General features: G+C 57.6%; 103 protein-coding genes, 2 tRNA genes, 1 pseudogene and 1 riboswitch (2 of these 107 only partly in view). Of the genes and pseudogenes, 46 read left to right on the top strand and 60 right to left on the bottom strand.

Annotated elements, in window-relative coordinates; all coding sequences use genetic code 11:
- Positions 1-303 carry the 5' portion of an HpcH/HpaI aldolase/citrate lyase family protein gene (locus tag V1T76_RS16715; protein WP_330561779.1) on the bottom strand. Its footprint begins 738 nt before the window's first position, so 303 of the gene's 1,041 nt are visible here — the first part of the coding sequence; it begins with the start codon at positions 301-303; its stop codon lies beyond the left edge, outside the window.
- A gap of 81 nt (positions 304-384) precedes the next feature.
- Complete coding sequence (locus V1T76_RS16710) at positions 385-1,350, bottom strand: lysophospholipid acyltransferase family protein (RefSeq protein WP_330561778.1); 966 nt, start codon at positions 1,348-1,350, stop codon at positions 385-387.
- A 224-nt stretch (positions 1,351-1,574) separates the two neighbouring features.
- On the opposite strand from V1T76_RS16710, the gene V1T76_RS16705 reads away from it, so the two are divergent.
- Together V1T76_RS16705 and V1T76_RS16700 are read left to right on the top strand one after the other, a co-directional pair.
- Positions 1,575-2,531, top strand: a complete 957-nt coding sequence (locus tag V1T76_RS16705; RefSeq protein WP_006934390.1) for an AEC family transporter — start codon at positions 1,575-1,577, stop codon at positions 2,529-2,531.
- A gap of 41 nt (positions 2,532-2,572) precedes the next feature.
- Positions 2,573-2,995, top strand: coding sequence for a DUF1801 domain-containing protein (locus V1T76_RS16700; RefSeq protein ID WP_330561777.1), 423 nt, complete (start codon positions 2,573-2,575; stop codon positions 2,993-2,995).
- Positions 2,996-3,015: 20 nt separating this feature from the next.
- Here the strand turns inward: V1T76_RS16700 and V1T76_RS16695 are convergent, their stop codons facing one another.
- Positions 3,016-4,218: a UbiH/UbiF family hydroxylase gene (locus V1T76_RS16695; RefSeq protein WP_330561776.1), complete on the bottom strand. Its 1,203-nt coding sequence runs from the start codon at positions 4,216-4,218 to the stop codon at positions 3,016-3,018.
- Between the two features lie 178 nt (positions 4,219-4,396).
- On the opposite strand from V1T76_RS16695, the gene V1T76_RS16690 reads away from it, so the two are divergent.
- The 12 genes from V1T76_RS16690 (at position 4,397) to V1T76_RS16635 (ending at position 19,488) form a co-directional block, all read left to right on the top strand.
- Positions 4,397-5,332 (top strand): DUF2182 domain-containing protein, encoded by a 936-nt coding sequence (locus V1T76_RS16690; RefSeq protein WP_330561775.1) that lies wholly within the window; start codon positions 4,397-4,399, stop codon positions 5,330-5,332.
- 181 nt (positions 5,333-5,513) lie between these two features.
- Positions 5,514-6,230: a CDP-alcohol phosphatidyltransferase family protein gene (locus V1T76_RS16685; RefSeq protein ID WP_330561774.1), complete on the top strand. Its 717-nt coding sequence runs from the start codon at positions 5,514-5,516 to the stop codon at positions 6,228-6,230.
- Positions 6,231-6,459: 229 nt separating this feature from the next.
- Positions 6,460-7,437, top strand: a complete 978-nt coding sequence (locus V1T76_RS16680) for a quinone oxidoreductase family protein (protein ID WP_330561773.1) — start codon at positions 6,460-6,462, stop codon at positions 7,435-7,437.
- A 13-nt stretch (positions 7,438-7,450) separates the two neighbouring features.
- Positions 7,451-8,401 carry a LysR family transcriptional regulator gene (locus tag V1T76_RS16675; RefSeq protein ID WP_330561772.1) on the top strand — a complete coding sequence of 317 codons (951 nt, stop codon included), beginning with the start codon at positions 7,451-7,453 and terminating at the stop codon, positions 8,399-8,401.
- Between the two features lie 336 nt (positions 8,402-8,737).
- Positions 8,738-10,222: a xanthine dehydrogenase small subunit gene (gene xdhA, locus V1T76_RS16670; protein ID WP_330561771.1), complete on the top strand. Its 1,485-nt coding sequence runs from the start codon at positions 8,738-8,740 to the stop codon at positions 10,220-10,222.
- Positions 10,206-12,542 (top strand): xanthine dehydrogenase molybdopterin binding subunit, encoded by a 2,337-nt coding sequence (gene xdhB, locus V1T76_RS16665; RefSeq protein WP_330561770.1) that lies wholly within the window; start codon positions 10,206-10,208, stop codon positions 12,540-12,542. The genes xdhA and xdhB overlap by 17 nt, the downstream gene beginning before the upstream one ends.
- Entirely contained in the window at positions 12,542-13,555 is a 1,014-nt protein-coding gene (gene xdhC, locus V1T76_RS16660; protein WP_330561769.1) for a xanthine dehydrogenase accessory protein XdhC, read from the top strand. Before xdhB ends, xdhC begins: the two co-directional genes overlap by 1 nt.
- 60 nt (positions 13,556-13,615) lie before the next feature.
- The gene (locus tag V1T76_RS16655; protein ID WP_330561768.1) at positions 13,616-15,163 is read left to right on the top strand and encodes an ABC transporter ATP-binding protein; all 1,548 of its coding nucleotides are present in this window, start codon (positions 13,616-13,618) and stop codon (positions 15,161-15,163) included.
- Positions 15,163-16,251, top strand: a complete 1,089-nt coding sequence (locus V1T76_RS16650) for an ABC transporter permease (RefSeq protein WP_330561767.1) — start codon at positions 15,163-15,165, stop codon at positions 16,249-16,251. Before V1T76_RS16655 ends, V1T76_RS16650 begins: the two co-directional genes overlap by 1 nt.
- The gene (locus V1T76_RS16645) at positions 16,244-17,158 is read left to right on the top strand and encodes an ABC transporter permease (RefSeq protein WP_330561766.1); all 915 of its coding nucleotides are present in this window, start codon (positions 16,244-16,246) and stop codon (positions 17,156-17,158) included. The genes V1T76_RS16650 and V1T76_RS16645 overlap by 8 nt, the downstream gene beginning before the upstream one ends.
- Positions 17,159-17,255: 97 nt before the next feature.
- Complete coding sequence (locus V1T76_RS16640; RefSeq protein WP_330561765.1) at positions 17,256-18,320, top strand: BMP family ABC transporter substrate-binding protein; 1,065 nt, start codon at positions 17,256-17,258, stop codon at positions 18,318-18,320.
- Between the two features lie 223 nt (positions 18,321-18,543).
- Positions 18,544-19,488: a patatin-like phospholipase family protein gene (locus V1T76_RS16635; RefSeq protein WP_330561764.1), complete on the top strand. Its 945-nt coding sequence runs from the start codon at positions 18,544-18,546 to the stop codon at positions 19,486-19,488.
- 22 nt (positions 19,489-19,510) lie between these two features.
- Here V1T76_RS16635 and V1T76_RS16630 read toward each other — a convergent pair whose 3' ends face one another.
- Positions 19,511-21,160 (bottom strand): alpha/beta hydrolase, encoded by a 1,650-nt coding sequence (locus V1T76_RS16630; protein WP_330561763.1) that lies wholly within the window; start codon positions 21,158-21,160, stop codon positions 19,511-19,513.
- Between the two features lie 471 nt (positions 21,161-21,631).
- On the opposite strand from V1T76_RS16630, the gene V1T76_RS16625 reads away from it, so the two are divergent.
- Positions 21,632-23,590 (top strand): putative bifunctional diguanylate cyclase/phosphodiesterase, encoded by a 1,959-nt coding sequence (locus V1T76_RS16625; protein WP_330561762.1) that lies wholly within the window; start codon positions 21,632-21,634, stop codon positions 23,588-23,590.
- A gap of 39 nt (positions 23,591-23,629) precedes the next feature.
- Here V1T76_RS16625 and V1T76_RS16620 read toward each other — a convergent pair whose 3' ends face one another.
- The 16 genes from V1T76_RS16620 to V1T76_RS16545 form a co-directional block, all read right to left on the bottom strand.
- The gene (locus V1T76_RS16620; RefSeq protein WP_330561761.1) at positions 23,630-23,863 is read right to left on the bottom strand and encodes a hypothetical protein; all 234 of its coding nucleotides are present in this window, start codon (positions 23,861-23,863) and stop codon (positions 23,630-23,632) included.
- The gene (locus V1T76_RS16615) at positions 23,860-24,390 is read right to left on the bottom strand and encodes a hypothetical protein (protein ID WP_330561760.1); all 531 of its coding nucleotides are present in this window, start codon (positions 24,388-24,390) and stop codon (positions 23,860-23,862) included. Before V1T76_RS16615 ends, V1T76_RS16620 begins: the two co-directional genes overlap by 4 nt.
- A gap of 4 nt (positions 24,391-24,394) precedes the next feature.
- Positions 24,395-25,633: an agmatinase family protein gene (locus tag V1T76_RS16610; protein ID WP_330561759.1), complete on the bottom strand. Its 1,239-nt coding sequence runs from the start codon at positions 25,631-25,633 to the stop codon at positions 24,395-24,397.
- Between the two features lie 10 nt (positions 25,634-25,643).
- Complete coding sequence (locus V1T76_RS16605; RefSeq protein WP_330561758.1) at positions 25,644-26,501, bottom strand: ABC transporter ATP-binding protein; 858 nt, start codon at positions 26,499-26,501, stop codon at positions 25,644-25,646.
- Positions 26,498-27,319 (bottom strand): ABC transporter permease, encoded by an 822-nt coding sequence (locus V1T76_RS16600; protein ID WP_330561757.1) that lies wholly within the window; start codon positions 27,317-27,319, stop codon positions 26,498-26,500. The genes V1T76_RS16605 and V1T76_RS16600 overlap by 4 nt, the downstream gene beginning before the upstream one ends.
- A 73-nt stretch (positions 27,320-27,392) precedes the next feature.
- Complete coding sequence (locus V1T76_RS16595; protein ID WP_330561756.1) at positions 27,393-28,463, bottom strand: putative urea ABC transporter substrate-binding protein; 1,071 nt, start codon at positions 28,461-28,463, stop codon at positions 27,393-27,395.
- Between the two features lie 107 nt (positions 28,464-28,570).
- Positions 28,571-28,686, bottom strand: a riboswitch (guanidine-I (ykkC/yxkD leader).
- A gap of 204 nt (positions 28,687-28,890) precedes the next feature.
- Positions 28,891-29,076, bottom strand: coding sequence for a hypothetical protein (locus V1T76_RS16590; RefSeq protein ID WP_330561755.1), 186 nt, complete (start codon positions 29,074-29,076; stop codon positions 28,891-28,893).
- Between the two features lie 60 nt (positions 29,077-29,136).
- The gene (locus tag V1T76_RS16585) at positions 29,137-29,742 is read right to left on the bottom strand and encodes an SRPBCC family protein (protein WP_330561754.1); all 606 of its coding nucleotides are present in this window, start codon (positions 29,740-29,742) and stop codon (positions 29,137-29,139) included.
- 20 nt (positions 29,743-29,762) lie between these two features.
- A complete protein-coding gene (locus V1T76_RS16580) occupies positions 29,763-30,635 on the bottom strand; it encodes an XdhC family protein (protein ID WP_442970135.1) in 873 nt (290 codons plus the stop codon).
- 18 nt (positions 30,636-30,653) lie between these two features.
- Entirely contained in the window at positions 30,654-31,853 is a 1,200-nt protein-coding gene (locus tag V1T76_RS16575; protein WP_330561753.1) for a vWA domain-containing protein, read from the bottom strand.
- 3 nt (positions 31,854-31,856) lie between these two features.
- Complete coding sequence (locus tag V1T76_RS16570; protein ID WP_330561752.1) at positions 31,857-32,780, bottom strand: AAA family ATPase; 924 nt, start codon at positions 32,778-32,780, stop codon at positions 31,857-31,859.
- A gap of 90 nt (positions 32,781-32,870) precedes the next feature.
- Complete coding sequence (locus V1T76_RS16565; protein WP_330561751.1) at positions 32,871-35,291, bottom strand: aerobic carbon-monoxide dehydrogenase large subunit; 2,421 nt, start codon at positions 35,289-35,291, stop codon at positions 32,871-32,873.
- Positions 35,288-35,797 carry a (2Fe-2S)-binding protein gene (locus V1T76_RS16560; protein WP_442970134.1) on the bottom strand — a complete coding sequence of 170 codons (510 nt, stop codon included), beginning with the start codon at positions 35,795-35,797 and terminating at the stop codon, positions 35,288-35,290. The genes V1T76_RS16565 and V1T76_RS16560 overlap by 4 nt, the downstream gene beginning before the upstream one ends.
- 22 nt (positions 35,798-35,819) lie before the next feature.
- Positions 35,820-36,686: an FAD binding domain-containing protein gene (locus V1T76_RS16555; protein ID WP_330561750.1), complete on the bottom strand. Its 867-nt coding sequence runs from the start codon at positions 36,684-36,686 to the stop codon at positions 35,820-35,822.
- Positions 36,687-37,111: 425 nt separating this feature from the next.
- Positions 37,112-38,374, bottom strand: coding sequence for an MHYT domain-containing protein (locus V1T76_RS16550; RefSeq protein ID WP_330561749.1), 1,263 nt, complete (start codon positions 38,372-38,374; stop codon positions 37,112-37,114).
- A 230-nt stretch (positions 38,375-38,604) separates the two neighbouring features.
- Positions 38,605-38,694: transfer RNA gene (locus V1T76_RS16545), tRNA-Ser, on the bottom strand.
- An 801-nt stretch (positions 38,695-39,495) separates the two neighbouring features.
- On the opposite strand from V1T76_RS16545, the gene V1T76_RS16540 reads away from it, so the two are divergent.
- The 10 genes from V1T76_RS16540 to V1T76_RS16495 all read left to right on the top strand — a co-directional run bounded on the left by V1T76_RS16540 (position 39,496) and on the right by V1T76_RS16495 (position 49,427).
- On the top strand, positions 39,496-40,599 hold the full coding sequence (locus V1T76_RS16540) for a septal ring lytic transglycosylase RlpA family protein (protein ID WP_330561748.1): 1,104 nt from the start codon (positions 39,496-39,498) through the stop codon (positions 40,597-40,599).
- A 201-nt stretch (positions 40,600-40,800) separates the two neighbouring features.
- Positions 40,801-41,880, top strand: coding sequence for a D-alanyl-D-alanine carboxypeptidase family protein (locus tag V1T76_RS16535; RefSeq protein ID WP_330561747.1), 1,080 nt, complete (start codon positions 40,801-40,803; stop codon positions 41,878-41,880).
- A gap of 74 nt (positions 41,881-41,954) precedes the next feature.
- Positions 41,955-42,641, top strand: coding sequence for a dTMP kinase (tmk, locus tag V1T76_RS16530; protein WP_330561746.1), 687 nt, complete (start codon positions 41,955-41,957; stop codon positions 42,639-42,641).
- The gene (locus V1T76_RS16525) at positions 42,641-43,702 is read left to right on the top strand and encodes a DNA polymerase III subunit delta' (protein ID WP_330561745.1); all 1,062 of its coding nucleotides are present in this window, start codon (positions 42,641-42,643) and stop codon (positions 43,700-43,702) included. Before tmk ends, V1T76_RS16525 begins: the two co-directional genes overlap by 1 nt.
- Before the next feature lie 149 nt (positions 43,703-43,851).
- Entirely contained in the window at positions 43,852-44,658 is an 807-nt protein-coding gene (locus V1T76_RS16520; protein WP_330561744.1) for a TatD family hydrolase, read from the top strand.
- The gene (locus tag V1T76_RS16515) at positions 44,655-45,497 is read left to right on the top strand and encodes an MBL fold metallo-hydrolase (protein ID WP_330561743.1); all 843 of its coding nucleotides are present in this window, start codon (positions 44,655-44,657) and stop codon (positions 45,495-45,497) included. The genes V1T76_RS16520 and V1T76_RS16515 overlap by 4 nt, the downstream gene beginning before the upstream one ends.
- The gene (locus V1T76_RS16510; protein ID WP_330561742.1) at positions 45,487-46,008 is read left to right on the top strand and encodes a regulatory protein RecX; all 522 of its coding nucleotides are present in this window, start codon (positions 45,487-45,489) and stop codon (positions 46,006-46,008) included. The genes V1T76_RS16515 and V1T76_RS16510 overlap by 11 nt, the downstream gene beginning before the upstream one ends.
- Before the next feature lie 224 nt (positions 46,009-46,232).
- Entirely contained in the window at positions 46,233-47,228 is a 996-nt protein-coding gene (locus V1T76_RS16505; protein WP_330561741.1) for an IS30 family transposase, read from the top strand.
- Positions 47,229-48,025: 797 nt separating this feature from the next.
- The gene (locus V1T76_RS16500) at positions 48,026-48,748 is read left to right on the top strand and encodes an RNA ligase family protein (protein ID WP_330561740.1); all 723 of its coding nucleotides are present in this window, start codon (positions 48,026-48,028) and stop codon (positions 48,746-48,748) included.
- 142 nt (positions 48,749-48,890) lie between these two features.
- Positions 48,891-49,427, top strand: a complete 537-nt coding sequence (locus V1T76_RS16495) for a GNAT family N-acetyltransferase (RefSeq protein WP_330561739.1) — start codon at positions 48,891-48,893, stop codon at positions 49,425-49,427.
- Positions 49,428-49,683: 256 nt separating this feature from the next.
- Here V1T76_RS16495 and V1T76_RS16490 read toward each other — a convergent pair whose 3' ends face one another.
- Positions 49,684-50,226 carry an AAA family ATPase gene (locus tag V1T76_RS16490; RefSeq protein ID WP_330561738.1) on the bottom strand — a complete coding sequence of 181 codons (543 nt, stop codon included), beginning with the start codon at positions 50,224-50,226 and terminating at the stop codon, positions 49,684-49,686.
- A 99-nt stretch (positions 50,227-50,325) separates the two neighbouring features.
- Positions 50,326-51,246: an aminoglycoside phosphotransferase family protein gene (locus V1T76_RS16485; protein WP_330561737.1), complete on the bottom strand. Its 921-nt coding sequence runs from the start codon at positions 51,244-51,246 to the stop codon at positions 50,326-50,328.
- Between the two features lie 144 nt (positions 51,247-51,390).
- Here V1T76_RS16485 and V1T76_RS16480 point away from each other — a divergent pair, with 144 nt between their 5' ends.
- The gene (locus tag V1T76_RS16480; protein WP_330561736.1) at positions 51,391-51,891 is read left to right on the top strand and encodes a GNAT family N-acetyltransferase; all 501 of its coding nucleotides are present in this window, start codon (positions 51,391-51,393) and stop codon (positions 51,889-51,891) included.
- A gap of 106 nt (positions 51,892-51,997) precedes the next feature.
- Here the strand turns inward: V1T76_RS16480 and V1T76_RS16475 are convergent, their stop codons facing one another.
- Positions 51,998-52,801 (bottom strand): class I SAM-dependent methyltransferase, encoded by an 804-nt coding sequence (locus tag V1T76_RS16475; protein WP_330561735.1) that lies wholly within the window; start codon positions 52,799-52,801, stop codon positions 51,998-52,000.
- A 323-nt stretch (positions 52,802-53,124) separates the two neighbouring features.
- On the opposite strand from V1T76_RS16475, the gene V1T76_RS16470 reads away from it, so the two are divergent.
- Positions 53,125-54,201, top strand: coding sequence for a D-alanine--D-alanine ligase family protein (locus V1T76_RS16470; protein WP_330561734.1), 1,077 nt, complete (start codon positions 53,125-53,127; stop codon positions 54,199-54,201).
- 152 nt (positions 54,202-54,353) lie between these two features.
- Here V1T76_RS16470 and arfB read toward each other — a convergent pair whose 3' ends face one another.
- Complete coding sequence (gene arfB / locus V1T76_RS16465) at positions 54,354-54,815, bottom strand: alternative ribosome rescue aminoacyl-tRNA hydrolase ArfB (RefSeq protein ID WP_330561733.1); 462 nt, start codon at positions 54,813-54,815, stop codon at positions 54,354-54,356.
- Positions 54,812-55,492: a TetR family transcriptional regulator C-terminal domain-containing protein gene (locus V1T76_RS16460; RefSeq protein WP_330561732.1), complete on the bottom strand. Its 681-nt coding sequence runs from the start codon at positions 55,490-55,492 to the stop codon at positions 54,812-54,814. The genes arfB and V1T76_RS16460 overlap by 4 nt, the downstream gene beginning before the upstream one ends.
- Positions 55,493-55,973: 481 nt before the next feature.
- On the opposite strand from V1T76_RS16460, the gene V1T76_RS16455 reads away from it, so the two are divergent.
- The 8 genes from V1T76_RS16455 (at position 55,974) to mazG (ending at position 65,028) form a co-directional block, all read left to right on the top strand.
- Positions 55,974-57,302, top strand: coding sequence for an aspartate aminotransferase family protein (locus tag V1T76_RS16455; protein ID WP_330561731.1), 1,329 nt, complete (start codon positions 55,974-55,976; stop codon positions 57,300-57,302).
- A 59-nt stretch (positions 57,303-57,361) separates the two neighbouring features.
- Positions 57,362-58,618 carry a Zn-dependent hydrolase gene (locus tag V1T76_RS16450; RefSeq protein WP_330561730.1) on the top strand — a complete coding sequence of 419 codons (1,257 nt, stop codon included), beginning with the start codon at positions 57,362-57,364 and terminating at the stop codon, positions 58,616-58,618.
- Between the two features lie 100 nt (positions 58,619-58,718).
- Positions 58,719-59,489, top strand: coding sequence for an endo alpha-1,4 polygalactosaminidase (locus tag V1T76_RS16445; RefSeq protein ID WP_330561729.1), 771 nt, complete (start codon positions 58,719-58,721; stop codon positions 59,487-59,489).
- Positions 59,490-59,555: 66 nt separating this feature from the next.
- Positions 59,556-61,013: a dihydropyrimidinase gene (gene hydA, locus V1T76_RS16440; protein WP_330561728.1), complete on the top strand. Its 1,458-nt coding sequence runs from the start codon at positions 59,556-59,558 to the stop codon at positions 61,011-61,013.
- 122 nt (positions 61,014-61,135) lie between these two features.
- Positions 61,136-61,942: an ABC transporter ATP-binding protein gene (locus V1T76_RS16435; protein ID WP_330561978.1), complete on the top strand. Its 807-nt coding sequence runs from the start codon at positions 61,136-61,138 to the stop codon at positions 61,940-61,942.
- A gap of 120 nt (positions 61,943-62,062) precedes the next feature.
- A complete protein-coding gene (locus V1T76_RS16430) occupies positions 62,063-62,986 on the top strand; it encodes an ABC transporter permease (RefSeq protein ID WP_442970133.1) in 924 nt (307 codons plus the stop codon).
- The gene (locus V1T76_RS16425; protein ID WP_330561727.1) at positions 62,983-64,128 is read left to right on the top strand and encodes an ABC transporter permease; all 1,146 of its coding nucleotides are present in this window, start codon (positions 62,983-62,985) and stop codon (positions 64,126-64,128) included. Before V1T76_RS16430 ends, V1T76_RS16425 begins: the two co-directional genes overlap by 4 nt.
- 78 nt (positions 64,129-64,206) lie before the next feature.
- On the top strand, positions 64,207-65,028 hold the full coding sequence (gene mazG / locus V1T76_RS16420) for a nucleoside triphosphate pyrophosphohydrolase (RefSeq protein WP_330561726.1): 822 nt from the start codon (positions 64,207-64,209) through the stop codon (positions 65,026-65,028).
- 40 nt (positions 65,029-65,068) lie between these two features.
- Here mazG and V1T76_RS16415 read toward each other — a convergent pair.
- A pseudogene (locus tag V1T76_RS16415) lies at positions 65,069-65,833 on the bottom strand (IS5 family transposase).
- 44 nt (positions 65,834-65,877) lie between these two features.
- On the opposite strand from V1T76_RS16415, the gene V1T76_RS16410 reads away from it, so the two are divergent.
- Positions 65,878-66,312: an SMI1/KNR4 family protein gene (locus tag V1T76_RS16410; protein WP_330561725.1), complete on the top strand. Its 435-nt coding sequence runs from the start codon at positions 65,878-65,880 to the stop codon at positions 66,310-66,312.
- 32 nt (positions 66,313-66,344) lie between these two features.
- Here the strand turns inward: V1T76_RS16410 and hflX are convergent, their stop codons facing one another.
- From hflX to dusB, 9 genes are all read right to left on the bottom strand, one after another.
- On the bottom strand, positions 66,345-67,625 hold the full coding sequence (hflX, locus tag V1T76_RS16405) for a GTPase HflX (protein WP_330561724.1): 1,281 nt from the start codon (positions 67,623-67,625) through the stop codon (positions 66,345-66,347).
- 120 nt (positions 67,626-67,745) lie between these two features.
- Positions 67,746-68,003, bottom strand: a complete 258-nt coding sequence (hfq, locus tag V1T76_RS16400; RefSeq protein WP_173006241.1) for an RNA chaperone Hfq — start codon at positions 68,001-68,003, stop codon at positions 67,746-67,748.
- Between the two features lie 187 nt (positions 68,004-68,190).
- Positions 68,191-69,054 (bottom strand): D-amino-acid transaminase, encoded by an 864-nt coding sequence (locus V1T76_RS16395; RefSeq protein WP_006934517.1) that lies wholly within the window; start codon positions 69,052-69,054, stop codon positions 68,191-68,193.
- Between the two features lie 103 nt (positions 69,055-69,157).
- Positions 69,158-70,534, bottom strand: coding sequence for a Trk system potassium transporter TrkA (gene trkA / locus V1T76_RS16390; RefSeq protein ID WP_022998587.1), 1,377 nt, complete (start codon positions 70,532-70,534; stop codon positions 69,158-69,160).
- Positions 70,535-70,584: 50 nt separating this feature from the next.
- Positions 70,585-71,952: a nitrogen assimilation response regulator NtrX gene (gene ntrX, locus V1T76_RS16385; protein ID WP_330561723.1), complete on the bottom strand. Its 1,368-nt coding sequence runs from the start codon at positions 71,950-71,952 to the stop codon at positions 70,585-70,587.
- Entirely contained in the window at positions 71,942-74,206 is a 2,265-nt protein-coding gene (locus tag V1T76_RS16380; RefSeq protein WP_330561722.1) for a sensor histidine kinase NtrY-like, read from the bottom strand. Before V1T76_RS16380 ends, ntrX begins: the two co-directional genes overlap by 11 nt.
- 369 nt (positions 74,207-74,575) lie before the next feature.
- Entirely contained in the window at positions 74,576-76,015 is a 1,440-nt protein-coding gene (gene ntrC, locus V1T76_RS16375; RefSeq protein WP_006934521.1) for a nitrogen regulation protein NR(I), read from the bottom strand.
- 2 nt (positions 76,016-76,017) lie between these two features.
- Positions 76,018-77,157 (bottom strand): two-component system sensor histidine kinase NtrB, encoded by a 1,140-nt coding sequence (locus V1T76_RS16370; protein WP_330561721.1) that lies wholly within the window; start codon positions 77,155-77,157, stop codon positions 76,018-76,020.
- 8 nt (positions 77,158-77,165) lie between these two features.
- Positions 77,166-78,170, bottom strand: a complete 1,005-nt coding sequence (gene dusB / locus V1T76_RS16365; RefSeq protein ID WP_330561720.1) for a tRNA dihydrouridine synthase DusB — start codon at positions 78,168-78,170, stop codon at positions 77,166-77,168.
- A 170-nt stretch (positions 78,171-78,340) separates the two neighbouring features.
- On the opposite strand from dusB, the gene V1T76_RS16360 reads away from it, so the two are divergent.
- The 5 genes from V1T76_RS16360 to V1T76_RS16340 all read left to right on the top strand — a co-directional run bounded on the left by V1T76_RS16360 (position 78,341) and on the right by V1T76_RS16340 (position 81,860).
- Positions 78,341-79,594: a bifunctional 2-C-methyl-D-erythritol 4-phosphate cytidylyltransferase/2-C-methyl-D-erythritol 2,4-cyclodiphosphate synthase gene (locus tag V1T76_RS16360; RefSeq protein WP_330561719.1), complete on the top strand. Its 1,254-nt coding sequence runs from the start codon at positions 78,341-78,343 to the stop codon at positions 79,592-79,594.
- Positions 79,595-79,600: 6 nt separating this feature from the next.
- A complete protein-coding gene (locus tag V1T76_RS16355; protein ID WP_330561718.1) occupies positions 79,601-80,110 on the top strand; it encodes a CinA family protein in 510 nt (169 codons plus the stop codon).
- A gap of 104 nt (positions 80,111-80,214) precedes the next feature.
- Complete coding sequence (locus V1T76_RS16350) at positions 80,215-80,679, top strand: hypothetical protein (protein WP_330561717.1); 465 nt, start codon at positions 80,215-80,217, stop codon at positions 80,677-80,679.
- 170 nt (positions 80,680-80,849) lie between these two features.
- A complete protein-coding gene (locus V1T76_RS16345) occupies positions 80,850-81,326 on the top strand; it encodes a hypothetical protein (RefSeq protein WP_330561716.1) in 477 nt (158 codons plus the stop codon).
- A 99-nt stretch (positions 81,327-81,425) separates the two neighbouring features.
- On the top strand, positions 81,426-81,860 hold the full coding sequence (locus V1T76_RS16340) for a hypothetical protein (protein WP_330561715.1): 435 nt from the start codon (positions 81,426-81,428) through the stop codon (positions 81,858-81,860).
- Between the two features lie 17 nt (positions 81,861-81,877).
- On the opposite strand, the gene V1T76_RS16335 is transcribed toward V1T76_RS16340, so the two are convergent.
- The 10 genes from V1T76_RS16335 to V1T76_RS16290 form a co-directional block, all read right to left on the bottom strand.
- Positions 81,878-82,330, bottom strand: a complete 453-nt coding sequence (locus V1T76_RS16335) for a type II toxin-antitoxin system RatA family toxin (RefSeq protein WP_330561714.1) — start codon at positions 82,328-82,330, stop codon at positions 81,878-81,880.
- Positions 82,331-82,359: 29 nt separating this feature from the next.
- Positions 82,360-83,334 (bottom strand): lipoyl synthase, encoded by a 975-nt coding sequence (gene lipA, locus V1T76_RS16330; RefSeq protein WP_330561713.1) that lies wholly within the window; start codon positions 83,332-83,334, stop codon positions 82,360-82,362.
- 56 nt (positions 83,335-83,390) lie between these two features.
- Positions 83,391-83,831 carry an acyl-CoA thioesterase gene (locus V1T76_RS16325; RefSeq protein WP_330561712.1) on the bottom strand — a complete coding sequence of 147 codons (441 nt, stop codon included), beginning with the start codon at positions 83,829-83,831 and terminating at the stop codon, positions 83,391-83,393.
- Positions 83,828-84,067: a GlsB/YeaQ/YmgE family stress response membrane protein gene (locus tag V1T76_RS16320; protein ID WP_330561711.1), complete on the bottom strand. Its 240-nt coding sequence runs from the start codon at positions 84,065-84,067 to the stop codon at positions 83,828-83,830. Before V1T76_RS16320 ends, V1T76_RS16325 begins: the two co-directional genes overlap by 4 nt.
- A 33-nt stretch (positions 84,068-84,100) precedes the next feature.
- Positions 84,101-84,349 (bottom strand): GlsB/YeaQ/YmgE family stress response membrane protein, encoded by a 249-nt coding sequence (locus tag V1T76_RS16315; protein WP_330561710.1) that lies wholly within the window; start codon positions 84,347-84,349, stop codon positions 84,101-84,103.
- A gap of 178 nt (positions 84,350-84,527) precedes the next feature.
- Positions 84,528-85,976, bottom strand: coding sequence for a dihydrolipoyl dehydrogenase (lpdA, locus tag V1T76_RS16310; RefSeq protein ID WP_330561709.1), 1,449 nt, complete (start codon positions 85,974-85,976; stop codon positions 84,528-84,530).
- Positions 85,977-86,048: 72 nt separating this feature from the next.
- Positions 86,049-87,392 carry a pyruvate dehydrogenase complex dihydrolipoamide acetyltransferase gene (locus V1T76_RS16305; RefSeq protein WP_330561708.1) on the bottom strand — a complete coding sequence of 448 codons (1,344 nt, stop codon included), beginning with the start codon at positions 87,390-87,392 and terminating at the stop codon, positions 86,049-86,051.
- A 16-nt stretch (positions 87,393-87,408) separates the two neighbouring features.
- Positions 87,409-88,818 carry a pyruvate dehydrogenase complex E1 component subunit beta gene (locus V1T76_RS16300; RefSeq protein ID WP_330561707.1) on the bottom strand — a complete coding sequence of 470 codons (1,410 nt, stop codon included), beginning with the start codon at positions 88,816-88,818 and terminating at the stop codon, positions 87,409-87,411.
- Positions 88,819-88,832: 14 nt separating this feature from the next.
- Positions 88,833-89,882 carry a pyruvate dehydrogenase (acetyl-transferring) E1 component subunit alpha gene (gene pdhA, locus V1T76_RS16295; RefSeq protein WP_330561706.1) on the bottom strand — a complete coding sequence of 350 codons (1,050 nt, stop codon included), beginning with the start codon at positions 89,880-89,882 and terminating at the stop codon, positions 88,833-88,835.
- Positions 89,883-90,057: 175 nt separating this feature from the next.
- A complete protein-coding gene (locus V1T76_RS16290; protein WP_330561705.1) occupies positions 90,058-90,399 on the bottom strand; it encodes an FtsB family cell division protein in 342 nt (113 codons plus the stop codon).
- A 124-nt stretch (positions 90,400-90,523) separates the two neighbouring features.
- On the opposite strand from V1T76_RS16290, the gene V1T76_RS16285 reads away from it, so the two are divergent.
- Positions 90,524-91,180, top strand: coding sequence for a protein-L-isoaspartate(D-aspartate) O-methyltransferase (locus V1T76_RS16285; RefSeq protein WP_330561704.1), 657 nt, complete (start codon positions 90,524-90,526; stop codon positions 91,178-91,180).
- A gap of 146 nt (positions 91,181-91,326) precedes the next feature.
- On the opposite strand, the gene mfd is transcribed toward V1T76_RS16285, so the two are convergent.
- Together mfd and V1T76_RS16275 are read right to left on the bottom strand one after the other, a co-directional pair.
- On the bottom strand, positions 91,327-94,812 hold the full coding sequence (mfd, locus tag V1T76_RS16280) for a transcription-repair coupling factor (protein WP_330561703.1): 3,486 nt from the start codon (positions 94,810-94,812) through the stop codon (positions 91,327-91,329).
- A gap of 17 nt (positions 94,813-94,829) precedes the next feature.
- Positions 94,830-95,138, bottom strand: a complete 309-nt coding sequence (locus tag V1T76_RS16275) for an FAD assembly factor SdhE (protein WP_040439968.1) — start codon at positions 95,136-95,138, stop codon at positions 94,830-94,832.
- 238 nt (positions 95,139-95,376) lie between these two features.
- On the opposite strand from V1T76_RS16275, the gene recG reads away from it, so the two are divergent.
- Positions 95,377-97,479, top strand: coding sequence for an ATP-dependent DNA helicase RecG (gene recG, locus V1T76_RS16270; RefSeq protein ID WP_330561702.1), 2,103 nt, complete (start codon positions 95,377-95,379; stop codon positions 97,477-97,479).
- A 171-nt stretch (positions 97,480-97,650) separates the two neighbouring features.
- On the opposite strand, the gene V1T76_RS16265 is transcribed toward recG, so the two are convergent.
- Entirely contained in the window at positions 97,651-98,388 is a 738-nt protein-coding gene (locus V1T76_RS16265; protein WP_330561701.1) for a DUF502 domain-containing protein, read from the bottom strand.
- Positions 98,389-98,531: 143 nt separating this feature from the next.
- On the opposite strand from V1T76_RS16265, the gene V1T76_RS16260 reads away from it, so the two are divergent.
- On the top strand, positions 98,532-98,930 hold the full coding sequence (locus V1T76_RS16260; protein WP_442970132.1) for a YbaN family protein: 399 nt from the start codon (positions 98,532-98,534) through the stop codon (positions 98,928-98,930).
- A gap of 16 nt (positions 98,931-98,946) precedes the next feature.
- On the opposite strand, the gene V1T76_RS16255 is transcribed toward V1T76_RS16260, so the two are convergent.
- The 3 genes from V1T76_RS16255 to glmU form a co-directional block, all read right to left on the bottom strand.
- On the bottom strand, positions 98,947-99,393 hold the full coding sequence (locus V1T76_RS16255; protein ID WP_330561699.1) for a GNAT family acetyltransferase: 447 nt from the start codon (positions 99,391-99,393) through the stop codon (positions 98,947-98,949).
- 3 nt (positions 99,394-99,396) lie between these two features.
- Entirely contained in the window at positions 99,397-101,223 is a 1,827-nt protein-coding gene (gene glmS / locus V1T76_RS16250) for a glutamine--fructose-6-phosphate transaminase (isomerizing) (RefSeq protein WP_330561698.1), read from the bottom strand.
- 117 nt (positions 101,224-101,340) lie between these two features.
- Positions 101,341-102,696: a bifunctional UDP-N-acetylglucosamine diphosphorylase/glucosamine-1-phosphate N-acetyltransferase GlmU gene (gene glmU / locus V1T76_RS16245; RefSeq protein WP_330561697.1), complete on the bottom strand. Its 1,356-nt coding sequence runs from the start codon at positions 102,694-102,696 to the stop codon at positions 101,341-101,343.
- A gap of 445 nt (positions 102,697-103,141) precedes the next feature.
- On the opposite strand from glmU, the gene V1T76_RS16240 reads away from it, so the two are divergent.
- Positions 103,142-104,146 (top strand): hypothetical protein, encoded by a 1,005-nt coding sequence (locus V1T76_RS16240; protein ID WP_330561696.1) that lies wholly within the window; start codon positions 103,142-103,144, stop codon positions 104,144-104,146.
- A gap of 51 nt (positions 104,147-104,197) precedes the next feature.
- On the opposite strand, the gene V1T76_RS16235 is transcribed toward V1T76_RS16240, so the two are convergent.
- The 3 genes from V1T76_RS16235 to V1T76_RS16225 all read right to left on the bottom strand — a co-directional run bounded on the left by V1T76_RS16235 (position 104,198) and on the right by V1T76_RS16225 (position 106,767).
- Positions 104,198-104,938, bottom strand: a complete 741-nt coding sequence (locus V1T76_RS16235; protein WP_330561695.1) for a cytochrome c biogenesis CcdA family protein — start codon at positions 104,936-104,938, stop codon at positions 104,198-104,200.
- A 126-nt stretch (positions 104,939-105,064) separates the two neighbouring features.
- Positions 105,065-106,258: a TAXI family TRAP transporter solute-binding subunit gene (locus tag V1T76_RS16230; protein ID WP_330561976.1), complete on the bottom strand. Its 1,194-nt coding sequence runs from the start codon at positions 106,256-106,258 to the stop codon at positions 105,065-105,067.
- Positions 106,259-106,473: 215 nt separating this feature from the next.
- Positions 106,474-106,767 carry a hypothetical protein gene (locus V1T76_RS16225; RefSeq protein WP_330561694.1) on the bottom strand — a complete coding sequence of 98 codons (294 nt, stop codon included), beginning with the start codon at positions 106,765-106,767 and terminating at the stop codon, positions 106,474-106,476.
- A gap of 371 nt (positions 106,768-107,138) precedes the next feature.
- On the opposite strand from V1T76_RS16225, the gene V1T76_RS16220 reads away from it, so the two are divergent.
- A tRNA-Lys gene (locus tag V1T76_RS16220) sits at positions 107,139-107,214 on the top strand.
- Positions 107,215-107,453: 239 nt separating this feature from the next.
- Here the strand turns inward: V1T76_RS16220 and V1T76_RS16215 are convergent.
- The 6 genes from V1T76_RS16215 to tpiA all read right to left on the bottom strand — a co-directional run.
- Positions 107,454-110,609, bottom strand: a complete 3,156-nt coding sequence (locus V1T76_RS16215) for an efflux RND transporter permease subunit (protein ID WP_330561693.1) — start codon at positions 110,607-110,609, stop codon at positions 107,454-107,456.
- Entirely contained in the window at positions 110,610-111,770 is a 1,161-nt protein-coding gene (locus V1T76_RS16210; RefSeq protein WP_330561692.1) for an efflux RND transporter periplasmic adaptor subunit, read from the bottom strand. It lies immediately after the preceding gene.
- Positions 111,771-112,055: 285 nt separating this feature from the next.
- Positions 112,056-112,877, bottom strand: a complete 822-nt coding sequence (locus V1T76_RS16205) for a VOC family protein (RefSeq protein WP_330561691.1) — start codon at positions 112,875-112,877, stop codon at positions 112,056-112,058.
- Positions 112,878-112,905: 28 nt separating this feature from the next.
- On the bottom strand, positions 112,906-114,534 hold the full coding sequence (locus tag V1T76_RS16200; RefSeq protein WP_040439900.1) for a CTP synthase: 1,629 nt from the start codon (positions 114,532-114,534) through the stop codon (positions 112,906-112,908).
- Between the two features lie 133 nt (positions 114,535-114,667).
- On the bottom strand, positions 114,668-115,051 hold the full coding sequence (secG, locus tag V1T76_RS16195; protein ID WP_022998549.1) for a preprotein translocase subunit SecG: 384 nt from the start codon (positions 115,049-115,051) through the stop codon (positions 114,668-114,670).
- A gap of 125 nt (positions 115,052-115,176) precedes the next feature.
- Positions 115,177-115,343, bottom strand: partial view of a triose-phosphate isomerase gene (gene tpiA / locus V1T76_RS16190; protein ID WP_330561690.1) — the 3' end only. The gene runs 592 nt beyond the window's last position; the window shows 167 of its 759 coding nt (coding positions 593-759); its start codon lies beyond the right edge, outside the window — the gene reads right to left on this strand; its stop codon occupies positions 115,177-115,179.

Here is a 115,343-nt window from a genome sequence, read left to right as displayed (position 1 = left end):
CAAAAACCAGGGGCTGTTCAGACAATTGACCCTGGTCCAAAGACCGGTAGTGCCGAAGTCGTTGTCCTGTGCCATCTGGATAAACCCTCTGCGGGCATCCGTCTTGGCATCTGCGGGAATTGCGTCTTCCAGGTTGCCTAGCACGACATCGACGCTCTTGATCAGGTCCGGCACCTTGGACCGCATCTTTTCGATATGCGGTGGGACAAAATGGATCATGCGCTCCAGCGAAACGGGACGTTCGTGGTAGGGGTCCGGCGCGCCGATGGCGAGCGGCTTGTAGAATGCGCTTGGGGTTCTCATGAAACAGCTGTCCTCCACCAGTTGAAGACATAGCTATAACGCCAATGTTGCGCTGCAACCATACCCCGAAAGGAGAACTGGCTAATCGTCTTCCAAACGTGCGGCTGCAGCGCGACGAGCCTGCTTCTGCGCCGAGGTTTTGCCTGGAGGCGCCCACTTCTTGTGGATCCACATCCACTGTTCGGGATGTTCGCGGATCCAGCTTTCGAAAATCGCGTGGATACGCGCTGTTACGGCCTCGATATCCGCCTGCCGGTCTTCCGTCACCGGCACTTGAACAGCCTGTGCTTCGATCCGGAAATGAACGCCTTTCTTGCGCACGACCCGGCCCAGAACGATCGGTACGTTGCAGGACCTGGCAAGAGAGGCCGGAACAGGCGTTGCGTAGGCCATCTGATCAAAGAAGGGGACTTGCACGCCCCGCGTTTCTCGCAGATCGCCCATCATGGCGACAAGCCCGCCGCTTTTCAGGGTCGCCAGGATCTTTCGCGCAGTCTGATGGCTCTTCGACAGCAGACCGCCCTTGTAGAGGTCTTTCCGGAGGGATTTTAGCGCCTTGTCGGCTTCCGGGTTGCGCAAAGCCTGATAGACCCCGGTAATCACGATACCGCGGCGCACCGCGGGCTGTACGCACAGCTCCCAGTTTGCGCTGTGAAACGATACGAACAGGCAGGCACGCTCTCCATTCAGTACCTGTTCGCTGATCTCGTCCGCCACCGCCTCGAACCGATAGTCCTGTTTCAGAAGACGGTCGATATGGAAGGTTTCTGCCGCGACACGGCCAAGGTTTTCCCACATCCCGCCAACAATCCGTTCGCGCTCGGTGCGCGGCATGTTTGGATAAGCCTTCTTCAGATGCCGCAGGGCACGCTTGTGCCTGGCATTGAACGGCGCAAGCCGGCGCCAGAAGGCGCCCATGACGTAGGAAGCAATGTCGACGGGTATCAGGCGGAAAAGCCAGATGGCCACAGTCAGCGCTAAGCCTTCCACCCGGTTTTGCACAGCTGTCAGCTTCGGGTGTTTACGCTGCTTTTTTTTGCGGGACATTACGACCGAATGCTCTCATGTTGTCCGCCCGTCTGGAAAAGAGGGCCTTCCGACCTTGTCCGAATGAATGGGGCCTTGCGATGCGCCCTCAGACCTGATTGGAATGCGGATCACCGGAGTGACCTGCAAGTCACGCGTCCATATCCAAGCCAGGCGCAAGATGCAAGCGCCTTGAGACCCACCAAACCGCCATGCAGCGCGTCGTCTTCATCTTTGGTAATTGAATGCAGAATGTCATTTCACTGGCTCTTCCGTTTTTCGGACTGATCCTTCTCGGCTTCGGGGCCGGCAAGATCAAGAACCTGCCGGAGGCAGGTCTGAGCTGGATGAATTTCTTCGTGATCTACCTGGCACTTCCGGCGCTTTTCTTCCGTTTGCTGTCCGAAACACCGATCGAGGAACTGGCAAACGCGTCCTATATCACCGCGACGACCTTCACGACCTACATCGTGTTCGCGATCTCCTTCTGCATCGGCGTGGTGGCAACGCGGGGCAACATTGGCGAATCCACCATCCTGGGCATCGCCGGAGCCTATTCCAACATCGGCTACATGGGGCCTGGCCTGACGCTGGCCGTTCTGGGCGAGCAGGCAACTGTTCCGACAGCCCTCATCCTGGCCTTTGACAACGCGCTGATGTTCATTCTGGCACCGCTGATGATGGCATTGGCCGGTACGGACGACGAATCAATCCTTGGAACCTTGAAGAAGATCGCAATCAGGATCTTCACCCACCCCTTTATTCTGGCAACCATTGCCGGTGTGATAGCCGCCGCGTTCCAGATCAAGCCACCGCAAGCGATTGATACGCTGCTCCGTTACCTCAGCAATGCGGCCGCGCCTTGTGCCTTGTTTGCGATGGGCGTCAGCATTGCCTTGCGACCCATCGGACGGATTCCCCTGGAACTGCCGATTGTGCTGGGTGTGAAACTGCTGCTGCACCCGATCCTGATTTTCCTGCTGCTGACCTGGCTGGGTGGCTTCGATCCCAACTGGATCGCCACCGCGGTCCTGATGTCCTGCCTTCCACCCGCAACAAACGTCTTTGTCATCGCGCAGCAATATGGAACCTATGTTCAGCGAGCATCGAGTTTCGTACTGATCGGAACAGCCTTGTCGATCATTACGGTGACCGGCTTCATCTGGGCGTTGACCAGCGGCTTCCTGCCGACGGGTGGATAAACCCGTGCGGAAACAGCCGCTGAAGAACAAGAGGTTTTGCCGTGAAGGACAATCCCAACGTTCTTGCGTTGATCAAAAGCTATCCGCCGGAGATACGAGACAGGCTGCTGACGATCAGAGCTATGATCGTTGAGATTGCAACGCAGCGGGACGATGTCGGAGAACTGGAGGAAACCCTGAAATGGGGTGAAGCCAGCTATGTGACGATGCGGCCGAAAACCGGAACGACCATCAGGATCGACCGCGACAAATCCGGGGAAGGGGATGTTGCTCTTTTCGTCAATTGCCAAGCATCGCTTGTCTCCGATTGGCGCGGGATGTTCCCGGGTCTCGTTTTCGGTGGCGACAGAAGCGTTCACTTCACTTTGTCAAAGCCTCTGCCTGAGAATGCGCTCCGCCAGATGATTGCCATGGCCCTGACGTACCACACTGCCAAACGCGCGGCTGCGAAACCGCGCGCTTGAAAACAGTGCGCCATAGCCGCTTACCTGTGAAGTTGAAACGCCGTTCCCGGCGCTATTCCTTCCCGCATGAGGATGCGCCGCAATGGCCCAACCTTACCGGTCAGATACATGCCCGCGCTTCGAGCAGCCTGAACCGGCAGGAATTCGGTCAGCAGAGATCTGTTCAGCACGTCCACAGCATTGGTACGTGACCGGATATCGCTGAACCGTTTCTTTTCGTAGGAGGCGAGGAGGGTTTTGCCGCCGATGTCAGCTTGAGAGCGCGTAGCAGCGGCCACGACAGTGGTCAGGTCGCGGATGTCTCTCATGGACAGGTTCAGCCCTTGGGCGCCGATGGGTGGGAACACGTGAGCGGTCTCGCCAACAAGTGCAAGACGAGGCCCCACAAGGGAAGTGGCCGTAAGCCCGGCGAGCGGGAAGCTTTGCGGTTTTGACGCCAACTTGAAGCTTCCCAGAATGGAATGCGCGCGCCGTTCGAGCTCTGCTTCCAGGTCCTCATCGGTCATCGCCAACAGATTTGCTGCACCTTCCGCGGTTTCCACGCAAACCAGCGACGACTGCCGACCGGGCAGCGGGACCAGTGTGAACGGGCCCGTTGGAGCATGGAATTCTGTCGATATCTGCTGGTGAGGAAGACGGTGCTCCAGGTTCAGAACGACGGCAACCTGAGGGTAAGACCAGCGCTTCACCTCGATCCCGGCAGCTTCGCGCAGCGTGGACTTGCGGCCATCGGCGGCTACTGCGAGCCTTGCGGAAATTGTCCTGCCGCCGCTTGTAAAAAGTGTAGCCCGTTCATCTCCAAACTCGGCACCCTTGACGGTGTCCACGATCACCTCAAGGCCGTGCTGGGTAGCACAGGCTTTTTCAAGAACGACATTAAGTTCGCTATTCAAGATATTGAAACCAAACTCTTCCAAGCCAATTTCAGTGCAGTCGAAGATGACTTCAGGCGCTCGGAAAAGCCGACCGGTGCTGTCGATCATCCGCATCTTTTTCAAGGTCTCGGCATTGCCTTCGATGGCCGGCCAGACACCAATGTCGCGAAGAAGATCTATGGATTTCTGCCACAGCGCAGTGGTGCGGCCATCCTGTTGGTCAGCCGCAGGCGCAATCAGGACACAAGCCAGTCCCTGTTGAGCCAAGGCAAGAGCGGCAATACGCCCGGAAGGGCCTCCGCCGACGACTGCGATATCAAACTGTTCCCGCGGGTGGCTGCTGGCCATGACAAAGATCCATCTGGTTTATGCGTACCGACTTAATTGCTGTTTGCCGGTTCAAAATCAACGGGACGAATACACGCAGGGCGTACTTCACCGGATATGAGTAATATCAAATCCCGTATCCCGAAAATGCTTTAAGACATCACGAGCACATCAAAAGATACCTCGTTTCACGGTCACCATGACGAGCTTACGCACCATCCGTTCCAATGAAACCGGTTCAGTCAATCGGGAGCAGCCCCAACGTGGCTGGCCGCTTGTGCTGGCGCTTGTTGCCCTTTTGAGTGTCTCCGGCTGGGCATATCTGATTGCGATGGTCGCCGACATGGTGCCGGTAATGGACATGAGCGAAGCCGGACCCGGCATGGTGATTCTCAACAGTTTCAACCAGTTCGCAGGTCTGCCGGCAGAAGCAAGAGCCGCACTTGCCGTCCTTTGTCTGCCAACGAGCGCCACTTTCGGCATGCCAGGCACAGACATGACGGCTATCGATCTGGCGAAAATCTTCCTTATGTGGGCGATGATGGCCCTCGCAATGATGCTGCCGACAGCCATTCCGATGCTCCGCGCCTATCATTCGGCGCTTGCAGTTCGACCCGGCAACACCGCAGTATCCGGAAAGCCTGTGGTTGCCGCAATGTTTGGCTACCTTGCAGTTTGGCTCGGATATGCCGTTGTCGCCACCGCTGCTCAGTGGGCCTTGTCTGTTGCCGGCGCGATGACAAATATGATGGCCCCGGCCAGTATGGCCTTGACGGCGTCCGTCCTTCTCGCAGCCGGGCTATACCAGTTTACACCGGCCAAAAAGGCCTGCCTCAGCAGATGCTGGTATCCGCGCTGGGTGTTCGTTACGGACGAGGGGACGCCCGGTATCCTCCCGGGCTTCCGGGAAGGCTTGATTCAAGGCTGGGTTTGTCTCGGTTGCTGCTGGGCTGTCATGACGGTCATGTTTGCGGTCGGGCTGATGAACATCGTCTGGATCGCCCTGCTCGGTGCCTTGATGGCCGTTGAAAAAACCTTCCCGAGCCGGGTCCTGCCTCCCGCGATAGGGGCTGGTCTGCTGGTCTGGGCAGGCGTCCTTGTTTCGCTCATCCTTTTGGGAAACGCGACAGGCTAAATTCACCGCTATTGGCGTAGGGACTGTTTTTTAGGTTCACACTGTCATACGATTGCAATAAAGGATCGTATCAGCGTCGATGTGTGCGCCAAAGGGTTTGAGGCCCATGGCAGACAGGACACATCTCAGAACGCCAACGCTTCAGCATGTCGCGTTCGGATCACAAAAGCGAGGAAACCCCGTGGCGGATATCACACCAGGCAAAGAGAGGACTGAGCCTGCTCTGTTCCTGATCCATATCCTTACGGCTTCCGGCGCTCCCATTGCACTTATCGCCCTCCTGGCAGGTGCCCGCGAAAACTGGGCCGAAATGTTTGCCTGGCTTGGCCTTGCCTTTTTCGTTGACGGTATCGATGGGCCTCTGGCTCGCCGTTTCAAGATTGCAGAACGCCTGCCTCGCTGGTCGGGAGCGTCTCTGGATTTTGTTATCGACTACGCCACTTACGTGTTTCTTCCGGCCTTCGCGCTCTCCTGGAGCCTGATGCTGTCCAGTCCCTGGAACTGGATTTGTGGCGGGCTCGTGGTATTCACTGGCGCGCTCTATTTTGCCGACAACGGCATGAAGACGCCGGACGGCTCCTTCAAGGGCTTTCCCGCAGGCTGGAACATGGTGGTGTTCGGGCTGATGGTTCTGTCACCATCGCAGAGCTTCACGATCATCTTCGTGCTCCTGTGCTGCGCATTGACATTCGCTCCCGTCCGGTTTGTCCATCCTGTCCGTGTACGCCGGTGGCGCATGATCACCTTGCCGGTGACATTGATCTGGATGGGCCTTGCGGCTTACGCCATTCTTGATGGCATGGCGCTTGACGGCCCGGTCGCATGGTTGTTCACCGCAGCCAGCTTTTATTTGCTGCTGGTCTCCGCCGTTCAGCAGTTGCTCGACAGGGTCGACTGATCTTTTCCCGCATCAGGTAGCTTTTTTTAAGCATCGGCGCAGTCGCAAGCGCCGGTGCACGGCCGTTTTGTCACGCCAAACCTGGCCGGCGCGAGACGACGGAAGGTCCAACGGCTATTTCCGCTTCCGAATGACCTTTCCCGATGGCGTTGAAATCATTTATGGTCTTGCCAACATCAATTGCCGCAAGACCAAAACGGTCTCGGCCCGCCACTTCGGGGATTAAGTCATGGTTCAAGCAATCTGCGTACACGAAACCGGCGGACCGGACGTTATGCGCTGGGAACAGATCGAAGTCGGCGAACCCGGCCCGGGCGAGGCACGTATCCGGCACACTGCGGTCGGCCTAAACTTCATCGACACTTATTTCCGCTCCGGCCTCTATCCGGCCCCGAACGGTGTCCCTTTCTCCCCTGGTAACGAAGGGGCAGGGGTCGTTCTGACGGTTGGCGAAGGCGTGACGCACCTTAATCCGGGAGACCGGGTCGCGTACGTTGGCCCGCTCGGCGCCTATGCCCAGGAAAGACTCGTTCCCGCTGACAGGCTCGTCGTTCTGCCAGAAGGGATCGACGATAAGACCGCTGCCGGCATGATGCTGAAGGGCATGACCGCCCAATATCTTCTGCGACAGACCTTTTCCGTCGGTCCCGATACAACGCTGCTGTTTCACGCGGCCGCCGGAGGGGTCGGTCTGATTGCCGGTCAATGGGCATCGCACCTCGGCGCGACCGTCATCGGCACCGCCGGGTCGGAAGCCAAGGTAGAACTGGCCAAGGCCCACGGCTACGATCATGTGATCAACTACCGGACAGAAAATTTCGTCGACAGGGTGAAGGATATCACCGGCGGCAAAGGCTGTGACGTCGTTTATGACAGCGTCGGCAAGGACACCTATCCAGGATCGCTCGATTGCCTGAAACCGCGGGGCCTTTGGGTCACCTTCGGTCAATCCTCTGGCCCAATAACCGATTTCAACCTGGCGCTTCTCGCCCAGAAAGGCTCCCTGTTCGCAACGCGGCCGACGCTCTTCAGTTACATTGCCAGCCGCGAAACGCTGGAGGCAACGGCAGGCGAACTGTTCGATGTCGTCCAGAAAGGAATCGTCAAGATTGGCGTCAACCAGGAGTACCGGCTCGCGGATGCCGTTCAGGCGCATCAGGATCTCGAGGGGAGAAAAACCACCGGCACGACAGTTCTGATCCCGTAAGGCCGGGAACCTGATGCGATCCGCACGAGCACTGGATTTGTCTCGAAATCTCTACAGCCCGGCGATGCGCTATTTTCTGGCCGTCGCCGAAGCTGGCTCGATCCGCGCGGCGTCCCGGGACCTCAATGTGGCGTCCTCTGCCGTCAACCGGCAGGTACTCTGGCTGGAACAAGCCCTCGGCCTGCAACTCTTCGACCGTGTCGGCCGACGTCTGCGTCTGTCTCAGGCCGGGGAACTGCTGCTGGCCCACATCCGGCGCACCTATTCCGATTTCGAGGGCACGGTTGCCGAACTCGACGCTCTGAAGGGGCTGCGCCGGGGTACGGTGTCGATCGCTAGTGTTGAAAGCGTTGCCGAGAAGCTCCTCCCGGCGGTCATCAGCTCTTTCCGCAAGAGCTATCCCGGCATTCATGTGAACGTCTCGATTTCCTCTTCAAAGGAAGCTGCACGCAAGGTGGAAGCCGCGGAAGCGGATGTTGGCTTCACCTTCGATCCGCCGGAAACCTCCGCCCTGACCATCGCCTTTCACCATGATCTCGTCATCGGGGCGTTGATGCGCCCAGACCATCCGCTGGCGGGTGCGAAATCGCTGGGTTTACAGGACTGCCTGAAATATCCGGTGACGCTTCCGGCAGAGGGTCTGTCGCTCCGCACGCGCCTCGACATCGTACGCAGCCGGATACCCGGAGCATCACGCACCTATGTCGAAGCCAATTCTCTCAGGCTGATGCGGGCTCTTGCCCGGGAGGAACAGGTGATCGGCTTTCAGACGTTGATTGGCTGTGAGGACGATCTTGCGAACGGTGTCCTGATCTTCAAACCTTTGTCAGATGCGCCGCTTCAGGCCGACAGGCTCTGTGTGGTAACGTCGTCTCTGCGTGCTCTTGCGCTTGCGCCGGGCATGTTTTTCGATCACGCCGTGCTCGCTTTGCGGGACCAACTTCCATCCCTTGATGCCAAATAGGTATCATTAAGGTCTCAAATGAGCGCTTTGGATCCGTGTTTTTTTAAGGCACATTTTTTGTGACAGTTTTGCGGCAACGCGCCGCGCAAGGGAGAAAACTGATGGGGCGTTTGTCAACGCAGGTTCAGAACCCAGCCATGGAAAGGCCGGCCGGAGGCCAGTTATTCAATCCGAGGCGCAAGGGTGAGGCGCACGGCTCTATCCCCCCATACCAGACACACCAGAAAAGCGGCACTGCCATTCCTGCACTGAAGAAATGCAAATGCGCCTTCCAATCGATATTGGCTGCCCCTTTGCTTGCCGTTTGGTCTTCTGAGGAAAAAGGAAAGGTCCACCATGCGTGACACGATCCGTTTTCTGAAAGGTGGCGAAGTTGTCGAGCTGGCGAATGTCGGGCCGACTGAAACCGTTCTCGATTATCTGCGCCTGCGCCGCCGCGAAACGGGCACGAAGGAAGGCTGCGGGGAGGGTGATTGCGGGGCATGTACCGTCGCGCTCGGCCGCCTGATCGATGGCAAGCTTGTCTATCAGCCCGTCAACAGTTGCATCCAGTTGCTTGGCATGATCGACGGCGCTGAACTTGTGACCGTGGAAGATCTGTCGCAGGACGCGCGGTTGCATCCGGTCCAGGCTGCAATGGTGGAAATGCACGGCTCCCAATGCGGTTTTTGCACGCCGGGCTTCATCATGACGCTGTTTACGCTCTATCACGATACGGGCGCTGAAAAGTCACGTAAAACCGTAACCGAATGGCTAGCGGGTAATCTGTGCCGTTGCACAGGCTACCGGCCGATCATCGAGGCAGCGCTCGAGTCTTGTTTCGACGCCGCTGACGACGCTTTTTCATGGCGAGCCCACGAAACGCGGGAACAACTGCGGCAGTTGTCCGACAGCAGTGACGTCTTCATTGGCGATAGCGACTGCTTCTTTTCGTCCCCGGCGACACTGGACGGCCTGGCAGCGCTATATGGTCAGCATCCGAACGCAACCCTGGTCGCCGGTGCGACCGACGTCGGTCTGTGGATCACCAAGCATCTGCGGGAATTGCCCAAGATGATCTGGCTTGGCCGGATAGAAGGTCTCGACCGAGTGGAAGACAGCCCGTCAGGCGTTCTCATCGGCGCGACGGCAACCTATGCCGCGACCGAAGAAGCGATGACAAGCTTGTCCTCGAACCTGGGTGAACTCTGGCGCCGGATCGGCTCGAAACAGGTTCGCGCCTCAGGAACAGTCGGCGGAAACATTGCCAACGGCTCACCGATCGGCGATACACCGCCCGCCTTGATAGCGCTTGGGACGACGCTGGAACTGCATTCGGCAGAAGGCTCAAGAGCCCTGCCGCTTGAAGACTATTTCATCGACTACGGCAAACAGGATCGCCGGCAGGGTGAATTCGTCACTGGCCTCTTCGTGCCCCGTCTGTCCGCCAACCAGGCTTTCCGTTGCTACAAGATCACGAAGCGCTTCGATCAGGATATTTCGTCCGTCATGGGGGCTTTCCGCCTGTCGCTGGACGGAGAGGGAGTGATAACGGATGCACGGATTGCCTTTGGCGGCATGGCCGGAACGCCGAAACGGGCAAGCGGAGCAGAGGCAGCCTTGAAAGGGGCCTCGCTGGACGACCCGTCCACATGGGGGGCTGCCATGCAGGCACTCCTGTCAGACTTCACGCCGCTGACGGATATGCGCGCAAGCGCCGAGTATCGCATGGAAACCGCAAGGGCCCTGCTCGCCAAGGCCTTGATGGAGGTCAGCGGCACAGCGCCGGAAGAAGTTCGTGTGCTTGCAAAGCGGGAGGCAGGCCATGACCGCGCAGCTTGACCCGAACGATCTGACGACGCCCCTCAAGCATGTCCGAAAGGCTTTGCCGCATGACAGCGCGGCAAAGCATGTTTCCGGAACGGCGACCTATATCGATGACATGGTGGAACCTGTCGGCACGCTTCATCTGGCGCCCGGCTGGTCGCGGCAAGCAGTCAGGGGCCGGATCCTGGCTCTGGATCTCGAAGAAGTCAGGTCTGCCCCAGGTGTGGTTGCTGTCCTGACCGCAGACGATATCCCCGGTCGGAACGACTGCTCGTCCGCCTTTGGTGACGATCCGGTACTCGCCGAAGAGGAAATCCTGTTTTACGGTCAGGTCGTTTTTGCGGTCGTTGCCGAAACGAGAGACCAGGCGCGAAAAGCAGCGCTGAAGGCAAAGATAGACGTTGCCCCTATCACGCCCATTCTGACGGCTGAAGACGCGGTTGATGCCGACACGACGGTTCTGCCCGATTATCAGTTCCGGCGTGGGTCACCTGAAACCGGAATGAATGCGGCAGAGGAAGTCCTGTCCGGCAGCATGAAGATCGGCGGACAGGAACATTTCTATCTGGAAGGCCAGGTTGCCATGGCCCTGCCGCAGGAAGACGGCGGCATGATGGTCTATTCCTCGACCCAGCACCCAACCGAAATCCAGCACACGGTTGCCAAGGTGCTCGGCGTGCCCGATGCAGCGGTCACGGCTGAAGTGAGGCGCATGGGCGGAGGTTTCGGGGGCAAGGAATCTCAGGCAAACCAATGGGCCGCGCTGGCGTCCATAGCCGCCGCCCACACGGGACGGGCCTGCAAGATCCGCCTGGACCGCGACGACGACATGATCATGACCGGCAAGCGGCACGATTTTAAGGTCAACTGGCAGGTTGGACATGACAGCGAAGGCCGCATCCGCGCCGTCGACATGGAGTTTCTGGCCCGTTGCGGCTATTCGGTCGATCTTTCACTCGGCGTGAACGACCGAACACTGTTTCATGCCGATTCCAGCTATTTCTACCCAGACGCACTCATCCGCTCGCGCCGGCTGCGCACGGACACCTGCTCCAACACCGCGTTTCGCGGGTTCGGTGGACCGCAGGGCATGCTTGCCGCCGAAAGGATGATCGATGCGATCGCGATCACACTCGACAAGGACCCGTTGGAAATTCGGAAACTGAATTTCTACGACGGCGAACGGAACCTGACCCCCTTTGGCATGCCGGTTGAAGAGTACCAGGTCATGCATGACCTGATAGACCAGTTGGAGGAAAGCTCGGACTATTGGGCCCGCCGGGACGATGTTCGCTTCTTTAACGAAAACAATGCCGTGCTGAAAAAGGGCCTGGCCCTGACGCCGGTAAAATTCGGCATTTCCTTCACGCTGAAACATCTCAACCAGGCCGGTGCGCTTGTTCACCTTTATACCGACGGCTCTGTTCATCTGAACCATGGCGGCACCGAGATGGGGCAGGGGCTCTACCAGAAAGTGGCCCAGGTTGTTGCGGAGGAGTTCGGCGTCAGTCTGAACAAGGTGCGCATCACCGCCACCAATACGTCCAAGGTTCCCAATACCGGCCCGACAGCGGCTTCCTCCGGCACAGACCTCAACGCCATGGCAGCAAAAATTGCAGCCAAGGAAATCAAGAACCGCCTGATTACCTTCCTGTGTGAGCAGCACCAGTGCGGACCGGAGGCGATATTCTTCGGGGACAACAAGGTGGTCGTTGGAGACCAGAGCTTTGCTCTGGCTGATGTCGCGAAACAGGCGCATATGGCGCGCATCCAGTTGTCCCATGCAGGGTATTACGCAACGCCCGGCATCACGTGGGACAGGGAAAGTGCTACCGGCCGACCGTTCTACTATTTTGCCTTTGGCGGTGCTTGCGCCGAGGTGACAATCGACACCATGACCGGCGAAATGACGGTCGATCGCGTGGATATTCTCCACGACGTCGGCCATTCGCTGAACCCGGCCATCGACCTTGGCCAGATCGAGGGTGGGTTCGTGCAGGGCATGGGGTGGCTCACCACCGAAGAACTGATCTGGGACGAAACAGGCCGCCTGCGCACCCATGCGCCCTCCACCTACAAGATCCCGACCGCCTCGGATATTCCCGAGGAATTCAACGTCCGTCTCTATCAGGGCAGCGGAAATCCGCAGGCGACCGTTTACCGGTCCAAAGCTGTTGGAGAACCGCCCGTCATGCTGGCCAATGCGGTCTTTTGCGCCATCAATGATGCCGTCGCGAGCCTTAGTCCCGGCCTTGTCCCGAACCTTGATGCCCCTGCAACGCCTGAGGCGATCATGAAGGCCGTGCAGGATATGCGCCGGAGGAAGATCGCCTGATGAAGGTCTGGGGGCAAATTGCCGACTGTTTGAAGCGAAGCGGCGCTTGTGCTCTCGTAACCGTTGCCCGCGCCGATGGCTCGACACCTCGCGATGACGGCGCGAGAATTGTAGTGACGGCTGACGGCGGTTTTTATGGCACCATAGGCGGCGGCACCCTTGAGTTCGAAACGATCCGTCGCGCTGTGACTGCGATCCGCGATTGCGCAGCTTCCTTCGTGTTGCAAAATGTATCTCTCGGTCCGGATCTCGGCCAGTGCTGCGGTGGCCGTACGCAGATTGCCATCGAGGTCCTGACAGCGTCATCGCTTGAAATGGCTGAGGCGCTCTCGCGAAAGGAAGCCGAACGGCATCCGTTTTCAACCGAGGCCCACGTTGTGAACGGCGTCGTCCAACCGCGGCGACTGCTTTCAGCTGCTTCAAAGAGCAGAATATATCTTCAGCATGATCAAGGAACAGGCAATCAGCTGCTGATTGAGCAATTCGGGAGCCGGCGGCGCGAGCTTTATCTTTTTGGAGCAGGTCACGTCGGCAAGGCGGTTGTCCTGGCGCTTGCACCCTTGCCGTTCAGCGTGACGTGGATTGATAGCAGAGCAGACCAGTTTCCAGGCGCAGTTCCAGGCAATGTTACGAAAATCGCCACTTCGGATCCTGCTGCCATCCTCGATCAGGCTCCCGATGGGGCGTTCGTTTTGGCGATGACCCACTCACACGCACTGGATGAAGAGATCATGGCACGTGCCTTGCTTCATCAACGTTTTGACTATTGCGGTGTCATCGGCTCCAAAACCAAACGCGTGCGCTTCCTGAAACGCCTGAAGGCCCGGGGGCTCACTGACACCTTGACGGCAAACATGGTCTGTCCCGTGGGCGTGACGGCTGTCAGATCAAAAGAGCCGGCATCGATCGCCGCGGGAATAGCAGTCGACTTACTGGTTCGCGATGAAGCTGAAAATCATCAACAGGCTGCTGCAGGCGGGGGGCTTGCACAAAAACTAACACTTGGTCAATAAGGCGGCATTCGCTTGGGGGACGGCGTGGCAGAAACGGTAACAACAACAGGGGACGCCGGCATGGCGCGGCAAAGCAGGTCCGGCAAGGACACATTGCTTGACGCCCGTGGGCTGACCAAACGCTTCGGCGACATTTTAGCCAACGACAGGGTCGATCTCGTCATCAACAGAGGCGAGATACACGCGCTTCTGGGCGAAAACGGCGCGGGCAAATCGACTCTGGTCAAGATGTTCTACGGCTCCCTGGAACCGGATGGCGGCGAAATCCTTTGGCAAGGCAGGCGGGTGGACATCGGCAATCCCGCCGCTGCCCGCGATCTCGGCATTGGAATGGTGTTCCAGCACTTTTCGCTGTTCGAAGCCTTGAGTGTCGTTGAGAACATCGCGCTGGCTTTGCCCAATCCGGGTAGGATGTCCGAACTTTCCAACCGCATCCAGTCCGTATCGCGCGACTATGGCTTGCCGCTCAACCCGGGTGACATCGTCGCCGATTTGCCTGTCGGCATCCGCCAGCGCATCGAGATCGTGCGGTGCCTGCTTCAGGAACCGCAGCTCATCATCATGGACGAGCCGACTTCGGTGCTGACACCCCAGGAAGCGGACCTCCTGTTCCTGACGTTGGAACGCCTGGCGAAGGAAGGTTGCGCCGTACTTTACATCAGCCACAGGCTGGAAGAGGTGAAACGCATCTGTCACCACGCGACCATCCTCCGGCATGGCCAGGTGGTGCGCGAATGCGACCCGACAAAGGAAACCCCGGCGTCTCTGGCAAGCATGATGGTGGGGGCGGATGTGGCTTCCGTCAGTGCAAGCGCTCAGAAACCTGTGATCGGTGAAACACGCCTTGCCTTGAAGAACCTCTCCGCAAAAGCCGCAACACCCTTTGCAACGGCCCTCAACAACGTCTCGCTGGATCTGCGGGCAGGCGAGGTTGTTGCGATCGCAGGTGTTGCCGGCAACGGTCAGGGCGAACTGTTCGATGCCATTTCCGGCGAAATGCCGGTGGCAGCCGATATGGTAGTCCTGGATGGCAAACCATGCGGCAACCGGAACATAACCTGGCGCCGCCGGCAGAATGCGGCCTTCGTTCCCGAAGAGCGGCTCGGCCACGGTGCCGTGCCGGGCATGAAACTGTCTCAGAACATCGTGCTGACACGCCACAGCACAGGCGACAAGCTTGTGAGCGCCGCATTCCTTTCAGCCGCCAATGCCGGCAAGATGGAACAGCGCATCAAGAAAACCTACGACGTGCGCATGTCCCATGACGACCCGGAGGCGCGGTCCCTGTCAGGCGGTAACCTGCAGAAATTCGTCGTTGGCCGGGAGCTCGACCGCAAGCCCGGTGTGCTGATCGTCAATCAGCCGACCTGGGGTGTTGACGCAGGTGCCGCCGCTCTTATCCGGCAGGCCCTGATTGACCTCGCCCGTTCGGGATCAGCGGTTCTGGTGATCAGCCAGGACCTCGATGAAATCTTTGAAATCGCAGACCGCATCGCGGTGATATCAAGGGGCTATCTGTCGGCAGCAGAACCAACGGATGACATGAACCGCGAGCGGGTCGGGCTGCTCATGGCAGGCGGCGCGGAAGCGCAAGGGGAGGTTGCCTGATGCGCGTCGAACTCGTTAAACGCAAAGAACACAGCCGCAAAATGGCGTTGCTGTCGCCGTTGATCGCCGTCGGGCTGACCGCAATCGCAGCCGGAATCATTTTCTCAATATCCGGCCATAACCCATTGTCCGGACTGTACAAGTTCTTCATTGAACCTCTGACACAGGAATGGTCCTTCAACGCAACGATCGCCAAGGCGACACCGCTTATCCTGATCGCCTGCGGCTTGTCTGTCTGCTATCTGTCGAACAACTGGAACATCGGCGCGGAAGGCCAGTTCATTGTTGGAGCCTTGTTTGGGTCTGCCTTGCCCATCCTGATGCCGGATTTCGAAAATGCCGCAACACTGCCGTTGATGATGGTCTTCGGCGTGATCGGTGGTGCCCTCTGGGCTCTGATCCCCGCAGTGCTGAAAACCAGGTTCAATACCAATGAAATCCTGACCAGCCTGATGCTGGTTTATGTCGCAAGCCTGCTTCTGGACTATCTGGTGCGTGGGCCATGGAGAGATCCGGGTGGTTACAATTTCCCGGAATCGGCGATGTTCTCTGACGCCGCCACCTTGTCCACCATCCCGGGAACCTCGCTCAGCTTTGCAGCGCCGATCACCTTGATCGTGGCCATCGTGCTTGCTGTCATTCTCGGGAAAACCCTAAAGGGCTTCGAGATCAGGGTGATGGGGGAAAGTCCGCGCGCAGGCAGCTTTGCCGGATTTTCAGCCAAGAAGCTGACGCTGTTTTCCTTTGCGACCGCCGGGGGCCTTGCAGGTCTCGCCGGAACGATGGAAGTGTCCGGAGCGCTCAATCAGCTCCTGCCGACAATCTCGCCGGGCTACGGCTTCACGGCCATCATCGTTGCCTTTCTCGGCCGCCTGAACCCCTTCGGGATCATCGTCGCGGGCTTCGTGCTGGCCTTGTCCTATATCGGCGGGGAGGCGGTGCAGTCCGCAATGGGGGTCTCCAACAAGATTGCCAGCGTCATTCAGGGGCTGTTGCTTTTTTTCGTGCTCGCCTGCGACACGCTCATCCTCTATCGCATCCGATTTGTCGGCCGGCGCGGCTCGGCTGGGGAGGCCTCTCATGTTTGAAGCCGTTCTTCTGACTGTCATCACCGCGGCAACACCGCTGTTGATTGCCGCAATCGGCGAGCTTGTCGTTGAACGCTCCGGCGTGCTGAACCTCGGTGTCGAAGGCATGATGATCATGGGGGCCGTCGTCGGCTTTGCCGTTGCCAATCAGACAGGGTCCGGAACACTTGGCGTCATTGCCGCAGTTGCCGCCGGCATGGCCATGTCGGCCCTGTTCGGCTTCCTTGTCCTCGTTCTTGTCACAAACCAGGTCGCAACCGGCCTCGCATTGACCATCCTCGGGATCGGCTTTTCCGGCCTGATCGGTGAAGCCTTTATAGGCATCCCGGGTTTGAAGCTGCCGGACCTCTACATTCCGGTACTGTCGGAGATCCCGTTCTTCGGGCCGGTCTTCTTCCAGCAGGATGCACTGGTTTACATCAGTTTTGCACTCGTCATCGCGGTCGCCTATTTCCTGTTCCGGACGCGCCTCGGTCTTGTGCTTCGTTCTGTTGGCGACAACCATGGCTCGGCTCACGCTCTCGGCTATTCGGTGATCCGGATCCGATTTGCAGCCGTTCTGTTCGGCGGTGCCTGTGCGGGCCTTGCGGGCGCTTACATGTCGCTTGCCTATACGCCTCAATGGGTGGAAAACATGACGGCAGGCAGGGGCTGGATCGCACTTGCTCTGGTCGTATTTTCGTCCTGGCTGCCGCTGCGCGTCGTGATCGGCGCCTATCTGTTTGGCGCGGTCAGCGTGCTGAACCTGCATGCACAGGCCGTCGAGCTGGACATTCCGTCCCAGCTTCTGTCCAGCTTGCCGTATCTTGCGACTATTTTGGTGCTTGTGCTCATCTCCGCAAACCGGAGACTGACACTCGTCAATACGCCAGCCTGTCTCGGCAAGCCATTCGTTCCAGACCGGTAAGCCTCCCAGCCGCCGGTCGGCCCGGCCCCGGTGCGATCGGGGGCCTGGCCAAACACAAGATCGCAACCAAGAGATCGAACAGAGGGGAAAGAACCAGATGAAATCTCTTTTGAAAGCAACCGTTGCTGCCGTTGCCTTCGCTGCTGCCGGCTCTGCGGCAAACGCTGCTGACGTCAAGGCCTGCTACATCTATGTCGGCCCGGTCGGTGACTTCGGTTGGTCCTATCAGCACGATCAGGGCCGTCTCGAAGCCGAAAAACATTTCGGCGACAAGCTGGAAACCGCTTATCTTGAAAGCGTTCCGGAAGGTCCGGATGCAGAGCGCGCCATCGAGCGTTTTGCCCGTGAAGGCTGCAACATCATCTTCACGACTTCCTTCGGTTACATGAACCCGACCATCAAGGTCGCCAAGAAATTTCCGGACGTGAAATTCGAACACGCCACCGGCTACAAGACCGCCGACAACGTCGCGACCTATAACTCCAAGTTCCATGAAGGCCGTTACATTATCGGTCAGATTGCAGCAAAACAGTCGAAGTCCGGCGTCGCAGGCTACATCGCGTCCTTCCCGATCCCGGAAGTAGTTTCCGGCATCAATGCGTTTCTTCTGGGTGCCCAGTCCGTCAATCCAGATTTCAAGCTGAAGGTCGTTTGGGTCAACTCCTGGTTCGACCCGGGCAAGGAAGCTGATGCTGCCAAGGCACTGCTCGACCAGGGCGCCGACATCATCACCCAGCACACCGATTCCACGGCACCTCTCCAGGTGGCTCAGGAACGTGGCGCACACGGCTTCGGCCAGGCATCCGACATGATCCAGTTCGCCCCGGAAGCCCAGTACACCGCTATCGTCGATGATTGGGGTCCCTATTACATCGAACGTATCCAGGAAGTTATGGACGGCACCTGGGAATCCAAGAGCACCTGGGCAGGTATCTCGGAAGGCCACGTCGTGATGGCGCCCTACACGAACCTCCCGGATGACGTCGTTGCCATGGCCAAGGAAACCGAAGCCAAGATTGCTGGTGGCTGGGAGCCGTTTACCGGCCCGATCACCAAGCAGGACGGTACCGTCGCTGCTGAAGAAGGTGTCACCCTCGACGATGGCGCTATCCTCGGCATGAACTGGTACGTCAAGGGCATCGACGACAAGCTGCCTCAGTGACTGCTTTTACCACGCTTCCAAGACGGCCCGGACCTTTCGGTTCCGGGCCGTTTTTATGTTCAGTACCTATCACCAGGACACGCGACAATCGCACTGGTTGCCTATTCAATAGTATGCTTCAATTGATTGAACCGGTTTTCTGGCACCTCCTGAAAACAGAACAGAGATCTCGTTGCTCATCCAGGTGGACTGATGGCATGAAACAGAACAGGACCCTTGACGTATGATCCACCGCCGCGACCTCATGCTGGCTGCAGCCGCAGCCGGGTCTGGCAGCATCGCCGGCCTGACATCCGAAAGTCTCTCAGCGCAGTCGGAGGAAACCCCACAGCAGCTCGACAAGGAGCAGGGGTTCAGACTGGCCCTTGGCGGTGGTGCCGCAAAAGCGTTTGCCCATATCCCCATTCTCGAGGCGATGGACGACCTGGGGGTCAAACCCGTTGAAATAGCCGGAACGTCTATGGGCTCAATCCTGGGCGCATTTTATGCAAGTGGCATGAGCGGACGCGAAATCAGACAATTTGCCGTCGATCTGTTTACGCAAAAGACCCAGTTGCTTCAAAAACTGTTCCTGACAGATGGCCGCACGTGGTCATCACTGTTCAATGTCGTCCGCCCCGCAATCATTGATCCGGTAGTTCTGTTTGAAACGCTTTTCCCGCCGGCCCTCGCAGAGCGGTTCTCGGATCTGAAATTGCCGATGAAAATCATCGCTACGGATTTTTACACCCAGTCCCAGGTCGTTCTGGAGGAGGGGCCTTTGCTTCCGGCGATCGCGGCGTCTTCAGCTCTTCCGATGCTGCTGACACCGGTCAGGATAGACGGGCAAGTTTTGATCGATGGCGGCTTGGTCAACCCGACGCCGTTTGATGTCTTTCCGGATGACGGTGTCACGACAATTGCGGTTGATGTTACGGGAAGTGATTTCGCGGAACGAAAAAGTGGCCTGCCGAGTGGCCTGGAAACCTGGATCGGGTCTTTCTCGATTACCCTGCATTCGCTTGTGGCCGCAAAGCTGGCCTGTGCGCGACCCGATCTGTTGATCGAACCACCGATTGGCCGCTTCAAGACCATGGAATTCTTCAAGATTGCAGACATCGTAAAGGCGGCAGAACCGGCTGGAGAAACCTTCAAACGCGGCCTGGCCAACCTTCTGGAAAGCCGGTAGTTCGTCCGATTGTTCAGGTGTCTTAGATCGCCGGGTCGCGACGCTCGAAGATTTCCTTTAGCGCCGCGGCTTTTTCCGGTGACCACCCCTCCGGATCAACAACGGCAGCCCAACCGTCAATATAATCCGGTGCGACGTAGTAATGGCCGTGCCGGGGCACATCCAGCGCAAACAACGAATCCAGCGCGATCTGAAGCATTGTCACCACGGGAAACCACGACAGCTTTTCGGAAACGTCGGGAGCGCGCGGTGCTGCCAGCCAGGCGGGCGGTTTGAACGCCGTATCAAACGTGAAATTGACAATCGGATCGCTACCGTAGTTGAGAAACACTGTGCGGATCGGACCCCACGGGGTAAAATTGCCCTCCAGTCCGCCATATTGATCCATCACCCGGACAAGCGAGCCGTTTCCGAAGTCTGGACGCCAGGCGGGGCTACCCGCGTTTCGCCTGTCCCGAACTTCCGACCAGTAACGAGAGAAAAAGGGCGACCCTGCCCAGAACGCTCCCTGGATCGGATCTCCCAACATATCGAACAACGGCAGGGTTGCCTGCGAGTTGAACGCGCCCTGGCTTAGCCCGTGCACGTAAAGATCCGGCCGGCTGTCTTTCGGCAGTTTCGTCCAGTGCGCATAGACAGTGTTGAACAGGGCTCGCGCCTGGTCGACGCCGTAGTCCGGATGGGCAGCCAGCGCCAGAAAACTGGTGAGATAGGAATATTGAACAGCCACCGTTGCCACATCGCCGCCAAGCATGAAATCAATCGTATCGTGGGCTCCCGGGTCCATCCAGCCTGTGCCGGGGGGTACCACCACGACAAGAACGGATCTTTCGAAACCACCCACGCGGATCAGTTCCTGCAAGGCAGTTTGCGCACGCTCCTCAGCGGTATCGCCCGATCTGCGCCCAATATAGACCCGTATCGGATCTATGGCTTTGTCCGGCGAGAATTCGGCAATCTCATCGGCTGTGGGAGCGGAAGCGACATAGTGCCGGCCCCAACGTCCCATTTCCTCCCAGCGAACCAGCGACTGGCTGCTGCCGGTTTTTTCCGGGTCCTCGGGTTTTGCAACGTCCGGTTCCAGCATCATGTCGGCAGCCAGGAACGATGTGTCAGCCGCACGAAAGGCGTTGCGCACCAGCGCGCCATCGACAAGCGCCCAAAGCAGCCAACCGACCAGAACAACGGACAGGACAATACCAACACGCCTTGGCAGAACTTTCTCCAAGATGTTGGCGACGGTTCGTCGTGCAACTCCGGCCAACCGGAACACCAGCCAGAACACAAGTGCGATGATTACGCCAACAGAAACAATGAACAGTGGCGCCGCGGTTTCCAGAGGAGGCAGCCCGACGGCATCCCGGGTGGCGTTCTGCCAACTGGCCGCCTTCGAAAGGCTGTAGACCATGATCGCAAGAGAAATCCCGACGGACACGAGTAGCCAGAGGTTCCTGATCCGCCCCTTCGGCTCCGGCAATTCTAGGTAGCGCCAGATACCCCGTGCCAAAAGGGTTGCTTCATACCCCACTGCGGCCGCGACCGCCGCCAGCGCCGCCTGGACAATTGGCTCCCTCGGCATCATTGACGGTGTCAAGGCAGCACCGAAAAAGCTGGCGGCGACAATGAGGCCGGTCGGCGAAATCCCATCTCGGAATGTCTTCAAGACCGGCATTCGCGCGCACTCCCTGATGCGTTATCCTTTTCATGACGCAGAATTTCGCGACCGGGACGGGACGTCAAGACAACCTTGGGTAAACAATGGCAGCTTTGCAGCAATCTTTTGCCCATCCCCGTTATCCACCATCGAACAGACCAAAATTACGCTGCGTCTTTTGGAGTTTAGACGGTCTTAACCGTTGTCGGGTCTAATTTTCACAATCGCGGATCGAAGGGCAGAAAGATCTATCCGCGTAAAGGGATCACACTGATTTTCGTTTGCAAGTTCCGTGAAAGATTGCAGCGCTAAAAATCGAATGTGATCCAATGCCGGGTCAGCACAGCAGGTTAAAGACCTCTCGCTGATAACCGGACATGGCAAGCCGGGGGGCACCGGTTCGTCTGTGGCAGAGACATTGGGCCGGCCAGGAATATCAACACGCTCCATTCGGGAGCTAAGGACTCTGTCATCAGGGCGGTTAAGCCAATGAATTTAGATAAACTATTGCGAATGGGGTTTCCGGCGCTCTGCGCTGCCCTTACGCTGCTTCTTGGTGTAAACGCCTATTCTCTCTACAGTGCACAATCAGACTACCTGCGCAAGGTTCAGCTGGAACGCTCTGTTCTCAATGACGCGCTCCGGTTCAACACTGCTGCTCTTGAAAAGCTGATTGCTCGGTACGGCGCGTTCAAAAGCCCGGAAGACGCAACCGAGGCCAGAAACACCTACGAAAACCTTGTAAACGCCTTCGAAACATGGCCCAGCGACGCCTATAGCGAGATTGTCGGTCCTTCGGACTATATCCAGCAAAAATTGCTCAACATCGTTCGCGCCAGCAACCGGGTTAAACCGTTCCTGGAAACACTGGACGACCAGACATCCGTCAACAATGCTCTTATCATCCTGCAGGGAATAGAAAGTTCGCTTGAGCAAATCAATCAGATGGTGACTGAGGAAGCCGGCACGCAAATGGTGGCGGCCAGAGACCGCTTCCACTTCCAACAGATCTTGCAGGACCTTCTCATTGTTGCGTTTCTATTGGCGAGCTTTGGGTGGATATGGTTCTCCAACAAGCGCAGCCAGATGCTGCAGCTGCAAACAGATACAAGCCGTGAGCAGATGGAACTTCTGGAGCACCGGCTAAACCATGACAGCGTCACCGGCCTTATAAACTATCGCGTTTTCGCGGAAACCGTACGCTCTACCCATGAAACACTGTCTTCGGGCCAGACCTTGAGCATTCTCAACATCGATCTGGAATCCCGTCTTCCGGCGATCAACAAATTCAGCCTGTCGACCGAAGAAGCCATCCTAAGGTCGACTGCGGACTTGTTGCGACACGCCGTCGACCGTATGGAGGGAGAAAACTGTCTGGCCCGATCTGCCGGCAAGGGCTTTTTGCTGATGACCATCAGCGACGAGGACCTTGGCCTGACTGCGTCTGTGATTGCGAACCGCATCCATGACATTTTTCTGCGTCCGATCCCGACGGCAGTTGGCTCATTTTTGATTTCTCCGGCCATCGGCTACGCGGATTCGTCAACTGTCGAGCGGGACGCGGCGGATATTATCCGCAATGCAGATCTGGCAGTCAGCAATGCGGTCAGTTACAGCCGCCGCCGCGTCGTGACGTACGAACCGGCCATGCGTGCGGAAATGGAACGGCGGACAATCGTCGAAAACGCACTTGCCCGCGCTATCGAGGCAAACGAGTGCCTGCCTCACTTCCAGCCTCAGTTCAACCTCATGACCGGGCGGATCTTCGGCGTGGAAGCCCTGGCGCGCTGGTATCATTCGGAACTGGGCTGGATTTCACCGTCGGAATTCATCCCGATTGCCGAACGCAACGGCGACATCGTCTCGCTTGGCTGGAAGATCCTGGAAACGTCCTGCTCGGAAGTTCAGTTGCTTCCCTCTGACCTGAGCCTTTCGGTAAACCTGTCCGTCGCGCAAATCCTGAGCGACGATGTCGTCGCGATGCTGGACGAGTGTCTGGGGCGCACGGGCCTTCCCGCTTCCAGATTGAAGCTGGAAGTCACCGAAACGACCCTGATGAGCGATCTGCGCCGCATTCAGACGACACTTTCCGAGCTGCGGTCTTTAGGCATCGGCATTTCTCTGGACGACTTTGGCGTCGGCTACTCGGCCCTGTCTTATCTGACGGATTTCGACTGGGACGAAATCAAGATCGACCGTTCCTTTGCCACCAAGGCCGTCAAGGACAAGAAACTGCGTGATATCCTCAAGATGGTCCTCGGCATTGCCGAAACCATGGGATCGCAGGTGCTGATCGAAGGTATCGAGACCGTCGAGCAGCGGGATGTTCTGGTCGATATCGGTTGCACCATCGGTCAGGGCTATCTCTTCGGTGGCCCGATGGCGATTGATGACATCACGACGCTGTTCTTCTCCGATCACTCCAGAAGCACCCTGGCGGGACTGTGATGCCTTAAACGCGAAGTCCCGCCTGAAGCTGTGCGGGTCTCAAGACCCGTTTTTGGCGACTTGCTGTTTCTTTGCTTTTCTGGATTGCCTGAACAGAGAAAAGATCAGCACGAGCCCTCCGATAGCGGCAACGAGCATAAGCTGATGGAATGGCGATCCGGCTAGGTGCTCACCTGCGCTCTGCAAACCGGTCAGATGATCATGCTCTCCGGGGTGGGCAAGTGCCGGCGCGGATGCCACGGCGAGAAGTGACGTCATCACAAGCTGTTTCATTCTGCGATATCTCCATGGGACAGGCGGGTGGTAAGGATGTCGATCAGGTCGATGTCTGACCGTTGCGACAGGGATACGAAGGTAAAGGTCATGGTTTCCCGGGCTTTGACCATCGAACCGGGAAAACTCATGTAGACGAGCTCACGGGAGGCAAAGGCGGGCGAGGCTGTGCCCACCTGCCAATTGCTGACGATCTTAGCGTCGACAAGGTGCTGCACGAGACCATCGGAGCCGGGACGGTGAAACGGGACCCCCGCAAGACGCAGGTAACTGGTCTTGTCTTCCGCTGCCCGAAAGCCGTCGATGAAGCTCACGGCGAGTGCCTGCAGTTCCTCCGCCCGGTCTGTCCGGGACGCGCCATGCACATGAGAGTGCAGATGGTCCGGACCGCCGTGATTATGCCCCGCTAGGTCTGTGTGGTCGTGGTCGTGACCGTGTCCGTGTGAATGGGAATGATGATGGTGATGGTCGTGGTGGTGGTGACCGTGATGAAACTGGTGTTCGTGCCTATGCTGGTGCCGCGCCATCGCCTTACTCCACGTCCGGGCCGGACGGAATGGACACCGGCTTGTCGATGATGGATTTGTGGGAGCCCATCTTGCCGTGGGAAACCAGGGTGCCAAGCACATCCACAATCACACGTGTTGCAAGAAGGGCGGTTATGTCGGAGCAGTCGTAAGGCGGCGAGACTTCAACAACCTCCAGCCCACAGATGCCTTCCTTGGCGACCAGCGACACAAGCTCAAGTGCTTCTCTCGGCAGAAAGCCGCCAGGTTCCGGCCAGCCAGTGCCCGGCACGAACCCGCAGTCGACGCTGTCGATGTCAAACGAGATATAGACCGCGTCTGCATCCTTCCAGGCGAGCTCCAGTGCCCGCGCGGCTGTTTCCGCCAGCCCCAGTTCCTCGACATCGCGCATGGTGAAGATGTTGGTGTTGCGCTCACGAGCAACTTCCACCCCTTCACGCGGAACCTGCCAACCACCGATGCCGATCTGAACCAGATTGACGGCCGGAACATTGACGAGATCGGTTGCATGGAACCACGGCGTCGTGTGCATCCGCTCATCCAGGTCCTTTTCCTGAATGTCGATATGCCGGTCGAAATGCACGATGCCGATGCGTTTTGAGGTGCACTGGGCAATCCCGCGTACGCAGGGAAAACCGATTGAGTGATCGCCGCCGATCATGATCGGCAAGGCCCCGGACGATGCGACGTGGGAAACAGCCCGCGTGATCTGGTCGAAGGTCTTCTCGATATTCGCCGGAATGGTGAAGATATCGCCGACGTCGCAAAGCGTCATCTGCTCCCGGAGGTCCACCCCCATCTCGTAATTGTAGGGCGTGTAGAGGGCAGAAATCTTGCGAACGCCCTGCGGCCCGAACCGTGTGCCAGGTCTGTAGGTCGTGCCACCGTCGAAAGGAATGCCGATGACAGCCGCATCATATGCGCCCACCTTGGTCACGTCTTCGATGTAGGGCGCCTTCAGGAAGGTGTTGATCCCCGCATAATGGGGCAGTTCTCCACGGGCAAAGGTCGGGATCGATTTGTCGGTGAGACTGTCCGATCCGGTCAATCCCATTCGCAGGGCCCAGGCTTTTTCCTTTTCCCAGGCAGCTGAGGGCAGGGCACCTTCCTTTTCAGCAGCCTTCCAACCCCGCAACTGCAGTTTGTCGAAGTCAGGATGATGCTGTCGATAGTTGGGGGCTCTATTGAGTTGCCCTGCGCCACGGTGGTGCGTCCTGGGGCCTGAGGTTCGATGGAAACTCATTGGATAGTCCTCATTCGTGGTTGTTACTGGCCTGATTGTCTTGAGCCTTGCTGTTTTGGGAGAACGGCATGGATTTGGTTGCCTGGGACGCACCGATGGCCCCGGCGATAGCTTCCGGCGACCGTAGGGAACCTCCGGTTGGCGATTTGAGCGGCAGGTCGTAGGTGATGGTCGCGCCATAGGCCTGGGGCGCTTGCGGATCGTGACGGATCTTGTCGAACACCAGCAACCGCGTGCCCAGCTTGAAGGCTTCATGGATATCGTGCGTCACCATGAAAACCGTCATGGACAGCTCTTTCCAGAGCCCCAGAAGCAATTCATGCATGTCAACGCGGATGCCGGGATCAAGCGCGCCGAAAGGTTCGTCAAGCAGCAGGATACTTGGCTTCTTGACCAGGGCTTGCGCGATCGCCAGACGTTGCTGCATGCCGCCTGAGAGTTGGGCAGGGTACTTGTTCGCCGCCGGCTGCAAACCGATCCTGTCGAGCAGGTCATCAATCGTCTGAAAGGCAGCCTTGCGGGCAGAGCCAAAGAGGCGTCCCGACAACCGCGAGGCTTCAAACTCGTGAGCGAGAATGAGGTTTTCAGCCACGGTCAGATGCGAAAACACCGAGTATTTCTGAAAGACGATCCCGCGGTCCGGTGTCGGTTCCGGTGGCAACGGCTTTCCATCCAGCAGGATCTGTCCCCGGCTAGCGTGTTCCTGGGAAAGCAGCATGCGCAGGAATGTTGATTTACCGCAGCCGGAAGCACCAACGATGGTGCAAAAAGACCCTGTCTGGACGTCCAGGTTGACGCGTTCCAGAACGGGCATTCTGTCATAGAACTTGGCAAGCCCCTGGACCGAGAGTTTGGGTGCAGTGCTCATAGCGCATCCCCTCCCAGATGGTGCCATCGGAAGGCGCGGCGCGACAGAAGGAGCAAGGCTCTGTCGAGCAGGAACGCCAGGAGCGTGATCCAGACGACGTAAGGCAGGATCACATCCATCGCGAGATAGCGGCGCACCAGGAAAATCCGGTAACCCAGCCCGGATGTGGACGCGATGGCCTCGGCAGAAATCAGAAAGATCCAGGCAGGCACGAGAGAGAGCCGCAGGCTGGTGATCAGGTGAGGCAGAACCTGCGGCAGTACAAGCCGCGTCACCATTTGCCAGACACTGGCCCCAAGAGTTTCGGCCTTGATGATCATCTCCCGCGGAATGTCCAGAACGGCCTGGGCCGTGGAGCGGATCATCACAGGTGCCGTACCGATCACGATCAGGGCAATCTTGGCAAGTTCGCCAAGACCGAAGGTGATGAACAGGATCGGCAGGATTGTGATCGGCGGGATCAGCGAAAAGGTCGCAAGATACGGCGCGAGCGCGCTGCGCACATGCGGAATGAAACCGATGGCGATACCAAAAGAAAGCGCCAGCAGCGTGGACACTGCCATGCCTGTCCCCAGTCGCCAAAGGCTGTCGAAACTGTCCAGCCAAAGCAATAGATCACCCGACCGGCGATCCGGCACGGTCGCCATGCGCCAGAAAGCTTCCGCCATGCTGGACAGGGGCGGCAAAAGCTTGTCGGCCGGGTTGTCGAGCCGGCGATAATGACTGGCAACCGCGTAGGTGACCACTGTCAGCACAAAGGGCAGGAGCCCAAGCGCCACGGCGGTGACCCGGGAGGGTTTCCGGTTGATGATGCGCATGAAATGATCCGATCGGTCTCTGGCTGCGGTTCCGGCACAAGGACACCGGAACCGCCGGGTCAGCAGCGGAGGCTTAGAGCGTGCCTTCTGCGGCCATTGCCATGAAACTCGGATCGAACTTCAGTTTCACATTGCCAGTATCGCCATAGATCGAGCCATCCGGGAACGACACGCCGACGAATTCCGGGCTCGGCGCACCTTCGCCCAGAATGCCTTTGTCGAACAGGAACTCGGCCACGAACTTCATCGTCTTGGGAAGTTCTGCGGACTTGGTGAACTCGACCGCATCCGCGGGCGTGTAGAACATTTTGGTGGTCGCGAGCTGCGCGTCGTAGCCGGCGAGGTCTGTGCCAGAGGCTTCAGCCATGGCGGTGCGTGCCGCGACGCCGTCGTCGCTATCGGACGACATGATCGACATCAGCTCGTACCACGCTCCTACAAGGGCCTTTCCGAAGGCGGGATTGTCCGCGAGCGTCTCGGTATTGACCATCATGATATCGATGATTTCGCCTGGAATGCCGGAGCTGTCGAATACCTTGGTAGCATTTGCTTCCGCTTCGATTTCAGACAGGAGCGGGTTCCAGGTGACGACTGCCGTGACATCCGGCGTCTGGTAGGCCGCTATCATATCCGCATCTGATGTGTTGACGACCGTCAGATCCTGTTCACTGAGACCTACCGAGTCGAGCGCCCTTGCAAGCAGGTAGTGGGAGACGGAAAGCTCCACCAGGTTGACGCTTTGTCCCTTGATATCGGCAAGTTCGGTCTTGTCCTTCAGGATGATGCCGTCGTTGCCGTTGGAGTAATCGCCGACGATAAGCGCAGTCGTGTCGACACCCCCGCCAGCCGGGATCGAAAGGGCATCCATGTTGGTCATGGAGCAGCCGTCATATTCCCCTGCAGTGTATTGATTGATCGACTCCACATAGTCGTTGATCTGAACGATCTCGACGGAAATGTCGTATTTGTCGGCCCATTTCTTCATGAGGCCACTGTCCTGCAGATAGCCCCAGGGCATCCAGCCGACATAGATGGACCAGCAGACCTTGAAATCCGTCTTTTCCTCGGCTGTGGCCGAAGTGAGGGAAAGAGGCAGCGTAAGCGCTGCGGCGAGGAGGGAAGCTTTGGCAATCGATTTCAACATCTGTGCGCGTCTCCTGTCTTGGGCCCGGTCATCAGAACCGGGCTTACGTCATGAGGTTTTTGCGCACGGCCGGGAGCAGGTTCGCGCGCGCGAAACCTCGTGCAGTTGTCTCCCGGGTTTTTGTCCCGCCGTGTCACCGGTCTATGTCGGCATGTGCCACTCAACCGGCTTGCACCTCTCGGTCCTGCGTCGTCTTGCGACCGGATCCCTAGGCGCGCTGCACGACACTTTCTAAGCAAGGGGAATGCCAGAAAGCCTCGGACGAGAATTCGTCCAACGTTTCAATGTCTTAAGAAATTCAATCTGGATTGAACTCGTCGAAACCGATCGCAATAAATGATGCTCTGAGAAGATTTTGGGCAACATGGTGAAGTTTGCACCATGCCCAGACCTTAAGCAGGCTTTGCAGGTCTATCGAAAAACAGTTTCAACCGGCGAAAGAACAGATCTGAACCAATGGCAGGAAATGCTGTTCGGTAATGCCCAGACAACAGGCGTGCGCTACCAGCAAAAACCCGGTCAAGGCCGAACCGGTAACGAGTGCCAGAACAAGCGATGGATCGCGCATCATTTCGCGAACGCCACTCATGGATTGAACTTCGGTATGTGCCATAACATTTCCTCCGGTTTGAATGTCTGCAAGAGCCAAAAGGGCGGCTCTTGCAGTCGGGATTTATTCCGCAGGTTGGTCAATCTTACCCTCGTCTCCAGAAACGTCCTGCTTTTTCTTGCCGGCGAAAAGGCCTTTGATCCATCCCTTCTTCTCTTCACCGCCGGAAGGAGAAGCGTCTTCTGGCGAGGTAGGGGCTTCCGCATCGTTCGTTGTTGCGGGTGTTCCCGGAGCAACCTGTTCGCCAAAGGCGGTAAAAAACTCACCAGCAAGACGTTTGGCGGTTGAATCGATCAGCCTGGCACCAAGTTGCGCCAGCTTGCCGCCAACCTTGGCATCAACGTCGTAGTGTAGGATCGTCGCGTCGGGTCCGTCTTCTTCCAGACGGACCTTGGCAGCTCCTCTGGCAAAGCCGGCAACTCCGCCGGAGCCTTCGCCCTCGATGGTATAGCCATTCGGCGGGTCGAGATCGTTGAGCGTTACCTTGCCGCCGAACGTTGCCTTGACCGGCCCCACCTTCAGGCGAACCTTGGCCTCCAGTTCGGTGTCCGAATGCTTGATCAGCTCCTCGCATCCTGGAATCGAGGCTTTCAGGACGTCCGGATCATTCAATGCCTCCCAAACCTTTTGCTTCGGGGCTTCGATCCGTTGGCTGTCGTTCATCTGCATGTGGCTGGTTCCCTGGTGGGTCAAACGTTATGGGTGATGCTCTGGCGATGGCCGCTACGGCGGATCATCAAGAGTTCGGCCAGAATGGAGAGTGCAATTTCTTCCGGGGCAATGGCCCCCAGATCGAGGCCTGCGGGCCCCTTGATCCGGTCGAGGGTCTGGTCCACTACGCCTTCGTCGCGCAATTTCGTCTTCAGGGCGGCAATCTTCCTGCGGCTCCCGACAAATCCAATGTGGCGCGAATCCGTCAGAAGAGCTGCCTTCAGGGCCGCCAGATCGCCGCGACCCTGGGTCGAAATGATGGAATAGATCTGCCCGTTGCTGCGAATGGGACTGGCAAACCCTTCCGCTCTTTTCCCGGCACCTGAAAAGACGGACAGGTCTTCGGGAGGCGCGCAGAAGGTCAGATCAAATCCGATGGAAGGCGCTTGGCTCGCAAGGGCAACGGCAACAGGACTGGCGCCGTAGATGACAAGCATGGGCCGCGGCAGAACCGGTTCTATGAAGATATCCATCGTCCCCTGGCTCGGACACATGTTCTTGGCAAATTGAATGCCTTCGCGCTCCTCACCGGCTTCTACCCCGATCTCAGCCAACAGGTCGGCCGGTTGAAGGGAGATCAATCGTGTCTGTCCATCTTCAAAAGCGGATTTTGCCGCCTTGATGACAGCCGATCTTGCGCAGCCACCGCCGATCCAGCCGCCGACAATGTCACCCTTCCTGTCGATCACGGCCTTGGCCCCTGCCTTGGCTGCAGTCACCGATATGGTGCGTACAACGGTTGCCAGAACGAAGGGTTCATTTTCACCCTGCAATCGGTTCATCAGGCGCGGCAGGTCTTGCACGACCTCTTGCGAGGCTTCTTTGCCGGACGCGGGAATGGAATGCTTCATCTCAACATCTCCCATCGTTCAAAGTCTCGCCAGATAAGGCTCTAGGGCTTCAAGGCTGGCGAGGTTATGGGCTGGCGCGAAGAAATCGACATGGGGCAGGGCGGCGGCCATGCCTCCGGCTGTCGGTTCATATCCCTGCCATCCAAGCAGCGGGTTGAGCCAGACAATGCGCCTGCAGCGCCTCCGTAACCGTGCCATCTCGTCCCCAAGTGCTTCTGGTGTACCCGTGTCGTAGCCATCCGACAGGATCAGGACGCAGGTGCGCGAGTGGACAACCCGGGCGGCGTGCCATCTATTGAAATCGGCCAGCGCCGCACCGATCTTCGTGCCGCCGCCGATCCCTTGCGCCATCAACCCCATGCAATCGAGCGCACGGCCAGCATCCCGCTCCGAGAGCGCTGAGGAGACATGGACAAGACGGGTATGAAAAAGAAACGCTTCTGCCTCGCGGAAGCTATCGAGCAAACCGTGCACGAAGCGAGTGAAGACACCCGTGTAGTTGTTCATCGACCCGGACGCATCGAGCAGGATCACCAATCGCAACTGTTTCTCGCGGGGGCCCTTGCGCACAAGATCGATAGGTGTTCCGCCATGGGCAATGGACCGCCGGATGGTTCTGCGCAGATCCAGCTTCCTGCCCTTTCGTTTCTGACGATCCCTGCGGGTCAATCTTATGCGCATTGCTCGCGCGAGCCGTTCGGCAAGCTCATGCGTCTGTTTCACCGCCTCCGGATCGCTGAGATGTCGAAAATCCACCTGGCCGAGGTTTTCGGCAATGCTCGCACCTTCCCTGCGTCCAGAAGGAGTGTCCTCGCTCGCCTCATCCTCTTCCCCGGGGAGACGTTCAACATCACCGGCAATCGTTTCATGTCGGTTTCCATTGGCGTCGATCAACTCGCGAATGGTCTTCATGCCCTTGCGCGTACTCGTCCCGGTAACCTTCACGCCAGATTTGACACCCTTGCCGATCCAATAGGCATCGAAGATGTCGTCGAAACGCTGCCAGTCGGACAAGCGTCCGCAAAACAGACTGCGAAAGGCGGCCTTCAAGTTGCCGGCGCGGAGCATCATTCGAGAACACAGCAACCGGCTTGCGTCCCGGGTCTCGGCCAATCCGACCTTGAAGCCACTGTCGCGCAGGGAGCGGACGAACCCGGCAAGTCGCAGCCTGAGAACCGGACCGATGTCAGCACTGGTTTCAAGGCAAAGGTCGGTCATCGCTCAGGCCACCTTTCCTAGTAGCCTGTCGGTGACTTCGTGGCTGACCCGGGCGCTGTCCTCCCGGGTTTTCAGAACACAGGAAAGCGTTTCAAAGACAAGTTCCCGGCTCTCTTGCAGGTTTTTGGCCCCAAGGCCGAGAAGAGCCGCCGCCCAATCAATGGTCTCGGCCACACCGGGAACCTTCACGAGGTCTTCCTTGCGCAGCTTGCCCATGAGCTCGGCGATCTGAACGGCGAGGGCAGGGTCGAGGCCAGGGACACGCGACAGAAGGATGCGGGCTTCGCGGTCGGGAGAGGGGTAGTCGACGAAATGATAGAGGCAGCGGCGACGCAGCGCATCGGAGAGCTCACGCGTTCCGTTGGAGGTCAGAACCACGCGCGGGATCGATGTTGCCTGAACCGTGCCGAGTTCCGGGATCGAAACCTGGAAGTCAGACAGGATCTCAAGCAGGAATGCCTCAAATTCCTCATCTGCCCGGTCGATCTCATCGATCAGCAAGACAGGCGGTTCTTCACGGCGGATTGCCGCCAATAGCGGGCGCTCCAGCAGATACTTTTCAGAGAAGACGGCTTCTTCTACCGCGTCGGCACTGTCGCCCGATCCTTCGCGCGCCTTGATGGCCAGAAGCTGTCGCTGGTAGTTCCACTCGTAGATGGCATCGGACCTGTCGAGGCCTTCATAGCATTGCAGGCGAATGAGATCGGTATTCTCCAGCCGCGCCAGAGCTTTTGCCACTTCGGTCTTGCCGACCCCGGCTTCGCCTTCCAGTAGCAGCGGGCGCCCGAGCATTCCTGTCAGGAGAAGTGCCGTCGCAAGACCTTCGTCCGCGATATAACCGGCATCCGCGAGTTGAAGCGCTATCTGATCCTTGGTCTGGGTCATGCTGGTCCGTTCGGTGAGAAGGTCGCGTCCATGGTCCTTCATGCGTTGATCCAGAATCAGTCACATGAGGACGATCGGAACGTCACCGCAGACCGTTTCCCGGAAGAACCGGCCTGCGGCATGACGACTGCTTTACCCGTGCGCGCCCAGTTCCTTGGCCGCCTGCCAGATCCGCCAGGCGTCATGCGGCATCTGGATATGGGTCGACCCGAGGAACTTGAAGGCGTCGTTCACCGCGTTGGAGAAAGCCGGCACACCGCCGACATTTGGGCTTTCACCAACGCCCTTTGCCCCGATCGGATGATGCGGGCTGGGGGTGACGGTGAAATCCGTTTCCCAATGCGGTGTTTCGACCGCCGTCGGCAGGAAGAAGTCCATAAAGGACGCACCCAGCACGTTGCCCATCTCGTCGTAGCGGATCTCCTGTCCCATCGCGATGGCGAAGGCCTCCGTCAGGCCGCCGTGGACCTGACCCTCGATGATCATCGGATTGATCCGGGTTCCACAGTCATCCAGCGCATAGAAGCGTCGTGTCTTGGCAACGCCGGTGTCGACATCAATGTCCATCACGCAGAAGTAGGCGCCGAAAGGATAGGTCATGTTGGGCGGGTCGTAATAACTGACCGCTTCAAGACCAGGCTCCATGCCCGGAGGCGGGGCATGATAGGCAGCCCATGCGATTTCCTTCATGGATTTGCGTGCCTGCGGATTTCCTTTCACCTGGAAACCGTCGACATCCCATTCCAGATCGTATTCGGAAACTTCCAGCATGTGGGCCGCGATCATCTGCGCCTTGTTGCGGATCTTGCGAGACGCGAGGGCGATCGCGGCACCGGCCACCGGTGTGGAGCGCGAGCCATAGGTCCCGAGACCGTAAGGCGCGGTATCCGTGTTGCCTTCCTCCACCATGATGTCGGCGGCCGGAATACCGATTTCCGTCGCAATGATCTGCGCCCAGGTGGTCTCGTGCCCCTGGCCTTGCGATTTGGTGCCCATGCGGGAAATCACCGAGCCGGTCGGGTGCACGCGGATTTCCGCGCTGTCGAACATTGCGACACCGAGGATATCGCAATTCTTGGACGGACCGGCGCCGACGATCTCGGTAAAGAACGACACGCCAATGCCCATGATCTCGCGGGTTTCGCCGCGTTTGAAGGCTTCCTGTTTGGCCTTTTGCTCGGCGCGCAGCTCGCGGTAGCCGATTGTGTCCATCGCCTTCTGCATGGCGGTGTGATAGTCGCCACTGTCATATTCCCAGCCAAGGGCCGAGTGATAGGGGAACTGCTCCGCTTTGACGAAGTTCTTCATCCGCAAGTCTGCCGGATCCATGTCGAGCTTCTGAGCCAGAATATCCATGGCCCGCTCGATGCAATAGGCCGCCTCCGTCACACGGAACGAACAACGGTAGGCGACGCCGCCGGGCGCCTTGTTTGTATAGACCCCGTCGACTTCCAGATGTGCAGCCGGGAAATCATATGACCCGGTCACGATATTGAAGAAACCGGCCGGCCATTTCGATGGGTCGGCGCAGGCATCGAAGCCGCCGTGATCGGCCAGAACATGCACCTTGAGCCCGGTAACAGTGCCGTCGTTCTTTGCGGCGATTTCAGCCGTCATGTGATAGTCGCGGGCGAAAGAGGTGGTGGAAAGGTTTTCCATCCGGTCCTCGACCCATTTCACCGGAACCCCGGTGACGATCGAGGCAACAATGGCGCAGATGTAACCCGGATAAGCCCCGACCTTGTTACCGAAGCCACCGCCGATATCCGGTGCAATCACATGGATCTTCTGCTCGGGGATGGTCGACAGAAGCGAGGCGACTGTGCGGATGACATGAGGGGCCTGGAACGTGCCCCAGACAGTGAGTTCACCCTTTATCTTGTCCATGGACGCAACGCACTGACAGGTCTCAAGCGGTGAGGGATGCGTCCTGTGATAGGAGATCAGTTCCTTGATGGTGACATCGGCCTCCTCAAAGGCCTTGTCGGTTTCCTCGCGGTCGCCCACTTCCCATGTGAAAATGTGGTTGTGGTGTTTGCGCGGCCCGTGGGCCCCTTCTGTCTTGCCGTCGAGATCCGGCCGCAGAACAGGGGCATCCGGGTCCATCGACTTGAAGGGATCGGTCAGGACGGGAAGCTCTTCGTATTCGACTTCCACAAGCTGGATGGCATCGTCGGCGATGTAGCGGTTTTCGGCCACCACAAAGGCAACTTCCTGGTTCTGGTAAAGCACCTTGCCGTCGGCCAGTACCATCTGCACGTCGCCGGCCAAAGTCGGCATCCACGCCAAGTTGACGCCTTTCAGATCTTCCGCTGTCAGAACGGCGATCACGCCAGGCAGTTTCAGGGCCTCGGAGGCGTCGATCCTGGTGATCTTCGCGTGGGCATAGGGAGAGCGGACGAAATCGCCGAACACCATGCCGGGCAGTTTCAGATCGTCGACATACTGGCCCTTGCCCTGTGTGAAGCGGATGTCTTCCACGCGCTTGCGCTTGCAGCCCATGCCTTCCAGGGCGGCTTCACGCTGTTCCCTTGTCGGGGTCATGTCGTTCATTCTGCAGCCTCCTGAAATTCAGTACCATTCAGCTTTGCAACGGCGTACTGGATCGCCTTGACGATGTTCTGGTAACCGGTGCAGCGGCAGAGGTTTCCCGAGATCCCCATCCGGATTTCTTCTTCCGTCGGGTTCGGGTTTTCCTTCAGCAGCGTGTGCGCGCGCAGGATCATGCCCGGCGTGCAGAAGCCGCATTGCAGCCCGTGCATCTGCCGGAAGCCTTCCTGAAGCGCGGACAAGGTGCCATCCGCATTGGCCATGCCTTCGATGGTGGTAAGTTCCGCGCCGTCTGCCTGGACTGCAAACATGGTGCAGGACTTCACGGACATGCCGTTCAGTTCCACAGTGCAGGCCCCGCAATGGGACGTCTCGCAGCCGATATGCGGCCCTGTAAGATTGAGGTCCTCGCGCAGGAAATGGATCAGTAGCGTGCGCGCTTCAACAAAGCGCTGCACCTTCTTGCCGTTGACGGTCATGGTGACCGGGATCTGTTCGATATCGCTCATGTGTGTCTCCCTCGGTCCCGGTTCAGCTTTTGGCGCGCGTTGCAGCTCTTGCGAGAGCTCTCTGCAACATCACGCCGGCCATCTTGGTGCGGTATTCCGCCGGTCCACGTCCGTCCGAGGCGGGTTCGGTGATCGCCTCCGCGGCTGCAACTGCGCGGGCAACAGTCTCCGCATCCAGCGTCGAGCCGGTCAGGATGTCTCCGGCCTCCTGCGCATAAAGTGGTGTATCGGCGACATTGGTGAGCGCAATGGAACAGAAAGAGACGGTGTCACCGTTCAAGGTCAGCACCACGGCGGCGGCGGCCGTCGCATAATCGCCGACCTTGCGCTTCAGTTTTTCGTAGGCGTAGCCATGGCCCGCAGGCGGAACCGGGATTCTGACCGCTGTCAGGATTTCTTCCGGTGCAAGGGCGGTGAAATAGGCCGCTTCATAGAAGCCCCGCGCGGGAACCTCGCGCTCGCCTTCAGGACCGGTCAGGACATAGGCCGAATTCAGACACTGCATAAGCGCCGGCATGTCGTTGCCAGGATCGCCATTGGCGACATTGCCGCCAAGCGTACCGACATATCTGATTTGCGGATCGGCAATGAGAAGCGATGTTTCACGAATGATCGGCAGCTTTTCCGCAAGCAGGTCCGATGCAATCAATTCGTGCTGCGTGGTCATCGCGCGAATGGTGATCATATCGCCGTCATCCGTGATGCCCTTGAGATCGGCGATGCCCCCAAGGTCGACCAGGTGTTCCGGCGCTGCCATGCGAAGCTTCATCATGGGGATCAGGCTATGTCCGCCCGACAGAGGCCGCGCTTCGTCGCCATGGCTGACCAGGATCGCAACCGCTTCTGCAACGGACGATGGCCGGTGATAGGTGAATGCACCAGGTATCACGTCTTTCTCCTCCCTCTGCCGGCCACCCAGGGGCCGGATGCCGGTTCTCTTGAAAGGCGAATGGTTTCGCCTCCAAGCGGCAGCGTCATGTCCAAACGCAGCAAGCGGCTGGACAGTTCACGTAGGAAGAGGGTGCGGAAGTGTGCGGCGCACACTCAAGGCTCCTTGCACAAACCGCCTGCCAGACCACACGGACGGCGGTCTGTCTTGCACGAATTGCGACAGTTTTATTGACACATTCCGGAACTGAGACTGGCAGCAATTTAGAAATAGGAACCAAATTACAGAAGCTTATGGCGGCTTTTTCAGATGTGGCCGGAAGTGGAACAAACCGCACTTCAATCATGCAGGTTTGCACGAACGGCGTGTTTTTACGCTCGATACGCAGTGCAACACGTAGGAGTTGCCGGTCCCAGGCCTCTTAATTATTGGGCAGCCGCCGGTTGTTCATGACCTGCATGGCTTTGTGGCCGGCTCTGGCCAATCACCTTCAGACGCGCTTTCACCCGCCCCCACCGTGACCGGCTGACAGGAACACTCTGCGCAGACTGGCCTGCCAGAACAAGAATGCCGCCATCGCCAGAGCGCTTGTAGCTGACAACACGGTTGAGATTGACGATGTGACTGCGGTGGACCCGGTTGAAGGTTCTCGGATCAAGTTGCTGCTCTGCCTCGCTGATTGAAAGCGGGCAAAAGAACTCCCTGCTGCCGTCACATATGCGCGTGTAATGCGCGTCCGCGTGAATGGCGTAAATGTCCAGAACGCCAATCTTGGTCTTCTGGCCGTCCCGCTCGATCGGCAGCATTCCTTTCGCAGCATGTTGACCTGGACGAACGGCTTGTGCCGCAGCCTGCAAGCCTGACGCGGATTTGGCTGTTGCCGTTGTTGCAGGCACGTCTCTCGCAACGTTCTTTTCTTCGCTGGCGCTGTGCAGTGAGTTTTCATACTCAGCTTCGGTCTCGCGCGCGGAATCGATCTGGCTTTCGTGTGCAGGAACGAGCGCCAGAAGGAACAGACCAGACACCAGAAACGCAACACAGGACACCAGAATGGCGAGCATTCCAGGGCTCAAGGCCGGCGCAAGCCCCTCGAAAAGCGGCTGCCGCGTTTCGTAGGTCAAACCGGCCATGGCCGTGTAGTGCATGGCCGAAATCGCAAGGGCCAGCACCGCTGCCGAAATGACAAGAGGAGGGCGGCGACCGAGACCAAAAAGCAACCACATGGCGAGACCGGCTGCGTTGAAGGCAATCAGGAAACTTGCAAAGACGTAGGCCGGGTCATGCTCCATGCGCAAAGAACCATGAAGGGCATACATTCCGAGGTAGTGCATGGTGCAGATGCCGCTTCCCATCACAAACGCGGAAAGGCCGAGCCGAACCGGCGTCAGACGCGCATTGCTGGCGGCAAAAACCGCTATGCCGACAACAAGAACACAAACGAGAAACGACAACAGCGTCGGCAAGACAAGAAAGTCGACAGCGACCGGCAATTGCGCTGCCAGCATGCCGACGAAATGCATGGACCAGATGGCAAGCGCAAGCGTCAGCGCAGCACCTGCCAGCAACAGCCGCCGGCGCGGATCCGCCGCGCTTCTCACCTGCACAGCAAGATTCAAGCCTACAAAACTGCCCTGAAAGGCCATCACCAGGGACAGCGCAACAAGCCAGGGCTCGTGCATCACCGACATGCCGGCTATCTCCTCCCAGTAGCCGCCGCCGCATCGAGCGACGGTTCCTCCAAATCAAATGATAGGGGAAAGACAAATCCGCATCAAATTGTGAGTGAAGCCAAAGCCACAACTGCTTTCGACTACAAAATTCTCAACTTTTTTTGGAAAGTCGCGGAGGAATGCGCACAAAGCCCACACCCGGCGCCAAGCGCGCAAGTGACCGGAAACATTTAGGGAAAAAAGAGAAATGGCGGTGAGGGTGGGATTCGAACCCACGGTACGCTCTCACGCACGGCGGTTTTCAAGACCGCTGCCTTAAACCACTCGGCCACCTCACCAAACCGGTGCCTTGGCGGCCCGGCTGTTCAAACCGTTTCCTTTTTCTCAATCGGAAAGTCAAGCCGGAATCATCTGCATGAGGTTCAGGCTGGAGAAATCGTGTGGATGCGCGTAGCGGGAGGAGGCTCCTTTGGGATGTTCCGGCGCTGCTTGCTTAGAGGGGGCAGGACGGGCAGCGCGAGCGCAGGAACATCGCCAAAGGGCAGGGGCCGCCGGTCCGGTGTCGTGGGCAGGGTTTTGAACCGGCGGCCTAAGCTGGAGGTGGGGTCCAGCGTTGCTGTGACAGGGCGGTCATCAGCAATGAGGACACCCTAGGCGGAATTGACAGGGCAGAATGTGACCTGGATCACATGTGGAGCGAATGACGATTTCTTCTCACCTGTGTTTTCGGCGCAACACTTGAAAACCGGCAAATTGACGCAGCTTTTCGTCATATATTTCAGACTGTTACACCCGCCACACTTCCGGGACTGAGCCTGAAACGGCTCGAAAGCGGTGGAGAGTTGAAATTGGGCAACGGCGCGGCCTCGACGGACAGTTTACTTTGAAGTAATAAAACTACGCTTTAACAAGGGCATATGCGGGATGTATAGCGGGGGCTGGTGCATCTTGCGGGGACTGATCTGAAGATCGGAACAATGCCTTGAAAACCGGTGCGGACCGAACCACGCATCGGAATGATCGCGTGAGCTGCGGGGCCGCCAACGCGTAATGAGTAGGACGGCAGTATGCAAGGGACAGGCGGGAAATCTTGCCAGGTGAACAACCAGGTGGCAGGAACGTCTTCAGGGGAGCCGGCCGTGACGCTTGAGGTTAACTCGCGTCCTGGCCGTAAACTCAGCGCCCAGTTGCGCACTGGGTTGATTGTAGCGGCCGCTGTTTCGGCCGTCGCTGCCTGCAGCAGCGCTCCACAGCAGAAATCCAAATTCAGCCCGGAAAAATATGGCGTCAAAGGCAGTCCGCGCATGGTTGCGGAAGGTCAGCCCGTACCGAAAGGTGGCGGACGCTATATCGTCGGCAAGAAATACAAGATCGCCGGCACATGGTATTATCCGAAAGAAGACCCGGATTATAAGAGAACCGGACTCGCTTCCTGGTACGGACCGACATTCCACGGCCGCAAGACCGCAAATGGCGAAATCTTTGACCGGAACTCAATCACAGCCGCGCACACCACGATGCCGCTGCCGTCTTATGCCCGCGTCACTAACGTGGAAAACGGACGGTCGATGATCGTACGCGTCAATGACCGCGGCCCCTTCCATGGCAACCGCGTTATCGACCTGTCAGAACGCGCGGCAACCATGCTTGGCACCAAGAACGCCGGTATCGGCAAGGTGAAGGTCGAATATGTCGGTCGTGCTCCGCTGCACGGTCAGGATGAAGCATTCCTGATGGCGTCCTACCGTGGCCCGGGCGCTGTCGAGCCTGGTGCGACCATGCCTGGCACAATGCTGGCTCAGGCCGAACCGAAGCAGGTTGCCCCTCAGCAGACCGCGCCGCAGGTTACTTTCGGTGCGGTGCCCGCGCCAGCTACCCGTCCTTACATGGCAACTGCATCGACCACGACGGCTTTCCGGGCTCGGCAGACCACTGTCACTGTTGCCTTTGACCCGGCACTGGCTTTCGAAGCCGGCCAGCCGACCATTGAGGTTGCTTCGAACAATCGTTTCGAACCGGTTGAATCGGCTTATTCCCCGTCGGGCCTGGCACCTGCAGAAGGTACGCTCGGTGTGCTGCGCGTACCGGCACCGGGTACGTCCGCCGGTCTCGTCAACGGCAGTGCGATTTCGTCCTTCGCAGCGAACCGCCGAATCTCCGACGCACATTCGCTTCTCGCAAACGCTTCCGCGACGGGTCTTTCCATGCGGGAGCTGGCTGTCAAACTGGAAAACGGCGGCTAATCGGCCCGGAAGCCGGAGCATGTCCGGCTTCTTCCAGGAAGCCGCGCCTGTATGAAAAAATAAGGCAAGCGGTTTATGGCCTCCGCACATTCTGTCTCCGGATTTCAAAAAGCGTCCCGTCGTCTGTTGAGGCGAGGGGCGCTTTTTTCGTTCCTGCTCGTCTCGTCTCTTGCGGTCCCCGCGCAGGCGGCTGAAACCATCGTGACCAAAGCTCCGATGGCTTTTCTCTTTGAACCAGCCTCCGGCACCATCCTGTTTGCAAAGGAACCGGACCGCCCGTTCACGCCGGGAGCTCTCGTCAAGGTCATGACGGCAGCGACTGTCTTCAAAGCGCTGAAAGACGGTGACCTGAAGCTCGATCAAACTTGCAATGTCAGCGAGCACGCCTGGCGCACAGGCGGTGCGCCGTCAGGACGTGGGGCAACAATGTTCGCCGCCATCAAGTCTGACATACCGGTTGAAGATCTGCTGAAGGGCCTGCTGGTACACAACGGCAACGATGCCGCAATCATTCTGGCTGAATGCCTTGACGGGTCAGAAGAAGCCTTTGCGGTGCGCATGAGCGAACTTGCGCGCACCATCGGCATGAAGAACAGCCGGTTCGGCAACCCGACCGGCTATCCGGAGGTTCCAAGCCAGACGACGGTCCGGGACCAGGCAAGGCTTGCGGAATACATTCTGGAAAGCCACGCCGATCTTTATCCGATGTTTGCAATCCCGGAATTCACCTGGAACAAGATATTCCAGCGTAACAAGAACCCCTTGCTTGGTGAAATCCGTAACCTCGACGGTCTGGGCGGTGGCAACGATGCAGAAGCCGGCTATTCCGGCCTTGGGTCGGTCGACAGGAACGGCCGCCGGGTGATAGCCGCGGTAGCCGGTCTTTCCTCTGACAAGCACCGGCTGCAGACGCTGAAGGAAGTCATTGAAGGCGCCTGGGAATATTTCTCCGTCCAGACACTGTTTTCAGCAGGCGATGTTGTTGCTGACGGCCGGGTTTTCGGCGGTGTTTCCGGAAGTGTGCCTCTGATTTCCGAAAAGAACGTCAACGTTCTGTTGCCGCGCGGCGGCACACTGGACTACCGGATTCGGGTCATCTACAACGGCCCGCTTGCCGCGCCTGTCGAGGCTGGAGAGAAAGTCGGCGAAATCCGCGTGATCGGCAAGGACGGTATCGTCTACCGTTCTCCTCTTGTCACCGGAGGCACGGTTGCGGAAGGAACCTTGATCGGCCGAGCACTTGATGGCCTGCAGGAACTTCTGTTCGGCTGGATCGGTTAAACGGTCCACAGCGATTGCATTTGCTGTTAAAGCCGGTGACAAAGACCAACAAGAACAAGCGGAGCCGGGAACGGGTGTCAGGACATTTCATCACCTTTGAAGGCGGCGAGGGCGCCGGAAAATCGACACAGATCGCCCGCCTGAAAACCTATCTGGAAGGCCTGGGCCAGTCTGTCGTTGTCACGCGGGAACCGGGTGGCTCACCAGGGGCTGAAAAGATCCGGACAATGCTGCTGTCTGGCGGCGCAAAGGATCTCGGTCCGCGCGGGGAAGCAATGCTGTTTGCCGCTGCTCGGGCGGACCATGTCGACACGACTATCAAACCGGCGCTGGAGCGCGGAGACTGGGTGCTTTGCGACCGATATGCAGATTCGACCTGGGTCTATCAGGGCGAGGCCGGCGTCGACCGCGAGTATCTCAAGCTGCTGGAAACGGCAGCCGTTGCCGGCGTTTATCCTGACCTGACAATCCTGATCGACGTTCCGGTTGAAATCGGACTCGGTCGAGTGGCAGAACGCTCCCGCACGGACAACAGTGGTGGCCCGGACCGGTTCGAAGACGAAGACCTGAAGGTTCATCAGCGCAGACGCGAGTTGTTTCTGGAACTTGCAGAAATGGAATCCTTCCGATTTGCGGTCATCGACGGCTCGAAGGGCCTTGATGAAGTTGCCGCGGCCATCCGGGAAACCGTGCAGAAAACTTTCTCCAGCGATCTGCCCCAAGCAAAGTCCGCAACCGGCATTCCTGCAGAGGCGCATTAATGGCCCGTGCCAATGAACCGATCGATATTCCCGAGGTTGATGCCCTTCCGGGATATCCATTGCCGCACGAACGCGATCGACTGATCGGGCACGCGAAAACCGAACAGGCACTGCTGGAAGCTTACAGATCAGAGCGGCTACACCATGCCTGGATCCTGGGCGGGCCGAAGGGCATCGGCAAGGCGACACTCGCCTTTCGCTTTGCACGTTTCGTGATCGCCAATCCGGACAGGTTCGGGCCGGACGTCGCCGCCGCGCGCGATCTTGCCGTCATGCAGGACCATCCCGTTGCCCGGCAGCTCAGGGCAGGCGGACATCCCAATGTCCTGCACCTTAGGCGTCCCTGGGATGAAAAATCGAAACGGTTCAAAGCCGATCTGCCGGTGGACGAAGTTCGCAAAACCGTCTCTTTCTTTGGCACCACCGCATCAGCGAAAGCCTGGCGGATCTGCATTGTCGATGCTGCCGACGACATGAACATCAGTTCTGCCAACGCTCTTTTGAAGATCCTGGAAGAACCACCGCAAAGGTGCTTGTTTCTGGTTTTAAGCCATGCGCCCGGTCGTCTTTTACCGACCATTCGGTCCAGATGCCGGCGGCTTGATCTCGATCCATTGAGCGAAAAGGAAATCGCTGAGGGGCTTGAGGACCTTTCCGGTGGTTCGATTGCGTCGACTGAGGACCTTCGTGAACTGGCCCAGACAGCAGATGGCAGCCTTCGCTCTGCGATCACCTTACTCTCTGGCGATGGTTTGGCGATTGCCAAGGGTGTTCGTCAGCTTGCCGACCGGCCGCAGCAGCTTGATCTGGCAGCAGTCCATGCACTGGCGGATCTGGTGGCCGCGCGTGGCCAGACCGACAATTGGGAAAGCTTCCAGCACATCATGCAGATCTGGCTGCATGACCGCATGCGCCGTAACCTTGCCAATGGTGTCCGCGACGCGCACGGCATCGTCGAGCTCTGGGAAAAAATGAACAAGGCGATCCGGGACGCAGACGCACTCAATCTCGACAAGAAACAGGTCGTTCTGGATTTCTTCTTCGCTCTGCGCGCCGCCTGACGACCACAAAGCATCTCAGGATTGCGCCAGAACAAGACGTAAATCGCCGCATCCAGCCGTTCGTGACTTGGGCAACTTCCGATTCTCTTGTTAAAAGGCAGCTGAAGCACCTATATGCGCCCTACCAATCAAAGACATCTGGATCCTAAATGCTCGTCGATAGCCACTGCCATCTCGATTTCCCTGATTTTGACGGCGAACGCGCCGACCTGATCGCCCGGGCCAAAGCCGCCGGTGTAGAGCTGATGGTGACCATCTGCACCCATATCCGCAAATTCGATCAGGTGCTTGCAATCGCGGAAGAATTTCCGCAAGTCTATTGTTCGGTCGGAACCCATCCGCACAACGCCGGGACTGAGCGCGGCATCACCGCCGACGAAATCGTGCAATTGACGAACCACCCCAAGGTGGTGGCGATTGGTGAAGCAGGCCTGGATTATTTTTACGACAAGGCACCACGTGACGCACAGGCGGAAGGTCTGCGTATCCATATCGAGGCAGCACGGCGCACAGGCTTGCCGCTTGTCATACATTCACGCGACGCCGATGACGACATGGCCGCCATTTTGCGAGAAGAAATGGGGAAGGGGGCTTTCCCTGCCCTTTTGCACTGCTTCTCGTCCGGTCGCGATCTGGCACTCACGGGGATCGAGCTTGGGCTTTATGTTTCCTTCTCCGGTATACTGACGTTCAAGCGTTCCGAAGAGATCCGCGATATTGCGCGCGACCTGCCGGCTGACCGTTTGCTCGTGGAAACAGACGCGCCTTATCTCGCCCCGCAGCCGAAACGGGGCAAGCGGAACGAACCAGCCTATACAGCCATGACCGCAGCGGTTCTGGCGGAAACACGCGGTGTCTCAGAAGAAGAGATCGCGCGGCAGACCACAGACAATTTCTTCCGCCTTTTCAACAAGGTGCCCCGTCAGAACCAGCAGACAAAAGCGATTGCTTCATGACATTGACGCTGACCATTCTCGGATGCGGTTCGTCCGGAGGCGTACCGCGCGTCGGTAACGATTGGGGCGACTGCGATCCTGCCGAGCCAAAGAACCGGCGCGGCCGCTGTGCGCTTCTTGTGGAAAAGCGTGTGGATAACAAGTGCACAACGGTGTTGATAGACAGCGGTCCCGACATCAGGACGCAATTGCTGGCCGCCGACGTCAAGCACCTGGATGCCGTTCTTTACACACATTCCCATGCCGATCACCTGCACGGTATTGACGACTTGCGGGCCTTTTGGGTCCAATCCGGGAAAAAAGTTCCGGTCTTCATGGATGACGCTACCGCAGCCCGCGCGCTCACGGCATTCAGCTATTGTTTCGAAACACCGGCAGGGTCCAACTATCCGCCCATTCTGGAGCGTCATGATCTTAAGCCCGGAACAGCCGTCACGATCGACGGAGACGGCGGCGCCATCACGTTCGAACCCTTCGAGGTCGTCCACGGAGAAATCAATGCTCTCGGATTTCGCATTGGGGACGCTGCCTATATTCCAGACGTGTCGGACATTCCGCAAACCAGCCTCAACCGATTGAAAGATCTGCATATTCTGATCCTGGACTGCCTGCGCCGCAGGCCGCATCCGAGCCATTTTTGCCTGGCCGATGCGCTTTCCTGGACCCGTAAAATTGCACCGTCACGAGCCGTTTTCACCAATCTTCACAACGACTTGGACTACCATATTCTGTCCGCCGAACTGCCTGAAACCATAGAGCCGGCCTATGATGGAATGATTTTGACTGCAGAATTTGCCGGCACTGGCAAAGAAACCGTTTTGTCGACAGATGGCTGGTAAGCCACGATATAAACCACCGACCGAAGACCGGCTGCTCAAGTCTGCGCTTCATTATCTGGAACGCTATGCAACGTCAGCGGCCAACCTGCGAAAGGTTCTCGAACGCAAGGTTATGAAAGCCTGCATGAGCCTTGGTCTCGAACCGGCTGACTATTCGGATCAGATCGACGCCGTCGTTGAAAAATGCGTTCAGACAGGCCTGGTGAACGACAAAACCTATGCGGAAACCAAAACGGCCGGTTTGCGGCGACGTGGTGGATCCACCCGTAAAATCGAAGCGCAGCTCGTTGCCAAGGGTGTCGACAGAACCACAATTCAGACCGTCCTGGCACAGGACGAAAACAGTGACGAAGACGCTGCACGGATTTTTGCAAGACGCAGACGTCTTGGACCATTCAGAACAACACCATCACGCGACGACCGCCGCGAAAAAGATCTGGCGGCCTTATGCCGCGCCGGGTTTTCCTACGACATTGCGCGCAAGGTGATCGACGGATCAGAAGGCAACTGAGCTACGCAGCAGAACACATCGGCATGCGAAGAATGATACCCATTTCAGGCCAGTGCCGAAAAGTCGATCGCTGCAGCGGCTAACGAATTGAAATACTCATACAAATCAGCGCACAAGTAAATGTTCCATAATATTGATTATGCGATTTGTTCGTGTAGGCGGGGCACATTCTATCCCGAACTGCAACAAAGGCGCTAAGCTGCCTGCTTTTCGGGAGCGATGTTTTGAGCCGGACTTTTTCGCATTTGAGTTTTGAAGAACGCAAAATGATTTCCAGGATGCTGGATCAGAAATTCAGCCAGTCAGAGATCGCCAGACGCCTCGGCCGTGACCGGGCAACGATCTCCCGGGAGATCAAACGCAATTACTGGCATGATCGTGGGTTTCCCGATGCCGATGGCTACTGGGCGTTGACCGCCAATGACATGGCACGTGATCGGCGCCGGCGCGTCGGCAAGCTAAATCGTCGCGAGGATTTGCGCATCGCTGTGATCGGGAAGCTGGAAGCCGGCTGGTCGCCGGAACAGATTGCCGGACGGTTGAAGATCGAACCGAAGGCCAAGGTCCGCGTCTGTCACGAGACGATCTACCGCTATGTCTATTCACCAGAAGGACAACGGCGACAACTCGCGCGACTGCTTCCGGAACGGCGGAGAAAGCGGCGGCCGAGATACGCACGCAAGCCGCAAAATCCGGTTTTCCCGAAAGCGCGTTCAATCAAATATCGACCGAAAATTATCAATGATCGCGAGGAGTTTGGCCACTGGGAGGCTGATCTCATGATTTTCGAACGGGCTCAGGGCAATGCAAATGTGGCGACTGTTGTCGAGCGGACGAGCCGGTTCACTGTGCTGTTCAAGAACAACGATCGACAATCCATACCGATCATGGAACAGCTTATCAACATGCTCGGCCCCCTACCCAGGCATGCCCGGCAAAGCCTGACGTTCGACAGAGGTTTTGAATTCGTCTCCTGGCGGCGGCTGAAGCAAGGCATGGGTACAGACGCCTGGTTCTGCGACCCGTCAGCCCCCTGGCAGAAAGGCTCTGTTGAGAACATGAACCGGCGGATCCGACGTTACCTGCCGCGGGAAACCGCAGTCTTGTCAGTTCCGGAGGAATCAATACGATCACTGATCGATCAGTTGAATAACACGCCGAGGAAGTGCCTCGGCTTCCACACCCCGGCTGAAGTGTTCAGGCGTGAAGTGAACAAGTAAAAGATCGGATTCTGTCTCACCGGCTTGTCTAACTGTCTGGACAGTCTGTCCATCGTATCACGATAATCGCTCTGCAATTTTCAGTAGTTTCGACTATCCAATAACTACAATAAGGGACTTCTGCGCGAGCAGCGTTTCTTTGTAAGGAAGTACAGAAATAAAGTTGAGTATCATGCTTCAATCCATTCTTCGTTTTACAATATACAGCTTGTTTATCATTCTAAATGCTTTCTGCGTGGTGGTGTCGGTTGTTGCTAACGATGGCTGCACAAAATGCCCAATGGAATCCAACGAACAGAGGTGGTCTTTTGCCATTTCTGCGTTCTGGGTCTGGATATGGCCCTACACCTTCCTAATGATTTGGATCGGGGCCAAATGGTATTTGGCGAACGCAGATGATAGGCGTCATGTGCCTCTGATTCCGGCATCGATTGCAGGTCTCGCATTTTACGCCAGTGCCTGCATCGGCACTGCCGGTCTTGCACTGAAATGTGGCAAGGATTGCTTGCCCGCCCCCCCTATTGCAGACGTTTTCCTAAGTCTATCTCCTTGGGGCAGTGCAATTGGATTGATCGGACTATTTGGAAGTTACCTTTGGTATAAACGGTCAAACGCAGAAGTTCCTCGCTAAGATGTAATTCTACATCCGATAGTTAGGCACGGTGCCACCATCCGCCCCCGGACAGGCTTAGCAACCCCGACCAGCACGCCTGACCGGAGGCTGACCTCCCTGCCCTGTGGCGGCCTCTAAGCTCTTGTTGCATTTACATTAGAAGTCACACGCCGAACTAACTCACATGTTGCGTCATGCTTCCTGCTTTGCTGAGCGTCGGTCGTTAGAGCATGGAATACAAGCAGACTTGCCTGCCGCACCGAACAACGTCTATTTCTGCAGAATGAAAAAGTATGGACGAACCTTCCATTTGCCTATGTCGCCTGGAAGCACCAGCGACGACAAGACCATGGGCTCGGTGCGAGGTCTCATGGTGGAAGATCTCGTCATTACCGAAAAGATGGATGGTGAAAACACGACTATTCACAACGGTGGTACATTCGCCCGCAGTCCTGATAGCCGTTACCATCCGTCCCGTGACTGGCTGAAGGCTTTTGCTGCCAGCATTTCTCCGCAATTGGCAGACGATGAACGCATCGTTGGCGAAAATCTTTATGCACGTCACTCAGTCGCCTACACTTCGTTATCGTCCTATTTCCTTGGGTTCGCATGGATTATCGGCGAGGAGATCCAGAGCTGGGACAAGACTTTGTGCAGGTTTGAAGAACTCGGCATCAGTCCGGTGCCGACGCTCTTTCGCGGCTGCTTCAGAGCCGGTCTGTTCGAAGAAATTATTGAGTCTTTGGACTTCACCAAACAGGAAGGCTTTGTGGTGCGCATTGCCGACGCGTTTAACGAGGTCGACATGCCAGTTTCCATGGGGAAGTATGTTCGAGCCGGTCATGTTCAAAGCGAAACGCACTGGATGAAGGCCGAGTTGATTGCCAATCAGCTGGCAAGCGACTGATTTCTGATGCGTCAATTCACAAAGTTCCCAGCGCACCTTATCCGTCCTCCCCGGGACAGCGGACAGCCTCCTCCCATGACGAGCATGTCAACCTGTTGGCTTCGTGGCGACGGCTATGATCTTAGCGTGAGGCATTTGTAAGATGGCGAACCTGGAAACCGATCGCTTGAAACTGTCTCCTGTACGTCCTGAAGACTGGGAAGCGTATCACACCGTTTTGTCGGCACCGGAAATATCCGAATATACCGACCTGCCCCGAAAGCCTTCTGAGAAACGAACGAAGGCTCTAGTCAATTGGATGGTCCGGGCTGCTCAGAAATCCAAAGGGGGTGGCTGGATGGTTCGAGACAGCAGGACGGGAGCCGTTTTAGGTTGCATTCGCTTGAACTCCATCAGCAGGCAAGCCTCGTTCGCGGTTGTCGGTTACGAGTATGACAAACGCTATTGGGGCAAAGGATATGCGACAGAAGCATTGATTGCAGTCACCAACCACTGTCATAAAAACATGCGACTATATCGTCTTGAAGCTTGGACATTAGCAGGAAACGCAGCGTCGGATCGCGTTTTGCAGAAAGCTGGCTTTCGACTGGAAGGCACCCAGCGGCAGAAAATGATCCTGCGAGGACAGCGTTTTGACCAGAGGCTATTCGGGAGATTGGCTGGCGATTGTCTTGCGTGATTTAGCACGCTGCCAAGCCCGATTCCGGATGAAGAAGGCCGTCCGTCCGCATCATGGCAAAGGGACATTAACGAGCATGGAACGGCGAAGCGGTTCGCCTCTCCCGAGGGATGCCGGCCCTTGTTGGTTTCTGAGGTCCCCGTCCCTTCTTTGTCCTATTCAGCAAGACGATGCATTGTGCAACTCCATCGGCATTCCAAAATTCAGCGCAAGGCGAAGCTGACAAGAACCGAATACCGATTTTGAGCGTCAGAAGTCAGCACAGACGTCTCAGAACAAAGTCCGCGCGGTTTTTGACGTCAATTTTTGGCAGGATGATTACATCGTACCCAAGCTGCTCGAAGGTTGCGAGCAATCGCTGGTATTCTGCAAGAGCTTCGTCAAACCGATGCTGCCGTTCACTGTCCGTCTCGTAGATCTCCGGCCAAGGCGGTGTGAGAAAAACCTGGTGATGATACCGGGCAGTTTTGCCAACAGTATCAGATGCTGCTATCCCGGTTGCGTGCTCCAACGCGACCGCTGCGTCGATAAGACCGCGATCGAAAAAGACCCAATTGTCGGCACTGGAAAATTGTTCCCGGTCTCGGGATGACATCTCGACGGCACGCCTTGCGAAAGCTTCAAGACTAACCCAGGGAAGCGCCTTCCCCTCGCCGCGCTGTTCTTCCGCGACAATCCTGCGGCCTGGTTCTGGAACTGTCTGACACCCGCGTCGGGCCAGTTCCGCCAAAAGGGTCGACTTTCCGCCACCGGAACATCCGGAAAGAATGACCTGCCCGCTGTAGGTGTAACTCTGCATCACGATTTCCTGTTGGGAACAACCTGTCCTGAAGACGACGACCCGCGGGCTCGGCAACCTGAGATCGGCCCGCGTTGAGTTTCCATCTGACATGGATCTCTATTCTTCGTTGCAGATTGCCTGCAAAGCTCTGGCTTGCGTCCCATCAGTGTCGGGACTCGAAAGACCAGACAGGCAAACCAGAGCCTTCCAGAGCGCCCAGGCTCTTGCCCTCTGCCAGGTCTGATTATCTGTTGCGCACGCATCTCGGAAGGCTTTTCGGCCCTCGTCCTCGAAATACGTCCAGGCCATAACGAAGTCACAGGCCGGGTCACCAATGCCGCAGCATCCGAAGTCTATGAGCGCTTTAACAGAGGTATCGGCGACGATGATGTTGCCAACCGCAACGTCTCCATGAAACCAGACCGGCCTGTCTGTCCAGGCCGATGTCATACCCTGTTGCCAGATGTCGAGGCATCGGGCCTTGTCGACTTTGTCATCAAGGATGTCCAGGCTCTTTTGCACTTCGTCTCCATAGACTCTTGGATGGCACCCTCGGTAAAACGAGTGCCTCCCCGCACGCGGGCCATTACCCGCCTCGATGGCTCTCAACTCGCAGAGAGTGTGGCCGAGAGTTATTGCGAACGCCTCCTGATTTATGTCCTCCACTGTTTCAAGGGTGTCTCCGGCGATCCAATGCCTGATCGACCAAGGCAGTGGAAACGCTTCGCAGGGCGTTCCCACAGCAAGCACACGCGGCACTTCTGCAGACAGATGATCGCCGAGAACCGCCAAGGCTTCTGCTTCTTTCCACACGGCAGCGGCATAGGACGCGTTGCTCGGCAGGCGCACAGAAAGCGCGTCGCCAAGCCTGAAGGTGACGTTGTCCCAGCCCTGCTTCCTGACGGGCTCAATCGGCAAATGGCTCAGATGAGGAAATTGCTGATGAAGGAGTTTCGCAACCGTGTGTTCGTCAATTTTCATCGCGTTCCCACCACCGGCATTCAACGTCACTTCACGGAAAACCTGGCGGTGCGCCATAGACCCATGGGCCCTCCCCGCGAACGTCCTAAAGTTACTGTTCTCGAATTGCAGTTTCATCACACATCGTGGGCTTCCGGAAGTTTGCGCGATGCGACAGGCACAAAGCATCCTGCATCGGTGATCGTATGATATGTAACATCCATGTCAGAGACTGATCGCTACGTTTTCCGAAGGGTGACTCCGTCCGATTTTGGGCTGCTGACGGAGTGGCTGTCCCGGCCGCATGTGCAGAAATGGTGGGACACGGCTGAAACCTATCGCGAGCGAAAACTCGCAGATCCGCGGGTAAGGCTATGGATTGTCTCGATCACCGAACGTCCCTTTGCCTTCATTCAGGACTACACGGTCCATGGTTGGAAAGATCATCATTTTTACGAGCTGCCGTCGGGCGCTCGAGGCATCGACCAATACATTGGTGAGCCTCACCTGACCGGCAAAGGTCATGGCCCGGCTTTCATCTCGCAGCACGTGAAGATGCTGTTTGACGAAGGCGCTCCGGTCGTCGCGACCGATCCTCACCCGGAGAACGCGCGTGCAATCTCCGCGTACAAGAAAGCAGGATTTCGGGAGTTCGGCCCCCCTCAAGAAACGCGATGGGGGCTGATATGCCCGATGATGATGAGTGCAAAACACTCAAAGTAGCGCATTCCGGAGCCACCTCTCCTACCCGTCCCCAATCCCGGCTGAAATGGTGGTACCGAATACACCTGCAGTTTCTGCCATCACGCATTCAGTCTGCTCGCTGCGTCTATCCCTTTGCAGCAACCAGACAATAAGTCATGGGCACCTGGGCCTTGCGGTTTTCATAAAGGTCGTATTCCGGTTCGCGAATTGAATGCCCGTATTCTTTCAACTCAATGATTTGAAGCCCCGACCCAGCGGCAGCACTGACGATTTCACCGAGAGAATGAATGAACCAATAGCCGGTTTCCCCCTTGCCGTGGTTCTTGCCGTCATAACTGATAGCATCCGATACCGGTTGAGGCCGGCGGTCGAAATAACTGAATGCAGGTTCGTATGGTGTTTTGCTGTCCGGATCGAACATCTCCAGAAACGGATGCGTCTCGTAGATCACCAGCGCCCCGCCGGGTGTCAGGAGATCGGCCACAATGCGGAAAAAGCCAAACAGATCCGGCATCCAGTTCAAAACACCGATGGTGATAAGGGCCAAATCGTAGCGGCCAACGTCTTCTGGCAAATCGTAGATATCGGCCTCCAGAAAGCGAGGTTCCAAAGCGGTCGCGGCAGCAAGCTGACGGGCTTGAGCAAGAAATTCACCCGACTGATCAATTCCAAGAACGGGCCGAATTCCAAGCGCAGCAAGCGACAACAACTCACGGGCGTTGTTGCAACCAATTTGAACGGCTGTTTTTCCTGCTAAATCCAAATGTTTCAAAGTTGCTGTCAGGTGCTCGTCCAGCAGGTTAAACCCGGGTTTTGAAGCCTTCTCCAGCAAAAGGTTCCAGTGATCTCCCCTGCCATGAAGCGACGCTGAAGCATCCCATGCCGCCTTGTTTGCCGAGGTGTATGATTTACGGAGCTCATTTTTCATTTCAAAAATTCATCAGGAATAGTTGGTGCCATAAGGTCTGTTTCAAAGAATGTGGCCAATACTTCGTTAGCGCATTTCCGAAGCCACCTGTTCCAATTAAACGATACCGCAACGCCAAGGTTCGACATTCATATCCAACGGGCGCAGAGATCCCTATCAAAATCAAATCTCTCTGTTGAATCAACGCACGTAACATTCGACCGTGCAGCATCCAGCCAGATGAAATCCTTGCACCTGTGGTGGTCAGACTTTGCGACGTCTTATTATGGCGCTATTCCTGATGAGACGTTCGATTTTCTTATGCGATTCTACTGGAGACTTTTTTGCCCCCACAATCTCAGAAGCTCCGTGTTGCCATCCTCTTCGGTGGCCGTTCTGCGGAGCACGAAGTCTCGGTTCTTTCCGCCACCAATGTCATGCATGCGCTTGATCCTTCCAAGTACGATGCATTGCCCATCTATGTGACCCGGGAAGGTCAATGGCTGGTGAGCCGATTTGAAAATGGAAAGCTGTCGCAGCCCTCTTCCGGCACTGAAATCTGCCTTGTTCCGGGTGGCAGGGGCCGCGTGGTTGCACTCGTGGAAGGTGCCCCCTCTCAGGAACCAGCAGACATCGATGTCCTGTTTCCGGTTCTCCACGGTCTCCACGGCGAAGATGGGGCGGTTCAGGGATTTGCAGAAGTGGCACGGGTACCGCTTGTCGGCTGCGGTATCGCCGGCTCGGTGAACGCGCTCGACAAGGATCTCGCAAAACGGCTCCTAATAGAGGCCGGCCTCCCGGCCGCCCGATCAATCACCATCCATCCGGATGATGTTCCCGCCTTCGAGAGTCTGAAGAAGGACCTTGGCCTGCCGATTTTCATAAAGCCTGCGCGGCAGGGCTCCTCGGTGGGTGTCAGCAAGGTCATGACCGCGACCGACTATGAGGCTGCCGTCAAGCAAGGGTTCAAGCACGACACCAAGCTTCTGGCCGAAGAATTCGTGCGTGGACGTGAAATCGAGTTTGCGGTTCTGGAAGAATGCGATGGCACGCTGTTTGTCTCCCGGCCTGGAGAAATCGTCCCTGCCGAAAGCCATGGCTTTTACACCTATGATGCAAAATACGTCGACGAGGATGGTGCAGCCTTGAAGGTGCCGGCGGAACTGCCCGGCGAGGTAGAAAGCCATATGAAAGAACTCGCGGCTAAGGCCTTCCGAGCGCTCGGCTGCGATGGAATGGCCCGTGTCGATTTTTTCCTGACGCAGGACATGAATGTCCTCATCAACGAACTCAACACCATACCGGGCTTCACGAATATCAGCATGTACTCCAAAGCGATGGCGGCAAGCGGTATCAGCTATCCCGAAATTATCGATCGCCTGATTGCCCATGGCATTGCCAGATCCAGTCGGGATATCTGAGAGACCACCAGCACGCCTTCAAGGCAGAGATAGGCTCTCTGCCTGGCCATCTATGGAATGAAGCGCGAGCGGATAAGAAGCCCGCACAGCAGCGCATATGCATATGTGCTGCAGCGAGTGGTGCCGCTGAAGAAGCAATCAGTTCCGGCTTGCTAACCGTCGTAACCCGCTGAACGGCCACGCATCTTCTTGATCTGGCCACGCTGTTTCTTGGCATCGAGGCGGCGTTTCTTGGACCCGAGGGTCGGTTTCGTCGCCTTGCGCAGCTTGGGCTTTTCCGTCGCCTTTCGAAGCAAGTCCAGCAGACGCTCAAGAGCGTCTTCCCGGTTCCTTTCGCGTGTCCGGAACCGGTCTGCCTGCAAGACAATCTCGCCGCCGAGGGTCAACCGGCTTCCCGCAAGCCTTGCAGCCCGCGCCTTGACGTCCTCGGGCAGCGTGTCATTGCCAGAAAGGTCAAACCGAAGCTGAACGGCCGTCGACACCTTGTTGACGTTCTGCCCACCTGGCCCGGACGCGCGTATGAAATCTTCGGTGAGATTCTCCTTGAGGATGAACAGCCGGCCGGTCACCGCAATCTTTGAAGCAGCATATGGATCGTCAGTCCCGTCGCTCATGCTGCCGAGCCACCTTCAGCCGGCAAACTCAGGCCGACGCCGTTCAGGATAAGCGTCGTCACAGCAGCTTCCGTTTCGGCCTGGAAGTCTGCATCCGAGAGATCCTTTCCGGTCAGCGCCTTTATCTGTACCGAAAAATCGGCGTAATGCTGCGTGGTCGCCCAGATCGTGAATATGAGATGCACGGGATCGACACTGCGCATCTTGCCTGCCGCAATCCAGTCTTCGATAACCTGGCTTTTCTCGGCAACCAGTCGCTTCAAGTCCGTCTGCAGGATCGGCAAAATCTGTGGTGCGCCTTGCATCACTTCGTTGGCGAACAGCCGCGATGCCTCGGGAAATCTGGCCGACATCTCGATCTTTTGCCGGATATAGGCAGCCAGTTCCTGCGCCGGTTCTCCGTCCGGATTAAGCGTCTTCAGGGGCGCCAGCCAGACTTCCAGAATATGGGCCAGCGTGGCGTTGTAAATCGCTTCCTTGGACGAGAAGTAATATAGCAGATTGGACTTGGACATTCCGGCATCCGCGGCAATCCGCTCAACGGTCGCGCCGGAAAATCCCTTCATGGAAAACTCGCCGAGAGCGGCCTCCAGAATCAGGGACCGGTTCTTTTCCTGGATCCGGCTGAGTCCGCCTGATTTAAAAGATGCCTGTGCTTGCCCGCCCAAATCCGCCATCTACCGTTCCGCTTCCTGCCCCGAAGGATCCCAACCCTGTCACCAGTTCCTAACGGCATAATCTCTTGAAATTAAGCCGCTTCAACGCTCGGCAAGTGCGGCATCGGAAGGAATGACCAGAAATTAGTCATGACGACCGGATTTGCATCTTGACCATTTGGTCAAATCCCTCCTAGGGTAAATTGACCAGATGGTCAGAAGGCTAGTCGATTGATCCGTCCCTCGCAATGGGGATGTCTTGAACAAACGGCAGGCCCCGGCCACTCCATAAATCCGGGCAAACCCGGACAGGCTGCAAGGCCAGACAGAGGATTACGGCGAACAGGAAAGAGGCAAAAGCCCATCCGGGACGCCAGGGAACAGTGTGGGGAGAGGACCAGCGCAGTCAGCACTGCCGTTGACGCAGTGCGCGTGCTATTCCTTCCATCACAAGTTAGCAACAGTCGACCGCTTCCATTTCGAAGGGTCGCAAGGAGGACGTATGTCAGCATCGAGCCAGGCTGCCACCAATAATCTCGAAGCTTTCTGGATGCCGTTCACGGCCAACCGCCAGTTCAAGCAGGCCCCACGCATGTTCGTGTCGGCCAAGGACATGCACTATACCACCGCCGACGGCCGCCAGGTGCTCGACGGCACGGCGGGTCTCTGGTGCTGCAACGCGGGGCACTCTCGGCCCAAGGTGGTTGAAGCGGTCCAGAAGCAGATTGCCGAGCTTGATTATGCGCCCGCATTTCAGATGGGCCATCCCAAGGCCTTTGAACTGGCAGCCCGTCTCGCGGCAATGATGCCCTCCCCGCTGGACCATGTCTTTTTCACCAACTCCGGATCGGAAAGTGTCGACACGGCACTGAAGATCGCGCTTGCCTATCAGCGCGCCATCGGTCAGGGCACCCGTACCCGGTTGATTGGCCGCGAACGCGGGTATCATGGTGTCGGCTTTGGCGGCATCTCGGTCGGCGGCATTGTTTCCAACCGCAAGACCTTCGGAACCATGCTCACCGGCGTTGACCACATGCGCCATACGCACGATCCGGAGCGCAACGCGTTCTCCCGCGGCATGCCGGAAAACGGCGCCGAATATGCAGAAGAACTGATCCGCATCATCCAGCTCCACGACCCGTCGACAATCGCTGCAGTCATCGTCGAACCCGTTGCCGGTTCAACCGGCGTTCTGATCCCGCCAAAGGGCTATCTGGAACGTCTGCGCGAAATCTGCTCGCAGCATGGCATTCTGCTCATTTTCGACGAGGTCATCACCGGTTTTGGACGTCTGGGATCGCCATTCGCGACCGATTTCTTCGGCGTCACACCGGATCTCGTCACCACGGCCAAAGGCCTGACCTCCGGCGTCGTTCCCATGGGAGCAGTGTTCTGTACGTCGGACATCTACCATACGTTCATGACCGGCCCGGAACACATGATTGAACTGTTCCACGGCTACACCTACTCCGCGCATCCCCTCGCCTGCGCCGCGGCACTTGCCACGCTCGATACCTATGAGGAAGAAGGCCTTCTGACGCGCGCTGCCGACCTAGCCCAATACTGGGAAGACGGTCTGCATTCGCTGAAGGATTGTCCGAATGTCATCGACATTCGAAACCTCGGCCTGATTGGTGCAATCGAACTGACACCGATTGCCGGCGAACCTACAAAGCGGGCGTTCTCGGCATTCCTGAAAGCATATGACGACGGGCTGCTGATCCGGACCACCGGCGACATCATCGCCCTGTCTCCGCCGCTGATCATTTCGAAGAAACAGATCGACGAGTTGTTCGGCAAGCTGCGCAGCGTGCTGAACGCAATCGACTGATATCCGGGACAGATTTCCGGCAAGACCAGAGACAAAGACACGTTTTAGGAGACACAAACATGGCAGCCCCCGGCGAAAACCTGAGGATCAACGCAGAACGCCTCTGGGACAGTCTGATGGAGATGGCCAAGGTCGGCCCCGGTGTTGCCGGTGGTAACAATCGCCAGACCCTGACCGATGCCGACGCCGAGGGCCGCAAGCTGTTCCAGAAATGGTGCGAGGAAGCCGGCATGACCATGGCTGTCGACACCATGGGCAACATGTTCATGACGCGTCCGGGAACCGACCCGGACGCGCTGCCCGTCTATATCGGCTCCCACCTTGATACGCAGCCGACAGGCGGCAAATACGACGGCGTTCTGGGCGTGCTGGGCGGGCTGGAAGTCATCCGCACCATGAACGACCTCGGGATCAAGACAAAGCACCCGATCGTTGTCACCAACTGGACCAACGAGGAAGGCACCCGCTTTGCTCCGGCAATGCTTGCGTCCGGCGTCTTCGCCGGAGTTCACACCCAGGATTGGGCTTATGACCGGACCGACCACGAAGGCCTGAAATTTGGCGATGAACTGAAACGCATCGGTTGGGTTGGTGAGGAAGAGGTCGGTGCCCGCAAGACCAAGATGCACGCCATGTTCGAACTTCACATCGAGCAGGGCCCGATCCTCGAAGCCGAAGGCAAGGACATCGGCGTCGTAACCCATGGCCAGGGTCTCTCCTGGACCCAGGTAACGGTTACGGGCAAGGATAGCCATACGGGATCCACCCCGATGCCCATGCGCAAGAATGCCGGTCTCGGAATGGCCCGCATCCTGCAGCTGGTCGATGAGATCGCCTGGTCGCACGCGCCGCATGCGGTTGGCGCTGCCGGTCATATCGACGTTTACCCGAACTCTCGAAACGTGATCCCCGGCAAGGTCGTCTTTACAGTAGATTTCCGCTCTCCCGACATTGCCGTCATCAAGGATATGGAAGACCGCCTGAAGACAGGCGCTCAGAAAATCTGCGACGACATGGGACTGGAGGTCGAGTTCGAAAAAGTCGGCGGGTTCGACCCGGTTGAATTCGACAAGGGGTGTGTCGAAGCCGTCCGCAATGCAGCCGAGAGACTGGGTTATTCCCACCAGAACATCATTTCCGGTGCCGGACACGACGCCTGCTGGATCAACAAGGTCGCACCGACCGCGATGATCATGTGTCCCTGTGTCGACGGCCTCTCCCACAACGAGGCGGAAGAGATCTCCAGGGATTGGGCAAAAGCCGGTGCGGACGTCTTGTTCCATGCGGTGGTCGAGACGGCGGAGATCGTGGAATAACACCAGATCGGCAGACCAGCGGCAGATGACCGCCGATCCTGCGCAGGTACCAAGCTGTCCCGAACATGTCCCGGGACAAAAACCGAGGAATGGCAAATAGATGAAGGCAAACGGAAAGGCATTGGCAATGTTCTGCGGCCAGTTTTTGGTCGCGGCACCTGCCTGTGCCTTCTCCGTTGGCGATACCTGGGATTGGCAGCTCACCGAACCGGTCGATCTCGACAGACAGGTCAGCGTAATGGACTTGCATCCCGATCTGGTGACGCCGGAAGACCTGGCAGCTCTCAGGCAGAAAGGTGTCCGCACCATATGCTACGTCAGTATCGGCACGCTGGAAAAAGGCTCCTCGGATACCGGGGCATTTCCGGACGATGTGCTGGGCAAGACGTATGAGGACTGGCCAGACGAGCGTTTTCTGGATGTCCGCCGTCTCGATATCCTGCTTCCGATCATGAAGGCGCGGTTCAAAGCCTGCAAGGACCTGGGTTTCGACGCTGTCGAGCCCGACAACATGGACGTTCATGACAACGATAGCGGGTTTCCGATTACCGCAGATGACGTCGTTGCCTATGTCGCACGGCTGGCGGCGATCGCACATTCTCTCGATCTCGCCATAGGGCAAAAGAACGTGCCCGAACTGACAGCCGACCTGATCGAACACATGGACTTCCTGATTGCCGAAAGCTGTTATCAGGACAAATGGTGCGCGGATGTCAGCGCCTATGTTCGCGAAGACAAACCAATTTTCGATGCAGAGTACACGGACCGGCCAATCGACTTTCCAGAAGCCTGCAAGGCCGCGGCTCAACAGAACATCGCCATGATCCTGAAAGACAGGGATCTGACGGCGCCGGTAGAATTTTGTCCGTGAGGCGAGTGACCCAGGGTTTCGGGTTAATCCCACCGGGCAAGTGAACAAACCAGAAGGGGACCACAAATGGCCAGCAAAGTGATCAAGGGCGGTACGGTTGTCACCGCTGATCTGTCCTACGAAGCCGATGTGAAAATCGAAGACGGCAGGATTGTCGAAATCGGACCCAACCTGTCCGGCGAAGAAACTCTGGATGCGACCGGCTGTTACATCATGCCGGGCGGTATCGATCCGCACACGCACCTGGAAATGCCTTTCATGGGCACCTTCTCTTCAGACAATTTCGACAGCGGTACGCGCGCAGCGCTGGCAGGCGGCACCACCATGGTCGTCGATTTCGCCCTGCCCTCGCCCGGCCAGTCCCTGCTGGAAGCGCTGCAGATGTGGGACAACAAGTCGTCGATGGCCCACTGCGACTATTCCTTCCACATGGCGATTACCTGGTGGGGCGAACAGGTCTTCAATGACATGCAGACCGTCGTCCAGCAGAAGGGCATCAACACCTTCAAGCACTTCATGGCCTACAAGGGCGCGCTGATGGTGAACGATGACGAAATGTTCGCTTCGTTCTCGCGCTGTGCCGAACTCGGCGCTCTGCCGCTGGTACACGCCGAAAACGGCGATGTGGTTGCCACCTTGCAGCAAAAGCTGCTTGCGGAAGGCAACAACGGCCCGGAAACCCATGCCTATTCCCGCCCGCCGGAAGTGGAAGGCGAAGCCACCAACCGGGCAATCATGATCGCGGACATGGCCGGTGTACCGGTCTATATCGTTCATACGTCTTCCGAACAGGCGCATGAAGCCATTCGCCGGGCCCGCCAGAACGGCATCCGTGCCTATGGCGAACCGCTTATCCAGCACCTGACGCTCGATGACAGCGAATACAGGCACGCCGATTGGGACCACGCCGCCCGCCGGGTGATGTCGCCTCCGTTCCGCGACAAGAAACACCAGGACAGCCTATGGGCTGGTCTCGCCTCCGGCTCGCTGCAAGTGGTTGCGACCGACCATTGCGCCTTCACCACTGACCAGAAACGCACTGGCGTCGGTGATTTCACGAAGATCCCGAACGGCACCGGTGGTCTTGAAGACCGCATGCCGATGTTGTGGACCTATGGGGTGAACACAGGCCGGCTGACGCCGAACGAGTTCGTCGCGGTGACTTCAACCAATATTGCAAAGATTCTCAATATCTATCCGAAAAAAGGAGCAATTCTGGTTGGGGCAGACGCCGATCTTGTTGTCTGGGACCCGGAGAAATCCAAAACCATTTCCGCCTCCAGCCAGCAGTCGGCCATCGACTACAACGTGTTCGAAGGCAAGACAGTCAAAGGATTGCCGCGCTATACACTGACCCGTGGCCGCGTGGCCGTGGAAGATGGCACGGTCAACCACAGCCAGGGCCACGGAGAGTTCGTCGCGCGCAAGCCCTATCAGGCGGTCAACAAGGCGCTTAGCACGTGGAAGGAACTGACGGCACCGCGTAAGGTGGAGCGTACCGGCATTCCCGCCAGCGGCGTCTGATCCAAATTCGTCCCCGCCCTTCAGAAGGGCGGGGGCTTTCAAAAAGTGAATGTGTCGAACTGCACCCGACTCGTGCCGCGAGGAACTTGATGACTGCACTTGCCAGCGCAAAGGACACCGCAATGGTGGAAAACAAACAAAGCGCCAGCCCGAACCGGGTAATCGATATCGAGAACCTCTCGCTCACGTTCGAGACCAACGACGGACCGGTTCACGCGCTTTCAGACATCGATCTGAAGATCGAAGAGGGAGACTTCGTTTCCTTCATCGGTCCCTCTGGCTGCGGCAAGACCACCTTGCTCAGGGTCATCGCCGATCTTGAAAAACCGACAGCCGGTTCCATCTCGGTCAACGGTGTGTCTCCGGAAGACGCCCGCCTTAATCGGGCCTATGGCTATGTCTTCCAGGCTGCCGCCCTCTACCCCTGGCGAACGATTGCCAAGAACGTGGCGTTGCCGCTGGAAATCATGGGGCTGTCAAAGGCTGAACAGCAAGAGCGCATTTCCCGCAACATGGAGCTGGTGAACCTGACCGGCTTTGAAAAGAAGTATCCCTGGCAGCTCTCCGGCGGCATGCAGCAGCGTGCGTCCATTGCCCGCGCCCTTGCCGTCGAGCCGGATCTGCTCCTGATGGACGAGCCATTCGGCGCACTCGACGAGATTGTCCGCGACCACCTGAACGAGCAGCTCCTTCAGCTCTGGGCCAAGACCAACAAGACCGTGGTTTTTGTCACTCACTCGATCCCGGAAGCCGTGTTCCTGTCGACCAAGATCGTCGTGCTGTGTCCTCGCCCCGGGCGTATCTACGACGTGATCGAAAGCGACCTTCCGCGCGAGCGCAGTCTCGATATCCGCGAAACGCCGGAGTTCCTCAAGATCGCTCACCGGGTTCGCGAAGGCCTGAAGGCGGGGCACTCCTATGAAGATTAGAGGCAATCGATCTGCGACAATTGTCGACCTCGCCCCTGTCCACGCCACCCTTGTCTTTGATGGGGCTTACAGCCAAGGTTTTGCAATGCGTGAATGCAATAACCGGAAAGGCACGGACACATGACCGACGCCTCTCTATCACAGCCCCGTAGCACGAACCCGTTTGCCGGTCTGATGTCCGGCACGGTCGGGCCCGTCACCGTGGTCGTGCTGGCCATCATCGCGCTTTGGTATATTTCCGCAGTCGCACTCAACACGAAGTTCCAGCAGGACATTTACGCGCGCGCCGGACAAAGCGATGTCGGCTTTTCACAGCTTGTCACGGACACGCTTTTCCAGGAACGCCCAGTCCTGCCTGCGCCGCACCAGGTGCTCGTCGAGATCTGGGATACAACGGTCAACAAGAAGATCACCTCCAAACGGTCTCTCGTCTATCATACCGGCATCACGCTCTCTTCAACGCTCCTCGGATTTCTGATCGGCACGACACTCGGCATTCTCCTGGCGATTGGCATCGTGCATTCACGCGTGCTCGACAAGTCACTGATGCCATGGGTGATTTCCTCACAGACCATCCCCATCCTCGCCATTGCTCCCATGATAATCGTGGTCCTGAACGCTGTTGGTATCTCCGGCTTGCTACCTAAAGCCATGATTTCCACCTACCTGTCCTTTTTCCCCGTCACGGTGGGCATGGTGAAGGGATTGCGGTCGCCGGAAGTCATTCACATGGACCTGATGCACACCTATTCGGCAACGCGAATCCAGGCCTTCTGGAAATTGCGCCTTCCCTATGCGGTCCCGTATCTTTTCACCTCCATGAAAATCGGCATGGCAGCCTCCCTCGTTGGGGCCATTGTCGGTGAATTGCCGACAGGTGCTGTTGCCGGCCTCGGTGCGCGGCTTCTTGCCGGGTCCTACTATGGCCAGACCGTGCAGATCTGGTCCGCCCTTCTGATGGCCGCCTTCCTGGCAGGATCTCTGGTTGCTCTGATCGGCGTGATCGAAAAACGCACGCTGAAACGCATGGGGATGGCCGGATGAGCACCATGACCGAGAAAAAAAGTCGCCTGGATATGCCGGCGCTATTGGCCTGGTTCATCGTTGCCATGGTGGTCGTCGGTCTGTTCAGCCCGATCTTCGGCCCTGACTTTGGCATCATGGATGTGCCCCGGCTCGCCATCTGCCTTGTGATCCTGGCAATTGCCGGCGTTCGTTACGAACTTGGCTTCATGCGCAATCCCCTGGGCGATATTATCCTGGGTATCGTTACCGCGATCGCCGCCTGGCTTCTAATCGCGACCTCCTCCCAACATGCCGGACAAGCCACGCTCGGCTTCTGGGCTCTTGTAGCAGCAACCTGGGCGGCGTCCTGGCTGTTCGTCGAACGGCTCGCCACGTGGCGCCACATGTCGCCACTAGCGACCCGGCTCATCAATCTCGCTATTCCAGCACTCTTTGGAATTACCCTCCTGGCGTTATGGCAGGTCATCGTGACCGGCGCCGGAATTCCGAAAGTTTTGCTTCCGGCACCTTCTGAAATCTGGGTTCGCCTGACCAATTCCGGCCCAACGCTGTGGGCTGATTTCCGCCAGACGTTCCTGAAGGCCGTTCTGGCCGGTTACGCCATCGGCTGCGGTTCCGCCTTCATCACCGCAATTCTGGTAGACCGGGTGCCGTTCCTGCGCCGGGGCCTGCTGCCGATCGGCAATCTGGTGTCCGCGCTGCCGATCATCGGAGTTGCCCCAATCATGGTCATGTGGTTCGGCTTCGACTGGCCGTCCAAGGCCGCTGTTGTGATCATCATGACCTTCTTCCCGATGCTGGTGAACACTGTATCCGGTCTCGCCGCATCAGATGCCATGCAACGCGACCTGATGCGCACCTACGCCTCCAACTACTGGCAGACGCTCTTCAAGCTGCGCTTGCCGATGGCCATGCCCTTCATCTTCAATGCACTGAAGATCAATTCAACGCTCGCGCTGATCGGCGCAATCGTGGCCGAATTCTTCGGGACGCCGATTGTCGGCATGGGCTTCCGTATCTCTACCGAAGTCGGCCGCATGAACGTTGACATGGTCTGGGCGGAAATCGCCGTCGCGGCCCTCGCCGGCTCGCTCTTCTACGGCCTCGTCGCGCTTCTCGAACGCGCCGTCACCTTCTGGCATCCGTCCGTCAGAGGGTGAATTCTCTCTCCACTTGTGATCCTGGATATGCCAAAAGGCTTCATCCAGGATCCCGAGAAGACAGGATGTTTTCCCTCCATGACTCCCAGCCGCGATATCACCCGCCTGATTGAAATCATGGCCGCGCTCAGAACGCCTGTGACCGGTTGTCCCTGGGATCTGGAACAGACCTTCGCAACCATCGCGCCCTATACGCTGGAAGAGGCCTACGAAGTCGCGGATGCCATCGCCAAGAACGATCTGGTGGACCTTCGCGAGGAGCTCGGCGATCTGCTGCTGCAAGTGGTCTACCATGCACGCATGGCGGAAGAAGAAAACCACTTCGACTTTGGCGATGTGGTGCAAGCCATTACGAAAAAACTGATCCGCCGGCACCCTCACGTCTTTGGTGACGAGAATGGTGAGAAGGCGGAGCATGTCAAAGGGATCTGGGAACGGATCAAGGCCGAAGAACGGGCAGAAAAGCGCGCGGCCAAGCAGGCGCTCGGCATCGAGGAAGCACCAAAGGGCTTCCTCGACGACGTTCCGACCGCCTTCCCTGCCCTACAGGAAGCTGACAAGCTGCAACGACGGGCTTCAAGGGTTGGATTTGACTGGAATGACGCAAGGCTGGTTCTGGACAAGATCAGAGAGGAAACCCACGAGCTCGATGAGGAGCTTGCCGGGCCCTCACCAGACAAAGACCGGATTTCAGATGAACTCGGCGACACGCTGTTCGCGCTCGCGAATCTCGCACGGCACCTGGACATCGATCCGGAAGAGGCACTTAGGCGCACCAACCGAAAATTTCGCAAACGTTTTGCAGCCATTGAAGAGCAGGCTGCGAAAACGGACACGACGCTTGAAGCAATGACGCTGGATGAGATGGAAGCAGCCTGGCAAGCCGCCAAGAACAAATAGTCCGCGCGGCTCGTCCCAATTTTGCAGACTTTCAACGTAACTAGGCCGTAGACTCATAAACCCGGAGCCATAGCCGAATTGAGTCGAGTTGGACCATGGTCAGGTAGTTTCGGCGAGCTTGTCGTAGCGGGTGGCGACCCGGCGGAAATGCTTGAGCTTTGAAAAGAATCGCTCGATCAGGTTCCGCTGATGGTATAGCCAGGTGCTGAAGTACGGTTTTGACCTCCGGTTGGCCCTGGGTGAGATATTGGCGAACGCCCCTTTCTCGCGGAGAGACGCCCGGATGCGATCTGCGTCATACGCCTTGTCCGCCAGCACAATTGTTCCTGCACCGACATGGCCGAGCAGGTTGTCGGCAGCTTGGCCGTCATGGCTTTGCCCAGCGGTCAGGCTCAGCCGGATCGGGAGGCCTTGTCCGTCGACGACCGCATGGATTTTGGTCGTGAGACCGGCTCGGGAACGACCGAGACAATGATCTCGATCCCCTTTTTGCCGTCGCTGCCTGTTGGTGGGCACGAACGGAAGTGCAGTCGATCATCTGAATGTCGCTATCATGCGCGGCGGTGAAGGCATCCATCATCCGACCCCAAACGCCAGCTTTTCGCCAGCGCACGAAGCGATTGTAACAGGTAGTGCGCGGGCCGTAGCGTTCCGGCAGATCGCGCCACGGCGCACCGGAACGCAGCACCCAGCAGATGCCATTCAGCACGCAGCGGTCATCGACGCGGGGCACTCCACGCGGTTTGTTGGGTAGCAGTGGTGCGATCACGCGCCATTCGAAGTCGGTCAGGTCATATTGGCTCATGCCGACGCTGAATCATCTTTTGATCGGGAATGGAAGCCGTCATAATGCAGAAAAGCGAACGTGGAGGCAGCGTGCTGCAAAATCGAGAATGGCACAAGGTCGAAGGGGCCTCGGCGAACGCGATAGCCGCGCTCAAGTCGCTGGTCCCGGTCGATCTTCCTGAGAGCTACTATTTGCTACTGGCATTCAGCAATGGCGGCGAAGGACCGCTTGCGGTTCAGCCGATGTGGTTACAGCTCTACCCCGCCGAGGAAGCTGCTCAGATTCAACGGGAAGGGACTTTCAGAGAGGTTTTCGAGGGTTTGTTCGTGATCGGCGGAAACGGCGGCGGCGAAGCCGTGGCATTCGATTTGCGGGAAAATGCGCCGTATCCCGTCGTCGCCTTCGACATGACCAACATAGACCCGCAACAAAGCATCAGACCGATAGCGCCATCCTTTGACGCAGCGATGGATTTGATCGGTCGGGACGATCAGTAAGCCGCCGCTACGTTTTTGAGTTCAGTACCTAGCTAAAGATAAGCTGCGTAAAGCTCGCGGAACGGTCCGCGCTGTTTGTCGGAAACGCGCACTTCCGCCGTCACGAAGTCTTCGGCGTCGGTGCGTTCCAGCACTTCGGCCATCTGATAGAGTTTCGCCAACAACGCTCCTTCGGCCACGGGTATCTTAACGGTCAAGATGTCGTCATGCTGCGCCATGAAAGCATCGACGCGGGCATATAGCTGTTCAATGCCTTCGCCCGTCAGCGCGGAAAGGGCAATTGGCCCCTCTTCGCCCGCGTCTTCCAGCAGCTTTTCGCGGTAGGCTGGATCGAGACAATCGATCTTGTTCCACACTTCGATGATCGGCGCGCCCGTCAAGGCATCAACACCGAGATCCGTGAGAGTTTTCTTGACGTCCTCGGCCTGCGCTTCAGTGTCCGGGTGCGAAATGTCACGCACATGCAGGATAAGATCCGCTTCCAGAACCTCTTCAAGTGTCGCCCGGAAAGCGGCCACCAGATGAGTCGGAAGATCAGAAATGAAGCCGACCGTGTCCGAGAGGATAATTTCCTTGCCATGCGGCAAGGCCACCTTGCGCAGTGTCGGATCGAGCGTCGCGAACAGCAGATCCTTGGCAAAAACGTCGGACTCGGTCATCCGGTTGAACAACGTCGATTTTCCGGCGTTGGTATAACCAACCAGTGCGACAACCGGTTGCGGGATCTTCTTGCGTTTCTTGCGATGAAGGTCACGCGTCCGGCGAACCTGCTCGAGCTGCTTCTGCAGCGCAATGATACGGTCCTGAATTTGGCGACGGTCAGCTTCGATCTGGGTTTCACCAGGGCCGCCCATGAACCCCGCCCCGCCACGCTGACGCTCAAGGTGGGTCCAGGACCGCACGAGACGGCTCTTCTGCCAGGTCAGATGCGCGAGATCGACCTGGAGACGACCTTCCTTGGTGCGCGCCCGGTCGCCGAAGATTTCCAGGATCAGGCCGGTGCGGTCGATCACTTTCGTCTTGAGGCGGCGTTCAAGGTTACGCTGCTGAACAGGCGTCAGGGGGTGATCGATGACGACGAGGTCAAGATCCTCGCTCGCGACGATACCTGCAAGTTCTGCGACCTTGCCGTCACCAAATAGCGTTGCAGGTTTGGGACTATTGACCCGGACAACGCCGGAATGGGCGATGTTGAGATTGATGGCGGCGCTCAGGCCAAGCGCTTCTTCCAGACGTGCTTCCGGACTGCGGTTGCCACGAAGATCTGCCGGGCTGGCTTCGCCACGCAGTTGCAGAACCGGCTCAAGAATCATCGCACGAAAGGGCTGGGGCAGACGGTCGACCCCAGTATCCTTAATTCTTAGCGATTTCTGGCCTGGTTCTTCGGAACCATTGGATTTAGAAAAATCGTCTGCGCGAGACTTCGGTTTCAATCAGCTTGCCTTTTCAGCGTTTTCCTCTGCCTGATCGAACAGTTGAACAGGTCCGTTTGGCATAATTGTGGAAATCGCGTGCTTGTAGACAAGCTGGGAATGCCCATCACGACGCAGCAGAACGCAGAAGTTGTCGAACCATGTCACGACACCCTGCAATTTCACACCGTTGATCAGAAAAATCGTCAGAGGAGTTTTTTGCTTACGAACGTGATTTAGAAAAGTGTCTTGAAGATTTTGTGCGCGCTCAGCCATCAGTCTTTTTATCCTATTTGCCCCGGATGCGGCCGAGCATCCGGCGTTTCAGCAGCATACCGTCAAAAGCCGTTCAGTATCAAAGGCTAAGGTTTGACGCACCGCCCGCTTTTCGTATAGCCCACCAGTCAAGACCGTCTGCCTCGGTCTGAAACAGTTTCGTATTTTCGGCCCAATGAGGCCAATCGAATCATACCGCCTGCAAATCAGTAGCAGTATGGAACAATTCGCGCAATCGGGTTGCCACATATCCAGGATGACCGTTTCCGATAATCTTTCCATCCAGACGTGTCACCGGCATCACGACAGTAGTGGCCGCCGTAACGAAGGCCTCCTTTGCGTCGAAAGCTTCTTCTAGGCTAAACGGCCTTTCCTCAAACGTCAGCCCTTCCTTTTGTATGAGATCCAGAATCACTGCGCGGGTTATGCCCCGCAGGATGCCACTTTCTGCCGGCCGGGTGACCAGAACGCCCTCTTTGGTGACGATCCAGGCATTGGTCGAACCGCCTTCGGTGACATTGCCGTCGGCATCCACATACCAGGCTTCCTTGCCGCCATGTTCCTTGGCGTTCTGCTTCGCCAGCACGTTCGGCAAAAGAGCGACGGTCTTGATATCGACACGCGGCCACCGGTTTTCTGGATAGCTGACAACCGAAATGCCCTGTTCCGCCTGCGCTTGCGCAGCAGCCGGGCTGGAAGACCGGGCTGTCACGACAATCGACGGCGCGACATGTGCCGGCGGGAAGAAGTGATCGCGCTTGGACACACCGCGCGTCACCTGAATATAGACCAGCCCATTGCGGACAAGGTTGCGACGGACAACCTGATGAAGCACAAACTCCACGGCTTTGCGCGCCATCGGCCAGTCGATCCGCAGCTCGCTCAAGGATCTGCCGAGGCGATCCAAATGGCGTGGCACGTCGACAATCTTGCCTTGCCAGACTTCACAGACTTCATAAACGCCGTCGGCAAATTGGTACCCGCGGTCTTCAACATGCACCGCAGCATCGGCGTGACGAACATATTGGCCGTTGACATAGGCAATCCGGCTCATGGTTCCTCCAGGGCAGGACGGTTCGAAACGAACCGATTGGTATTTTTGGAAGTTTTGGCCTTTTGATCACACAAAAGCAAGGTCAGAAAGAAGCCAGTCAGCCTTAAAAGAAGTCAAGACTCACACGGAACATTTGTTCTACCTGACGCACACGGTTCGCAACTGCGAAGATCACGATACGGTCCTGTGCCTGAATTTGCAGATCTCCATTGGGTGTAAGCACTTCGCCGCCGCGGAAAACCGCACCGATGCGGATGCCGGACGGAAGGTCGATGACCCGCAGGGGCTTGCCTACCAGTGGCGACGTATCAAGTGCTTCAGCTTCTACAATTTCAGCAGCGCCGTTCTGAAGCGAGTGAACACCCCGAATTCGGCCGCGCCGCACATGCTGCAGGATTCGGGAGATCGTGACGGCGCGCGGATTGATAAAGGCATCGATCCCGAGCGCGTTGGCAAAGGCCGGGTAACTCGGATTGTTCAGAAGCGACAGAGAACGCTTGCAGCCAAGTTTCTTCGCCATGACAGAGGACAGAATATTGACTTCATCCTCGTTGGTGAGAGCCACCATCGTGTCAGCATCGCCTGCGTCCGCTTCATTCAGGATCGTCTGATCCAGCGCGCTGCCATGCAGAATGACCGAGCGTTTCAATTCATCGGCAACGGCCATCGCCCGCTCACGCGACGCTTCGATCAACTTGATCTTCGTTCCGGATTGGCGCTGTTCCAGCGCTTTGGCCACATAAAGCCCGATGTTGCCACCACCGCAAATCACGACACGGGCGGCTTCCGGTTCCTCGTGCCCGAAAATGCTCAACGTCCTGCGAACCTGGTCGCGTCGGGCAACCACATAGGCAAGGTCTCCGGTCAGGATGGAATCGCTGCTCTTGGGAACAAACAGCCTGTTGTTACGGTAGAGGCCGACGACAACGGCGCCAAGGTCCGGAAAGAGCTCGGTAAGCTGCCGCAAGGGCGTGTCCACGACCGGGCAGTCTTCCTCGCACATGATGCCGACGACAACGACCTGATCATCCGCAAACCGCACTGTCTCCACAGCTCCGGGAAGAGCCAGACGGCGCAGAACCATCTCACCCACTTCGATTTCCGGTGAAATGATCACGTCAATCGGCATGTGGTCGCGCGAGAACAGATTGCGCCACCGCCCCTGCAGGTAGGACTGCGCCCGGATGCGGGCGACCTTGGTCGGCACGTTGAACAACGAATGTGCCACCTGACAGGCCACCATGTTGACCTCGTCATAGAGCGTCACGGCAACGATCATGTCGGCTTCTTCGGCTCCGGCCTGCGCCAGAACGTCCGGATGCGCACCGTGCCCGACGAAGCCCCGCACGTCGAGCTGATCGCCAATCGCGTTGATCAGTTGCGGCGAAGAATCGATCACAGACACGTCGTTCTGTTCCGCAGCCAGACGCTCGGCAATGCCGTAGCCCACCTGTCCCGCGCCACAAATCACGATTTTCATGGAAAGATCCCTTTCCCGCCTTGCCGTTACCTATCGCTTCCCGAAGTGCCTCAGGTCATGCCCAGGGTTTTCAACTTCCGGTGAAGCGCAGACCGTTCCATACCGACAAATTCGGCAGTCCGCGAGATATTACCGTCAAATCTCTTGATCTGCGCCTGCAGATATTCACGCTCGAAGATCTCCCGCGCTTCGCGCAACGGCACAGACATCAGGTGTTCACCCGTGCCGGAGGTGGGCAGGCTCGGCAGCGTTTCACCAATCTCGGCGGGCAGAAGATCAGCGGTAATGGTGCTGTCCGGGTCGCCGCGGCTCAGAATCATCAGGCGTTCGACATTGTTGCGCAACTGGCGCACGTTGCCCGGCCAGTCGTGCGTTTGCAGCACGGCCATCGCATCATCGCCAATCGGTCTTTGCGGAATACCCGAGGCGCCCGAAATCTGGGTCATGAAATGCTGCACAAGAACCGGAATGTCTTCCCGCCGTTCAGCAAGCCCCGGCACGCGCAGCGGTACCACACTGAGCCGGTGATAGAGATCCTGACGGAAAAGGCCTGAGGCGATGTGTTCTTCAAGGTTCTTGGACGTCGAGGACAGGATACGAATATCGACCTGAACCTTCTGTGTGCCTCCGACGCGGGCAAAGCTCTGTTCCACGAGCACCCGCAGGATCTTGCCCTGCGTCTCGGCTGGCATGTCGGCGACCTCGTCGAGGTAAAGCGTGCCCCCATGCGCTTCTTCGAGCGCGCCGATCTTGCGCAGATTGCCGCTCTCGTCTTCGATCCCGAAGAGTTCTTCTTCCATACGTGCGGGCGTAATCGTTGCGGCGTTCAGCACCACGAAGGGGCTTTTGGCGCGCGGCGACATGTCGTGGATCATCCGGGCCGCGCGCTCTTTGCCGGCGCCGGAAGGGCCAACGATCAGGATACGGCTATTCGTCCCGGCAATCTTCTGAATGGTCTGCCGTAGATTGTGCGCAGCCGAGGAATTGCCGATAATCTCGCTGGTCTCGCCGCTGCGCTGTTTCAGGTCGCGGATTTCGCGCTTCATGCTGGAGGCTTCAAGAGCCCTCTCAACAATGTGAACCAGTCGATCGGCCTTGAACGGCTTTTCGATGTAGTCATAGGCGCCGCGCTTTATCGCGGAAACAGCCGTTTCGATGTTGCCGTGGCCGGAGATGATCACGACCGGCATTTCAGGATCTGTTTCACGGAAGATGTCAAGCAAAGCCAAGCCGTCGAGCCGGCTTCCCATCAGCCAGATATCCAGGATCACCAGTGAAGGTTTGCGCTCCTTCACTGCGGCCAGCGCGCTGTCGGAATCATGCGCGGTCCGCGTTCCGTAGCCGTCATCATCAAGGATGCCGGCGATCATCTCGCGAATATCGGTTTCGTCGTCTACGACAAGAATATCATGCGCCATGGGCAGTCACAGTCTGGTTTTGCAGGTCGGTCTCCGCCTCGATCTCGGCATGAGCTGCCAATGTCAGTCGAACGAGCGTGCCCGTGTCCTCAGGGTTGGTTTTGGGGGCGTCGAGCAATTCGATGCCACCGCCGTGGTCTTCCAGGATCTTGCGAACGATGGCCAGGCCAAGGCCCGTCCCCTTCTCCCGGGTTGTCATATAGGGTTCCAAAAGCCGGCTGCGATTTTCTTCCGGCAGACCGATGCCATTGTCGATGACGTCGATCACGATCCGGCCGTTGCTTCCGTCGCCTTCGCCGCGCAAACGCACCGTTACCTTGCCCTTGGGCAAATCGTCTCCAGTGCGCGCACTCACTGCTTCCGCAGCGTTCTTGACCACATTGGTCAGGGCCTGTCCAACCAGACGCGCATCGAAAACGGCCGTCACGGGGCTGGAGGGCACATCGGCGGAAATGCTGATTTCCGGATTTGCCACCGACTGCATGAAAGCTGCGTCCCGCACAGCCTCTCGCAAGTCACCCGGCATTTTCTTCGGTTTACGCATTCTGGCAAAGGAAGAGAACTCGTCCACCATCTGACCGATATCGCCAACCTGGCGCACAATCGTATCGATACACTGATCGAAGACCTCCCGGTCCTCCTCGATGCGCTTGCCGTAGCGGCGGCGAATTCGCTCGGCGGACAACTGGATCGGTGTCAGCGGGTTCTTTATTTCATGGGCAATACGCCGGGCAACGTCGGCCCAGGCCGAATTCCGCTGCGCTGAAACCAGATCGGTAATATCGTCCAGCGTCACCACGAAGCCATGCTCGCGCCGGGTCGATTGTTCCCGGGTGATGCGTACGTTGATTGTGCGCAGGCGCCCGCCCCGGGTAATCTCGATCTGCGTTTCCGGAACCCTGTCGGTTTCATTTTTCAGAACATCCGAAATGCAATCGTCAAGTTCCGGCACCACTTCAACCAGCGACTTGTTGAGGATCTGCACCTCGTCAAGCTGCAGCAACTCCAGTGCAGAGCGGTTGATCAGCATGATCGAGGCTTCGTCGTCAACGCCGATCACACCGGTGGAAACGCCAGATAGCACGGCTTCATTAAAGCGGCGGCGGCGGTCAATCTGTTCGTTGGCGGCCAGCAGCGCATCGCGTTGCCCCAGAAGCTGACCGGTCATCTTGTTGAAGGTCTCACCAAGGTTGGCTAGGTCTCCGCCGGACTTCTCCGTTGGCACCTTGACGACAAGATTGCCTTTGGACACCTCATCCGCCGCCGATATCAGCGTTCGTATTGGCGACACAAGCCGGTTGGCAAATCCGAACCCGATCCAGATTGCCGACAGCAGCAGAACCAGCGCCACCCCGAGATAAACGAGCGCGAAGGCAACCTGAACGCCGAAGCGGCTGTTCTCCATCTGCTGGTACTGGGATGCCCCTGTCTCGGCCAGGCGCAGATATTCGACCACACGCGGGTCGATGGCACGGACCGCATAGAGGTAGAAATTGTCATAGGCCGACAATTTCATGACCCCGCCGACCAGATTTGAGCTACCAGGCGCTATCAGGATCGGATCTCCGGATTTTGCCTTGAAGAAACTGTCGGCAGGCGGAAGCGGCACTTCTGCCTTCGGATCGATGACGACACGGGTGACGACCTCGCCATTCTCATTGAGAATGAACGCCGCGAGAATGCCGCGAAGCGAAACCTGCGTTGCAAAGAACTGATCGAAACGGGTCGGCTCGAATTCATAGACAGCCTTGGCCCGATCAATGTCATTGGTCATGGCGATCAGGTCGCCACGCAAAACCCTGGCATGTTCCTGAAGATAGGCCTGAGCGACGGTCAGCGCATTGTCGATGATCTGGCGCGTCCGATCCTCAAACCAGCGGTCAAGGCCACGGTCGAGCGTAATGGCTGCCAGAATGGCCATAAGCACAGCAGGAACCGCCGCAACCACACTGAACAAGGCCACGACCCGCACATGAAGACGCGCAGCAGCCCGTCCGCGCCGGCGCGCCTGCCAGAGCTTCAGGATCTCGAAGGCGATCACACCCAGAAGGATAGCTGCAAGCGCACCGTTGATCGTCATCGCGACCGTGATGACGTCCCGGGTGGGATCGATGGACGTCAAACCCATCAGAATGACGAAAGTGACGCCGATGGAAACAAGAGCCAGCAGAATGATCGCAAGCCCGACCCGCCGCCAGAACTTTCCTGCGGCGCTCGATTGCGCGACGGGTTCTTGTACAGCTTCCAGTATCATTCGGTCTCAATTGCCTTACGCCCGTGAAAAAGCGGGCAGTCATGCTTAATTTGCGGCAAACTTATCACACAATGTTGCGAAATTGCGACAGACGCAAAGAGCCGTCAATAAATTGCGGTGGACAGGCCATCACATTATCATAGAGACTTGATTTCACGTCTCTTTTTAAAGCGATTTGTCGCACCTCCACGTTGATCCGCCATGTGTTCAGACTGCAGTTTTGTCCCGCATGACGGGAGCGATTTGAGCTTCCATCAATGTCCTTGCGCTGATTCACTCTGAAACCCGACGTGTCGTCATCGCGCAAAAACAAAATGCGGCCAGACCTTCCAGCCTGACCGCAATGTCATTTGGTTCCGTCTCGACAGGCTACCGGGTGGATCGCATCACCTGAATATCGAGATCCCGTATCTTTTTTCGCAGCGTGTTCCGGTTCACGCCGAGAAGTTCAGCAGCCTTGATCTGGTTGCCCCTCGTGGCCGCCAGGGCCGCGCTGATAAGCGGATATTCAACTTCCCGCAGAATGCGGTGATAGAGGCCCGGAGGCGGCAAGGCGTCGCCGAACGTGTCGAAGTACCCGGAAAGATAGCGTTCGACCGACCCGCCGAGATTGATCGTCTCCTGGGTCTCCTCTTCCATCGGCGAGACCGACGGCTGGCTCAGTTCCTGCTCCAGCAGGTTTTCGCTGATCACATCCTGCGGATACAGCGCGGCCAGACGGCGAACGAGGTTTTCCAGCTCTCGTACGTTGCCAGGCCAGCGATACCGGCGCAGCAGATTGAGCGCCCCTTGGTCGATCTGTTTGGCCGGCAGGCCTTCCTTTTCCACGAGCGCAAAGAAGTGTCGCACCAGATCCGGAATGTCCTCAACGCGTTCGCGCAGCGGCGGAAGGCGGATCGGAACAACATTCAGCCGGAAATAAAGATCTTCACGGAAAAGACCCTGATTGATCAGATGTCTCAAGTCCTTGTTGGTTGCGGCGATGATCCGGACATCTGTCTTGATCGGCGTCCGCCCGCCAACGGTCGTGTATTCGCCCTGCTGCAAGACGCGCAGCAACCGGGTCTGGGCTTCCATCGGCATGTCACCGATTTCGTCCAGAAACAGCGTGCCGCCGTCGGCCTGTTCGAACCGGCCGGAGCTGCGGTTCTGCGCACCGGTAAAGGCCCCTTTCTCATGACCGAACAACTCGGCCTCGATGAGATCTCTTGGAATGGCGGCCATATTGATTGCGACAAACGGGCCATTGCGGCGCTTGCCGTAGTCATGCAATGCGCGCGCCACAAGTTCCTTGCCGGTACCGGATTCGCCGTTGATCATGACCGTCAGGTCGGTCTGCATAAGCCGTGCGAGAACCCGGTAGATCTCCTGCATGGCCGGAGAGCGCCCGACCAGAGGCATGCCCTCCCCGGCATCATCCAGATCGACCGCCGGCCGTTTCTTCGGCTCTTCCAGCGCGCGCTGGACAATGCTGGTCAACTCCTTCAGATCGAACGGCTTCGGCAGATATTCATAGGCCCCCTTCTCCGAGGCCTTGATGGCCGTCATGAAGGTGTTCTGCGCGCTCATGACCAGCACCGGCAGCTCCGGCCGCATCTTCTTCATACGCGGCAGAACATCAAAGATATTCTCGTCCGGCATGACCACATCGGTGATCACGAGGTCGCCATCACCGGAAGAAACCCATCTCCAAAGCGTTGAGGCATTGGAGGTCAGCCGCACCGTGTACCCTGCCCTGGAAAGGGCCTGGTTGAGAACGGTTCGGATGGCTGCGTCGTCGTCTGCAACTAAAATCGTGCCCGTCGGCATGGTTACTCGGTCCCTCTGCTGGTCCGGTCGGACGAAGCCGTACTGTCACCCGTGAAAGCGGGCATCAGTATGCGGAAAACGGTTTTCTGGCGTTGACTGTCACACTCGATGACACCGCCATGGTCGCCAATGATCTTGGCAACAAGTGCAAGACCCAGGCCCGAGCCGTTGGTCTTGGTCGTGATAAACGGTTCAAACAAATGGGGAATCAGATCCTCGGGAACACCTGGCCCATTGTCCTGGACACAGAATTCCAACGGCAGGCTGACCTTTTCGTCAGTTCCGGGTACAGACAGACGAACCCCTGGGCGAAACGCTGTGGTGATACGGATTTCACCGTCGGGATCATCGCCGATTGCTTCACTGGCGTTCTTGATGAGGTTCAGGAACACCTGAATGAGCTGGTCCTTGTTGGCATAGACCGGTGGCAAGGAAGGATCGTAGATCTCGACGATGCGTTTGCCGCGGGCAAAGCCTGAGTCCGACAAGCGCTTCACATGATCCAGAACCACGTGAATATTGACTGGTTCTCTTTCGATCGGCCTCTCGTCGGAAAAAACCTCCATCCGGTCGACCAGTTTCACGATCCGGTCGGTCTCATCCATGATCAGTCGCGTCAGTGCCCGGTCTTCGGCAGGAACCGATTGCTCTATCAACTGCGCTGCACCTCGAATGCCGGACAGCGGGTTCTTGATCTCATGCGCCAGCATGGCGGCAAGGCCGGTTACCGTGCGGGCCGCCCCCCGGGAGGTCAGCTGCCGGTCGATCTTTTCGGCCATGGTGCGTTCCTGGAACATCAGCACCACCGCCCCCGGCCGCTCGGCAACGGGTGCTGCGTTGATGTCCACCACCTTGGGCGCCCCGATACGCGGTGAACCGATATCGACCTTGTATTCATTCACCGGCGCACTTCGCTCGCGCACCTGCTCTATCAGGGTCAGCAAGGGGCTGCCGAAGGGAACAAAATCACTGATCGGATGACGGCGGAGCACAGACACGCTGGACCGCATGAAAATTTCTGCAGCCATGTTGGCCGACTCGATCACGCCATCGGGTGCAACCAGAAGCACCGGATGTGGCAAGGCATCCAGTATTGTCGGCCCGTCACTGGCTAGCGCGGCCGTACGGCCTGTCTGAGACATGGTGTCCTTCAAGCTGCTGTCCGTATGTTCGAGGAAGAAAGCCAATCGCTGGCGAGCCGGATGACTTCCGACGGCTGATTGGACGTCATGAGGGTCTTGCGGACAGGTCCGGGAATCTCCGCATTGCCTGCGGTCACCGCCTCGTCCAGATACCAGCCGAGGTGCTTGCGTGCGATGCGAACGCCCTGCCGTATACCATAGTGACTCAAGACGGCCTCGTAGTGCTCTTCCACCAGTTCAGCCAACTCAGCCCCCCTGGGAGCGTCCAGCTTTTCGCCGGTTGCGAGAAAATGACCGACATGACCGGGCAACCACGGCCGCCCGTATGCCCCCCTGCCGATCATCACGCCATCTGCGCTGGAAAGCGCCAGCATGCGCAAGGCATCGTCTAAGCCCTTGCAATCGCCATTCGCGATCAGCGGAACCGAGATTGCTTCCTTGACGGCTGCAATCGCCCGCCAGTCGGCATTACCCTTGTAGAACTGGCAGCGGGTCCGCCCGTGAACGGTGATCAGCTTTACACCGGCCTCCTCGGCACGGCGCGCCAGTTCCGGCGCGTTCAAGCTCTTGTCATCCCACCCCAAACGCATCTTGAGCGTGACCGGAATGTCGACCGCCGCGACTGTGGCCTCAACAAGTGTCAAGGCATGATCCAGATCCCGCATCAGTGCAGACCCGGAGTATCCGGACGTGACCTTCTTGGCAGGGCAGCCCATATTGATATCGATTACATCAGCACCAAGACCCGCAACAACCTTGGCTGCTTCGCCCATCCATCGGGCTTCGCGGCCGGCAAGCTGAACAACATGAAGTCCACTGTCCTGCGCTTCCGCACGCATCTGCGTTTCGGCATCACCTTTGACAAAGGATTCGCTTGCGACCATTTCACTGACGACCATGCCAGCGCCATATCGGGCAGCCAGCCGGCGGAAAGGAAGATCGGTCACGCCGGACATCGGCGCGAGCACTGCCGGGTTTGCGAGTTGAACCCGGCCAATTGTGAGCGTTTTCATAGACGGCGACACAGCGTCTCTTTTCTGCTTATTGACTGTGCAGATTCATAATTGCCTATATTGTAGACAAGTTTCGCAATGCAACAAGTCAAAATTTGCGGTTCGAGCAGGTTCATAGGTAAAGACGGTTCAAAGCTGACGGTTTGATGCAGAGCACGAGGAGCCCGTTAATGACAAAATCCGCTGCCGCCCTAGTCGTAGCCGCAGGGCGTGGCACCCGTCTTGCGGGCTCCGGCGAAGCGTTACCCAAGCAATACAGGCCGCTGGCTGGCCGTCCGGTGCTGACCCATACACTGAATGCACTTGGGAATCACCCCCGGATCTGCCGGGTCGTAACCGCAATTCACCCTGACGATGTGAGCCATTTTTCTGACGCGGCTGCAGGTGTTGATCCGGGCTGTGCCCGCAAGATCGGATCTGCCGTCTTTGGAGGGGCGACCAGGCAACAATCGGTTCTGGCCGGATTGAAGGCGCTGGCTCAAGAGGGATTTGATTTCGTCCTGATCCACGACGCGGCCAGACCGTTTCTTCCCTCGGCCGTAATCGACCGCTTGCTTGAACGCCTGGATGCTGGAGAGGAAGGTGTTCTCGCGGCCTTGCCAGTCGCAGACACCTTGAAACGGGCTGACACGACAGGCCGCTCGATAGCAACCGTCGACAGAACAGGGCTTTGGGCAGCACAGACACCACAGGCGTTTTCCCTTCATCGCATTTTGACGGCACACGAAAAGGCAATTGCAGCCGGTAAAACCGATTTCACCGACGACACGGGCCTTGCGGAATGGGATGAGATGTCCATTGTCCTGACAGAGGGCGATCCAGCCGCGTTTAAAATCACGACTGCCGCTGACCTGCGGCGCGCAGAACAACAAGCCGAGTTACAGCAGATGTCCACCACTTCCGCCACGCCCATGCCGCTCTCGGCTCTTGCCGATGTCAGAACGGGGATCGGCTACGACGTTCATGCCTTTGAGGACGGCGACGTCGTCATATTGGGCGGAGTGGCTATTCCGCACACTCAGAAGCTCAAAGGTCATTCCGACGCAGATGTGGTTTTACACGCCATCACCGACGCAACTTTGGGCGCTATCGGTGATGGAGACATCGGTCAGCATTTTCCGCCAAGCGATCCGCAATGGAAAGGCGCATCATCCGACCGGTTTCAACAGGACGCCATGCGTCGTCTGTCCGAGCGCGGCGGAAGACTGGCTCATGTAGATGTCACCATCGTATGCGAAGAGCCGAAGATAGGTCCGCACCGCGAGGAAATTCGCGCGTCGCTTGCCAGGGTCTGCTCCATGCCTGTCTCAAGGATATCCGTCAAGGCGACGACATCGGAACGCCTCGGTTTCACAGGCCGCAAGGAAGGCATCGCGGCCCTGGCCAGCGTGACGGTTCGCCTGCCCTTTCACGACGAGGACTAGACACCAATGACCGAGACATCCCCAAAAAGTCTGGAGGAGCTGGCACCTCTGACAATCGCCGTACTCGACGGGCTGATGGCGGCCGGAAAGATGGTGGCAACGGCAGAATCCTGTACTGGTGGTCTTATCTGTGGAGCACTCACGGAAATCGCCGGGTCTTCAGCTGCTGTGGACCGAGGCTTTGTGACCTATTCCAATGAAGCAAAAACCGAAATGCTCGGAGTGCCAAAGACCCTCATCGACATGCACGGTGCCGTCAGCAAGGAAGTTGCCATTGCAATGGCCGAAGGTGCTCTTGCCCACTCCAATGCGGATGTCGCAGTCTCTGTAACCGGCATCGCGGGACCAGGCGGTGGCAGCGCCGAAAAGCCTGTCGGCACAGTTCACGTTGCGGTCGCGGTAAAGGACCGGCCGACGGACCATGTCCATTGCTGGTTTGCCGACAACGGCCGGCAATCGATCCGGCTGGCGACGGTCAGGACTGCACTCACATCGATTTTAAATGCAATTTCCTGAGTAAACGCTCATTAACGCTCACCGGAGTTCGCGCTGGGCAACAATTTCATCATATGTATATTTCGGGAAACTTGACCTCAACGTAACTCAAGATCCGATCCTATATGTTGAAACCAGCGACCATACTGGCTGCACTTTTGTGCGCAGGCTCCACCGCTTTGGCAGGGGCTATTCCTCAGCCGGGTGATTTCTACCTGATTTCACGTGATCGCGGCGGCCACTTCGTCGGCAGCCACAAGCTTTTTACCGATTACGTCCACGGGCTGAACAAGGTCTCTTATTGTGATCGCAGCTATTTTGTGCGCAGCCACTCTGTCGCCTGGACGCAGGTAGAAGCGGAACGCGGCAACACCGTTCAGGTGGAATTCAACTTCGGTCGCGGCTGGCGCCCTATCTGCGGCAACCCCGAGCAACAGGTCAAGCTTGAGGATATCGGCATCACGGTAAGTGCGCACGATCTGCTTGCCAAATCAGACGAGCCATCCGCTCCGCAAAGCCGCCTTTCCGCTATTGGGGCAATGTTCAGCGATACTTCCGAGGAAGGTCACGCCACCTATCACACGCGCTAAGACATGGTCTCTCAGCGCCTTTGTTAGAAATTTCTATAAAGAAATCAGCGTCTTTCAAATTTTAGTAAAACTCATTTCCCTCACGAAATCTCTTTTACAAACACTTGCCCTATGGTCACCATAAGCAGGAACCAACGCGCGAAATGATTTCGCGGTAAAGGGAACGGGATATGTCAATCCAGCGTGCGCTTCTTGCAGGAGGTGCCTTCTTCCTTGCTTGCGCAACTGCGCAGGCCGGCAGCACGACTCCGAAGCCAGGCGACACTTATATAATTTCTCGCGACGGCAACAAGCTGTTCCGCGGTTCCCACCGTATCTATGACCGGATGGCAGACGGACTGGTGCAAGTTCAGTACTGCGGCAGATCCTACTGGGTACGCTATGCAACCGTGGCCTGGACGCAGCTCGAAGTGCAACGGGAATATGAAGTCCGCGTAGAGTTCAACCGGGGCAAGGGCTGGCGCCCGATATGCGATCATCCTGAAGAACAGGTAACGCTGGAAGACCTCGGCGTGCAGGACGATCCGCGGCTTGTCGTTCAAAACGACGGAAGCACCGTTAACCGGGTAAACCGGTTTTCCGTCATTCGCGAAGCCTTCAAAACAACGAGCGGCGACAGCGCTGCCAAATCGTATCACGGCAACTGATAAAAGCCGGCACCCGGCCGGTAAGGCTCGGGTAAGCTGGTCAGCTTAGACTTTCAACAAGAACAGGTGACAAAACGCGCATAAAAAAAGGACCCAGACATGAAACGCGCTCTCGCGTTCTTCGCAACTCTGATCGCTGCTGGTAGCACGTTTACCGGCGACGCATACGCTCAGAGTGATTTTTATATCAGGTCCCAATACTCAAATGGCACGTTCACCGGTTTTCATGAAATCCTGACAAAACCCAAAGAAGGCTACTACAAGGCCCGTTATTGTGACCGCACCTTCTGGGTGTCCTCCAACACGGTGATCTGGACCGAAGAGGAAGCTGCCGCGGGTCGGGACCTTGTCGTTGAAGAAAATGTTGGTGCCAGCCGCACACCGGTCTGTACCGATTACACCTCCTTCGCAACGCTCGAGAGCCTTGGTCTGAAGAAGAAGGAAATCGAACAGATCCGCCGCAAGGCAGAACCGCTCGACATGCAGTCGAGCCGTATCCGCATCATTCGCGACGCTTTCAAACAGTTCAAGTAAACCGCAGAAACCTGGGCTCAGGTACCGTAAACCTGATCGGCCCGGGCTTCAAAGGCGCTGGAAAACTTCCTGAAAGCCCTCTCGAACATGACGCCCATGAGGGAGCCAAGTGTCTTGCTGCGGAATTCATAGGAAATATAGAAGCCAACGGTGCAGGCGCCCTCACCTGCCTCTTCGAAGGTCCACCTGTTTTCCAGGTGCTTGAACGGCCCATCAAGATATTCCACCAGGATCGTCCGTTCCTGCGGGCGCAGTTCAACGCGGCTGGTGAATGTTTCCTTGAACAGCTTGTAGGCGACCGTCATGTCAGCCACCAGCACCGTGCGTCCGCCGTCCAGTTCCTTGCGGCCACGAACCTGCAGATCCTGGCACAGAGGCACGAATTCTGGATAGCGCTCAACGTCTGCAACAAGGCGGAACATTTCCTCCGCCTTGTGGTTGACCTTATGGTCGGATGAAAAACTGGGCATACGGTGTCCAGTGTCCTGTTGCTTTGGCGTTAGTGGCCGAGCTTTGCTTTACGGGCTGCGCGAAGATCCGCGAAATCCTCACCAGCATGGTGTGACGACCGCGTCAACGGGCTGGCAGACACCTTCAGAAAGCCTTTCGCATAAGCGATGCGCTCATAACCCTTGAATTCCTCCGGCGTCACAAAGGACACGACCGGATGGTGCTTCTTCGAAGGTTGCAAATACTGCCCGACTGTCAGGAAATCGACATCCGCGGCTCTCAGGTCGTCCATCAACTGCAGCACTTCGTTACGCACTTCACCCAACCCGACCATGATGCCCGACTTGGTGAACATCTCGGGATCCAGTTCCTTGACCTTCTGGAGAAGGCGGATCGAGTGGAAGTAACGAGCCCCCGGCCGTACGGTCAGATATTTCGACGGCACGGTTTCAAGGTTGTGGTTGAAGACGTCGGGTTTTGCCGCGACGACAATCTCCAGAGCACCGTCCTTGCGCAGGAAATCAGGCGTCAGAACCTCAATCGTGGTCGACGGCGCAGTCTTGCGAAGGGCAGCGATCACATCGGCAAAGTGCTGCGCACCGCCATCGTCCAGATCGTCCCGGTCAACAGAGGTGATCACCACATGCTCAAGACCCATGGCGGCGACGGCATCCGCAACGCCCTGGGCTTCCTTGGGATCGACAGGACCCGGCATGCCGGTGCGCACGTTACAGAAGGCGCAGGCGCGTGTGCAGGTGTCGCCGAGAATCATGAAGCTGGCATGTTTCTTGGACCAGCATTCACCGATGTTCGGGCACCCCGCCTCTTCGCAGACCGTCACAAGATTGTTCTCGCGCACGACGTTCTGCGTTTCGCGATAGATCGGGGACGTCGGAGCTTTGACACGAATCCATTGCGGCTTGCGCTGGATCGGATTGTCCGGACGATGAGCCTTTTCCGGATGGCGCGGGCGCACTTCGGATTGCTGCTGCGGGCGATTGAGCGTGTCGACGATCGTAACCATGGACCTTAAGTGTCGTTATTCAGGTGAAAGGTCAAGACGGATTAGCGTTAAGCCAGCTATGTGCTGAACGCAGGTCCGGTCAGTTCATGAAGCCGCTTCCTGGCGCGTTCGGAAAGCGGCTGGGACTTGCGCGTCTCCTCGTTCATCTGGACGATGACCGTTACGGCTTGTGCGACCGGTTTTCCATCCTGAAAAACCTTCTGGAACAGCTTGAACGAACTGCGCCCGACGTCAAGCACGACAGTGCCTATTTCCACCTCGCCCGGCCAGTTGATTTCCGCCAGAAAGTCCAGTTCCAGCCGCGCGATCACGAAGGCTGCGTGATCTTCCGCCAATGCCTCGCTGTAGAGCAACTCGACTCGTCCGGTCTCCAGAAAGGTTGCGAAGACAGCGTTGTTGATATGCCCCTGCCGGTCCGTATCTCCGTAGCGAAGTTTGTCCCCTGCTGTCAGGGCAAAATCGACCAGATTATCGAATTTGTCCGGCTCTGCGTTCACTTGAAAACCTTCTTCCAGATGAACAGGAACAGGATGGAGCCCAGTACCGCGATAATAAGCCGGTCGAGAATGCCGCCTGTCATGTGGAGATTTAAGAGATGCGCGAGCTCCCCCCCGACAAGCGCCCCGACAAGACCGACGACAAGGCTGCCGAGAAAACCACCGCGGCTATCCAGCACCCGGTGAGCGACGGCGCCCGCAATGAGGCCGATGATGATTGTGATGATCCACCCCATCGCGGGCTCCTCTTTTCGTGAAAAATCGTTTGGTCAGGCGATCAGTCGAGCCAGAAGAACCACGACTATCGCCCCAATGGCAGCCACGACGATTTCATTGACGTAGACATTTCCCAGATTGACGTTGATGCCCGCAAGCTTGAACAGGAAACCGCCGACAAACGCGCCGATGAGACCGCTGACGAGGTAGCGGATCAGACCGCCGCCGCCAACGACGACGCTTGCCAGCCAGCCGGCAATAATGCCGATTGCGACCCAGATCAGAATTGCTTTTACATCCATTACTGACGGCTCCTTTCAGCCTTTACCCAGACGGCCTCACGTTACCCATTTCAGAAGGCGCGTCCAGACCAATGATATCGTGATTGGCCTTCAAGCCTGCGTAACCGCTTGAACTGCTTCTGTCTTGGAATGCGCTAAAGGCAGGAAGGCCCCGGTGCTTTTCCGGGGCCGACAGGGATCAGGCGTTCAGCACTCTGCCGTACGCGTCGAGCACGGATTCCTTCATCATTTCCGACAGGGTCGGATGCGGGAAGATCGTGTGCATCAGCTCTTCTTCGGTCGTCTCGAGGTTCATGGCGACAACGAAACCCTGGATGAGTTCGGTAACCTCGGCACCGCACATATGCGCTCCGAGAAGCTCTCCGGACTTCTTGTCGAAAATAACCTTGATCATGCCATTGTCTTCGCCAAGCGCGATTGCCTTGCCGTTGGCGTTAAACATGTAACGCCCGACACGGATTTCGCGGCCCTGTTCCTTGGCCTTTGCTTCGGTGAGACCAACGGAGGCGACCTGCGGGTTGCAGTAGGTACAGCCCGGTATCTTGCGATGATCCATTGCATGAACACCCGGCACGTCCGCAATCTTCTCGATGCAGATGACACCTTCATGTTCGGCCTTGTGGGCCAGCATCGGCGGACCGGCGACATCGCCGATGGCATAGATGCCGGGAACGTTGGTACGGCCGTATTCATCGATCACGACACAACCGCGGTCGGTCTTTACGCCAAGGGCTTCCAGACCGATATTTTCGATATTGCCCTGAACGCCGACGGCGGAAATCAGGTGATCAGCCGTAATCTGGCTCACCTTGCCGTCCTTGGTCTCCACATGGGCGGTAATCGAACTTGCGGCCTTGTCGACCTTCGTCACCTTGGCTTCGGTAATGATTTTCAGGCCGCGTTTCTCGAGAGCCTTGCGGGCGAACTTCGAGATTTCCTCGTCCTCGACCGGCATCACGTTGGCCATCAGTTCGACAACGGTCACGTCAACGCCCATGGAGAGGTAGAAGGACGCGAACTCAATACCGATCGCGCCGGAGCCCATGACGACGAGAGACTTTGGCATCTTGGCGGGTTTCATGGCCTCGAAATAGGTCCAGATCAACTTGCCATCCGGCTCGATGCCCGGCAGCGAGCGCGGACGGGCACCGGTCGCCACGATGATGTGCTTGGCCGTGTAGGTACCTTCGCCCTTCACGCCTTTCGGGATCGGGTTCTGCGGCTCGACTACAGGCTTGGAAGATTTTCCGACTTTGACTTCGCCCGGTTTGGTGAGCTTGGCTTCACCCCAGATCACGTCGATCTTGTTTTTCTTCATGAGAAAGCCGACGCCGCCGTTCAGCCGAGCGGACACGCCGCGAGAACGTGCGACGACATCCTTGACGTCGGCCTTCATGGCGCCTTCCAGGGTCAGGCCAAAACTCTTGGCATGGTTGGCATGATCTAGGATTTCGGCAGAGCGCAGCAGAGCCTTTGTCGGAATGCAGCCCCAGTTGAGGCAGATCCCCCCCAGGTGCTCGCGTTCGACAATCGCAGTCTTGAAGCCCAACTGGGCAGAACGGATAGCGGTCACATAACCACCCGGCCCGGAGCCGATGATGATCACGTCGTAATTGGTATCAGCCATGGTGTTGTTCCCCGGCGATTGAAGTCATCGATTGAAAACGGCGCGGCATCGCCGCCGCGCCTGAGATGAGGCTTAGACAAGCATGCTCATCGGGTTTTCGATGTAGCCCTTGAAGGCGGCCAGCAGTTCGGCGCCGAGCGCGCCGTCCACGCAGCGGTGGTCGGTGGAAAGCGTGACGCTCATCACCGTGGCAACCGCCAGTTCACCGTTCTTCACCACAGGACGTTTTTCGCCGGCGCCGACGGCCAGAATGGTCGCGTGCGGCGGATTGACGACGGCCGAGAAGTTCTTCACGCCCATCATGCCCATGTTGGACACCGCAGTGGTACCACCCTGGTACTCTTCCGGCTTCAGCTTCCGCTCTTTCGCCCGCTTGCCGTAATCCTTCATTTCATTGGAAATGACGGAAAGCGGCTTTTCTTCTGCGCGGCGGATAATCGGCGTGATCAGGCCGCCCGGGATGGAGACGGCGACGCCGACATCGGCATGCTTGTGCATGACCATGTTTTCGTCGGTCCAGGAGACATTCGCGTTCGGAACGTCGCGAAGGGCCAGGGCCAGGGCCTTGATCGTCATGTCGTTGACAGACAGCTTGTAGGCGGGCTTGCCTTCCTTGTCCTTCGCGGCAGCATCATTGAGCTGCGTGCGAAGTGCCAAAAGCGCGTCGAGTTCACAGTCCACGGACACATAAAAGTGCGGAATGGTCTGCTTGGACTCGGTGAGACGCTTGGCGATGGTCTTGCGCATGCCGTCATGCGGCACGAGCTCGTAGCTGTCCTTGTCGAACAGTTTCAGAACCTGATCTGCCGACGCCCCGGTTGCCGGTGCCGATGCAGCAGCAGCAGCCTTGGGAGCTTCTGCAGCAGCAGGAGCTGCCGTACCCGTGCCGGCCGCAAGAGCTTCTTCGATGTCGCGCTTGACGATACGGCCATGAGGACCAGACCCGGAGAGCGCTTTCAGGTCGAGACCGTTCAGCTTGGCAAGGCGCCGGGCAAGCGGCGACGAGAAGATGCGGTCGCCGTCGGCGTTTTTGGGCGCCGGAACCGGATCCGTGGCTGCCTTGGCCCCAACTTCGATCGCCGACGAGCTTTCCGGAACAGCCGGCACCTTGTCGCCACCGGACTTTTCTGCCGGAGCAGAACCGCCCGAAGTGTCGATGGCACTGGCATCCTCACCGTCTTCCAGAAGAACGGCAATCAGCTCGTTGACCTTCACGCCTGCGGTTCCCGCAGGCACGACGATCTTGCCGACCGTTCCTTCGTCAACGGCTTCCACTTCCATGGTCGCCTTGTCGGTTTCAATCTCGGCGATCACATCGCCTGCCGAAACCTGATCGCCTTCCTTGACCAGCCATTTGGCCAGGTTGCCCTCCTCCATGGTTGGAGAAAGGGCCGGCATGGTAATATTGATTGGCATGTCCGTCTCCCTGGCCTCAGGCGGTGTAGGTTACGGCTTTGACCGCATCGATGACTTCGCCAACGTTCGGCAGAGCCAGCTTTTCCAAGTTTGCGGCATAAGGCATGGGAACGTCCTTGCCGGTCACGCGCAGGATCGGTGCGTCGAGATAGTCGAACGCCTTTTCCTGGACCTGGTAGGCGATTTCCGATGAGACAGAGCACATCGGGAAGGCTTCTTCGATCGTCACGATGCGGCCCGTCTTGCGGACGGACGCCAACACGGTGTCGATGTCCAGCGGACGGATGGTGCGCAAGTTGATGACTTCGGCGGAGATCCCCATGCCGGCCAGCTCTTCCGCCGCCTTCATGGTGTAGGTCATGCCAATACCCCAGGAAACCAGCGTCACGTCCGTTCCGCCACGTTCCACCTTGGCCTTGCCGATCGGTAGGACAAAGTCGTCCATGTCCGGAACTTCGAACGAATGTCCGTAAAGGATTTCGTTTTCCAGGAAGATAACCGGGTTCGGATCGCGAATGGCGGCCTTCAAAAGGCCTTTTGCATCCGCGGCCGAATAAGGCTGGATAACCTTCAGGCCAGGAACATGCGCATACCAGGCGGCATAATCCTGCGAGTGCTGGGCCCCCACGCGCGCTGCGGCGCCGTTCGGTCCGCGGAACACGATAGGCGCGCCCATCTGACCGCCGGACATGTAAAGCGTCTTTGCTGCGGAGTTAATGATCTGGTCTATCGCCTGCATGGCAAAGTTGAAGGTCATGAACTCGACAATCGGCTTCAGACCGGCCATCGCAGCGCCAACACCAAGACCGGCAAAGCCATGCTCGGTGATCGGCGTATCGATGACGCGTTTGGCGGAAAACTCGTCAAGCAGGCCCTGGGTGATCTTGTAGGCACCCTGGTACTCGGCAACCTCTTCCCCCATGACGAAGACGTCGGGATCGCGGCGCATTTCCTCTGCCATGGCGTCGCGCAGAGCTTCGCGCACGGTGGAGGACTTCATCTTTGTGCCTTCCGGAACTTCCGGATCGTCGGCAGTCTCTGGCGCAGGTGCAGCCGGTGTTGGCGCAGACGCGACGGCCGGCGCGCTTGATGAACTCGAGGCGCTTGAAGCTTCAGCTTCGGCAGGAGCCGGTTTTTCTTCGGCCGGCTTCTCCCCGCTTGAGTCGATGGCACTGGCGTCTTCGCCCTCAGCCAGGAGAACGGCAATCTTGGCGTTCACCTTGACGTTGTCTGTGCCTTCGGCAACCAGGATCTTTCCAAGCGTGCCTTCATCGACCGCCTCGACTTCCATGGTGGCCTTGTCGGTCTCGATTTCGGCGATCACATCGCCAGCGGAGATGGTGTCGCCCTCGGCCTTGAGCCATTTGGCGAGCTTGCCTTCTTCCATTGTCGGCGAAAGCGCCGGCATCAAAATGTCAATCGGCATGTTGTCCCCCGGCCTTAGAGCAGAATGTCGGTGTAAAGTTCAGACGCATCCGGTTCCGGATCGGTCTGGGCAAATTCGGCAGCTTCCGCGACCCGGGCGCGTACGTCCTTGTCGATCGCCTTCAGATCGTCTTCGGAAGCCCAACCCTTGTCCATGAGGCGTGCACGCACCTGCTCGATCGGGTCGTGTTCGGTCCGCATCTTCTGAACTTCGTCCTTGGAGCGGTATTTCGCCGGATCCGACATGGAGTGTCCGCGGTAGCGGTAGGTAATCATTTCAAGAATGAACGGTCCCTTGCCTTCACGGCACCATTCCAGGGCCTCTTCCGAGGCTGCCTTGACGGCGCGCACATCCATCCCGTCGACCTGTTTGCCAGGAATGTTGAAAGAGGCACCACGCTGGGAGAGGTCGGTTGTGGCGGATGCGCGGGCAACGCTGGTGCCCATGCCGTACTTATTGTTCTCGACCACATAAACGACCGGCAGCTTCCAAAGCTCGGCCATGTTGAAGCTCTCGTAGACCTGGCCCTGATTGGACGCACCGTCGCCGAAGAAGGCCATCGCCACGTTTCCGTTCTCACGGTATTTGTTGGCAAAGCCGAGACCGGTTCCAAGGGACACCTGGGCGCCAACGATGCCGTGGCCGCCATAAAAATGTTTCTCCTTGGAAAACATGTGCATGGAGCCGCCCTTGCCTTTCGACAAGCCACCGCGACGACCGGTCAATTCCGCCATCACGCCTTTCGGATCGAGGTCCATCGCCAGCATGTGGCCGTGGTCCCGATAGCCGGTGATCATCTGATCGCCGTCTTTCTTGGCCATCTGCATACCGACGACGACAGCTTCCTGTCCGATATACAGATGACAGAAGCCGCCGATGAGGCCCATACCGTACAATTGTCCGGCTTTTTCCTCAAATCGGCGGATCAGAAGCATTTCTCGGTAAGCGTGAAGTTCTTCGTCCTTATCGAACTCGGCGATTGCAGGCTGCGCCTTCTTGGCGGAGCCGCGTGTCCGGCTGGTGCTCTTGGAGCTAGCGGAAGTGGTCTTTGATGCTGTGGCCATAACCCTCATCTCGGCGTGACGTTTCCCCTAAGATAGGTAGGAGCAACTTATCCGGTTGGGTCTGTCAATCCAATCCATGCATCTCGCACTGCAACAATTGAACGAAGTTTATGTAATTGCAGGAGAATATTTGATTTAACTGATTTTTTGTTAATCACTCAAAATCAACCAAAAATCAGTTCATGCTGTAACGATGCCCCGGCCGCAGAACAACCAACTCGTCGGGATGGACCAGGTTGAGATTGAGCCTAGCGCGCTCATCCAGCATGTCCGGATCAAGGCTCTCCGGACGAAGCAGGCTAACCTTGGCAACCAGCTCCTGACGCTGCGCGGTCAGGTCGGCCAGCTCCGTTTCAAGTTCCGACACCTGACGCTCGATCATGGCACGGCCAACCATGCCGAGCTCACCGCTCATGGCATGGAAGCCAAAATAACCGAGCGCCGCAATAGCGATTGCGGGCGTAATCAACCTGCGGAGAAAGGATTGTTTTCGCTGACGGGTAGCTGCTCGGGGCACTCTTTGGACCTTAACGCTGATACACTGGCCTCTTGGTACTCCCAATATGCGGTCTTAGGTTTAATAGAGTCTTGAGACAGCCAATCAAATGCACGGTAAATTTGTGTCCGTCAGGAGAAGCCCGATGGATGAATTCGCGTTCGCACGCGCAGAAATGATCGAACAGCAGCTACGGGCTCGCGGTATTCGCGACGAAAGGGTTTTGGCCGCCATGGCCAAAGTGCCGCGTCACCTGTTCGTTCCTGAGGACCAGAAAAACCGCGCTTATTGGGACGGCCCGCTCTCAATCGGAGAAGGCCAGACCATATCCCAACCTTATGTGGTGGCCCTCACCTGCGAACTCCTGGAAATCGCCGAAAACAACACGGTTCTTGAAGTTGGGGCCGGGTCGGGCTACGCGGCAGCTGTGCTTGCAAACCTGGCACGAAAGGTCGTCACACTCGAGCGCCTTCCGGAGCTTGCCCAGCTGGCCCGGGAAAATCTGGAGAAGGCCGGTTGCAGCAGTGTCGAGGTTATTTGCACCGACGGAACTCTAGGCTGCCCCTCCGAATCCCCCTTTGATACGATCGCCGTTGCCGCAGGCGCGCCAGCAGTTCCAGACTCCCTCAAAAAACAACTCAAGGTTGGAGGGCGACTTGTAATTCCGGTTGGCCGGTCAAGACGGCAACAGGATCTGACACGTGTGCAGCGGCTCTCCGAAACAGAGTGGCAAACGGACAATCTCGGTGCGGTTGCCTACGTGCCGCTGGTTGGCGCCGAAGGCTGGGCGATTGGAGATTGACGTCCGTCGGCCTGCATCCTTCCAGCATTCGCCACCCCTGCCCGCACGTCTTCTCCGCACGTGATTCCAGAGACCTTTGACGAAACAGTTCGTAGATCGGGATCCCTGACACCAGCGTGAGATGTGTAAGGGAACCGAGCCCTGCCTCAGGCGGCAGCCAGCCGCGCCAGCTTGGTCAGCACCGTTGCAGTGCCTTTCAGGCGCGCATCTGTTTTCTCCCAGTCGCGTGTCAGGACCACCTTCTGATCAGGCCTGATTTTCGCAAGCACACCCTGTTCGGCGATATAGGAAACGAGCCCCGCCGGATTGGAGAATTCGCTGTTGCGGAACGTGATGACGATCCCCTTCGGACCGGCATCGACCTTTTCGACATTGGCCTTGCGGCATAGTCCCTTGATGAAGACGATCTTGAGGAGATGCTGCACTTCTTCCGGTAGCGGCCCAAAGCGGTCGATCAGTTCCGCACCAAAGGAGTCGATTTCCTCCGCCTCGGTAACATCGCCCAGACGGCGATAAAGCTGAAGGCGCAGTTGCAGGTCGGCGACATAATCCTCCGGAATGAGAACCGGCGTGCCGATGTTGATCTGCGGCGACCACTGCTCGTCGCCGAAATCCGCTCCGCCATCCTTGAGCTGGGCAACTGCCTCTTCCAGCATCTGCTGGTACAGTTCGAAGCCGACTTCCTTGATATGTCCGGATTGTTCTTCGCCCAGCAGATTCCCTGCCCCGCGAATGTCGAGATCGTGGCTTGCCAACTGGAAGCCGGCCCCAAGCGTTTCCAGTGATTGAAGCACCTTGAGGCGCCGTTCGGCGGTGGCCGTCAAAGTCTTGTTGGCGGGAACCGTGAAAAGCGCATAGGCGCGGGTCTTGGACCGGCCGACACGGCCCCGCAACTGATAGAGCTGCGCAAGTCCGAACATATCGGCCCGGTGCACGATCAATGTGTTGGCTGTCGGGATGTCCAGACCGGATTCCACGATCGTCGTAGACAGCAAAACGTTATATTTGCCCTCGTAAAAGGCATTCATGACGTCCTCCAGCTCGCCCGGAGGCATCTGGCCGTGGGCGACCGCCACCTTAAGTTCCGGCACTTGATTTTCCAGGAACTCCAGGCGCTCGGCAATATCCGCCAGGCGCGGACAGACATAGAAGCTTTGTCCGCCGCGATAATGCTCACGCAGAAGTGCTTCGCGAACCACCAGCGGATCGAAGGGCGAGACAAACGTTCGCACTGCCAGACGATCGACCGGCGGCGTTGCGATGAGCGACAGTTCACGCACACCCGTGAGTGCGAGCTGCAATGTCCGTGGGATCGGCGTTGCCGAAAGCGTCAACACGTGAACGTCCGACTTCAGCTCCTTCAGCCGCTCCTTGTGCTTCACGCCGAAATGCTGTTCCTCGTCGATAATCAGAAGACCGAGATCCCGGAACTCGATGGATTTGCCCAGCAAGGCATGGGTGCCGACGACAATATCGACGGACCCGTCAGCGATGCCTTTCTTGGTGAGGTTCAGCTGCTTGGCTGGCACAAGGCGTGACGCGTGGGCAACATTGATCGGCAGACCATGAAAGCGTTCGGAGAAGGTCTTGAAGTGCTGGCGGGCCAAAAGCGTCGTTGGCACAACCACCGCCACCTGGCGGCCAGACATGGCGGCAATGAAGGCCGCACGCAGCGCAACCTCAGTCTTGCCGAAGCCGACGTCACCACACACCAGCCGGTCCATCGGTCGGCCGGACGACAGGTCCTCGAAAACGGCGTCGATGGCCGTGAGCTGATCGTCAGTTTCCTCGTATGGGAACCTTGTCGCGAACTCATCGTAGACACCTTCCGGCGTTTCCACCACCGGTGCGGTCTTGAGCGCGCGTTGCGCCGCCGTCTTGATCAACCCGTCGGCAATTTCCAGAATGCGCTTCTTGAGCTTCGCCTTTCGTGCCTGCCAGGCGCCGCCGCCAAGCTTGTCGAGCTGCGCTTCCTGGTCTTCCGAGCCATAGCGGGACAGAAGCTCGATGTTTTCGACCGGGAGGTAGAGTTTGTCGCCACCGGCATATTGCAGTTCAAGGCAGTCGTGCGGCGCACCGACAGCTTCGATCGTCTTGAGGCCGATGAAGCGGCCAATACCGTGGTCGACATGAACAACAAGATCGCCTTCCGAAAGGCCCGTCGCTTCGGTGATGACATTGGCGCCCTTGGCCTTGCGGCGCGACTTGCGCACAAGCCTGTCGCCGAGAATGTCCTGCTCGCCGATGAAGACCACGTCTTTGAGTTCGAAGCCGTGTTCGATCCCAAGGACGCAAAGCGCAGTCGTTTTTGCCGGAAGGTCCTCAATGTCCTTGAGCGTGTCCGCGTTCTTGACCGCGCCAAGACCATGATCTTCAAGGATCTGGCCAAGGCGGTCCCTCGAGCCTTCCGACCAGCAGGCAATCACTGTGCGTTTGCCCTGCTTTTGCAGGTCGCGCACATGAGTGGTCAGCGCGTCGAAAATATTGATGTCGCCCGCAGCCCGCTCGGCTGCAAAACTGCGTCCCTGGCGCCCGCCCAGCTCGACAATTTTCTTGCCGGTGCCTGGCGGCGGCGTAAAGGGATCAAGCGCAGCGCTTGCCCTGTCGGCAACAGCTGCACGCCATTCCCCTTCGGTAAAATAGAGACTGGCCGGCTCCACCGGTATGTAAGGCACCGTTCCGGCGCTGGTCCCCATTTCACGCGCTTCCTGACGCGCCCGATAATATTCGTTGACCTGATCGACCCGTTCACGCACCGCGTCGCTCATACTGGTGTCGAGCACGACAGGTGTGTCGCCGATATACTCGAACAGGGTTTCCAGCCGGTCGTGGAACAGCGGCAGCCAGTGCTCCATACCTGCGTACCGGCGACCGTCGCTGATCGATTGATAGAGCACGTCCTCGCGGCTGGCCGCGCCGAAATTCGCCAGATAGGAACGACGGAAGCGTGAGATCGCCTCTTCCGACAGGACGACCTCGCTCATCGGCACCAGATCGAGCCGCTTGAGCTGCCTGGAGGTCCGCTGTGTTTCCGCATTGAAGGACCGTATCGACTCCAGCGTATCGCCGAAGAAATCCAGCCTCACCGGCTCTTCCGCGCCCGGTGCGAACAAATCGACAATGCCGCCACGCACCGCATATTCGCCGGTCTCACGCACTGTTGGAGTACGCGAAAAGCCGTTCATTTCCAGCCACGCCGAAATCGCCGTCATGTCCACCCGGTTTCCCGGTGCCATGGAGAACGTCTGGTCGGCCATGAAGGAGCGCTCGGGAACACGCTGCAGAGCTGCGTTGAGCGTCGTCATCAAGACGGTTTTCTTGCCGTCCTTGATGCCTCGCGCAAGTTGGCCGAGCGCCAGCAGACGGCGCGCACTGATGGCCGGATTTGGTGAGACGCGATCGTATGGCAGGCAGTCCCAGGCGGGAAGCTGAAGGATGTCGACAGACGGATCGAAGAACTGGAGCGCTTCGCTGACCATGGCCATGCGCGTGGCGTCGCGCGCGACGAACACCAGGGCAAGTCCCTGCGCGCCGGTTTCGGCAAGCAGCCTTGCAAGTGCGTAGCTTTCAGCGCCATCCGGAACGCCGGCAAGCGTCACGTTGGCCTGATCCTTAAGCAGGCTGTCAAACACGGCTGGTGTCCTTGTTGTTATTTAACGAACCCGGCCGGACCGGCCGCTTCATGGTAGGCGATAATGCGTCGGTAAAGCGGCCCATCCCACTCCTGCGGCAAGGGTTTGCGCCCGGTCATCCAGGCGTAAAGATCCTGGTCATGCGCAGTCAGCAGATGTTCGAGTTCGCGCAGCTCTTCTTCTGACAGGCTGTCGATCTTGGCATCGGCAAAGCCGCCCAACAGCAGGTCCATTTCTTTCATGCCCCGATGCCAGCACCGAAACAGTATTTTCTTGCGCCGGGAATCCCGTTCGCCGCCATTGGTATCGACTTGCGTTCCGGACATTTCGGACATGTGAAACAGACCTATGTGAAGCGAACCGGCGTGCGGCGAAGGCCGTTCTGCTTTCAGCGGGCAAGCCGGACGTGTGAATTTGTGCCGGTTATATAACGCTAGAGTTCGAGCTTGTCAGCGCCCAGTTCACAGAATGTTCTATTTGTTGCGCAGCGCTCCGCCTTCGTGGCAGAACAGGGGTCCCTGACGCCTGACGTCCTGCCACCTTTCAAAGGTTTACACGCCGAACATGCGCCCGCCGGTCCTCGATCCCCTGTTTGCCCCGGTTTCGACCTTGCCCGGAATCGGGCCGAAGATCGAGAAACTCGTGTCAGGCCTTGTCGGCAGCCAGCCCGACCGCGACGCGACGGTTGCGGACCTGCTCTTTCACATTCCACATAGCCTGATCGACCGGCGCCACCGCCCGGGCATCGCCTTCTCGGAAAATGGCGACATCGTTACGCTGGACGTCACCATTGGCCGGCACATGGCGCCTCCCCGCAATTCAAAGGCGCCATACCGGATCAACGCATTCGATGAGACCGGCCAGATCACCTTCGTATTCTTTCACCCGCGCCGCGATTGGCTGGAAAAAACCTTTCCCGAAGGCGAGCGCAGAATCGTTTCCGGGAAGGTCGAATGGTTCAACGAACGCCCGCAGATGGTGCATCCGGACTATTCGCTGAAACCTGAAGAGGCGGAAGAGATGCCGGCAATCGAGCCGGTTTATCCACTCACTGCCGGATTGGCCTCCAAGACCCTGCAAAAGGCTGTTCGGGCCGCCGTCGACCGTATTCCCGTTCTTCCGGAATGGCTGAATGAGGCACATCTTCACCAGACAGGCTGGCCAGACTTTGCTGAAGCCCTGAAAACCCTGCACGCCCCGCATGAACGCAGCGACATCGAACCAGCCTCACCTTACATGCAGCGCCTCGCCTATGACGAATTGCTTGCCAGCCAACTGGCCCTTGCCATGGTACGCGCGCATATGCGCACGCTCAGCGGCATTGCCCGCAAGCCGAAGGGAGATCTGCAAAAGGCGGTTATCGCGTCTCTGCCGTTTCAATTGACCGCCAGCCAGGCAAAGGCAATAGAGGAAATAAACGACGACCTCGCCAAACCGGTGCGCATGTTGCGACTTCTGCAAGGGGACGTTGGCGCAGGCAAGACCGTGGTTGCGCTGGCCGCCCTCGCGCAGGTGATCGAAACCGGTGCCCAAGGGGCCCTGATGGCGCCAACGGAAATCCTCGCCCGTCAGCACTACGCGTCAATGTTGCCGCTATGCGAGAAGGCCGGCATTCGCCTTGCTCTGATGACTGGAAAGGACAGCCAGAAGGAGCGCCGCATCCGACAGGAGCAGCTTGATGCCGGAGAGATCGACCTGGTGGTCGGCACCCACGCCCTATTCCAGGGAAGTGTAACCTTCCGCAACCTCGCTATGGTCGTCGTCGATGAACAACATCGCTTCGGTGTCCATCAGAGGCTCGCTCTTTCCGCGAAGGGAAATGGCGTCGATGTTCTGGTCATGACCGCAACCCCCATCCCGCGAACACTGGTGCTGACCGGCTTCGGCGACATGGATGTCTCACGCCTGACGGACAAACCTGCAGGCCGAAAGCCGATCACCACCGTCTCGGTCTCACTGGACCGTCTGGACGAAATCATCGGCCGGGTCGGCGCTGCGGTCGCCGACGGCCAGAAGGTCTATTGGGTGTGTCCGCTGGTCGAAGAATCCGAAAAGATCGATCTTGCCGCAGTCGAAGAACGTCACCGTATTCTGGAACATGCCCTCAGGCAGCGGGTTTCGCTGGTCCACGGACGCATGAATGCCGACGAGAAGGACGCCGCAATGGCTGACTTCAAGTCGGGAGTGACCAAGGTTCTGGTGGCGACCACCGTCATCGAAGTCGGCGTCGATGTGCCTGATGCCACGATTATCGTGATCGAACACGCCGAACGCTTCGGCCTGGCGCAGTTGCATCAGTTACGCGGCCGGGTTGGCCGTGGCGACAAGCCATCCTCCTGCGTTCTTCTTTACAAGGGACCGCTTGGTGAAACGGCTGGTGCCCGGCTCAACATCATGCGCCAGACGAATGACGGCTTCCTGATCGCCGAAGAGGATCTCAAACTGCGCGGCGGTGGTGAAATTCTCGGCACCCGTCAGTCCGGTACTCCGGGATTTCGCATTGCGCGAGCCGATGAACACGCCGATCTGATGGAAGTTGCCCGCGACGATGCCCGGCTGATCCTTGAACTCGATCCCGATCTGAAAACAAAACGTGGCGAGGCCCTTCGGTGCCTGCTGTATCTGTTTGGGCGGGACGCTGCCATCAGGCTTCTCCGGGCAGGCTGACGGATTTCAGAAAGCTTTCGAACCCGAACGTCCCTCGATAATGCCGCCCGACGAGCATCGGCCACGATATCGTCTGCACTGCGCACGAAGCGCGTCAGATCAACCTTACGCTACTCGCAAAAGGAGCCTATTCCGCAGCCTGAAAATGGCTGTCCACGCAGGAAGCCGCACTCACGCGTCTTCCGACGTCCTGACGCGCTCCAATTGAACCGGGTCAACGATATCGTCAGCAAGTATTTCCGGGTATTTCGGATTGACGAGGCCAGCGGAGATGACGAGCTTTGCCGCATCCTCGACGCTCATGTCCAGCTCGATGACATCTTCCTTTGGCACGAACAGAAGAAAGCCCGACGTCGGATTTGGCGTAGTCGGCAGAAACACGGAAAGCGTGTCGGCCTTGTCCTTGAGCCTGCGTTCCACTTCCCCCTTGGTGTCGGTGGAAATGAACACGATTGCCCAGAGGCCGCGACGTGGATATTCGATGAGCGCAGCCGTTGTGAAGCTGCTTCCTCGCTCATCAAGCACCGTCTCAAAAATTTGCTTCAAGCCGCTGTAAATATTACGAACGAGCGGCATTCTGCCAACGATCTTCTCGCCAACAGAGATGAAACTGCGGCCAAGAAAGTTGGCAGCGAGAAACCCGACCATCGTCAGCACGAAGATTGCGACGATGAGCCCGAAACCGGGTATCGGAAACGGCAGATAGGTGTCGGGGTTGTAAAGTTTGGGCACGAATGGCTTGACCCAGCCGTCGACCCATTTGATGAAGGTCCAGGTCAGCCACAGGGTGATGCCGATTGGGCCGGCAATCACCAGCCCGGTCAGAAAGTAGTTACGAAGACGCGTTGTCGCACGCGGCCGATGGCCTATCTTGTTGGCCTCTTCTGTCTTATGTTTGTGTCGGCTCATGGGTTAAACCCGAAACTTCCCTGTGTGTGCTCGTCTTTTCAACTGACCCGCACTTAGATAAGCATCTTTATCGCGGCGCGGTATCTTTCGCTCGATTTATTTTTCAGCGATATTTTCAAATTGTGCCGGATTTGGAGGCAGTGTTGCGGCGGACCACGTTCAAACTTCTGGGAACCGGATGCGTCGGCCTCGGGATTGTCGGTGCATTTTTACCCATCCTGCCAAGCACCATCTTTTTCATTCTGGCCGCAGCCTGCTTTGCCAGATCCTCTCCCGCGCTTGAAGCCCGGATCCTCAACCACCCCATCTTCGGGCCACCCGTGGTCGCCTGGCGTGAGCATGGTGCGATCCCGCCAAAAGCAAAGATCTTCGCCGTTTCCGGCATGACCTTTGGCTACTTTGTCTTCTATCTATCGGCCCATCCTGGCCTGTGGCTTGCCATCGGCGTCGGACTGTTCATGATCGGCTGCGCCGCCTACGTTCTGTCGCGTCCATCCGGACCGGGCAGCACTCCGCCTGACGGCTGCAAGGATCCGTCTTGATCTTTGGGGGTAGACCCTAAGGCTGAGTGTCCGGAATGAGCCGCTTGCCCAGGGCAACGGCTTTTTCTTCCGCATACCCCAGTTCCTCGTAGAACCGCAGAACCTTTTCGTTTCCCTGACGCACCATCAGGTTGATCTTCGGGCACCCACGCGCGGTCAGAAAGGCCTCACAGCGATTCATCAGCATCTTGCCGAGCCCAGCCGTCTGGTAATCAGGATCGACAGAAAGATAGTTGATCGACCCGCGATGACCGTCATACCCGGCCATCACGGACCCAATCACCCTGTCTCCACGTAGCAGCACGAAAAAAGCACCGTTTTCGTCGGTCAACTTGCGGTCGATGTCCTTGTCCGGATCATTCCAGGGACGCGTCAGACCGCACTTCTCCCAAAGCGCGATCACATCGCTCCGGTACCGTTCCTCAAACGGCAGAACCCGGTCATCTCTGCTTGCACCATCCATGGATCATTCGACCGTTACGGATTTTGCCAGGTTCCGCGGCTGGTCGACATCTGTGCCCATGAACACGGCTGTATGATAGGCAATAAGCTGAACGGGAAGCGCGTAAATGATCGGCGCGACAATGTCGGACATATCCGGCAGGATGACCGTGTTTTCAGCGGCATTGCCGCATTCCGCCGCGCCGCGCTGATCGGTAATCAGGACGATCCGCCCGCCTCGCGCCGCGACTTCCTGCATGTTGGAAACGGTCTTCTCATAAATCGCATCAAAGGGTGCAATCACGAAAACCGGCATGTTTTCGTCGATCAGCGCAATCGGCCCGTGCTTCAGTTCCCCGGCTGCATAGCCTTCCGCGTGAATATAGGAGAGTTCCTTGAGCTTGAGCGCACCTTCCAGCGCTAGCGGGAAATTGGTTGCCCTGCCAAGATAAAGTGCGTTGCTTGCCTTGGAGAGCGGATGCGCCAGCTTCTCGATGTCGCTTTCGCAGGCCAGGGCCTTGAGTGCAAGGCTCGGAACTTCCGTCAACTCGGCGACCAGTTCCTGTTCCTGCTCGGCCGTCAGCACGCCGCGCTCCCGTCCGGCCTGCAAAGCGAGTGCCGCCAGCACCGCTAGCTGGCAGGTGAAAGCTTTTGTCGAGGCAACGCCGATCTCCGGTCCCGCAACGGTCTGGAAAACCTTATCGGCTTCCCGCGAGATCGTGCTTTCCGGAACGTTGACGATTGCACCGATCGTGGCACCATTCGTCTTGCAATACCTGAGCGAAGCCAACGTGTCGGCAGTCTCACCGGACTGAGAAATCACCAGCGCCGTATCCTTGTCGCTGACAGGCGTTTCCCGGTAGCGGAACTCGCTGGCAATATCGATTTCCACCGGCAGGCGGGCGTATTTCTCGAACCAGTATTTGGACACCAGACCAGCAAGGTAAGCTGTTCCGCAGGCAGTGATGATCAGCCGCGACAGGTCCTTGAACTTCAGCTCTTCGGCCCCTTCGACCCGAGCACGTTTTGTCGTGTAATCGAAGTAGCGGGACAGCGTATGGCCAAGAACTTCAGGCTGTTCGTGGATCTCCTTGGCCATGAAATGCTTGTAATTGCCCTTGTCCATCAGGCTGGAAGTGACAGACGACTTGGCCTCAGGGCGGCTGACGGGCTGGTTGTCCTGATCGAAGATCTGAACACCTGCCCTTGTGATGACTGCCCAGTCCCCTTCATCGAGATAGGTAATCCGGTCGGTAAACGGCGACAGGGCGATGGCATCCGAACCGAAGAACATTTCGCCGTCACCATGACCGACCGCAAGAGGCGACCCCTTGCGAGCTCCGATGAGAAGATCCTCTTCACCGGAAAACAGCATGGCAAGTGCGAAAGCACCTTTCAGGCGCGGCAGAACTTCTGCGACAGCATCCTTCGGAGACAGGCCTTTTGCCATCGCCAGGTTGACCAGATGGGCCACGACTTCGGTATCTGTTTCCGTATTCAGCACCGCGCCGGCAGCAACGATTTCCTCACGCAGTTCCAGATAGTTTTCGATGATGCCATTGTGAACGACGGCAACCGAGCCGGCCTGATGCGGATGGGCATTTGCCACCGTCGGCGCACCATGTGTGGCCCACCGCGTGTGGCCAATGCCGGACAGACCCATAAGAGGGGATTTTTCGAGAACCGCTTCCAGATTGCGGAGCTTGCCTTCTGCCCTGCGGCGCACAATGGCCCCGTCCACCAGTGTGGCAACGCCGGCTGAATCGTATCCCCGGTATTCCAGACGCTTGAGCGAATCCACTATCCGCGGCGCCGCATCAACTGTTCCCAACACGCCAACAATGCCACACATGCAATAAGCCCTTTAAAAATGAATCTGCTGCACCGCACTGCTTTAGACGACGGTGCTGAACAATCAGAAATCAATCCCTGTTTCAGAAAATGACAGGGGCTAAAAATTGTTTGAACGTCAGGATTTGGCGCTCTTGGCCGCCTGCAGCCGTTCACGCAACTCCTTGGCCTTGCCTTCCTTCACGGTCTGGCGAGCCCGCCCGAAAGCCATGGAATCTGGCTCCACATTGTCCGTGATGACGCTTCCCGCTGCAACAAACGTGCCGCTGCCAAGTGTTACCGGCGCAACGAGTGTGGAGTTGGATCCGACAAAGCTGCCCGCTCCGATGTCCGTGTGGTGTTTCAGGTAGCCATCGTAATTGCAGGTGATCGTGCCCGCACCGATGTTCGACTTGGAACCGACGCTGGCATCACCGATATAGCTGAGATGATTGGCCTTGGCGCCGTCGCCGAATGTTGCGTTTTTCACTTCCACGAAATTGCCGACACGGGTATCGGCGCCAAGAACTGCGCCCGGGCGCAATCGCGCATAGGGACCAACTACACTGCTTTCACCGACGTACGCGCCCTCCAGATGACTGAAGGCCCTGATCCTTGCGCCAGCGGCAACCTTCACCCCTGGCCCGAAAACCACGTTTTGCTCGATGACGCAATCTGCTTCCAGAGCCGTGTCGTGAGAGAAGAAAACCGTGTGCGGCGCCAGCATCGTGCAGCCGTTTTCCAAAGCAGCCTGTCGCATCCGATCCTGGAAATCGGCTTCACAAGCGGCCAGTTGCGCACGCGTGTTTATGCCTTGCGTTTCCACTTCAGACGCGGAAACCGCGACAACTTTCAGACCCCGGCCGTTGGCAATTTCAACCGCATCCGTCAGGTAGAATTCGCTCTTGGCATTGGCATTACCGATCGCATCCAGCAATGAGAGCGCATGTTTGCCTGAAAAGCCCATGATGCCGGAATTGCAGAATGTGATCTTCCGCTCGTCGTCCGAAGCATCCTTTTCTTCCCGGATGGCCATCAGACGGCCGTTTTCAGTCACAAGCCGTCCATAGCCAAAGGGCTGACGCGCCTCAAACCCGAGGACGGCAACATCCGCTCCTTCAGCCAACGCGTTGCGGACCTTACCGATCGTCTCAGAGGTCACCAGCGGCGTATCGCCAAACAGGATCAGAACATCGTCCGAAGTCGTACTGAGCGCGGCACGCGCTGCAAGAGCCGCGTGCGCCGTCCCCAGCCGCTCGTGCTGAATGTGGCAGGTCGCCTCCGGCGCCAAAACCTGCACCAGCTTTTCAAGCTTCGGCATGTCCGGTCCGGTAACCACAGAAATCCGGTCGGATCCTGCCAGCTTTAGCGCCTTGACCACATGTCCGACCAGCGGCAAGCCGCCGATCTCGTGCATCACCTTTGGCAGGTCGGATTTCATGCGGGTGCCGAGCCCGGCGGCCAGAACAATCGAAAGGCAAGAACGGGAAGTCATCAATGGTCCACTGTCAAATATCCGGGCATCGCCCACATGTGTCGGCCCCTATATGCCCCGATCCACAGAACATTGAAAGATCTGACTTCCGGAGTGCTCGAGTTTGCTTTTCATTAACCATAATACACACCTGATGGGGTATCTTCTTTGAGATTCGGTTTCAGGTGCGGAAAGCAGGACTTTGGCAAAGCGGAAGGCACAAAAATCTGTTCGGGACATTGTCCGGGATACGTTCACGCCTTCGCGTGTCGGCCTATTGTCATGGGCCTTTGCCGCCGTTTGCATGGGGACCGTCGGGCTGGCGTCCTACCAGTTCAGTACCGCTCCTGATGGGTTCACTCCGAAATTCGATTTTCCCGCTGGCTTGCCTCTTCCTCCGATGGGAGGTGTCGGAACGACGGCCTCCATCTCAACGTCCTCGGGCAGGGAGTTGCCGATTGAGGTCATGCAATTGCCCGGTGGTGGCAAAGACGCGCCCTTCCCCGATCTGAGCCAAAGCCAGATCGAAGTGCTGCAAAAGGAAATCGTCGGATTGCGCCGGCGCCTCAGCGCGCTAGCCGAACAAAACGTCGCCTATTCCCGGCGCATAGCAGCGCTGGAAAAGGAAGCCGCCGTTTCGAAGTTGTCCGGGACGGGAGCCACAGTCATGTCCAGCGGAGAGCCGGCAGAGCCAGGTCCGGGCGTGGTCCGCACTGAAGCTGCGATGGCCACACCGGATGCATCTCCCCCCGTTCCGCCCGCATCGCCCAAAATGAAAGTCGAAGTCGTAAAGCCTGGTCCGACTAATCCGACAGCTGAGGGCCAGACAGCCCGGAAGGATCTGCCCGCTGAACCCGGGCTGGAGGTTTCCAAGATCCCGCCCAGGATGATCAGCATCGTGTCCGGAACAGGTCCGACCAATGCACCTTCTGAGGAATTCAATCCGGCCGAACCGGTTCGGATCGTCGACCTGCCCAGGGTCAACCTCCCGGCTCAGGGAGATGCACCAGAGGCAACCGGATCCATCCCCCTGACGGTGGAAGAAACCACGCCCTCTCCTCTGCCAACTCCGGAAGCATTCGATGCAACGCCCACTCAAACAACCAGCAGACCGACGGTGGTCACACCCTCAAGCCCGGCAGGGCGGCTGCGCGGTGGCGGCGACAGCAAACTGAAGCGTAGCGATTTTGGCGCGATCATTGGCCACTACAGCTCTACGGCTGCTGCCGCGAAAGCCTGGGCTGATTTCAAAAATCAGAACGCGGAACGCATGCGCGACCTTCGCCCGCTTCTGATGCAGCGTACCACTCCACAAGGCGGCATTGCCCTGATGGTTGGTCCTTTTGCAAATGCAGCAGACGCCGCCGTTGCATGCCTTCAGCTTCTGGATGTCACGGAACTCTGTCACCCGGCCCTGTTTGCCGGCGATCCGCTTGTAACGGCAGCCGAGTTTCGCGACACTGCCTTTTGAACCAGCACAATAACTGTGACAGGGAAGGCGCGCTGAAGCGCCAGGTATTTGCTAGCCAATCGTCTGAAGCGCGGGAAACGTCTCCAGGAGCCAGTAGGACAAAACTGCCATTTGACCTGTCAGGAACATGACCCCGGTCAGAACGAGCACTCCGCCCATGGTTTTTTCGACTGCGCCCATATGTTTGCGGAACTTCCGCATGAATTTGAGGAATGGCGACGCGAAAAGCGCTGCAATCAGGAACGGAACACCGAGGCCAAGCGCGTAGGCACTCAGAAGCAGGGCGCCCTGACCGACGGTTTCCTTTCCGCCTGCAACAAACAGAATGGCAGCGAGAATCGGACCGACACATGGTGTCCAGCCAAAGCCGAAGGCCAGACCAATCACGTAGGCGCCTAGTGGTCCGGCAGGCTTTTTCTCCACATGCACACGCGCTTCCTTGTAGAGCATGCCAATGCGGAAAACGCCCAGGAAGTGAAGCCCCATTACGATGATTGCGGCCCCCGCAATGTAGCTGAGATAGTCCAGATAGGCACGAATGAACTGGCCCAGGAAACTGGCTGTCGCCCCTAGCAGAACGAACACTGTTGAAAACCCGAGCACAAAGAACAGTGCGCTTAGAAAAACGCGTCGCGACGCTGCGTTGCTGTCTTCGGCTTCACCAGACAATTGCTCCAGCGAGACCCCGGCCAGGAACCCAAGATAGGGCGGCACGAGCGGCAAAACGCAAGGTGAGACAAACGATAGAACGCCGGCAAGCGCAGCGCCTATGATGGTGACTTCCTGGATCATTCGACATTCCGGTTGTTCTGGCAGCCTGGCCGGCGGTCCGGTGAGGCTTGGGACGACCTACTTAGCCGCTTCCCAACGTTGACCAAAGACACAAGTGCTCACCATTTGGAGAGCGTGTTCGCCCGGTCAGTCTTCCTGCGCCAGAGCGGTTGCGGGCACTAGGCCTTTTTCCTGGAAATAGGTCAATGCGCCAGGATGTAGCGGCGCGGGCATCTGGTAGGCGACCAGGTCGTTCTCGGTCAGGCCGCCCAGAGCCGGATGCAACCGCTTGAAGCTGTCGAAATTTTCAAACACAGCCTTCACAAGTGTCGTGACAATCTCTTCCGGCATACGCGCAGATGTCACGAAGGTCGCGACGACGCCGAAAGACTCAACGGGCTGCGCAAGGCCATAGAGTTCTGCCGGAATCTCGGTAGGCATATAGTAAGGGGCCTCCGCCACAAGCGCATCGATTGCCTTGCCCTCGATTCCGATCAGACGAATGTCGCAGCGCGCCTGCGTTTCCTCGATCAAGGCTGCCGGATGGCCGATAAGTTCAAAGTAAGCATCGATCCTTCCAGAACAAAGCGCTTCGGACAGTTCAGACGTCTTGAGTTCCTGAAGGTCCTCCTGATCGGCCTGCGTCCAGCCCAGCCTAATGATAAGGGCATTCCAGGAAGCCGCCGATCCAGATCCTTTGCTTCCGATATTGATCCTCGCCTCTTTCAGATCGTCGAACTCCCGATAAGGAGAGTCCTCTCGAACGACAATGGTCGCGACCTCGGCATGGAGCGAGAAAATGGAGCGCAGCTCATCGAACGGACCGGCATTTTCGAAGGAGGATGTTCCTAGATAGGCATGGTGCTGCCAATCGGACTGGACATAACCGAAATCGATTTCACCCGAGTGGATTTTCCCGATATTGGCAATCGAGCCGAGTGTGGTTTCGACAGAACAACGAACACCATGCTCTGCACGGCTCATATTGACGATTTTGCAGGTTGCACCACCGGACGGATAATAGACACCAGTCACCCCGCCCGTGCCTATCGTTATGAAATGCTGTTCACTTGCGTGGGCAAACTGAAACGCACCACCTGCAAGAAGCAAACCTGCGCCAAGAAGGGATGAAAGTCGGGTTCGCTTTGGCTTCAACCTAGTCAACGGGCACCTCAAAAACTTCGTCGAAATGACGCTCTCCGGTAGCTTTGCCAAATGTTTCGCCCCGTGCCGCTTATCGCAAGCGGCATCCCTCGCCAACTGGCGAGCGCACCGATAGCAGCCCGAGCAGTTGGGAACCCACATGGTGTTTCCATTAGTCCGTTGGTGCTGTTTCTGCACCAAAGGCGATATCCAAGGAGTAGCAAAGGTGACAAGTAAACACCAGTTGGCTTCAACCGGTTCAGTGACAAGTTACCGGAATAGATGACCAGCACCGGTAGTGGCTGATAATTCAAAAAGAGATTTCTTAAAGTTCAAACAGGCTTTGGTTGGTCAAACCTGCACAATGAAATATGCCGCGGCCCCCTACCCTGGGCCGGCCATACTGCTGAAAATCAGTTGGTACGCCCTCCCCTGATGACTTCAAAGAGCTTGCCCTTTAGCTCTTCTTCGGCGTCTCCATCGCGAAGGCCCTGGCGCCACTGATCGAGGATCAGACGCAATCCGAGTGTTTCCCGGCTGTGCGGGAGATCCCCGATAAACGACGCAAAAAACAGGTCGAGCCTTTCCCGGTCGATCAAGCCCTGGTCGATCAATCCGTGAATCAGCGTCATCGTTGCTGCGATGTGCCCCTTCACGAAATCGAACTCGACGGAGCTCGTATGGGTATCGATTGTCGTTGTGTGCATGTAACCTCTCATGTATCGGAGAACGTTACCTCACCTTACTTTATTGCGCCACCTGACAGTTTTCGCAGGAGAATGATCGTTATTTTCTTAGAAGCGAAACCTTGCAACTACACTTTTCAGTAATAATTCGTATTGCACTAGATAATACTGTCATGACCTTGTTTAACACTATCAAGATGCGGCTTCTCAGTTCGTCATTATGCGAATTTGGCTGGGTGTATTCATCAACGGGCAGCCAATAACACCGATTTTTCCTAGCCTGTTGAAAAAATCGATTTTGCCTCTTGCATTGTCCTCAAGCTCGGCCTAAACACACGCCACCAACGCGGTCGCGCTGCAACAACGCACTGAACCGCTTCGGAAATTGGTGAGAGCCGATAGCTCAGCTGGTAGAGCAACTGACTTTTAATCAGTAGGTCCAGGGTTCGAACCCCTGTCGGCTCACCAATATTTCCAAAGTCTTAGCCCTAAAATTTTTAAGCTTACAATATCTGCTGCTATGCTGAACCAGCAGCGAATGAATTCTACTGTTTGCATTGTTCGCCGAGCATCACTCTGGATCCTTATCTTCCCCGCATCTGGTCCAAAAAATAAGCCGAGCAATCTGTATGGATCACCCGGCTTTATTTACCTTACGTAATTTCCAAACAACGCAAACCGCTTTGCGAATTGAAAATATTTTACAATCAGGAAGCGACAGGCTCCTGTTCGGCCTGACGTTTTCCTTTTCTGTCGAACCAGCCTTTGACTGTTTCGCGCATGGTCTGCATGTTCACGTACAGAATCGGGATCATCAGAATACCGATGCACGTTGCAAACAGCATTCCGCCGAACACCGCGAAGCCAATGGCTTTCTGACTGGCCGCGCCTGCGCTCGAGGCTGTCATAAGCGGCACAACCCCCAGCAGGAACGACAAGGCCGTCATCATCACGGCCCTGAAGCGAAGATGCGCAGCTTCAACAGCGGCATCCTTGATGGTCTTGCCGTCTTCCCTCTGTTCCATCGCGAATTCCACGATCAGGATGGCATTCTTCGCGCCCATCCCCACCAGCATGATCATTCCGATCTGCGTGTAGAGATTGACGTCCCCTCCCGTCACGAACACCGCCACAAGCGCACCGAGGATCGCGAATGAAACCGACATCAAGATCGCAATCGGCATTGTCCAGCTTTCATACTGGGCGACCAGAAACAGATAGGTGAAAAGGATCGACAGAAGCAGAATGAAAAGGACAATCTGCCCAGACCCGAGCTGCTGCAGCGCCGTTCCTGTCCATTCGAGCGTATAGCCGGACGGCAAAGCCTGAGCCCCCGCAGCGTTGACTTCGTTGATCACCACGCCGGTAGATGCACCAGGCGCCGGATCCGCCATCACAGCCGCCGCCCTGAACATGTTGTACCGGGTCAGGATCTGCGGACCGAGCACATTCTGCGTTGTTAGAATGCTTCGCATGGGCACCATGGTGCCATCGCTGGCCCGTACATAGAGCGCTCCAATATCCTCTACCCGATCGCGGAACTTGCCCTCGGCCTGGATCATGACCTTGTAGACGCGGCCAAAGATGTTGAAGTCGTTGATGTAGTAGGACCCCAGATAGGCCTGCAGTGTTGTGAACACATCCGACACGTTTACGCCAAGCGTCTTGGCCTTTTCACGATCGAGATCGACGAACACCTGTGGCACATTGGCCCGGAAGGTGGAATAGGCCCGGCCCACTTCTGGGCTCTGGTTGGCAGAATAGATCATCGAGCCGAGTGCTGATGCCAGGTCCTGCGGCGAACCGCCGCTCGTCTGTTGCAGCATCACCTGAACGCCGCCGGTCGTGCCAAGGCCTGGAATCGGTGGCGGATTGAACGCGATGATATTTGCGCCGGGAATGGTCGAGAATTCCGCCCAGAATTTCGCAAGGATTGCGTTGATACGCAGATCAGGAGCCTGACGATCCTCCCAGTTCTTCATGGTGGCAATCACCAGTGCCGCATTGGAGGACGTTGCACCGTTCAGGATCGAATAGCCGTTGACGATGACAACGTCTTCGACTCCCGCCGTTTTGGACGCCAGTTCAACCACCTGTTTGGTGACTGTTTCAGTCCGCTGCAGCGAGGCCCCATCCGGAAGCTGAACGTCGACCATCAGGTAACCTTGGTCTTCGGAAGGCAGGAACCCTTGTGGCAAGGATCCACCAAGCGTGACGATCAGAGCAATTGCACCGGCGACGACCGCCAAGCCTACGATGGCAAACCGGACGAGACGGCGAATGACGGCGGTATAGCCATTGCGAACCGAGGTGATCCCTCGGTCGAACAGACCCATGATGCCGCGCGGCGGGCCGGAGCGTGCCTTCAGGATCAGCCCGCAAAGAGCGGGCGACAGCGTCAGCGCGTTGATCGAGGAAATGAGCACCGAGACGGAAATCGTTACTGCGAACTGCGAATAGAGACGCCCTGTAATGCCAGGCATGAAGATTGTCGGGACGAACACCGCCAAGAGCACCAGCGTGGTGGCGATCACCGGGCTGGTGATCTGTTCCATCGCCTTGGTGGTGGCTTCCTTCGGTGACAGACCTTCATCGGAAATGATGCGTTCCACGTTTTCAACGACGACGATCGCATCATCCACGACGATACCGATTGCCAGCACAAGCGCGAAAAGAGAAATCGTATTGAGCGTCATGCCGAGTGCAAGCAGGACGGCAAACGTTCCGATCAGCGATACCGGAATCGCGACAGTCGGGATGATCGTCGCCCGCCAGTTCCCTAGGAAGATGAACACCACCGAGACCACCAGAAGGAAGGTCAGGAACAAGGTGGTGATAACGTCGTTGAGCGACGCCTGAACGAAATCCGTGGTGTTGAAGGGAACGCCGTATTCCATGTCCGGCGGAAAGTTCTTGGCCAGTTCGTCAAGACGCGCGAGCACATCTTGCGACACCTGAAGCGCATTAGCGCCAGGAGCCTGATAGATTGCCAGAACGGTGGACGGCTTGCTGTTGTATTCGCCCGAAGCGTTGTAGACCTGCGCGCCGAGCTCCACCCTGGCAACGTCGCCAATCGTTACGACAGCGCCATCAGCCCCCGTGCGCAACACGATTTGCTCGAACTCTTCCGGTGAGGACAAGCGCCCTTTCGCCTTGATGGTGTATTGGAACTGCTGTCCGTCCGGGACGGGAGGTGCACCGATCTGCCCGGCTGCAACCTGAATGTTCTGGTCGCGTACCGCGGTGATGAAATCGGTCGGCGTCATTCCAAGGCTGGCAAGCCTGTCCGGATCGAGCCAGATGCGCATGCCATAGGAAAAGTCGGTCATCACGTCCGCCCGGCCGACACCTGGTACGCGGGCAAGCGAGTCCTTCAGGTTGATCGAGGCGTAGTTCGACAGGAAGACCGGATCATAACTTCCATTCGGAGAAAACAGCGTGATCACCAGCAGCATGTTTGTGCTGGCTTTCTGCACCGTCACACCGTTGTTGGTCACATCGCTCGGCAACTGGCTGTTGGCCTGGCTGACCCTGTTCTGCGTGTTGACCGTGGCGATGTCCGGGTCCGTTCCGACCGCAAAAGTGACGTTGAGAGAATAGTTGCCGCTGTCGTTACTCGTCGACTGCATGTAAATCATGTCATCGACGCCGTTTACCTGCCCCTCGATTGGGGCGGCTACGGTTTCTTCCAGAACTTCGGCATTTGCACCGGTGTAAGTCGCAGAAACGTTGACGACCGGAGGCGTAATATTCGGGAACTGTTCAACTGGAAGCGACAGATAACCGAGTACACCGGCAATCGTGATCACAATGGAAATGACCAGCGCGAATTTCGGCCGGTAGATAAAAAAGCGTGAAAACATTTAGCTTTTCTCCGCCGGCTTGGAAGCAAGGACCGGGTTGACGACGACGCCGGGACGCACTTTCTGCAAGCCTTCGACGATGACCTCGTCGCCTTCTTTGAGGCCCTTGGAGACGACAAAATTCGTGCCCTCCTGCTGACCAAGCGTGAGGTAGCGTTGTTCGACTTTCTTGTCCGGCGTGATTGCGAGCGCGAACGCCCCTTCCTGATCCCGCTGAATTGCAGCCTGCGGGACAACGAGAGCAGTTTCTGTCTTGGGAGCCTCAAGGACCACAGTGACATATGTCCCGGAAATCAGGCGGATGTCCTTGTTGGCAAATTGACCGCGGAACGAAATCGTTCCCGTTGCCGTGTCGACCTGATTGTCTATGAAAACAATCTTGCCTTTTTCGTCATAGTCTTGGCCGTTGGGCAGCACCAGCTTTAGGTCTGGAGATTCTTCCGGCGTGATATCGGCCGGATTGATGCCGTGGGTCTTGACCGCGTTCAGGTACTGCGATTCGCTGACGGAAAAATTGACATAGACAGGCGCCAGGCTGATCAGGCTGCCAAGAGAGCTGGTCCCCGGCCCGACAACCTCACCAACGCTATAGGTGGTCTTTCCAAGCTGTCCGTCGAACGGGGCGGAAATGTCGGTATAGCTGAGGTTGAGTTCAGCTTCCTGGAGCGACGACTGCGCCGCTTCGACCGATGCTTCCGCCTGCTGTTTCTGAGCCAGGGTCGCTTCATAGGCTGCTTCGGAAAGGTGTCCCTTGTCTCTGAGGTCCCTGTCACGCTTTTCATCGGCCGCCTTCAGTGCCGCGTCTGCCTTTGCGCTGGCGAGGTCTGCCTTCGCCTTCGTCAAAGCCGCCTGATACTGCGCCTTTTCAATGGTGAACAAGAGGTCGCCCTTCTTGACCACCGAGCCGTCGGCAACAGCCTTCTCTTCCAGGAAGCCTTTGACGCGGGCCATCAGATCGACCTGGTCGATGGCGGCAACCTGACCGACGAAGCGGGCACTTTGACGAATATCCTGAGATTCGATCTTGGCAACGCTTACCGATGGTGGTGGCGCTGCAGGAGCAGCCTTTTGCTTGTCGTCAGAGCAACCGACCAACAGCACTGAAGTGGCTGCAACCAGTGCAAACGTGCGAGGGAAAGAGGCAAAAGGCAAAAAAGTCATTCGTGAACTCCGCAGTCCGACCATCAGGTCAAGGCGCTTAATTTGGAGCTCACTATAAAAGGACTGGTTGATTCAACAAGAGAATAGTGCCCAAACCGTGTGGTCTCGGGGGATTAATAACTCAATGTTATCAAAGTCGACGGAGCGTCACCCGTTTGGAGAGCCGTAAACCGCAATCTGGTATTCAACGACGTGGCACATTTCACGACGCAGTTGACACAAATGCATTCTGCGCCGATGAGCGCCATCCGGTCATCCCTCGTAACACCGAGCCTTCGGAGACGTTTATTCTGAGGACAGAATCAGCGTCAGCCCGTTCAACTGGTTCGCCGGAACTGTTTTTCGTTCAGCAAGACCTCTGCAGCCAATTTCCAGAGCCACGATTTGCGGCAGCGGCCCGGTAATCTGGTTAGCCGCGTCTGCACCAACCAGCGACGCATAGGCCGACGGCGTCAGCACAGATATCGTACCGCGAGCAGTTTTCAATTCCAGACCGAGACTGGTCGCGCGCATCTCTCGCTGTCCTGTAAACCCGCCCAAAAACTCGTGATGATCGGATGGGTCACCCGCGACGAGGTAAACCGCCTTGACCTTTGACGCACCATTGGCGTGGTCTTGAAAGGCATCTTTCCAGAAGTTCTGCGGAAACCTGTTACGGCACGTGAAATAGCCGATCTCAGGAGCAAGCGGATCACTCAGGAACGTCAGATCGAAGGCGACCTGCACCTTGCTGCCGTCAGACAAATTGGCTGTGCGCTCGAATGAGAAAGGTTCGTACAGCTTCAATCCCGCTTTACGAAAATCTTCTCTGTCTTTCTGAGGGTCGGAACTGTCCAGCACCAGCATGCTGGCCCCTTCCCGCCTGGTCAGAAAATCTCGATTGAAGGCTCCGAACGAAAACACCTCGTCTGAGCCTTCGAAAATGAGATCCCGATCAGCGACGCTCAGCAATTCCACGAAGAAACCGTCAAGTTGAACCAATCGGTTTGCAGTTCCCCAGGAATGCCGGTTTTCAGGGGTAACCGTGAAACCGAGTTCGCTCCAGGCTTGGCCCGCGGACTCCAGATCCTTGACCGCAACAACGATGTGATCGAGCCCGCGAACCATCTTTCCTACCCCGTCCCGTCAGCGCCGATCAGACCAGACGGCCTTGATGGATCGCCGCGCTGATGAAGGATGCGAACAGCGGATGCGGATCGAATGGCCGCGACTTCAGTTCCGGATGGTACTGAACGCCGACGAACCAAGGATGATCCGCGATTTCGACTGTTTCCGGCAAAACGCCATCAGGCGACGTCCCGGCGAAAATAAGCCCGCATTTTTCGAGCTTGTCGCGATAACCGATATTGACTTCATAGCGGTGGCGATGCCGCTCGGAGATACTTGTCGTCCCGTAGATTTCAGCGATCTTAGACCCAGCCTTGAGCGCAGCAGGATACGCGCCAAGGCGCATCGTGCCACCCAGATCGCCCTCTGCATCACGCACTTCCTTGCTGTTGCCCTTTGTCCACTCGGTCATCAGACCAACAACAGGTTCCTTCGCCGGACCGAACTCGGTGGAGTTGGCGTCCGCAATTCCGGCGAGATTACGGGCAGCTTCGAGAACCGCCATCTGCATTCCGAAACAAATGCCGAAATACGGGATCTTGCGGGTACGAGCGAAGTGTGCCGCCGCAATCTTGCCCTCGGCACCACGCTCACCGAAACCGCCGGGAACCAGAATACCGTGCACGCCTTCCAGATAGGGGCTCGGGTCTTCCTTCTCGAAGGTTTCCGATTCGATCCATTCAAGATTGACTTTGACCCGGTTGGCAATGCCGCCGTGAACCAATGCCTCGATCAACGACTTGTAGGCATCCTTCAGAACCGTGTACTTGCCGACGATCGCGATCTTGACTTCGCCTTCCGGATTGGCAACCGCCTCCGAAATGCCGTTCCAGCGGTCGAGAACCGGCGCCGGTGCACCTTTGATGCCAAAGGCCGCCAGAACTTCGTCGTCCAGGCCTTCCTTGTGGTAGGCAATCGGCACATCGTAGATGGACTTGACGTCGTAAGCCGGAATAACCGCACTCTCACGCACGTTACAGAACAGTGACAGCTTCCGTTTTTCCGTTTCCGGGATCGCGCGGTCACAGCGGATCATCAGGATGTCCGGCTGAATACCGATCGACCGCAGCTCCTTGACCGAGTGCTGTGTCGGCTTGGTCTTCATTTCGCCGGCACTTGGGATGTACGGCATCAAGGTCAGATGCACATAAACGACGTCGCCACGCGGAAGATCGTTGCCAAGCTGACGGATCGCCTCGAAGAACGGCAGCCCCTCGATGTCGCCGACCGTGCCGCCGATCTCCACGAGGACAAAATCGTAGCCCTCGTTGCCGGTCAGAACGAAATTCTTGATTGCGTCGGTCACATGCGGAATGACCTGGACGGTTCCGCCCAGATAATCGCCACGCCGTTCCTTGGCAATGATGTCCTGATAGATCCGCCCGGTGGTTATGTTGTCCTGCTGGTTGGCAGGACGGCCGGTGAACCGTTCGTAGTGGCCAAGATCGAGGTCTGTTTCCGCACCATCGTCAGTGACAAAGCATTCGCCATGCTGATACGGGCTCATGGTGCCCGGATCGACGTTCAGGTAGGGATCGAGTTTGCGGAGTCGGACCTTGTATCCGCGCGCCTGGAGCAATGCGCCCAGTGCCGCAGAAGCAAGACCTTTTCCAAGCGAGGAGACCACGCCGCCAGTGATGAAAATATATCGCGCCATGGACCAATACCATATCCTTGCCGAGGGCGCCTTGGCCACTCGGGAGTTGCGTTCTCAACACATAAAAATGCCCTGCGAGATAAGCCGCAGGGCATATGTCGGGTGAATGGGCCGGAAGACCCGTTTGGCCGCCTTACTGCGCGGCCGGGACCTGAGGTCCGGAAGGTTGCTGCTGGTTGAGCTGTTTCAACGAATCGAGAACACCGCCTGAACCACCTTCGGTCGTGCCGTCCGTCGTGGCCGGCGCTTCCTGGGTTGCCGTCGGCACCGCATCAAGAATTGAACCAGGGCGGTCCTGATTCTTGGCGATCAGGCTGAGCGTCAGAGAGGTGGCAAAGAAAGCCACTGCCAGAACGGCAGTTGCGCGCGTCAGAATGTTCGCAGTTCCACGGCTGGACATCAGACCACCGCCCCCGCCGCCAATGCCAAGCGCGCCGCCTTCGGAACGCTGCAGGAGGACAACAAGCACAAGGGCCAGGACGACCATCAAGTGGATTACGATGACTACGGTTTCCATCGAACGCCATTCTTCATTGAATTCAAGATTGGCGGCCTTCTACACCAGACGCCGCCAGCTTTCCACCCTTCAATTGCGCCTTCGTCACAGAACCTTCAAGGCCGGGCACAATATAATCGGTGATGTCAAGAATAGGCCGCCAGAATTCCGAGGAAGTCGTCGGCCTTTAAACTGGCCCCGCCAACCAGCGCTCCATCGACATTGGCAACCGCCATCAACTCGCGTGCATTGGCCGGTTTTACCGAACCACCGTAAAGAAGCCGCATGGAAGCTCCTTCAGAACCGAACCTCG

It is taken from the genome of Roseibium sp. FZY0029, assembly GCF_036350355.1.
GTDB lineage: Bacteria > Pseudomonadota > Alphaproteobacteria > Rhizobiales > Stappiaceae > Roseibium.
The sequence above is the reverse complement of the archived record's forward strand: the minus strand, read 5'-3'. Positions and strand labels throughout refer to the sequence as shown.

Excerpts from the sequence above, each read along its gene's own strand:
- V1T76_RS16710 (WP_330561778.1), bottom strand. The coding sequence starts at position 1,350 with ATGTCCCGCAAAAAAAAGCAGCGTAAACACCCGAAGCTGACAGCTGTG.
- V1T76_RS16705 (WP_006934390.1), top strand. The coding sequence starts at position 1,575 with ATGCAGAATGTCATTTCACTGGCTCTTCCGTTTTTCGGACTGATCCTT.
- V1T76_RS16695 (WP_330561776.1), bottom strand. The coding sequence starts at position 4,218 with ATGGCCAGCAGCCACCCGCGGGAACAGTTTGATATCGCAGTCGTCGGC.
- V1T76_RS16690 (WP_330561775.1), top strand. The coding sequence starts at position 4,397 with ATGACGAGCTTACGCACCATCCGTTCCAATGAAACCGGTTCAGTCAAT.
- V1T76_RS16680 (WP_330561773.1), top strand. The coding sequence starts at position 6,460 with ATGGTTCAAGCAATCTGCGTACACGAAACCGGCGGACCGGACGTTATG.
- V1T76_RS16675 (WP_330561772.1), top strand. The coding sequence starts at position 7,451 with ATGCGATCCGCACGAGCACTGGATTTGTCTCGAAATCTCTACAGCCCG.
- xdhA (WP_330561771.1), top strand. The coding sequence starts at position 8,738 with ATGCGTGACACGATCCGTTTTCTGAAAGGTGGCGAAGTTGTCGAGCTG.
- xdhB (WP_330561770.1), top strand. The coding sequence starts at position 10,206 with ATGACCGCGCAGCTTGACCCGAACGATCTGACGACGCCCCTCAAGCAT.
- xdhC (WP_330561769.1), top strand. The coding sequence starts at position 12,542 with ATGAAGGTCTGGGGGCAAATTGCCGACTGTTTGAAGCGAAGCGGCGCT.
- V1T76_RS16655 (WP_330561768.1), top strand. The coding sequence starts at position 13,616 with ATGGCGCGGCAAAGCAGGTCCGGCAAGGACACATTGCTTGACGCCCGT.
- V1T76_RS16650 (WP_330561767.1), top strand. The coding sequence starts at position 15,163 with ATGCGCGTCGAACTCGTTAAACGCAAAGAACACAGCCGCAAAATGGCG.
- V1T76_RS16645 (WP_330561766.1), top strand. The coding sequence starts at position 16,244 with ATGTTTGAAGCCGTTCTTCTGACTGTCATCACCGCGGCAACACCGCTG.
- V1T76_RS16640 (WP_330561765.1), top strand. The coding sequence starts at position 17,256 with ATGAAATCTCTTTTGAAAGCAACCGTTGCTGCCGTTGCCTTCGCTGCT.
- V1T76_RS16635 (WP_330561764.1), top strand. The coding sequence starts at position 18,544 with ATGATCCACCGCCGCGACCTCATGCTGGCTGCAGCCGCAGCCGGGTCT.
- V1T76_RS16630 (WP_330561763.1), bottom strand. The coding sequence starts at position 21,160 with ATGCCGGTCTTGAAGACATTCCGAGATGGGATTTCGCCGACCGGCCTC.
- V1T76_RS16625 (WP_330561762.1), top strand. The coding sequence starts at position 21,632 with ATGAATTTAGATAAACTATTGCGAATGGGGTTTCCGGCGCTCTGCGCT.
- V1T76_RS16620 (WP_330561761.1), bottom strand. The coding sequence starts at position 23,863 with ATGAAACAGCTTGTGATGACGTCACTTCTCGCCGTGGCATCCGCGCCG.
- V1T76_RS16615 (WP_330561760.1), bottom strand. The coding sequence starts at position 24,390 with ATGGCGCGGCACCAGCATAGGCACGAACACCAGTTTCATCACGGTCAC.
- V1T76_RS16610 (WP_330561759.1), bottom strand. The coding sequence starts at position 25,633 with ATGAGTTTCCATCGAACCTCAGGCCCCAGGACGCACCACCGTGGCGCA.
- V1T76_RS16605 (WP_330561758.1), bottom strand. The coding sequence starts at position 26,501 with ATGAGCACTGCACCCAAACTCTCGGTCCAGGGGCTTGCCAAGTTCTAT.
- V1T76_RS16600 (WP_330561757.1), bottom strand. The coding sequence starts at position 27,319 with ATGCGCATCATCAACCGGAAACCCTCCCGGGTCACCGCCGTGGCGCTT.
- V1T76_RS16595 (WP_330561756.1), bottom strand. The coding sequence starts at position 28,463 with ATGTTGAAATCGATTGCCAAAGCTTCCCTCCTCGCCGCAGCGCTTACG.
- V1T76_RS16590 (WP_330561755.1), bottom strand. The coding sequence starts at position 29,076 with ATGGCACATACCGAAGTTCAATCCATGAGTGGCGTTCGCGAAATGATG.
- V1T76_RS16585 (WP_330561754.1), bottom strand. The coding sequence starts at position 29,742 with ATGCAGATGAACGACAGCCAACGGATCGAAGCCCCGAAGCAAAAGGTT.
- V1T76_RS16580 (WP_442970135.1), bottom strand. The coding sequence starts at position 30,635 with ATGAAGCATTCCATTCCCGCGTCCGGCAAAGAAGCCTCGCAAGAGGTC.
- V1T76_RS16575 (WP_330561753.1), bottom strand. The coding sequence starts at position 31,853 with ATGACCGACCTTTGCCTTGAAACCAGTGCTGACATCGGTCCGGTTCTC.
- V1T76_RS16570 (WP_330561752.1), bottom strand. The coding sequence starts at position 32,780 with ATGAAGGACCATGGACGCGACCTTCTCACCGAACGGACCAGCATGACC.
- V1T76_RS16565 (WP_330561751.1), bottom strand. The coding sequence starts at position 35,291 with ATGAACGACATGACCCCGACAAGGGAACAGCGTGAAGCCGCCCTGGAA.
- V1T76_RS16560 (WP_442970134.1), bottom strand. The coding sequence starts at position 35,797 with ATGAGCGATATCGAACAGATCCCGGTCACCATGACCGTCAACGGCAAG.
- V1T76_RS16550 (WP_330561749.1), bottom strand. The coding sequence starts at position 38,374 with ATGTCGGTGATGCACGAGCCCTGGCTTGTTGCGCTGTCCCTGGTGATG.
- V1T76_RS16525 (WP_330561745.1), top strand. The coding sequence starts at position 42,641 with ATGGCCCGTGCCAATGAACCGATCGATATTCCCGAGGTTGATGCCCTT.
- V1T76_RS16520 (WP_330561744.1), top strand. The coding sequence starts at position 43,852 with ATGCTCGTCGATAGCCACTGCCATCTCGATTTCCCTGATTTTGACGGC.
- V1T76_RS16515 (WP_330561743.1), top strand. The coding sequence starts at position 44,655 with ATGACATTGACGCTGACCATTCTCGGATGCGGTTCGTCCGGAGGCGTA.
- V1T76_RS16510 (WP_330561742.1), top strand. The coding sequence starts at position 45,487 with ATGGCTGGTAAGCCACGATATAAACCACCGACCGAAGACCGGCTGCTC.
- V1T76_RS16500 (WP_330561740.1), top strand. The coding sequence starts at position 48,026 with ATGTTGCGTCATGCTTCCTGCTTTGCTGAGCGTCGGTCGTTAGAGCAT.
- V1T76_RS16495 (WP_330561739.1), top strand. The coding sequence starts at position 48,891 with ATGGCGAACCTGGAAACCGATCGCTTGAAACTGTCTCCTGTACGTCCT.
- V1T76_RS16490 (WP_330561738.1), bottom strand. The coding sequence starts at position 50,226 with ATGCAGAGTTACACCTACAGCGGGCAGGTCATTCTTTCCGGATGTTCC.
- V1T76_RS16485 (WP_330561737.1), bottom strand. The coding sequence starts at position 51,246 with ATGGCGCACCGCCAGGTTTTCCGTGAAGTGACGTTGAATGCCGGTGGT.
- V1T76_RS16480 (WP_330561736.1), top strand. The coding sequence starts at position 51,391 with ATGTCAGAGACTGATCGCTACGTTTTCCGAAGGGTGACTCCGTCCGAT.
- V1T76_RS16475 (WP_330561735.1), bottom strand. The coding sequence starts at position 52,801 with ATGAAAAATGAGCTCCGTAAATCATACACCTCGGCAAACAAGGCGGCA.
- arfB (WP_330561733.1), bottom strand. The coding sequence starts at position 54,815 with ATGAGCGACGGGACTGACGATCCATATGCTGCTTCAAAGATTGCGGTG.
- V1T76_RS16460 (WP_330561732.1), bottom strand. The coding sequence starts at position 55,492 with ATGGCGGATTTGGGCGGGCAAGCACAGGCATCTTTTAAATCAGGCGGA.
- V1T76_RS16455 (WP_330561731.1), top strand. The coding sequence starts at position 55,974 with ATGTCAGCATCGAGCCAGGCTGCCACCAATAATCTCGAAGCTTTCTGG.
- V1T76_RS16450 (WP_330561730.1), top strand. The coding sequence starts at position 57,362 with ATGGCAGCCCCCGGCGAAAACCTGAGGATCAACGCAGAACGCCTCTGG.
- V1T76_RS16445 (WP_330561729.1), top strand. The coding sequence starts at position 58,719 with ATGAAGGCAAACGGAAAGGCATTGGCAATGTTCTGCGGCCAGTTTTTG.
- hydA (WP_330561728.1), top strand. The coding sequence starts at position 59,556 with ATGGCCAGCAAAGTGATCAAGGGCGGTACGGTTGTCACCGCTGATCTG.
- V1T76_RS16435 (WP_330561978.1), top strand. The coding sequence starts at position 61,136 with ATGGTGGAAAACAAACAAAGCGCCAGCCCGAACCGGGTAATCGATATC.
- V1T76_RS16430 (WP_442970133.1), top strand. The coding sequence starts at position 62,063 with ATGACCGACGCCTCTCTATCACAGCCCCGTAGCACGAACCCGTTTGCC.
- V1T76_RS16425 (WP_330561727.1), top strand. The coding sequence starts at position 62,983 with ATGAGCACCATGACCGAGAAAAAAAGTCGCCTGGATATGCCGGCGCTA.
- mazG (WP_330561726.1), top strand. The coding sequence starts at position 64,207 with ATGACTCCCAGCCGCGATATCACCCGCCTGATTGAAATCATGGCCGCG.
- V1T76_RS16410 (WP_330561725.1), top strand. The coding sequence starts at position 65,878 with ATGCAGAAAAGCGAACGTGGAGGCAGCGTGCTGCAAAATCGAGAATGG.
- hflX (WP_330561724.1), bottom strand. The coding sequence starts at position 67,625 with ATGATTCTTGAGCCGGTTCTGCAACTGCGTGGCGAAGCCAGCCCGGCA.
- V1T76_RS16395 (WP_006934517.1), bottom strand. The coding sequence starts at position 69,054 with ATGAGCCGGATTGCCTATGTCAACGGCCAATATGTTCGTCACGCCGAT.
- trkA (WP_022998587.1), bottom strand. The coding sequence starts at position 70,534 with ATGAAAATCGTGATTTGTGGCGCGGGACAGGTGGGCTACGGCATTGCC.
- ntrX (WP_330561723.1), bottom strand. The coding sequence starts at position 71,952 with ATGGCGCATGATATTCTTGTCGTAGACGACGAAACCGATATTCGCGAG.
- V1T76_RS16380 (WP_330561722.1), bottom strand. The coding sequence starts at position 74,206 with ATGATACTGGAAGCTGTACAAGAACCCGTCGCGCAATCGAGCGCCGCA.
- ntrC (WP_006934521.1), bottom strand. The coding sequence starts at position 76,015 with ATGCCGACGGGCACGATTTTAGTTGCAGACGACGACGCAGCCATCCGA.
- V1T76_RS16370 (WP_330561721.1), bottom strand. The coding sequence starts at position 77,157 with ATGTCTCAGACAGGCCGTACGGCCGCGCTAGCCAGTGACGGGCCGACA.
- dusB (WP_330561720.1), bottom strand. The coding sequence starts at position 78,170 with ATGAAAACGCTCACAATTGGCCGGGTTCAACTCGCAAACCCGGCAGTG.
- V1T76_RS16360 (WP_330561719.1), top strand. The coding sequence starts at position 78,341 with ATGACAAAATCCGCTGCCGCCCTAGTCGTAGCCGCAGGGCGTGGCACC.
- V1T76_RS16355 (WP_330561718.1), top strand. The coding sequence starts at position 79,601 with ATGACCGAGACATCCCCAAAAAGTCTGGAGGAGCTGGCACCTCTGACA.
- V1T76_RS16350 (WP_330561717.1), top strand. The coding sequence starts at position 80,215 with ATGTTGAAACCAGCGACCATACTGGCTGCACTTTTGTGCGCAGGCTCC.
- V1T76_RS16345 (WP_330561716.1), top strand. The coding sequence starts at position 80,850 with ATGTCAATCCAGCGTGCGCTTCTTGCAGGAGGTGCCTTCTTCCTTGCT.
- V1T76_RS16340 (WP_330561715.1), top strand. The coding sequence starts at position 81,426 with ATGAAACGCGCTCTCGCGTTCTTCGCAACTCTGATCGCTGCTGGTAGC.
- V1T76_RS16335 (WP_330561714.1), bottom strand. The coding sequence starts at position 82,330 with ATGCCCAGTTTTTCATCCGACCATAAGGTCAACCACAAGGCGGAGGAA.
- lipA (WP_330561713.1), bottom strand. The coding sequence starts at position 83,334 with ATGGTTACGATCGTCGACACGCTCAATCGCCCGCAGCAGCAATCCGAA.
- V1T76_RS16320 (WP_330561711.1), bottom strand. The coding sequence starts at position 84,067 with ATGGGGTGGATCATCACAATCATCATCGGCCTCATTGCGGGCGCCGTC.
- V1T76_RS16315 (WP_330561710.1), bottom strand. The coding sequence starts at position 84,349 with ATGGATGTAAAAGCAATTCTGATCTGGGTCGCAATCGGCATTATTGCC.
- lpdA (WP_330561709.1), bottom strand. The coding sequence starts at position 85,976 with ATGGCTGATACCAATTACGACGTGATCATCATCGGCTCCGGGCCGGGT.
- V1T76_RS16305 (WP_330561708.1), bottom strand. The coding sequence starts at position 87,392 with ATGCCAATCAATATTACCATGCCGGCCCTTTCTCCAACCATGGAGGAG.
- V1T76_RS16300 (WP_330561707.1), bottom strand. The coding sequence starts at position 88,818 with ATGCCGATTGACATTTTGATGCCGGCGCTTTCGCCGACAATGGAAGAA.
- pdhA (WP_330561706.1), bottom strand. The coding sequence starts at position 89,882 with ATGGCCACAGCATCAAAGACCACTTCCGCTAGCTCCAAGAGCACCAGC.
- V1T76_RS16285 (WP_330561704.1), top strand. The coding sequence starts at position 90,524 with ATGGATGAATTCGCGTTCGCACGCGCAGAAATGATCGAACAGCAGCTA.
- V1T76_RS16275 (WP_040439968.1), bottom strand. The coding sequence starts at position 95,138 with ATGTCCGGAACGCAAGTCGATACCAATGGCGGCGAACGGGATTCCCGG.
- recG (WP_330561702.1), top strand. The coding sequence starts at position 95,377 with ATGCGCCCGCCGGTCCTCGATCCCCTGTTTGCCCCGGTTTCGACCTTG.
- V1T76_RS16265 (WP_330561701.1), bottom strand. The coding sequence starts at position 98,388 with ATGAGCCGACACAAACATAAGACAGAAGAGGCCAACAAGATAGGCCAT.
- V1T76_RS16255 (WP_330561699.1), bottom strand. The coding sequence starts at position 99,393 with ATGGATGGTGCAAGCAGAGATGACCGGGTTCTGCCGTTTGAGGAACGG.
- glmS (WP_330561698.1), bottom strand. The coding sequence starts at position 101,223 with ATGTGTGGCATTGTTGGCGTGTTGGGAACAGTTGATGCGGCGCCGCGG.
- glmU (WP_330561697.1), bottom strand. The coding sequence starts at position 102,696 with ATGACTTCCCGTTCTTGCCTTTCGATTGTTCTGGCCGCCGGGCTCGGC.
- V1T76_RS16240 (WP_330561696.1), top strand. The coding sequence starts at position 103,142 with ATGCAATTGCCCGGTGGTGGCAAAGACGCGCCCTTCCCCGATCTGAGC.
- V1T76_RS16235 (WP_330561695.1), bottom strand. The coding sequence starts at position 104,938 with ATGATCCAGGAAGTCACCATCATAGGCGCTGCGCTTGCCGGCGTTCTA.
- V1T76_RS16225 (WP_330561694.1), bottom strand. The coding sequence starts at position 106,767 with ATGCACACAACGACAATCGATACCCATACGAGCTCCGTCGAGTTCGAT.
- V1T76_RS16215 (WP_330561693.1), bottom strand. The coding sequence starts at position 110,609 with ATGTTTTCACGCTTTTTTATCTACCGGCCGAAATTCGCGCTGGTCATT.
- V1T76_RS16210 (WP_330561692.1), bottom strand. The coding sequence starts at position 111,770 with ATGACTTTTTTGCCTTTTGCCTCTTTCCCTCGCACGTTTGCACTGGTT.
- V1T76_RS16205 (WP_330561691.1), bottom strand. The coding sequence starts at position 112,877 with ATGGTTCGCGGGCTCGATCACATCGTTGTTGCGGTCAAGGATCTGGAG.
- V1T76_RS16200 (WP_040439900.1), bottom strand. The coding sequence starts at position 114,534 with ATGGCGCGATATATTTTCATCACTGGCGGCGTGGTCTCCTCGCTTGGA.
- secG (WP_022998549.1), bottom strand. The coding sequence starts at position 115,051 with ATGGAAACCGTAGTCATCGTAATCCACTTGATGGTCGTCCTGGCCCTT.